The sequence below is a fragment of the Rhizobium sp. BK289 genome, from assembly GCF_014193575.1.
Taxonomy (GTDB): domain Bacteria; phylum Pseudomonadota; class Alphaproteobacteria; order Rhizobiales; family Rhizobiaceae; genus Rhizobium; species Rhizobium tropici_C.
This window is the reverse complement of the sequence record NZ_JACHZO010000017.1, coordinates 1-115,343: the sequence shown is the minus strand read 5'-3', so window position 1 is coordinate 115,343 and position 115,343 is coordinate 1. Positions and strand designations below refer to the sequence as shown.

The 115,343-nt window shown below is 60.0% G+C and carries 98 protein-coding genes, 7 tRNA genes and 3 pseudogenes (1 of these 108 running past the window's edge); 34 read left to right on the top strand and 74 right to left on the bottom strand.

From position 1 onward, the window contains the following. The 9 genes from rplJ to FHT84_RS26435 all read right to left on the bottom strand — a co-directional run. Window positions 1-464, bottom strand: the 5' portion of a protein-coding gene (gene rplJ, locus FHT84_RS26475; protein WP_106997618.1) for a 50S ribosomal protein L10. The gene continues 55 nt to the left of window position 1, outside the view; 464 of the gene's 519 nt are visible here — the first part of the coding sequence; its start codon is at window positions 462-464; the stop codon falls past the left edge of the window. Between the two features lie 331 nt (window positions 465-795). Further along, the gene (gene rplA, locus FHT84_RS26470) at window positions 796-1,494 is read right to left on the bottom strand and encodes a 50S ribosomal protein L1 (protein WP_112341907.1); all 699 of its coding nucleotides are present in this window, start codon (window positions 1,492-1,494) and stop codon (window positions 796-798) included. 4 nt (window positions 1,495-1,498) lie between these two features. Continuing rightward, window positions 1,499-1,930 (bottom strand): 50S ribosomal protein L11, encoded by a 432-nt coding sequence (gene rplK / locus FHT84_RS26465; RefSeq protein WP_069614842.1) that lies wholly within the window; start codon window positions 1,928-1,930, stop codon window positions 1,499-1,501. Window positions 1,931-2,144: 214 nt separating this feature from the next. Continuing rightward, window positions 2,145-2,675 carry a transcription termination/antitermination protein NusG gene (gene nusG / locus FHT84_RS26460; RefSeq protein ID WP_004123460.1) on the bottom strand — a complete coding sequence of 177 codons (531 nt, stop codon included), beginning with the start codon at window positions 2,673-2,675 and terminating at the stop codon, window positions 2,145-2,147. A gap of 18 nt (window positions 2,676-2,693) precedes the next feature. After that, a complete protein-coding gene (gene secE / locus FHT84_RS26455) occupies window positions 2,694-2,894 on the bottom strand; it encodes a preprotein translocase subunit SecE (protein ID WP_112341906.1) in 201 nt (66 codons plus the stop codon). A 196-nt stretch (window positions 2,895-3,090) separates the two neighbouring features. Next, window positions 3,091-3,166 (bottom strand) — tRNA-Trp (locus tag FHT84_RS26450). A gap of 213 nt (window positions 3,167-3,379) precedes the next feature. After that, on the bottom strand, window positions 3,380-4,255 hold the full coding sequence (locus tag FHT84_RS26445; RefSeq protein ID WP_183764954.1) for a 3-deoxy-manno-octulosonate cytidylyltransferase: 876 nt from the start codon (window positions 4,253-4,255) through the stop codon (window positions 3,380-3,382). Window positions 4,256-4,260: 5 nt separating this feature from the next. Beyond that, on the bottom strand, window positions 4,261-4,947 hold the full coding sequence (locus FHT84_RS26440; protein WP_113251537.1) for a glycosyltransferase: 687 nt from the start codon (window positions 4,945-4,947) through the stop codon (window positions 4,261-4,263). Window positions 4,948-5,270: 323 nt separating this feature from the next. Further along, window positions 5,271-6,164 (bottom strand): NAD(P)-dependent oxidoreductase, encoded by an 894-nt coding sequence (locus FHT84_RS26435; RefSeq protein WP_113251536.1) that lies wholly within the window; start codon window positions 6,162-6,164, stop codon window positions 5,271-5,273. 154 nt (window positions 6,165-6,318) lie between these two features. Between FHT84_RS26435 and FHT84_RS26430 the strand changes: the two genes are divergently transcribed. Next, a complete protein-coding gene (locus tag FHT84_RS26430) occupies window positions 6,319-6,849 on the top strand; it encodes a GrpB family protein (RefSeq protein ID WP_113251535.1) in 531 nt (176 codons plus the stop codon). A gap of 166 nt (window positions 6,850-7,015) precedes the next feature. Here the strand turns inward: FHT84_RS26430 and tuf are convergent, their stop codons facing one another. From tuf to FHT84_RS26410, 4 genes are all read right to left on the bottom strand, one after another. After that, window positions 7,016-8,191, bottom strand: coding sequence for an elongation factor Tu (gene tuf / locus FHT84_RS26425; protein ID WP_075852341.1), 1,176 nt, complete (start codon window positions 8,189-8,191; stop codon window positions 7,016-7,018). A gap of 401 nt (window positions 8,192-8,592) precedes the next feature. Continuing rightward, complete coding sequence (locus FHT84_RS26420; protein WP_113250560.1) at window positions 8,593-9,021, bottom strand: DUF3597 domain-containing protein; 429 nt, start codon at window positions 9,019-9,021, stop codon at window positions 8,593-8,595. Between the two features lie 205 nt (window positions 9,022-9,226). After that, window positions 9,227-9,300: transfer RNA gene (locus tag FHT84_RS26415), tRNA-Gly, on the bottom strand. A gap of 22 nt (window positions 9,301-9,322) precedes the next feature. After that, window positions 9,323-9,407 (bottom strand) — tRNA-Tyr (locus FHT84_RS26410). Window positions 9,408-9,604: 197 nt separating this feature from the next. Between FHT84_RS26410 and rlmB the strand changes: the two genes are divergently transcribed. Then, window positions 9,605-10,513: a 23S rRNA (guanosine(2251)-2'-O)-methyltransferase RlmB gene (gene rlmB / locus FHT84_RS26405; RefSeq protein ID WP_112344263.1), complete on the top strand. Its 909-nt coding sequence runs from the start codon at window positions 9,605-9,607 to the stop codon at window positions 10,511-10,513. Between the two features lie 40 nt (window positions 10,514-10,553). After that, window positions 10,554-11,243 carry an AprI/Inh family metalloprotease inhibitor gene (locus tag FHT84_RS26400; protein WP_113250747.1) on the top strand — a complete coding sequence of 230 codons (690 nt, stop codon included), beginning with the start codon at window positions 10,554-10,556 and terminating at the stop codon, window positions 11,241-11,243. Window positions 11,244-11,300: 57 nt separating this feature from the next. On the opposite strand, the gene FHT84_RS26395 is transcribed toward FHT84_RS26400, so the two are convergent. From FHT84_RS26395 to FHT84_RS26385, 3 genes are all read right to left on the bottom strand, one after another. After that, entirely contained in the window at window positions 11,301-11,594 is a 294-nt protein-coding gene (locus FHT84_RS26395) for a hypothetical protein (RefSeq protein ID WP_112344262.1), read from the bottom strand. A 146-nt stretch (window positions 11,595-11,740) separates the two neighbouring features. After that, on the bottom strand, window positions 11,741-12,007 hold the full coding sequence (locus FHT84_RS26390) for a hypothetical protein (protein ID WP_112344261.1): 267 nt from the start codon (window positions 12,005-12,007) through the stop codon (window positions 11,741-11,743). Window positions 12,008-12,138: 131 nt separating this feature from the next. Further along, window positions 12,139-12,214 (bottom strand) — tRNA-Thr (locus FHT84_RS26385). Window positions 12,215-12,384: 170 nt separating this feature from the next. Between FHT84_RS26385 and FHT84_RS26380 the strand changes: the two genes are divergently transcribed. Next, on the top strand, window positions 12,385-13,158 hold the full coding sequence (locus FHT84_RS26380) for an NAD kinase (RefSeq protein WP_113250561.1): 774 nt from the start codon (window positions 12,385-12,387) through the stop codon (window positions 13,156-13,158). 85 nt (window positions 13,159-13,243) lie between these two features. On the opposite strand, the gene prfB is transcribed toward FHT84_RS26380, so the two are convergent. From prfB to FHT84_RS26365, 3 genes are all read right to left on the bottom strand, one after another. Beyond that, window positions 13,244-14,375, bottom strand: a protein-coding gene (gene prfB / locus FHT84_RS26375) for a peptide chain release factor 2 (RefSeq protein WP_183764951.1) whose coding sequence is annotated in 2 segments (ribosomal slippage) — window positions 13,244-14,305 and window positions 14,307-14,375 — 1,131 coding nt in all. Because the reading frame shifts where the segments join, the coding sequence is not laid out codon by codon here. Between the two features lie 126 nt (window positions 14,376-14,501). Continuing rightward, window positions 14,502-16,964, bottom strand: a complete 2,463-nt coding sequence (locus FHT84_RS26370; protein WP_112344258.1) for a penicillin-binding protein 1A — start codon at window positions 16,962-16,964, stop codon at window positions 14,502-14,504. Window positions 16,965-17,223: 259 nt separating this feature from the next. After that, entirely contained in the window at window positions 17,224-18,363 is a 1,140-nt protein-coding gene (locus FHT84_RS26365) for an N-acetylmuramoyl-L-alanine amidase (protein WP_246698641.1), read from the bottom strand. 756 nt (window positions 18,364-19,119) lie between these two features. Here FHT84_RS26365 and FHT84_RS26360 point away from each other — a divergent pair. After that, on the top strand, window positions 19,120-22,020 hold the full coding sequence (locus FHT84_RS26360) for a ribonuclease E/G (RefSeq protein WP_113250563.1): 2,901 nt from the start codon (window positions 19,120-19,122) through the stop codon (window positions 22,018-22,020). Between the two features lie 158 nt (window positions 22,021-22,178). On the opposite strand, the gene FHT84_RS26355 is transcribed toward FHT84_RS26360, so the two are convergent. Further along, window positions 22,179-23,336: an aminotransferase class I/II-fold pyridoxal phosphate-dependent enzyme gene (locus FHT84_RS26355; protein ID WP_113250749.1), complete on the bottom strand. Its 1,158-nt coding sequence runs from the start codon at window positions 23,334-23,336 to the stop codon at window positions 22,179-22,181. 212 nt (window positions 23,337-23,548) lie between these two features. Between FHT84_RS26355 and FHT84_RS26350 the strand changes: the two genes are divergently transcribed. From FHT84_RS26350 to FHT84_RS26325, 6 genes are all read left to right on the top strand, one after another. Then, window positions 23,549-24,316, top strand: coding sequence for a DsbA family protein (locus FHT84_RS26350; RefSeq protein ID WP_113250564.1), 768 nt, complete (start codon window positions 23,549-23,551; stop codon window positions 24,314-24,316). 202 nt (window positions 24,317-24,518) lie between these two features. Beyond that, window positions 24,519-24,956, top strand: a complete 438-nt coding sequence (aroQ, locus tag FHT84_RS26345) for a type II 3-dehydroquinate dehydratase (RefSeq protein WP_113250565.1) — start codon at window positions 24,519-24,521, stop codon at window positions 24,954-24,956. 24 nt (window positions 24,957-24,980) lie between these two features. Continuing rightward, a complete protein-coding gene (gene accB / locus FHT84_RS26340; RefSeq protein WP_112344253.1) occupies window positions 24,981-25,457 on the top strand; it encodes an acetyl-CoA carboxylase biotin carboxyl carrier protein in 477 nt (158 codons plus the stop codon). Window positions 25,458-25,461: 4 nt separating this feature from the next. Beyond that, window positions 25,462-26,814 carry an acetyl-CoA carboxylase biotin carboxylase subunit gene (gene accC / locus FHT84_RS26335; RefSeq protein ID WP_181592414.1) on the top strand — a complete coding sequence of 451 codons (1,353 nt, stop codon included), beginning with the start codon at window positions 25,462-25,464 and terminating at the stop codon, window positions 26,812-26,814. Between the two features lie 3 nt (window positions 26,815-26,817). Then, entirely contained in the window at window positions 26,818-27,447 is a 630-nt protein-coding gene (aat, locus tag FHT84_RS26330; protein ID WP_112344252.1) for a leucyl/phenylalanyl-tRNA--protein transferase, read from the top strand. A gap of 343 nt (window positions 27,448-27,790) precedes the next feature. Continuing rightward, the gene (locus tag FHT84_RS26325; protein WP_246698640.1) at window positions 27,791-28,426 is read left to right on the top strand and encodes a DUF1062 domain-containing protein; all 636 of its coding nucleotides are present in this window, start codon (window positions 27,791-27,793) and stop codon (window positions 28,424-28,426) included. 63 nt (window positions 28,427-28,489) lie between these two features. Here FHT84_RS26325 and FHT84_RS26320 read toward each other — a convergent pair whose 3' ends face one another. The 6 genes from FHT84_RS26320 to FHT84_RS26295 all read right to left on the bottom strand — a co-directional run bounded on the left by FHT84_RS26320 (window position 28,490) and on the right by FHT84_RS26295 (window position 32,636). Then, window positions 28,490-28,930 carry a DUF2155 domain-containing protein gene (locus FHT84_RS26320; protein WP_113250750.1) on the bottom strand — a complete coding sequence of 147 codons (441 nt, stop codon included), beginning with the start codon at window positions 28,928-28,930 and terminating at the stop codon, window positions 28,490-28,492. 103 nt (window positions 28,931-29,033) lie between these two features. After that, window positions 29,034-29,432, bottom strand: coding sequence for an NADH:ubiquinone oxidoreductase subunit NDUFA12 (locus FHT84_RS26315; RefSeq protein ID WP_112344250.1), 399 nt, complete (start codon window positions 29,430-29,432; stop codon window positions 29,034-29,036). A 106-nt stretch (window positions 29,433-29,538) separates the two neighbouring features. Beyond that, entirely contained in the window at window positions 29,539-30,006 is a 468-nt protein-coding gene (locus FHT84_RS26310; RefSeq protein ID WP_113250567.1) for a GNAT family N-acetyltransferase, read from the bottom strand. 20 nt (window positions 30,007-30,026) lie between these two features. After that, window positions 30,027-30,530, bottom strand: a complete 504-nt coding sequence (locus tag FHT84_RS26305; RefSeq protein WP_113250568.1) for a GNAT family N-acetyltransferase — start codon at window positions 30,528-30,530, stop codon at window positions 30,027-30,029. A gap of 3 nt (window positions 30,531-30,533) precedes the next feature. Then, window positions 30,534-32,039 carry an Asp-tRNA(Asn)/Glu-tRNA(Gln) amidotransferase subunit GatB gene (gene gatB / locus FHT84_RS26300; protein WP_183764944.1) on the bottom strand — a complete coding sequence of 502 codons (1,506 nt, stop codon included), beginning with the start codon at window positions 32,037-32,039 and terminating at the stop codon, window positions 30,534-30,536. Window positions 32,040-32,126: 87 nt separating this feature from the next. Next, entirely contained in the window at window positions 32,127-32,636 is a 510-nt protein-coding gene (locus FHT84_RS26295; RefSeq protein ID WP_113250570.1) for a GNAT family N-acetyltransferase, read from the bottom strand. A 301-nt stretch (window positions 32,637-32,937) separates the two neighbouring features. Here FHT84_RS26295 and FHT84_RS26290 point away from each other — a divergent pair, with 301 nt between their 5' ends. Next, a complete protein-coding gene (locus tag FHT84_RS26290; RefSeq protein WP_113250571.1) occupies window positions 32,938-33,195 on the top strand; it encodes a YjhX family toxin in 258 nt (85 codons plus the stop codon). 61 nt (window positions 33,196-33,256) lie between these two features. On the opposite strand, the gene FHT84_RS26285 is transcribed toward FHT84_RS26290, so the two are convergent. From FHT84_RS26285 to FHT84_RS26270, 4 genes are all read right to left on the bottom strand, one after another. Next, window positions 33,257-35,254, bottom strand: a complete 1,998-nt coding sequence (locus tag FHT84_RS26285) for a DUF4139 domain-containing protein (protein ID WP_113250572.1) — start codon at window positions 35,252-35,254, stop codon at window positions 33,257-33,259. A 216-nt stretch (window positions 35,255-35,470) separates the two neighbouring features. Continuing rightward, window positions 35,471-36,952 carry an Asp-tRNA(Asn)/Glu-tRNA(Gln) amidotransferase subunit GatA gene (gene gatA, locus FHT84_RS26280; protein ID WP_113250573.1) on the bottom strand — a complete coding sequence of 494 codons (1,482 nt, stop codon included), beginning with the start codon at window positions 36,950-36,952 and terminating at the stop codon, window positions 35,471-35,473. Window positions 36,953-37,010: 58 nt separating this feature from the next. Continuing rightward, window positions 37,011-37,298 (bottom strand): Asp-tRNA(Asn)/Glu-tRNA(Gln) amidotransferase subunit GatC, encoded by a 288-nt coding sequence (gatC, locus tag FHT84_RS26275; RefSeq protein WP_037194314.1) that lies wholly within the window; start codon window positions 37,296-37,298, stop codon window positions 37,011-37,013. A gap of 86 nt (window positions 37,299-37,384) precedes the next feature. Then, window positions 37,385-38,095, bottom strand: coding sequence for a metal-dependent hydrolase (locus tag FHT84_RS26270; RefSeq protein ID WP_113250574.1), 711 nt, complete (start codon window positions 38,093-38,095; stop codon window positions 37,385-37,387). A gap of 117 nt (window positions 38,096-38,212) precedes the next feature. Between FHT84_RS26270 and ruvX the strand changes: the two genes are divergently transcribed. Then, entirely contained in the window at window positions 38,213-38,707 is a 495-nt protein-coding gene (gene ruvX / locus FHT84_RS26265) for a Holliday junction resolvase RuvX (RefSeq protein WP_113250575.1), read from the top strand. Here ruvX and FHT84_RS26260 read toward each other — a convergent pair. The 4 genes from FHT84_RS26260 to FHT84_RS26245 all read right to left on the bottom strand — a co-directional run bounded on the left by FHT84_RS26260 (window position 38,644) and on the right by FHT84_RS26245 (window position 42,430). Next, window positions 38,644-38,976: a DUF6105 family protein gene (locus tag FHT84_RS26260; RefSeq protein ID WP_113250576.1), complete on the bottom strand. Its 333-nt coding sequence runs from the start codon at window positions 38,974-38,976 to the stop codon at window positions 38,644-38,646. The two genes, ruvX and FHT84_RS26260, sit on opposite strands and share 64 nt — an antisense overlap. Window positions 38,977-39,389: 413 nt before the next feature. Continuing rightward, window positions 39,390-40,046: a TetR/AcrR family transcriptional regulator gene (locus FHT84_RS26255; protein ID WP_113250577.1), complete on the bottom strand. Its 657-nt coding sequence runs from the start codon at window positions 40,044-40,046 to the stop codon at window positions 39,390-39,392. A 104-nt stretch (window positions 40,047-40,150) separates the two neighbouring features. Continuing rightward, entirely contained in the window at window positions 40,151-40,768 is a 618-nt protein-coding gene (locus FHT84_RS26250; RefSeq protein WP_113250578.1) for a GNAT family N-acetyltransferase, read from the bottom strand. A 3-nt stretch (window positions 40,769-40,771) separates the two neighbouring features. Further along, window positions 40,772-42,430 carry an acyl-CoA dehydrogenase family protein gene (locus FHT84_RS26245; protein ID WP_113250751.1) on the bottom strand — a complete coding sequence of 553 codons (1,659 nt, stop codon included), beginning with the start codon at window positions 42,428-42,430 and terminating at the stop codon, window positions 40,772-40,774. Window positions 42,431-42,614: 184 nt separating this feature from the next. Here FHT84_RS26245 and FHT84_RS26240 point away from each other — a divergent pair, with 184 nt between their 5' ends. The 10 genes from FHT84_RS26240 (at window position 42,615) to rpmG (ending at window position 54,217) form a co-directional block, all read left to right on the top strand. Then, window positions 42,615-43,571 (top strand): aspartate carbamoyltransferase catalytic subunit, encoded by a 957-nt coding sequence (locus tag FHT84_RS26240; protein WP_069614943.1) that lies wholly within the window; start codon window positions 42,615-42,617, stop codon window positions 43,569-43,571. Then, window positions 43,568-44,857 carry a dihydroorotase gene (locus tag FHT84_RS26235; RefSeq protein WP_112344235.1) on the top strand — a complete coding sequence of 430 codons (1,290 nt, stop codon included), beginning with the start codon at window positions 43,568-43,570 and terminating at the stop codon, window positions 44,855-44,857. Before FHT84_RS26240 ends, FHT84_RS26235 begins: the two co-directional genes overlap by 4 nt. 31 nt (window positions 44,858-44,888) lie before the next feature. Further along, on the top strand, window positions 44,889-45,509 hold the full coding sequence (gene plsY, locus FHT84_RS26230) for a glycerol-3-phosphate 1-O-acyltransferase PlsY (RefSeq protein WP_169644910.1): 621 nt from the start codon (window positions 44,889-44,891) through the stop codon (window positions 45,507-45,509). Further along, a complete protein-coding gene (gene dprA / locus FHT84_RS26225; RefSeq protein WP_113250579.1) occupies window positions 45,509-46,657 on the top strand; it encodes a DNA-processing protein DprA in 1,149 nt (382 codons plus the stop codon). The genes plsY and dprA overlap by 1 nt, the downstream gene beginning before the upstream one ends. A 273-nt stretch (window positions 46,658-46,930) precedes the next feature. Then, window positions 46,931-49,600 (top strand): type I DNA topoisomerase, encoded by a 2,670-nt coding sequence (topA, locus tag FHT84_RS26220; protein WP_113250752.1) that lies wholly within the window; start codon window positions 46,931-46,933, stop codon window positions 49,598-49,600. Further along, window positions 49,597-51,975: a ribonuclease R gene (gene rnr / locus FHT84_RS26215; protein ID WP_113250580.1), complete on the top strand. Its 2,379-nt coding sequence runs from the start codon at window positions 49,597-49,599 to the stop codon at window positions 51,973-51,975. The genes topA and rnr overlap by 4 nt, the downstream gene beginning before the upstream one ends. Before the next feature lie 31 nt (window positions 51,976-52,006). Continuing rightward, window positions 52,007-52,462 (top strand): DUF983 domain-containing protein, encoded by a 456-nt coding sequence (locus FHT84_RS26210; protein WP_112344231.1) that lies wholly within the window; start codon window positions 52,007-52,009, stop codon window positions 52,460-52,462. Beyond that, the gene (locus FHT84_RS26205) at window positions 52,459-52,776 is read left to right on the top strand and encodes a hypothetical protein (protein WP_146758994.1); all 318 of its coding nucleotides are present in this window, start codon (window positions 52,459-52,461) and stop codon (window positions 52,774-52,776) included. Before FHT84_RS26210 ends, FHT84_RS26205 begins: the two co-directional genes overlap by 4 nt. Continuing rightward, window positions 52,769-53,953, top strand: coding sequence for an MFS transporter (locus FHT84_RS26200; RefSeq protein WP_113250581.1), 1,185 nt, complete (start codon window positions 52,769-52,771; stop codon window positions 53,951-53,953). Before FHT84_RS26205 ends, FHT84_RS26200 begins: the two co-directional genes overlap by 8 nt. Before the next feature lie 96 nt (window positions 53,954-54,049). Continuing rightward, a complete protein-coding gene (gene rpmG / locus FHT84_RS26195; RefSeq protein ID WP_003547442.1) occupies window positions 54,050-54,217 on the top strand; it encodes a 50S ribosomal protein L33 in 168 nt (55 codons plus the stop codon). A gap of 813 nt (window positions 54,218-55,030) precedes the next feature. Here rpmG and FHT84_RS26190 read toward each other — a convergent pair. Beyond that, entirely contained in the window at window positions 55,031-56,404 is a 1,374-nt protein-coding gene (locus tag FHT84_RS26190) for a PleD family two-component system response regulator (RefSeq protein ID WP_113250582.1), read from the bottom strand. Between the two features lie 16 nt (window positions 56,405-56,420). Beyond that, window positions 56,421-56,792 carry a response regulator gene (locus FHT84_RS26185; protein ID WP_028754034.1) on the bottom strand — a complete coding sequence of 124 codons (372 nt, stop codon included), beginning with the start codon at window positions 56,790-56,792 and terminating at the stop codon, window positions 56,421-56,423. Window positions 56,793-56,923: 131 nt separating this feature from the next. Between FHT84_RS26185 and FHT84_RS26180 the strand changes: the two genes are divergently transcribed. Both FHT84_RS26180 and FHT84_RS26175 read left to right on the top strand, forming a co-directional pair. Beyond that, a complete protein-coding gene (locus FHT84_RS26180; RefSeq protein WP_113250583.1) occupies window positions 56,924-57,232 on the top strand; it encodes a DUF3572 domain-containing protein in 309 nt (102 codons plus the stop codon). Window positions 57,233-57,234: 2 nt separating this feature from the next. Continuing rightward, the gene (locus FHT84_RS26175) at window positions 57,235-57,882 is read left to right on the top strand and encodes a hypothetical protein (RefSeq protein WP_113250584.1); all 648 of its coding nucleotides are present in this window, start codon (window positions 57,235-57,237) and stop codon (window positions 57,880-57,882) included. Window positions 57,883-57,912: 30 nt separating this feature from the next. Here the strand turns inward: FHT84_RS26175 and FHT84_RS26170 are convergent, their stop codons facing one another. Continuing rightward, window positions 57,913-58,491 (bottom strand): GNAT family N-acetyltransferase, encoded by a 579-nt coding sequence (locus tag FHT84_RS26170; protein ID WP_113250585.1) that lies wholly within the window; start codon window positions 58,489-58,491, stop codon window positions 57,913-57,915. Window positions 58,492-58,574: 83 nt separating this feature from the next. Here FHT84_RS26170 and FHT84_RS26165 point away from each other — a divergent pair, with 83 nt between their 5' ends. The 3 genes from FHT84_RS26165 to FHT84_RS26155 all read left to right on the top strand — a co-directional run bounded on the left by FHT84_RS26165 (window position 58,575) and on the right by FHT84_RS26155 (window position 62,558). Further along, entirely contained in the window at window positions 58,575-59,864 is a 1,290-nt protein-coding gene (locus tag FHT84_RS26165; RefSeq protein ID WP_113250753.1) for a DNA polymerase IV, read from the top strand. A 189-nt stretch (window positions 59,865-60,053) separates the two neighbouring features. After that, complete coding sequence (locus tag FHT84_RS26160; protein ID WP_113250586.1) at window positions 60,054-61,094, top strand: GH25 family lysozyme; 1,041 nt, start codon at window positions 60,054-60,056, stop codon at window positions 61,092-61,094. Window positions 61,095-61,286: 192 nt separating this feature from the next. After that, window positions 61,287-62,558: a L,D-transpeptidase family protein gene (locus FHT84_RS26155; RefSeq protein ID WP_113250587.1), complete on the top strand. Its 1,272-nt coding sequence runs from the start codon at window positions 61,287-61,289 to the stop codon at window positions 62,556-62,558. Here the strand turns inward: FHT84_RS26155 and dnaE are convergent. Continuing rightward, window positions 62,555-66,049, bottom strand: a complete 3,495-nt coding sequence (gene dnaE / locus FHT84_RS26150; RefSeq protein ID WP_113250754.1) for a DNA polymerase III subunit alpha — start codon at window positions 66,047-66,049, stop codon at window positions 62,555-62,557. The two genes, FHT84_RS26155 and dnaE, sit on opposite strands and share 4 nt — an antisense overlap. A 355-nt stretch (window positions 66,050-66,404) precedes the next feature. Here dnaE and FHT84_RS26145 point away from each other — a divergent pair, with 355 nt between their 5' ends. Then, window positions 66,405-67,001 carry a hypothetical protein gene (locus FHT84_RS26145; protein ID WP_113250588.1) on the top strand — a complete coding sequence of 199 codons (597 nt, stop codon included), beginning with the start codon at window positions 66,405-66,407 and terminating at the stop codon, window positions 66,999-67,001. Window positions 67,002-67,076: 75 nt separating this feature from the next. Beyond that, entirely contained in the window at window positions 67,077-67,544 is a 468-nt protein-coding gene (locus FHT84_RS26140) for a DUF5680 domain-containing protein (protein ID WP_112344221.1), read from the top strand. Window positions 67,545-67,653: 109 nt separating this feature from the next. On the opposite strand, the gene FHT84_RS26135 is transcribed toward FHT84_RS26140, so the two are convergent. From FHT84_RS26135 to FHT84_RS26010, 26 genes and pseudogenes are all read right to left on the bottom strand, one after another. After that, entirely contained in the window at window positions 67,654-68,337 is a 684-nt protein-coding gene (locus FHT84_RS26135) for an ABC transporter ATP-binding protein (RefSeq protein WP_112344220.1), read from the bottom strand. A gap of 14 nt (window positions 68,338-68,351) precedes the next feature. Then, the gene (locus FHT84_RS26130) at window positions 68,352-69,662 is read right to left on the bottom strand and encodes a lipoprotein-releasing ABC transporter permease subunit (RefSeq protein ID WP_113250589.1); all 1,311 of its coding nucleotides are present in this window, start codon (window positions 69,660-69,662) and stop codon (window positions 68,352-68,354) included. Window positions 69,663-69,689: 27 nt separating this feature from the next. Continuing rightward, window positions 69,690-71,012: a proline--tRNA ligase gene (gene proS / locus FHT84_RS26125; RefSeq protein ID WP_113250590.1), complete on the bottom strand. Its 1,323-nt coding sequence runs from the start codon at window positions 71,010-71,012 to the stop codon at window positions 69,690-69,692. Window positions 71,013-71,653: 641 nt separating this feature from the next. Further along, the gene (locus tag FHT84_RS26120) at window positions 71,654-71,929 is read right to left on the bottom strand and encodes a DUF1467 family protein (protein WP_112344217.1); all 276 of its coding nucleotides are present in this window, start codon (window positions 71,927-71,929) and stop codon (window positions 71,654-71,656) included. Between the two features lie 149 nt (window positions 71,930-72,078). Further along, complete coding sequence (mce, locus tag FHT84_RS26115; RefSeq protein ID WP_183764941.1) at window positions 72,079-72,483, bottom strand: methylmalonyl-CoA epimerase; 405 nt, start codon at window positions 72,481-72,483, stop codon at window positions 72,079-72,081. A 23-nt stretch (window positions 72,484-72,506) separates the two neighbouring features. Continuing rightward, window positions 72,507-74,180, bottom strand: coding sequence for a ribonuclease J (locus FHT84_RS26110; RefSeq protein WP_183764939.1), 1,674 nt, complete (start codon window positions 74,178-74,180; stop codon window positions 72,507-72,509). Window positions 74,181-74,194: 14 nt separating this feature from the next. Beyond that, window positions 74,195-74,959, bottom strand: a complete 765-nt coding sequence (locus tag FHT84_RS26105) for a biotin--[acetyl-CoA-carboxylase] ligase (RefSeq protein WP_113250592.1) — start codon at window positions 74,957-74,959, stop codon at window positions 74,195-74,197. Further along, window positions 74,959-76,401, bottom strand: coding sequence for an NADH-quinone oxidoreductase subunit NuoN (gene nuoN, locus FHT84_RS26100; protein WP_113250593.1), 1,443 nt, complete (start codon window positions 76,399-76,401; stop codon window positions 74,959-74,961). Before nuoN ends, FHT84_RS26105 begins: the two co-directional genes overlap by 1 nt. A gap of 18 nt (window positions 76,402-76,419) precedes the next feature. After that, window positions 76,420-77,931: an NADH-quinone oxidoreductase subunit M gene (locus FHT84_RS26095; protein WP_112344213.1), complete on the bottom strand. Its 1,512-nt coding sequence runs from the start codon at window positions 77,929-77,931 to the stop codon at window positions 76,420-76,422. Continuing rightward, the gene (gene nuoL / locus FHT84_RS26090) at window positions 77,931-79,925 is read right to left on the bottom strand and encodes an NADH-quinone oxidoreductase subunit L (protein ID WP_112344212.1); all 1,995 of its coding nucleotides are present in this window, start codon (window positions 79,923-79,925) and stop codon (window positions 77,931-77,933) included. Before nuoL ends, FHT84_RS26095 begins: the two co-directional genes overlap by 1 nt. Before the next feature lie 7 nt (window positions 79,926-79,932). Continuing rightward, the gene (gene nuoK / locus FHT84_RS26085; protein ID WP_007689961.1) at window positions 79,933-80,241 is read right to left on the bottom strand and encodes an NADH-quinone oxidoreductase subunit NuoK; all 309 of its coding nucleotides are present in this window, start codon (window positions 80,239-80,241) and stop codon (window positions 79,933-79,935) included. Window positions 80,242-80,272: 31 nt separating this feature from the next. Further along, complete coding sequence (locus FHT84_RS26080; RefSeq protein ID WP_112344211.1) at window positions 80,273-80,887, bottom strand: NADH-quinone oxidoreductase subunit J; 615 nt, start codon at window positions 80,885-80,887, stop codon at window positions 80,273-80,275. 151 nt (window positions 80,888-81,038) lie between these two features. After that, window positions 81,039-81,530 carry an NADH-quinone oxidoreductase subunit NuoI gene (gene nuoI / locus FHT84_RS26075; RefSeq protein ID WP_004122484.1) on the bottom strand — a complete coding sequence of 164 codons (492 nt, stop codon included), beginning with the start codon at window positions 81,528-81,530 and terminating at the stop codon, window positions 81,039-81,041. Between the two features lie 39 nt (window positions 81,531-81,569). Continuing rightward, entirely contained in the window at window positions 81,570-82,613 is a 1,044-nt protein-coding gene (nuoH, locus tag FHT84_RS26070; protein ID WP_113250594.1) for an NADH-quinone oxidoreductase subunit NuoH, read from the bottom strand. 12 nt (window positions 82,614-82,625) lie between these two features. Then, the gene (gene nuoG, locus FHT84_RS26065; protein WP_113250595.1) at window positions 82,626-84,707 is read right to left on the bottom strand and encodes an NADH-quinone oxidoreductase subunit NuoG; all 2,082 of its coding nucleotides are present in this window, start codon (window positions 84,705-84,707) and stop codon (window positions 82,626-82,628) included. Between the two features lie 242 nt (window positions 84,708-84,949). After that, entirely contained in the window at window positions 84,950-85,705 is a 756-nt protein-coding gene (locus FHT84_RS26060; RefSeq protein WP_113250756.1) for a 5' DNA nuclease, read from the bottom strand. A gap of 9 nt (window positions 85,706-85,714) precedes the next feature. Further along, window positions 85,715-87,019, bottom strand: coding sequence for an NADH-quinone oxidoreductase subunit NuoF (gene nuoF / locus FHT84_RS26055; RefSeq protein WP_113250596.1), 1,305 nt, complete (start codon window positions 87,017-87,019; stop codon window positions 85,715-85,717). Between the two features lie 10 nt (window positions 87,020-87,029). Then, the gene (locus tag FHT84_RS26050; protein WP_113250597.1) at window positions 87,030-88,166 is read right to left on the bottom strand and encodes an NADH-quinone oxidoreductase subunit E; all 1,137 of its coding nucleotides are present in this window, start codon (window positions 88,164-88,166) and stop codon (window positions 87,030-87,032) included. A 15-nt stretch (window positions 88,167-88,181) separates the two neighbouring features. After that, window positions 88,182-88,499: a hypothetical protein gene (locus FHT84_RS26045; RefSeq protein ID WP_113250598.1), complete on the bottom strand. Its 318-nt coding sequence runs from the start codon at window positions 88,497-88,499 to the stop codon at window positions 88,182-88,184. Then, window positions 88,499-89,689, bottom strand: a complete 1,191-nt coding sequence (locus tag FHT84_RS26040; RefSeq protein WP_113250599.1) for an NADH-quinone oxidoreductase subunit D — start codon at window positions 89,687-89,689, stop codon at window positions 88,499-88,501. The genes FHT84_RS26045 and FHT84_RS26040 overlap by 1 nt, the downstream gene beginning before the upstream one ends. A 60-nt stretch (window positions 89,690-89,749) precedes the next feature. Further along, window positions 89,750-90,086 (bottom strand): annotated as a pseudogene (locus FHT84_RS26035) (four helix bundle protein). 90 nt (window positions 90,087-90,176) lie between these two features. Continuing rightward, window positions 90,177-90,779 carry an NADH-quinone oxidoreductase subunit C gene (locus FHT84_RS26030; protein WP_113250600.1) on the bottom strand — a complete coding sequence of 201 codons (603 nt, stop codon included), beginning with the start codon at window positions 90,777-90,779 and terminating at the stop codon, window positions 90,177-90,179. A gap of 17 nt (window positions 90,780-90,796) precedes the next feature. Further along, on the bottom strand, window positions 90,797-91,378 hold the full coding sequence (locus tag FHT84_RS26025; protein WP_015339504.1) for an NADH-quinone oxidoreductase subunit B: 582 nt from the start codon (window positions 91,376-91,378) through the stop codon (window positions 90,797-90,799). Beyond that, window positions 91,369-91,734 carry an NADH-quinone oxidoreductase subunit A gene (locus tag FHT84_RS26020; protein WP_112344271.1) on the bottom strand — a complete coding sequence of 122 codons (366 nt, stop codon included), beginning with the start codon at window positions 91,732-91,734 and terminating at the stop codon, window positions 91,369-91,371. Before FHT84_RS26020 ends, FHT84_RS26025 begins: the two co-directional genes overlap by 10 nt. Before the next feature lie 258 nt (window positions 91,735-91,992). Then, window positions 91,993-92,069, bottom strand: a tRNA-Asp gene (locus FHT84_RS26015). A gap of 50 nt (window positions 92,070-92,119) precedes the next feature. Next, window positions 92,120-92,196 (bottom strand) — tRNA-Asp (locus FHT84_RS26010). A 392-nt stretch (window positions 92,197-92,588) separates the two neighbouring features. On the opposite strand from FHT84_RS26010, the gene FHT84_RS26005 reads away from it, so the two are divergent. Continuing rightward, window positions 92,589-92,664: transfer RNA gene (locus FHT84_RS26005), tRNA-Val, on the top strand. Window positions 92,665-93,012: 348 nt separating this feature from the next. On the opposite strand, the gene FHT84_RS26000 is transcribed toward FHT84_RS26005, so the two are convergent. The 8 genes and pseudogenes from FHT84_RS26000 to FHT84_RS25965 all read right to left on the bottom strand — a co-directional run bounded on the left by FHT84_RS26000 (window position 93,013) and on the right by FHT84_RS25965 (window position 111,010). Next, entirely contained in the window at window positions 93,013-94,311 is a 1,299-nt protein-coding gene (locus FHT84_RS26000) for a capsular biosynthesis protein (protein WP_113250614.1), read from the bottom strand. Continuing rightward, window positions 94,311-95,888 carry a sulfatase-like hydrolase/transferase gene (locus FHT84_RS25995; protein WP_113250758.1) on the bottom strand — a complete coding sequence of 526 codons (1,578 nt, stop codon included), beginning with the start codon at window positions 95,886-95,888 and terminating at the stop codon, window positions 94,311-94,313. The genes FHT84_RS26000 and FHT84_RS25995 overlap by 1 nt, the downstream gene beginning before the upstream one ends. Window positions 95,889-95,966: 78 nt before the next feature. Further along, the gene (locus tag FHT84_RS25990; protein WP_113250615.1) at window positions 95,967-96,821 is read right to left on the bottom strand and encodes an SDR family oxidoreductase; all 855 of its coding nucleotides are present in this window, start codon (window positions 96,819-96,821) and stop codon (window positions 95,967-95,969) included. 18 nt (window positions 96,822-96,839) lie between these two features. Further along, window positions 96,840-98,258 (bottom strand): aminotransferase class I/II-fold pyridoxal phosphate-dependent enzyme, encoded by a 1,419-nt coding sequence (locus FHT84_RS25985; RefSeq protein WP_113250616.1) that lies wholly within the window; start codon window positions 98,256-98,258, stop codon window positions 96,840-96,842. A gap of 2 nt (window positions 98,259-98,260) precedes the next feature. After that, a complete protein-coding gene (locus tag FHT84_RS25980) occupies window positions 98,261-105,724 on the bottom strand; it encodes a type I polyketide synthase (protein WP_183764936.1) in 7,464 nt (2,487 codons plus the stop codon). Between the two features lie 339 nt (window positions 105,725-106,063). Next, window positions 106,064-106,267 (bottom strand): annotated as a pseudogene (locus FHT84_RS25975) (polysaccharide export protein); the annotation flags it as partial. 52 nt (window positions 106,268-106,319) lie between these two features. Beyond that, complete coding sequence (locus FHT84_RS25970; protein WP_183764933.1) at window positions 106,320-109,775, bottom strand: YhaN family protein; 3,456 nt, start codon at window positions 109,773-109,775, stop codon at window positions 106,320-106,322. Then, window positions 109,775-111,010: a DNA repair exonuclease gene (locus FHT84_RS25965; RefSeq protein WP_183764930.1), complete on the bottom strand. Its 1,236-nt coding sequence runs from the start codon at window positions 111,008-111,010 to the stop codon at window positions 109,775-109,777. Before FHT84_RS25965 ends, FHT84_RS25970 begins: the two co-directional genes overlap by 1 nt. Before the next feature lie 222 nt (window positions 111,011-111,232). Between FHT84_RS25965 and FHT84_RS25960 the strand changes: the two genes are divergently transcribed. Both FHT84_RS25960 and FHT84_RS25955 read left to right on the top strand, forming a co-directional pair. Beyond that, window positions 111,233-112,219, top strand: a complete 987-nt coding sequence (locus FHT84_RS25960) for an aldo/keto reductase (protein WP_113250620.1) — start codon at window positions 111,233-111,235, stop codon at window positions 112,217-112,219. A 147-nt stretch (window positions 112,220-112,366) separates the two neighbouring features. Further along, on the top strand, window positions 112,367-113,104 hold the full coding sequence (locus FHT84_RS25955) for an SDR family oxidoreductase (protein ID WP_112344195.1): 738 nt from the start codon (window positions 112,367-112,369) through the stop codon (window positions 113,102-113,104). Between the two features lie 170 nt (window positions 113,105-113,274). Here FHT84_RS25955 and FHT84_RS25950 read toward each other — a convergent pair. Together FHT84_RS25950 and FHT84_RS25945 are read right to left on the bottom strand one after the other, a co-directional pair. After that, window positions 113,275-113,852, bottom strand: a pseudogene (locus FHT84_RS25950) (flavodoxin family protein). A 183-nt stretch (window positions 113,853-114,035) separates the two neighbouring features. After that, window positions 114,036-114,386, bottom strand: a complete 351-nt coding sequence (locus FHT84_RS25945) for a DoxX family protein (RefSeq protein WP_246698639.1) — start codon at window positions 114,384-114,386, stop codon at window positions 114,036-114,038. Window positions 114,387-114,542: 156 nt separating this feature from the next. Here FHT84_RS25945 and FHT84_RS25940 point away from each other — a divergent pair, with 156 nt between their 5' ends. Next, on the top strand, window positions 114,543-115,115 hold the full coding sequence (locus tag FHT84_RS25940; protein ID WP_112344192.1) for a TetR/AcrR family transcriptional regulator: 573 nt from the start codon (window positions 114,543-114,545) through the stop codon (window positions 115,113-115,115). The last annotated feature ends 228 nt before the right edge of the window (window positions 115,116-115,343 follow it).

Here is a 115,343-nt window from a genome sequence, read left to right as displayed (position 1 = left end):
GCCGGCGCTGCAACAACACCTGCGATGCGGGTAGCCGGAGTCTGGATCATGCCCAGCAGCTTCGCGCGCAGCTCGTCCAGCGAAGGCAGGGTCGCAAGCGACTTGACACCTTCGGCGTTGAGCGTTGTTGTTCCCATGGCGCCGCCCAAAACAACGATCTTATCGTTGCTCTTGGCGAAATCCACGACGACCTTCGGAGCGGTTATCGGATCAGTGCTGTATGCGATCAGCGTCTGACCGGTGAAGAGATTGGAAATCCCTTCCGCATCCGTGCCCTGAAGAGCAATTTTGGCCAGGCGGTTCTTCGCGACTTTGACGGTGCCGCCAGCAGCGCGCATCTTGGAACGGAAATCGTTCATCTGAGCGACTGTAGCACCAGCATAGTGGGCCACGACAACCGAGCCCGAAGCCTTGAAGACTTCGTTCAGTTCCGTGACGAATTCGCGTTTTTCCGCTCTTTCCACTGCTTTTCTCCAGTTGACAGGACCGGGTTAACGGACCTGCCGGGTTGCCTTTTGCCTCCTGGGATCAATTCAGATCCCAAGCGACGCTTGAGGATCCTGTCCCCTCGCGCTCGAGCCATACGGCTCCAAGGCACAAGGCATCCAAGGCTCGAACCGAGTTCATCGAAGCGAAGCTTCTTCAAAATTCGGGTCTTACCCGTCTCATGCAGGCTTAAGTGATTAAGGGATAACCACCTGCAATCTCGGACAGGAATTCCGGATTTCTCCGGAAATCCCGGCCCCGAAGGGCCGGGAATTCTTAAAATACCAGGCTAATGCCCGGCAAAACCAATCAGGCGCTCGGCGCCGTGACGGACGACGGCTCGATCTTGACGCCCGGACCCATGGTCGAGGAGATCGCTACGCGCTTGACGTAGTTGCCCTTGGCGCCAGCCGGCTTTGCCTTGATGACGGCGTCCGCGAAAGCGCGGATGTTTTCTTCCAGAGCCTTGGCGTCGAAGGAAGCCTTGCCGATACCGGCATGGACGATACCAGCCTTCTCGACGCGGAACTCGACAGCGCCGCCCTTGGAAGCTTCAACAGCACCCTTAACGTCCATCGTGACGGTGCCGACCTTCGGGTTCGGCATCATGCCGCGCGGGCCGAGAACCTTACCGAGACGGCCGACGAGCGGCATCATGTCCGGGGTGGCGATGCAGCGATCGAAATCGATCTTGCCGCCCTGAACGATCTCAACCAGGTCTTCCGCACCAACAACGTCAGCGCCGGCAGCCTTGGCTTCGTCAGCCTTGGCGCCGCGAGCGAAGACGGCAACGCGAACCGTACGGCCGGTGCCGTTCGGCAGGTTGACGACGCCGCGAACCATCTGGTCGGCGTGACGCGGGTCAACGCCGAGGTTCATCGAGATTTCGACGGTTTCGTCGAACTTGGCGACGGCACGTTCCTTGACCATGTTGATGGCCAGATCCAGAGCATAGAGCTTGGTCGGATCAACGCCTTCACGAATCTTCTGAATACGCTTTGCTACCATGGTCTTAACCTACCACTTCCAGGCCCATGGCGCGGGCAGAGCCCTCGATCATGGCCATTGCGCCTTCGATATCGGCGGCGTTCAGATCCTTCATCTTGGCTTCGGCGATTGCCTTGACCTGAGCCTTGGTCAGAGTACCAGCCTTGGCACCCTTGCCCGGGGTCTTCGAGCCGGACTGGATCTTCGCTTCCTTCTTCAGGAAGTAGCTGACCGGCGGCTGCTTCATGACGAAGGTGAAGGACTTGTCCTGGTAGTAGGTGATGACGACCGGGATCGGCATACCCTTTTCCATTTCCTGCGTGGCGGCATTGAACGCCTTGCAGAATTCCATGATGTTAATGCCACGCTGACCAAGCGCAGGACCGATCGGCGGCGACGGATTCGCCGAGCCGGCCTTAACCTGCAGCTTGAGCTGGCCTGCAACTTTCTTAGCCATTTCTCTCTGCCTTTCTACTTGACCGGTTGCCCGGTCGACTGATGCCGGATCGCTCCGGCGGCTGCGGTTGCGTGGTGCGGATCGCCAGGCCCGGCTAAGACCCTACCCTTCCACGCGAATTGCGGCTTCGCCGCGAGATATAAGCAAGCGATTACTCATATCCAAACTCGAACGAAAGGCCGGCCGCCAGGCCAACCCTTCAAACCAAAGACAATCAGACCTTCTCGACCTGGCTGTATTCCAACTCGACCGGCGTAGCGCGGCCAAAAATCGATACTTCCACCTTCAGGCGCGAACGCTCTTCGTCCACATCCTGAACCGTGCCGTTGAACGATGCGAACGGACCATCGGAAACGCGGACCTGCTCGCCGATCTCGAAGGATACGGAAGCCTTCGGCCGCTCAACGCCTTCCTGGACCTGACCGAGAATGCGCTCGGCTTCATAATCCGGAATCGGAACGGGCTTATTGTCGGAGCCGAGGAAGCCGGTCACCTTCGGCGTATTCTTGATCAGGTGGTAGGCTTCATCCGTCAGGTTGGCGCGCACCAGCACGTAACCCGGGAAGAACTTGCGCTCGCTATCGACCTTGCGGCCACGGCGGACCTCAACGACCTTCTCGGTCGGCACAAGAATCTTCTCGAACAGATGCTCGAGACCCTTCTGCCTAGCCTTCTCCTCAATGGATTCAGCCACTTTCTTTTCAAAATTAGAATAAGCGTGGACGATGTACCAACGTGCCGCCATGTTCATCTCCACCCGATATCAATTGCCGGTATTCAGCACGTAGCCGAGAATCCAGCCAATGAGCTGGTCGGCAGCGAAGAAAAACAGCGAGGCGAAAACAACCATGACAAGCACCATCACCGTCGAGATCATCGTCTCGCGGCGTGAGGGCCAAGTAATTTTCGACGTCTCGGAGCGCACCTGCTGCAGAAACGCTAGTGGATTCGTTTTGGATGCCATTGACTGCCCACGCAATTACGGCGCGTAAAGCTGAACATATCAGCCCCACGCACCGCGTGTCTGTTGAACCCTACATAAACACCGATTCCCGATTTAACAAGAGGCAATACGGTGTTTTCTAAAATTTGCCGCCGGTTCGGCATAATCCTCAACTTGAGAAGCAGCGAAAACGACGCGCCAGTCAAATCAAGGAAAATGGCAGGGGCAGCAGGGCTCGAACCTACGACCTGCGGTTTTGGAGACCGCCGCTCTACCAACTGAGCTATACCCCTTCTTCCTTCGACTATTCGCCGCAAGCGGTGGACCGCTCGAGCAGTTCGAAGACATGGCGCTCCCTTTAAGGCGGGACGAAACGATTGGCAAGAGCGTTTTTTTCTTTTTCCCAATCGAACCCGCAACTTCGCATGGGACATGCTCGAGCGGACAGATCTGCCGAGCGGGCAGAGCCGCCGAGAATGCTGCGGAAAGGACGCCCCTCGCCCTCGTTACTCTCCGGAAGAGCCTTTCGGCTTACGCTTGAGAAACTTCGGCCTGAGCCGGCGCAGGAAATTATCGGTGGAGCGAATCACATTCGTCAGGGAGATCAGCTTGTCCACTTCGGCATCGGTATTGCCGAGCCGTTCCGACAGCACTTCCGCGGCAGCCAGCGAAATTTCGGCCGGCGGCAATTCGCTGAAGCGCTGCGCAAGCCGGATATAGGGATTTAGCGCCACCCCGCCATGGATGGTGATCTTCCCAAGCCGGGCAAACAGGCGCAGGAACGTCTGCTCGAAGTTCCAATCATGAACGGAGACCACCCTCCACTTCTGACTGCGCCTGGCCGAGAAGCCGGCAAGCACGATCGCGCCGGGCAGCTTCAGATCGCTGAGCCAGAGCGCGAGGGCAAAGCCGCTCGTCGGTGTCTTGCCTTCCGTATAAAAGTCGGAGCAGAAGCCGACCAGATCGAGATGCCCTGTCGGAGCGCCCTGAAAATCCGCTGCCGGATTGAGCTTCTCTTCCGGACCGAGCCGGATATTCATGATGCCGAGGAAATATTCCCTTGGAAAGAATTTCACGACCTCGCCCACCTCGCCACGATAGACGATGTTTGCTCCGCGCGGCTGGCCGCGCGAGATCAGCAGCGAATGCCTATGAAACGGGCGGTCTAGGACCTTGTAGACCTTGTTGAAGAAGACGAAGAGCGCAGTCTCCGGAAACTGCGCCTGCAGGCCCGCAATATCGACCGCATCGCTATTGGCGACCAGAACGATATGGGAAAACCCTGCCAATATTGTCCGCCACTCGTCGGCACTGTTCAAGCCGGCCGCGGAACCCGCGGCCGGTATGCCGACATCAATATTTCCGGTCGTCTTATGATCCAAATCGCTCACTTCTGCTGGACGTGCAGCATGCGGTCGCGCATGGCGAACCATTCTTCGGCGTAATCGTCATTGCGATACTCGTCGAAATACGGGCCGCCATCGGTGAAGTGCACGAGCTTCGCATCGTCGCGATAATCGTATTCGTTGACGAGATAGTTCCAGACGACCGGCACCTCGCCGATCTGATCGTCGTTCTCCAACCACTTGAACTGATGAAGCTGGAGACCGGTTGCCGTGTTGACGAAATCCTGCGTCAATGCCGTGCACTTGGCATTGTTGAACAGGATCATGCTCGACCAGTTCTTCTTCTCGTATTTGGTCTGCGTCTGGCCGAGGAACTTGGTTTCGATCTTCGGCTGGTAGTCGTGCTTGACGCACATGGCAGCATAACGATCGTCGCGCAGCGCCCAAAGCTCGGCGATGTCGGCGCGGGCGAGCATGTCGCAATCCATGAAGATGCTCCAGCCCTGGTAATCGCTGAGGTAGGGCACGAGGAAGCGCGAGAAGGAAAACTCGGTCGATTGCAGCGGATTGCGCTCACGCGTGAAGATGCCGTCGAGATTGTTGAGCACGATCGGCGAGAAGACCACCGGGATCGACGAGCGCTCGATGATGCTCTGGGTCAGGACGTGATAGGCCACGACCTCCTTGGAATCGAAACCGACAAAAATACGTGCAACGTTATCCTTCATGATACCTCCGAAACGGCTGCGCACCTACGGGTCAGCCGACAATTATCTTTCGTCGCGACGCAAATCGCGCTCTGCTCACCCTTGAAGCACATCGGCCGGAGGGTGGTTCGAAACAGGGGCACGGATATCCCGGCCACGCGCTGCAATCTCTAGGAGATGCTTCGCGAACGCAACCCTACTTAAATAAACGGCTGTATTTGTCGAGTGTTTGGGGAAGCATTTTTGGTTTTGTTGCGTAACAAATGGAGAGGCAGCACGGCAGCTGCCCCTTCCCCACCCGGCGCCGGAAGTGCGCTCGCCGGGAATGCTTTAAAAACAGCGTCCTAGACTTTCACGTATTTCCGCCAGTTGTGTTCTTCCCTGAAGCCCAGCACTTCGCGGATCTTGCGATTGGACAAGAGCCCCTCATATTCACCGATTTCGCGTGTGAAGGGCACATTCGGAAAATGCTTCGCGGCAAGTTCGCGCGATGGCGTATTGGCCGAAACCGTATCGTTGGCGGCGTTGAACACCTGGAAGCCGAGGCCGTCCTTTTCGATGCAGAGATGGACGATCTGGCCGAGGTCGCGAGCGTCGATATAGCTCCAGGCGATGCGCTTGCGTATTTCGCTGTTGGCGAAAAACTCGGGAAAACGCTCATATTCGTGGGGCTCGATGACGTTGCCGATGCGCAGCGCATAGACGTCGATGCCGAAACGCTCGGCGAAAGCCCGAGCCGTCTTCTCGTTTACGACCTTGGACAGACCGTAGGAATCCATCGGGTTGACATCATAGTCTTCCTCCAGCGGGAACTGGTGAAAATCGCGATGGCCTTCGGCAAAGCAGACGCCATAGGTCGTCTCGCTGGAAGCGACGATGATCTTCTTGATGCCAAGCTTCGCGGCCGCCTCGATGACATTGTAGGTGCTCATCGTGTTGATGCGGAAGGTCTCGTTGTCCGGTTTGATGAGAATGCGCGGGATGGCGGCGAAATGCACGACGGCGTCGAAAGGCTGGACACCCCTGCCTTGATCGAGATCGGGAAAATCGCGATGCATGGTCAGGACGTTATAGACTTGTCCCGCATCGGTGACATCGGCCTGCAGATTGGTGACGCCGGGGCTGGTCAGCGGCACGAGATCGACATTGTGGACCTCGTAGCCGGCGTTCACCAGCCACGGAACCGCGTGACGCCCTGCCTTGCCGCTGCCGCCCGTGAACAAAATACGTTTCTTCATGAAAATCTCCTCCTTGGAAAATCGAGCGATACATAGGCCCTTGCGCTCATTTCGCAAGACACGGCTTGGTGAGCGGAGGCTCTTCCGGCAAGATAATCTGATCGAGACGGCCATGCATCGGGAACGGCGGACATGATTAAAGGAGAAGGCACGGATGCGGGCAATCACGCTTGTGGAATATGATCCGCAATGGCCTCTTCTCTTCGAACAGAGATGCAAAGCAATCGGCCTGCTCCTTACCCGCCCCGCCGAATTCCATCACATCGGCAGCACCGCCGTCCCGGGACTATGTGCCAAACCCAAGCTCGATATTGACGCCGTCCTTTCTTCCAACGATGCGAGGCTCGACGCTACGCAACGCCTGAAGACACATGGATTTCGCTTCCATGGCGATCTGCACGATGGCGACCGATGGGTCTTTACCAGGGACGATATGCCCTATGGCACGCGGCTTTATCTTTGCCTGCCGGGAAATGCAGTACACCGAGACCGCCTCCTTTTCCGCGATTATCTGCGCGCACATCCCGAATTCGCAGGCGGCTACGCAATATTGAAGCGCCGACTGGCCGAAGAGGCTCATGGCGACTGGGATCATTATACCGGCGGAAAAAGCGATTTCGTTGCGGATATCGTATGCCGTGCGCGGGAAGAACTTACGCTAACAAGCCATATCACCACTCGGTGATGATGAGTTTGAGGCTACCGGAACACCCTGGCATTCGCTTGCGCGATCGCAGTCTTTTCCGAGCCCGAAGCACCTGTCGGAATGATCAGGCTCATGCAACATCTCCCAATGCGAAAAGGCCCCGCTGTTTCCAGCGGGGCCTTCTTATAAAGGGATAATCCGAAGATTACTCGACGATGGAGGCAACGATGCCTGCGCCGACGGTACGGCCGCCTTCGCGGATCGCGAAGCGGAGCTTTTCTTCCATCGCGATCGGAACGATCAGCTCGACGGCAACCGTGACGTTGTCGCCAGGCATAACCATTTCCGTGCCTTCCGGAAGCGTCACGATGCCGGTCACGTCAGTCGTACGGAAGTAGAACTGCGGACGGTAGTTCGTGAAGAACGGCGTATGACGGCCGCCTTCTTCCTTCGTCAGGATGTAGGCTTCTGCCATGAACTTCTTGTGCGGCTTGACGGAACCCGGCTTGCACAGGATCTGGCCACGCTCGACGCCGTCACGGTTCACACCGCGGATCAGCGCGCCGATGTTGTCGCCGGCCTGGCCCTGGTCGAGCAGCTTGCGGAACATTTCAACGCCGGTCACCGTCGTCTTCGACGTCGGACGAATGCCGACGATTTCGACTTCTTCACCAACCTTGACGATACCACGCTCGACGCGGCCCGTCACAACCGTACCACGGCCGGAGATCGAGAACACGTCTTCGATCGGCATCAGGAACGGCTGGTCGATCGGACGCTCAGGCGTCGGGATGTAGGCGTCAACCTGAGCCATCAGCTCGCGGATCGCGTCTTCGCCGATCTTCTTGTCCGAATCTTCAAGAGCAGCAAGCGCCGAACCCTTGACCACCGGGATGTCGTCGCCCGGGAAGTCGTAGGACGACAGAAGTTCGCGAACTTCGAGCTCGACCAGCTCGAGAAGCTCGGCGTCGTCAACCTGGTCGACCTTGTTCAGGAACACGACGATCGCCGGAACGCCAACCTGGCGGGCGAGCAGGATGTGCTCGCGCGTCTGCGGCATCGGGCCGTCAGCGGCAGAGCAAACCAGGATCGCGCCGTCCATCTGGGCGGCACCGGTGATCATGTTCTTGACGTAGTCGGCGTGGCCGGGGCAGTCGACGTGCGCATAGTGGCGGTTCGGCGTCTCGTATTCAACGTGAGCCGTCGAGATCGTGATGCCACGAGCCTTCTCTTCCGGAGCAGCGTCGATTTGGTCATACGCCTTGAACTCGCCGAAGTACTTCGTGATCGCTGCCGTCAACGACGTCTTGCCGTGGTCAACGTGACCGATCGTCCCGATGTTAACGTGCGGCTTATTGCGCTCAAACTTACTCTTTGCCATTTGAATGCTTCCTGTGAACGTAATGAGTGACCCCGGCGAACCGGTTTAGTGCCGCCGTTTAAGGCTTTCATCGCATTTGCGCAAGACTTAATTGCAGGGCCTATTCCCGGCGAAGTCAGAGCGATTGCGCATGATCCGCAGCCTTCGTCATTCCTTCGCCGCGCAAGTGTCGCCAGCCGATCCGGAAAGACATAAAAGCATTTGCCGGTTCAGGCGCTTAGATAGGGGCGCTCTGGAAAGAATTCCAGATGCAAAACCGAACCGAAGCAGCACTCGCCACCAACGAAATACGCCCTCGCCGAAGGGCAAGGGCGCAAAACCATCAAGCAACGGCGAAGCGCGCCACGACTTGCTCTCCGGAGGACGGCAAAGCCCACCAGTCCATCCAGGCTCGATGCCTATCAATCGAGAAGATCGGCGGGCACTTTGCCGCCGTTATCGGCGAGCTTCTTCAAAAGAGCCTTGTGCAGGAACATGTTCATCTTGGCGGAATCGCCGGCATCACCAGTGTAGCCGAGCTCCTGAGCCAGCTCCTTGCGCTCCGAAAGGCTCGCATCCATGCCGAGCGCCTTCATGAGATCGACGATCGAATGCTTCCAATCCAGCTTCTGGCCGCTCTTCTTGACGGCGGCGTCGAGGATCGAGGCGATATCCACTGGAGCGGACGGCGCGCTGGTCGCGGGCGAGGTTGCTGCCGTAGTCGCTGAAGGAGCCGGTGTCGGCGCAGGCGCCGGATTGGTGGTCGCGGCTGTCGTCGACGGCGCCGGAGCTGCCTCGGCAGCCTTTGCCTGCCCCCAGATTGCACCCTTGATCTTGTCGAAGATACCCATTTGCGCTCTCCCGTTTCGGTTGCCAGAGCAATATGTATCGCTCGCGCGAATATAAGCAACCCTTCATGTCAAATATGCAAAGGTGGCACCAGAGCGAGTGCGGACATGAAAAGGGCACAGCCGCATGCAGAGCAACGAACAGGCAAACATAGAGATCGCTCGGCCCGGAAGCTAGATAATCGACGAGCTAACAATTTGAAAAGATTGGAGCGGGTAGCGGGAATCGAACCCGCGTATTCAGCTTGGAAGGCTGCTGCTCTACCATTGAGCTATACCCGCGGGGTCAAGATCCGGTCCGGAATGGTGGAGGGAGTTGGATTTGAACCAACGTAGGCTGAGCCAACGGATTTACAGTCCGTCCCCTTTAACCACTCGGGCATCCCTCCAGTATTCCGACTGGATCTTGCGACCAAGTTGCTAGACCTTGGCGTCGCCGCCGTGATCTGCGCCGCGTATATGACCGGACGATTTCAGTCTGTCAACACAAGGAATTGGCAAAAATGACGAAAAAATTTCAGCCTGTGGGAAAAGCCCGCGGCCGAAAGAGGCTATGCGCCCCGGAAGGCGCTGGTTATAAAGCCGCATGAGCAAAGATAGAACATCCGGCCGCTCCGGCCCTGAAAACACCGCCGACGACAAATCGGCCAAGAACACGCATTACGCCACCCTACGCCGCGCGCATCGCGACGCCAAGCGTGAGCGCGGCGAAATCCCGACACCGGCTCCGCAGAAGCGAAAGCGGGCTGGTGCGGACGATTGGAAGCCGCCGGCGCTCGCGCCCGAGCAGGTCTTTCTCTATGGCCTGCATACGGTCCGCGCCGCGCTTGCCAATCCCGAGCGCCGGAACATCAAGCTGTCGACGACGCAGAATGCGCTGGTGCGGCTGGAAATCGGCCCGGTCGACTCACTCGGCATTCCCGTCGAGATCGTCTCGCCTCAGGATATCGACAAGGTGCTCGGGCCTGAAGCGATCCATCAAGGGGTCATGCTGGAAACCCGCCCCCTGCCCGTGCGTCGCCTCGAGGCATTGAAGGACAGCCCGTTGCTGCTCGTTCTCGATCAGGTGACGGATCCGCACAATGTCGGCGCCATCATGCGCTCGGCCGTGGCCTTCGACGCAGGTGCCGTGATCACGACGCAGCGCCATAGCCCGACCGAATCAGGCGTGCTCGCCAAATCCGCCTCCGGAGCGCTCGAACTCATACCTTATATACAGATCACCAATCTCGCTGATGCGCTCGGCGAACTGCATCGGCTCGGCTTCACGACGATCGGGCTCGATTCGGAAGGGCCGGCGCCGCTGGAAGGCACGTTCAGCGGCGACAAGATCGCGCTTGTGCTCGGCTCGGAGGGCAAGGGGCTGCGTCAGAAGACTCGCGAGACCGTGAATGTACTGGCTCGGCTCGACATGCCCGGCGCCATCAAATCGCTCAATGTCTCGAACGCAGCCGCGATCGCGCTATATGCGACGCGGTCCTATCTCAAATCATAGCGGCGCCTGTGGCGGCCGCGGCATGTCGGGAGAATTTGCCTTGATCCGTGCTTTCGGTCTAGCGGCGGCTTCCGCCGCCCTCGTTCTGACAGTGGCCCAGCCAGTTCCAGCGGCCGACGACGAAGTCGTTCAGGCGCAAACCGGCACATGGCTGGTTGCGCCTGAAAGCGGCGCCAAGGGCTGCCGCCTCACCTTCGGGGCAAACACAGTCCCTGGCGGCCATGAAATCACCGGTGCCGATGCCTGCACGACGCCCCTGCCCGCTCTCGCCAAAGCCCGCGCCTGGAATTTCACGGACGACGGCGCTCTCGCCATTGCCGATGCCGAGGGCAAGCCGTTGATGCGCTTCCAGCAGGAGGAAGGCTCCCCGTGGGAAAGCGAAGGCGGCGACCCTACATGGCTGTTGCCGGCGCTGGGCGATGTCGATCATGTGCCGACCGTCGCAAGCCTTGCCGGCGCGTGGCGCATCCAACGGCCCGACGGAAAGCCGGTCTGCGATATCACGCTGACCACCGACAAGGATCAGGACGGCACCGCCAAAATGTCGCCAGGCGGAGACTGTGCCGCCGAGATCAGCGAGCTCAAGCTTTCACTCTGGGCGGCCGAAGGCTTCGGGCTGGTGATGCTGGGCAGCGATGGTTCCTCCCTTTCCTTCGATATGAAGCCGGACGGCAGTTTCCAGAAGTCCGAGGAGGAGGAAGGCGAACCGCTCCTGCTGGTCCGCAAATAGGCCGGCCGAAGCATTAGAAGCACGCCCACCGCGAGCGCTACATCAAGCGCTTAAGGCTCATCGTACGATCATCGGCGCCGGGTGCCAGGCCGATTGGCGCCAAAGCACCCTCTCGGTAACCGGGCAGCCATCCTGCAGCTTCGCCCAGGAGGTGACATTAAGGTTCATCTCGCATTGCGCCAGGTAACTCCGCCCCCCGACGGTCATACAGGCGACCTCGCCGACCGCATGCTGCTTTCCATCCGTATTTTTGCAGTAGCAGTTTTCACCCGCTAACGCTGACGCGCCCGTGATCGCCGTGATCACGACAAGCGGCAATCCCAAAACGACATGCCGCGATATCTCGCGCATGAACGTATCCTCCCCGCCATTGACGGGATGAAGTGTATGCCGATTTCTGACGTTGTAAATGCATCTGCAATCCCGGGCAGGCAGGCGAATGGATGCATGAAGAAACGGCGCGATTTGATGCGGCTCGCCAAGACCTGTCGGCAGACTCAGTGAACCATAGGGTCCGCGTCGTCAAAGAACGATCTGATGCCGTCGCGCGCGATCGTTGCCAGGAATTCGTCGAACGCCTCGCGGTCGGTCGCGAAGGGCTCTTCCCATTCGATCAGATCTTCTTCCGGCGTAATGACTTCCATCCGCCAGTCGGCATTGGTGCCGGCCGGACGAAAGATATCGACCAAGACGGTCACACCGTCATCGGTGAATTCACCCGAGAGTTCGGAATGCTCTAGCTTGGGCTTCTTAGGCTTGGTCATATGTTTCCAGAGACTTGATATTGTGTTGATGATCTCGCCGACATGCTGAAGGCTTCGGCATCATACATTATTGTGCTGCCGCCGGTTTTTCATACCAGTGATCAACAAGGCATCCAAGTCTTGGAAAAATCTGGTGCCCCCGGCAGGGTTCGAACCCGCGACCCCCTGATTACAAATCAGGTGCTCTACCAACTGAGCTACAAGGGCATATGCGCATGCCAACTAACAGATTTTCAAATCCTGTAAAGGGAAAATCACTCGTTCGGACTTAAAGCTGGGGATCAGCATGTGGCCTCAACGATTTACCAGTCCGACTGAAACGTCTTGTCGCAGAAGGGGAATAACATTACCTAGTATGGCCACTTAAAGGACATTGCATGTCACGCAATCTTCAATCCGTTTGCTTTCTCGCCTCTACCGCGCCCGAGGCTCAGGCGGCGCAGCAGGAACTGATTCGCCTCTATGGCCAGACGCCGCAGGAGAGTGCGGATGTCGTCGTGGCGCTCGGTGGTGACGGCTTCATGCTGCAGACACTGCACAGCACCATGAATTCCGGCAAGTGCGTCTATGGCATGAACCGCGGTTCGATCGGCTTCCTGATGAATGACTATCGAACGGATTGCCTGGCCGAGCGCATAGAGGCGGCCGTCGAAAACGCATTCCATCCGCTGCAGATGACGACGCGCAATGCCGACGGCAGCTCCCGCGTCGCGCTCGCCATCAACGAGGTGTCCTTGTTTCGCCAGTCCTATCAGACGGCGAAACTGAAGGTCGAAATCGACGGTCGGGTCCGTCTGCCGGAGCTGATCTGTGATGGCCTTATGGTAACGACGCCGGCAGGCTCCACGGCCTATAATCTCTCCGCCCATGGCCCTATCCTGCCGCTGGAGGCACCGCTGCTGGCCATGACGCCGGTCAGCGCCTTCCGCCCTCGTCGCTGGCGCGGGGCGCTGCTGCCGAACAAGGTCACGGTCGACATCACCGTGCTCGAAGCGGAAAAGCGCCCGGTCAACGCCGCCGCCGACAATGCCGAGGTCAAGTCCGTTCTCGGCATCCAAATCCGCCAGAGCGAAGATACGACGGCCCGCATTCTTTCGGATCCGGACAGATCGTGGTCGGACCGGATCCTTGCGGAACAGTTTTCGGATTGAAGCTGGAATTTACAACGCGCTTGCCAATAAAAAAGCCCCGACCGGGGCTTTTTTATTGGTTTTATTGGTGCTGGAATGTTCGAACTCACTCGACGTCGTCGACGACCGCATCGGCCGCACCGCTGATGCGATGCGCAAGGGCGGCTTCCATGAATTCGTTGAGATCACCGTCCAGAACGTCGCCGGGCGCGGTACTGGCAACGCCGGTGCGCAGGTCCTTGACCAGCTGGTAGGGTTGCAGGACATAGGAACGGATCTGGTGACCCCAGCCGATATCCGTCTTCGAAGCGGCTTCGGCGTTGGCCGCCTCTTCCCGCTTCATCAATTCCGCCTCGTACATGCGGGCGCGCAGCATGTCCCACGCCTTGGCGCGGTTCTTGTGCTGCGAGCGTTCCTGCTGGCACTGCACGACAATGCCGGTCGGAATATGCGTGATGCGCACGGCCGAATCGGTCGTGTTGACGTGCTGGCCGCCGGCGCCGGACGAGCGATAGGTGTCGATACGGCAATCGCTTTCGTTGATCTCGATCTGGATCGAGTCGTCGACGACCGGGTAGACCCAGATCGACGAGAACGAGGTGTGGCGGCGCGCATTGCTGTCATAGGGCGAGATACGGACAAGGCGATGCACGCCCGATTCGGTCTTCAGCCACCCATAGGCATTGTGGCCCTTGATGAGCAGCGTCGCGGACTTGATGCCGGCTTCTTCGCCGTCATGAACTTCCAGGAGTTCCACCTTGAAGCGCTGACGCTCGGCCCAGCGGGTATACATGCGCAGCAGCATGTTCGCCCAATCCTGGCTCTCGGTACCGCCGGCGCCGGAATGGACTTCGAGATAGGTGTCGTTGGCATCAGCCTCGCCGGAAAGCATGGCTTCCACCTGTCGGCGGGCAGCTTCGGCCTTGAGGGCCTTCAGGGCTTCTTCCGCGTCACGCACGACGTCGTCATCGCCTTCTTCCTCGCCGAGCTCGATCAGCTCGACATTGTCGGCAAGCTGCTGCTCGAGGGCGCGTACGCCGTTGACGCCGTCATCGAGCTGCTGGCGCTCGCGCATCAGCTTCTGCGCTTCGGCGGCGTCATTCCAGAGGGTCGGATCCTCTGCCTTGTTATTCAACCAGTCCAGTCGTCTTATCGCCTGGTCCCAGTCAAAGATGCCTCCTCAGCAGGGTGATAGCCTGCTTGGTTTCATCGACTACTTTCTCGATTTCGGCTCGCATAGTCCCACTTCTTCATTTCACCGCTCGATGCGAACGGCCATCCAATTCAAAGAGTGCTGGTGACATAGATATACATGCCGCTGGTGTAAAGCCCCGCGGCATGACGATCTGACAAATAGGATGGGATCAGAAGAGACCGCCGGCCCCGGACGTAACCGCCTGGTTCGCCTGTGGCGACGTCCTTAGAATTTCCTCCGGCGCCACCTGCGCGGCGGCATCGCCACCACCAATGACCTGGAGGCTCGTTGCCGGGCCGGTACCGGGCTTGAAGGCTTCCATGATGGCATTCGGATCGCCCTGCTGCGCTGCCATGCCGGTCGCGCGATTGACCGCGACCATCGTCATGCCAGCCGGAACCTGGAATTTCTCCGGCGGTTGATCTTTCGTCGCCGCCTGCATGAATTCGTTGAAGACTGGCGCTGCGAGCGCGCCGCCGGTGCCGCCCCGGCCCAGCGTGGTCGGCGTGTCATAGCCGATGTAGAGGCCGGCGACGAGGCTCGGCGTGAAGCCGACGAACCAGGCATCCTTTTCATCGTTGGTGGTGCCGGTCTTGCCGGCGACATCGGTGTTGAGCTTGATCTTGCCGGCGGCCGTACCGCGGATAACGACACCCTGCATCATCGACGTGACCTGATAGGCCGTCATCGGATCGAGCACCTGCTCGCGATTATCGGCGATGACCGGCTCGTCCTGATTCTGCCAGGCATTCACATTGCAATTGTCGCAGACGCGCTCCTCATGCTTGAAGATCGTCTTGCCGTAGCGGTCCTGGATGCGGTCGATCAGTGTCGGCTTGATCTGCTTGCCACCGTTGGCCATGACCGAATAGGCCGAAACCATGCGCAGCACCGTCGTTTCGCCCGCGCCGAGCGACATGGCGAGAACCGGGTTCATATGGTCGTAGATGCCAAAGCGCTCGGCATATTCGGCCACCAGCGGCATGCCCATATCGGCTGCAAGACGGACCGTCATCAGGTTGCGGGAATGCTCGATGGCGAAACGCAGCGTGTGCACGCCGCCACCCTCGCCTTCGTAGTTCGTCGGCTTCCACACATCGCCGTTGCTGAGGGTGATCTGCAGTGGATCGTCAAGAATGACGGATGCCGGCGTATAGCCGTTATCCATCGCGGCGGCGTAGACGAACGGCTTGAACGACGAACCCGGCTGACGCTTGGCCTGGGTCGCGCGGTTGAATTCGGACTGTGCATAGGAGAAGCCGCCGACCATGGCGAGCACGCGGCCGGTATGCGGATCCATGACGACTAGGCCGCCCTGTACCTTCGGCGGCTGGCGCAGGCGATAGCTGCTGGAATCGGCGTTGCCGGTCTTCTGCACGTAAATCACATCGCCGGCGCTCAGCACGCCACTCGGCGATTTCACCGATTTGCCGCCCGCAGACCGGTAGGCCCAGCGCATGTCGGCAGCAGCGATCGTGCCGCGCTTGCGCTCGGGCGAAACCTTACCGGCCGCATCGACGCTCGGCTGCAATCCGATGTCGACACCCTGATCGGAAGCGGAGAGGACAACGGCGACCTGCCACTCCGGCACGTCGCTCAGCGCTGGAACCTTGGCAAGCTCGGCACCCCAATCCTGCGAAGTCGCGATCTGCTTGAGCGGGCCGCGGTAACCGCGGCGCTCGTCATAATCGACCAGACCGTCCTGCAGGGCCTTGCGTGCCTCGAGCTGCATCTGCGGGTCGAGCGACGTGCGGACGGAAAGGCCGCCTTCATAAAGGGTCTTTTCCCCGTATTGATCGATCAGCTGGCGGCGGACTTCTTCGGCGAAATAATCCGAGGCGAAAAGCGACGGGCCGCTCTTCGGCGGCACCACGCCGAGCGGCTGCTTCTTTGCCTCTTCACCGTCGCTCTGGCTGACATAGCCGTTCTCCACCATACGGTCGATCACCCAGTTGCGGCGGGTCAGCGCTGCCTCGGCGCGGCGGAACGGATTGTAGTTGGACGGTCCCTTGGGAAGCGAGGCCAGATAGGCCGATTCGGCAATGGTCAGCTCGTTGACGGATTTGTCGAAATAGGTGAGCGCGGCGCCGGCGATGCCGTAGGAATTCAGGCCGAAATAGATCTCGTTCAGGTAGAGCTCGAGGATCTTGTCCTTGCTGTAGGCCTGTTCGATGCGGAAGGAGAGAATGGCTTCCTTGATCTTGCGGTCAAAGGTCTGGTCGGCGGAAAGCAGGAAGTTCTTGGCGACCTGCTGCGTGATGGTCGATGCGCCGACGAAGCGGCGGCCGGAACCGATGTTCTGCAGGTTCACCACAATGGCGCGCGCCAGACCGCCGACGTCGACGCCGGGGTGATTGTAGAAATTCTTGTCTTCCGCGGACAGGAATGCTGCCTTGACGCGATCGGGAATGGCCTGGATCGGCACGAAAAGCCGGTTCTCCCGCGAATATTCCTTCATCAATGCGCCGTTGCCGGCATGAATGCGTGTCGTCACCGGCGGTGCGTATTTCGCAAGCACCTCATAGTCGGGAAGCTCCTTGGAGACCACGCTCAGATAGATGGCCGCCGCAGCCGCCACACCCAGAAACAGGAGGCAGCCCAGCCCAAAGAAATATCCAATCAGTCTGATCATGTGATACTACCGGTGCTTGTTCTTCATGCGGCATGTGCGCGAGATCATCGCATAACCACGGGCGTTTTGCATGCTCGCGGTGTTAATGCAAGACGGCAATGAAACAAAGCCGTGCTTCACTCGCGAGCGGATGATAGTTCGCTGTAAAGGCGGGAATGTGAGCAAAATAGGGCTCGCCCTCGGTATTCCCAGTTTCATGCAATTCTAATATTTAAAGCTGTGACATGGAAGCCACGGCTGATCATGACATTCGGCCCTGTCAGCCGCCGTTCGCGATGATCGATACGCGATATTTTTTTACTGCATCGGCCAGCCTGTCGGCGACCTTTTGCCGCCAATCGAGATCGAGCAGCAGCTTCTCGTCCTCCTTATTGGAGAGAAAACCGAGTTCCAACAGGATCGAGGGCACATCCGGCGCAGTCAGGACCTGGAAACCGGCGTGGCGGTGCGGATTGTTGATCATGGAGATCTGGCCATCAAAGGAGGACAACACATCCTGTGCCAGCGAGATGGAGAAGGCCTGCGTCTCGCGGCGGGTCAGATCCATCAAGATGTCGTTGACGGCAGCCGGCTGTGCCTGAGCGTCGGTCCCGGCGATCTGATCGGACTTGTTTTCACGGTCGGCGACCTCGCCGGCAAGCCGGTCCGATGCTTTGTCCGAGATCGTATAGACGGTCGCTCCGCGGATATCCTTCTGCTTCAGCGTATCGGCATGCAGCGAAATGAAAAGCGAGGCGCGATTCTGGCGCGCGATGGTCACCCGCTCCGACAACGATAAATATTGGTCCTTGTCACGCGTGAGAAAGGCCTTGATGCCGGGCTGGGCATTCAGCTTGTCGGCAAACATCTTCGCGAAGGCAAGCGTAATGTCCTTTTCCTGCGTGACGCCGTCGGTGCCCGTCGCGCCCGCATCGATACCGCCATGACCGGCGTCAACGGCGACGAGGAAAATATTCGGATCGGCCTTCTGCGTCGGCTCGACGGGACCGACGTCCCGGGCGGTATCGTCGCTCGTCCAGCTCTGCTTCTTCACCAGTTCGGCAAATTGCTCGGCGGGCACCATCTCGGCATCGAGCACAAGCCGCTGCCCCTTGCCCCCCTCATCGGTCTGCACCTTGGCCATGACCAGCTTTACCGGCTTTTTTGCAGTCAGCACGATGCGGGCGCTGTCCGCATCCATCGTACCATAGCGGATATCCTTGAAGAGGCCGGTCGGCTTGAGATCCGCGGCCGGGAAGCCGAATGCCGTCGCCGGCAGATCGACCACCACGCGGGCGGGATTGTCGAGATAATGAACCGTGAAGGCCGGCTCCCGATCCATATCGAGGACGATACGCGTGCGGGCATCGTCACCGGCTATGCGCGCGCCGTAGGCGAGCAACGGGCCATCCGCCGCCATGACAGGCGCAAATGCCGAAAACACGATAAGAATCACAAGGGCAAGGGCCGCTGCCGCAAATCGCAAAGCCCTCACGCCAATCTCCGCCACATGCCGCAATCCCTTTACCAAGTGTCCAACGCGCCCCATATTGGTTTCAGCGTTGTTTTTGAAGGCCCCAATAGCGGGAACCAGGTCTGACGTGATGGCCGCACCGATGATGCGCCGGGAAACGAATCGTTGATCGCCGCTTCCCGCGTTCTCATCATCCGACGAATCCATCAATATTATGGCATACTTGGCTTTCCCCTTGCTATTGTGACAGATAAAACATACAACGCATATTAGGGTAGAAGTGTTGACGGGATAGAGTCGCCGCAAAGGCAGCCGCCTCGAGTACCAGGCGCCATAAGCGGCAGTCATCCGCCGTCTGCAGTACTTCCGCTCCAAACAGTGGATATCTGAATTTCCGGTTTCAAACGGGAAGTTCATCGGTGGAGAGCCACCAAACGCTCTTTAGAGAGCACATTCATCGGGCCCCGCTTTGTGGGTCTAAGGCATAGTCGATCTCGCTTGGTTACGGATGTCACCGCAGCAGCTTTTTCAAAAAGTGAACAGACCCCAGGGAAGTAATGCCCCGGCCGCCGTCTGGATGCTGTCATCTCCGAACCACTTGCGACTTTCATTATCCGGTGCAGCAACGGCGGATCATATCCGGCTTGTCCCAGTGACAAGCAGGTCCCCATCCGGTTGCCTGCGCCGAGGAGCACAGCTTTCATGGCAGACAAAATGCTTATCGATGCGTCTCACGAGGAAGAGACGCGCGTCGTTGTCGTTCGCGGGAACCGCATAGAAGAATTTGACTTCGAGTCTCAGCACAAGAAGCAAATCCGCGGCAACATCTATCTTGCAAAAGTAACGAGGGTCGAACCTTCGCTTCAGGCCGCTTTCGTTGACTATGGCGGCAACAGGCACGGCTTCCTGGCCTTTGCCGAAATCCATCCCGACTACTATCAGATCCCCCTCGCCGATCGTCAGGCGCTTCTGAAGGCCGAGGCCGAGGAGCATCGCCGGGATGATGACGTCGAGCACGTCGAAACGGCGCTCGACCTTTCAAAGCAGGAACAGCCCGATATCGGCATCGTTCCCAAGGCGAATGAAGAAGCCGAAGTACCGGCCGCGATCGCGGAAGAAGCCTCCGCTCCGGAGGCAGCCGCGCCCGCCGAGGAAGCAATTCCGGCCAAGAAGGCCAAGCCGCGCCGCAGCCGCAAGAAGGCGGCAGCGGAAGCCCCCGCCGAAGAGACCGCCGCCCCGGAAGCGACGGCAGCCGTCGATGCGCCGAGCGAGGACGAGGACGGTCCGTCTGGCGAAATGGCTGCCATGGTCGAAACCGATTCGATTTCTGAAGACGTCCGCTCCTCCAAGCGCCGCCATGACGACGACGACGATGACGATCACGACCATGAAGAGGAAGTGATCGAATCCGTCGGTGCCGAAGATGCGATGGAAGAGGTTCCCGATCGTGCCCAGCGCAAGCCGCGCAAGCAGTATCGTATCCAGGAAGTCATCAAGCGCCGCCAGATCCTGCTAGTGCAGGTCGCCAAGGAAGAGCGCGGCAACAAGGGTGCGGCGCTCACCACCTATCTCTCGCTTGCGGGCCGCTACTCGGTTCTGATGCCGAACACGGCGCGTGGCGGCGGCATTTCCCGCAAGATCACCAATCCGCAGGACCGCAAGCGCCTGAAGGAAATCGCCAAGATGCTCGAAGTGCCGCAGGGCATGGGCGTCATCCTGCGCACGGCCGGCGCCAACCGCACCAAGGTCGAGGTCAAGCGCGATTTCGAATATCTGATGCGCCTGTGGGAAAACGTCCGCACGCTGACGCTCGCCTCGACCGCGCCTTGCCTCGTCTATGAAGAAGGCAGCCTGATCAAGCGCTCGATCCGCGACCTTTACAACAAGGATATCAGCGAGATCATCGTTGCCGGCGAAGAAGGCTATCGTGAAGCGAAAGACTTCATGAAGATGCTGATGCCGAGCCATGCCAAGGTGGTCCAGCCCTATCGCGACATCCACCCGATCTTCTCGCGCTCCGGCATCGAGGCGCAGCTCGACCGCATGCTGCAGCCGCAGGTGACGCTGCGTTCCGGCGGCTATCTGATCATGAACCAGACGGAAGCGCTGGTTTCGATCGACGTCAACTCCGGCCGCTCGACCCGCGAACATTCGATCGAAGACACGGCGCTTCAGACCAACCTGGAAGCTGCAGAGGAAATTGCCCGTCAGCTCCGCCTGCGCGACCTTGCCGGCCTGATCGTCATCGACTTCATCGACATGGAAGAGAAGCGCAACAACCGCGCCGTCGAGAAGAAGCTGAAGGAATGCTTGAAGAACGACCGGGCCCGCATCCAGGTGGGACGCATCTCGCATTTCGGCCTCTTGGAGATGTCGCGTCAGCGCATCCGCGCCTCGGTTCTGGAAAGCACGACGCAGATCTGCTCGCATTGCGGCGGCACCGGTCACGTTCGCTCGCAGTCTTCCGTTGCCCTGCACGTTCTGCGTGGCATCGAGGAATATCTGCTCAAGAACACGACACATGACATCACCGTGCGCACGACGCCGGACATTGCGCTCTATCTGCTCAACCACAAGCGCCAGACGATCATCGATTATGAAAGCCGCTTCGGCGTCGCGATCGTCATCGATGCCGACAATGCCGTTGGCACGCAGCATTTCGCGATCGATCGCGGCGAGCCGGTCGCCAATCCGGTGAAGATCGAAAGCCTGTTCAACTTCGCAGCCATCCCGGACGATGATGACGACGATGTCGTCATCGAAGCCGAGGAGGACGAGGACGAAGAACTGGAAGAAAAGGCGGCGACCATCACCGAACAGCCCGCCCGCGCCGAAGGCAATGAAAATGGCCGCAAGCGCAAGCGTCGCCGCCGTCGTCGTGGTCGCGGCAACGATGCCCAGGCAGCATCGGCTTCCGAGGACACCTCTGCGGCCGCTACCGCCGAGGACGCTGACAGCGAAGACGACGACGAAGGTGATGCCGGCGCCGAGAACGCCGCATCCGCCGACAATGAAGACGATGCACAGCAGAAGCGCAAGCGCCGCCGGCGCGGCAAGCGCGGTGGTCGTCGCAACCGCGAAAACCAGGGTGGCGAACAGAGCGAAGGCAGCGCGTCGGAAACCGATGAAGCCTTCGAAGCCGATGCAGCAGCCGACGGCGATGACAGCGAAGAAGAGGCAAGCGTCACGGTGGCGGAAATCGCCGTTGCCGAGGGCGAGGCCGCTGTCGAGGCTCAGCCGGCCATGGCAGCCGTCGAGACGGCGGCGACCGTCACCGAGGATGTGAAGCCCGCCAAGGGACGCGGCCGCCGGAAGGCAAAGGCTGCCGAGGCATCGCCAGTCGAGACGCCTGTTGTCGAAGAGGCAGCCGCGATCGAGGGCGAAACCGAAGCGGTAGCCGAAATTGCCACGGCTCTCGACAATGCAGCCACACCCGAGGCTATCGAGGACGAAGCCAAACCGGCGCGCGCCAACCGCGAATCCAATGTTTCCTCGTCCGCTCCGGTGGTAACCTCCACCCGTGCCAATGAAGGGGGCGATGGCGAAGGTGAGCCGACCAAGCCGAAGAAGGCTGGCTGGTGGCAGCGCCGCGGATTCTTTTAAGAAGACCGATCTGCAATGAAATAAAAAAATCCGGCCGTGGTGACGCGGCCGGATTTTTTGTTTCCCAAGCGCAAAGGCGGCCGGTCACGTGCCAGCGCACGTCTCCGCAACTTGCGGCAGCGCTTTCGCAAGCCCGCACAAATTATTGATTCCGGACTCTATTTCAGCCAGGCGGCCATGCGTTCGGTCGCCTCTTCGATTTCGGCATTCGAGCCGGCATAGGAGATCCGCATTGCGCGATGTCCTTCCACGGGATCGAAGTCGAGGCCGGGCGTGGCAGCGACATTGATTTCCGCCAGCATCTTTCGGGCAAAGGCCATGCTGTCGTTTGTGAAACGGCTGACGTCGACATAGGCGTAGAAGGCGCCATCCATCGGCGAGGCAATGCGGAAGCCGATTTCTGGAAGCCGACGCATGAGGAAATCGCGGTTGCGGCCATAGCTTTCACGATAGACATCGAGCTCGGCGCCTGCGCCGAGTGCCGCCTCGGCGGCGATCTGCGACAATTCCGGCGCAGAAATGTAGAGGCTCTGAGCCACGCGCTCTGTGGGCCGCACCAGCCGTTCCGGCAGAACCATCCAGCCGATGCGCCAGCCGGTCATGCAATAATATTTCGAGAAGGAATTGATGACGATCGCCTCGTCTGTCAGTTCCAGCGCACTCGTCTCCTCGCCGACGAAGGTCAGCCCGTGATAGATCTCGTCGGAGATGAAGGCGATGGAACGGTCGGCGCAATAATCAGCCAGCGCCTTCAGCGCCGCCCTGCCCGTCACCGTGCCTGTGGGATTGGCGGGGCTTGCCAGCAGTACCCCCTTCAAGCACTTACCGCTTGCCACCTGTGCCGCTTCCAAGCTCTCGGATGTCAGCGTAAACTGCGTTTCCTCGGTGACCGGTACCTCGACGACATCGAGGCCAAGTGCGGCAAGGATATTGCGATAGGCCGGATAGCCCGGCCGGGCGATGGCGACACTATCGCCGGCATCGAATAACGTCAGGAAGGCAAGATTGAAGCCGGCCGACGATCCGGTGGTGATGGCAATCCGCTTCGGATCGATGCTCAAGCCATGGCGAGCCTGATAATGGGCGGAAAGCGCCTGCCGCAGGGCAAGCGTCCCCAGCGCATCCGTATAGCCGATGCGGCCATGGCCTAGGGCTGCGCGTGCTGCCTCCAACGCAGCCTGTGGAGCTGGATGCGAGGGCTGCCCGACCGCCATGGAAATGACCGGGTGCCCGGCCTGACGGCGTCGCGTCGCCTCCGCCAGCACATCCATGGCATGGAAAGGTTCGACATCGCTGCGCTTGGATAGGGAAAACACGGTCAATTCTCTCTCGGATCGGATCGGCAAGCGACATTTGCCGCAATATCGGCTCGTTCACAATCCTGCGATTGCGGCTTTGTCGTGAAAATTCCTGTTTCTGGAAATAAGGACGCACCGTAAATTGTCGATGCATATTTGCGGATGCCGACCCGACGATGCTATGGCGCATTCAAGAATGACGTCTCCGCTCAGATCCAAACGAGGACCCAATGACCTTTTCTCTCAAAAGCCTGCTGACGGTTTCGGCGATTGCCCTGACAGCGTCCTTCGCCACAATCCAGCCGGCCGCCGCGCTGGATGACCAGCAGAAGAAGGAAATCGGGGATTTCATCAAGGAATATCTCGTCGAGCATCCGGAAGTTCTGCTGGATGCCCAGGCGGCGCTCGAGAAGAAGCAGGACGAAGCCCGTATCGCCCAATCATCCCAGGTGATCGACCAGAACAAGGACGCGATCTTCAATTCCAAGGACGATGTGGCCATCGGCAATCCGAAGGGCAACATCACCGTCGTGGAATTCTTCGACTATAATTGCACCTACTGCCGGCATGCGCTCGGCGATATGGACACGCTGCTGAAGCAGGACAAGGATGTGCGTTTCGTTCTCAAGGAATTCCCGATCCTCGGCCAGGATTCGGTTGCCGCTTCCCGTGTCTCCAGCGCTTTCCGCCTGCTTGCACCTGAAAAATACGAGCAATTCCATCGTAAGCTGCTGGGCAGCGACGGGCGCGCCTCCGAAGACGCCGCCATCGAGGTCGCCACTTCGCTCGGCATCAGCGAATCCGCCATTCGCACTGAAATGGCAAAGGCGCCGAACACCGATATGATCAAAGCAACCTATCAACTTGCCTCCGATCTCAACGTGACAGGCACGCCCGCCTATGTGATCGGCAACGAGATGATTTCCGGCGCAATCGGTCTCGACGCCATCAAGCAGAAGATCGCCAACGTCCGCAGCTGCGGAAAAACCAGCTGCTGACCGGCGAGAACCATCCTTGCGACGGCAAAGCAAATAGCCGTCCGCATTTTGGCAGCTGCGAAATGGCGCCGCGGCTCGACGCGGCGCAAAAATGCCAAAATCGCGGCGTTTCCACACCTAGAGGCATGCAACCTTCGCTCCGGGGCTTTCCTACAGGGCCTCGGGAGTCTATAGGTTGCGCTGCACTTTGACGGAACATCTAATGGCGCAAACAATTTTTGTCCTCAACGGACCCAATTTGAATGCCTTGGGCAAGCGCGAGCCGGGCATCTATGGCGGCAAGACGCTGAAGGATATCGGAGCCGACTGCAAGTCTGCAGGCGAAAGCCTGGGCTTCATTGTCGATTTCCGGCAAAGCAATCATGAAGGCGTGCTGGTCGACTGGATGCATGAAGCGGACGACAAGGCTGCTGGTATCGCGATCAATCCCGGCGCCTATGGTCATACGTCGATCGCGCTGCACGATGCGATCCGCGCCATTTCCATTCCCGTGGTGGAGGTGCATATCTCCAATATCCACGCACGCGAAGAATTCCGGCACAAATCGATGATCGCGCCCGCTGCAAAGGGCATGATCTGTGGTTTCGGACCTTATGGCTACATCCTGGCGCTTCATGCGCTTAAATCCATCACCCAATAACAAAAATACAGGGCAAGAAATCCAATGGCTGAAAAGAAATCGGGTATCGACCAGGCGCTGATTCGCGATCTCGCCAACATTCTCAACGACACCGATCTGACCGAGATTGAAGTCGAGCAGGAAGATCTGCGCATCCGCGTATCGCGTGCCGGCACGACCCAATATGTTCAGGCGCCAATCGCCGCTCCCGCCGCCTATGCCGCTCCGGCTGCAGCAGCTGCTGCAGCCCCGGCCGCCGCGGCGCCTGCAGGCAAGACCCGCAATCCCGACAACGTCGTCAGCGCACCGATGGTCGGTACCGCCTATCTGGCGCCGGCGCCGGGCGCGGCCGCTTTCATCCAGGCCGGCTCGGTCGTGAAGGAAGGCCAGACGCTGCTCATCATCGAAGCCATGAAGACGATGAACCAGATCCCTGCGCCAAAGTCCGGTACCGTGACCGAGATCCTCGTTCAGGACGGACGTCCGGTCGAGTACGGCGAAGCCCTGGTCGTCATAGAGTAAGTCCATGCCCATGATTTCGAAGATTCTCATAGCCAATCGCGGAGAGATCGCCCTGCGGGTGCTGCGCGCCTGCAAGGAACTCGGCATCGCGAGCGTTGCGGTGCATTCCACCGCCGATGCGGACGCGATGCATGTGCGGCTTGCGGATGAGAGCGTTTGCATAGGCCCGCCGCCATCGCGCGAAAGCTATCTCAACATCCACCAGATCGTCGCCGCCTGCGAGATCACCGGCGCGGACGCCGTGCATCCCGGTTATGGATTCCTTTCGGAAAATGCCAAGTTCGCCGATATTCTCGAGGCGCATGGCATCACCTTCATCGGTCCGACGGCGGAGCATATCCGCCTCATGGGCGACAAGATCACTGCCAAGGCCACCGCGCAGCAGCTCGGCATTCCGGTCGTTCCCGGTTCCGACGGCGAGGTGAAGACCGAAGCGGACGCGCTGAAGACGGCGCGCGAGATCGGCTATCCGGTGCTCATCAAGGCAACCGCCGGCGGCGGCGGCCGCGGTATGAAGGTCGCCCGTACGGAAGAAGACTTGATCGAAGCCTGGACGACGGCACGCACCGAAGCGGGCGCCGCCTTCGGTAATGATTCCGTTTATATGGAAAAGTACCTCGGCAAGCCGCGCCATATCGAAATCCAGGTTTTCGGCGACGGCGAAGGCAACGCGGTCCATCTCGGCGAACGCGACTGCTCGCTGCAGCGCCGCCACCAGAAGGTCTGGGAAGAAGCCAATTCCCCGGCGCTCAACGTCGAGCAGCGCATGAAGATCGGCAAGATCTGCGCCGACGCGATGAAGAAGCTGAAGTATCGTGGTGCCGGTACCATCGAGTTTCTCTACGAGAACGGCGAGTTCTATTTCATCGAAATGAACACCCGCCTGCAGGTGGAGCATCCGGTGACGGAAGCCATTACCGGCATCGACCTCGTACACGAGCAGATCCGCGTCGCCTCCGGCGGCGGTCTCTCGGTGACGCAGGATGACGTGCATTTCCAAGGCCATGCCATCGAATGCCGCATCAATGCCGAAGACGCCCGCAGCTTCATCCCCTCACCCGGCACGATCACGCATTTTCATGCGCCCGGTGGCCTCGGCGTGCGTATCGATTCCGGCGCCTACCAAGGCTACAGGATCCCCCCATACTACGACAGCCTGATCGGCAAGCTGATCGTGCATGGACGCACCCGCGTCGAATGCATGATGCGCCTGCGCCGCGCGCTTGACGAATTCGTGGTGGACGGCATCAAAACCACTCTGCCGCTCTTCCAGGATCTGGTTTCCAACCAGGATATCGCCAACGGCGATTACGATATCCACTGGCTGGAAAACTACCTGGCAAAAACATCGGCCTAACCTGTGCCCGGAGCGCGCGGCAAACATCCCGGCGTTACCCCGGAAATCTTGTTGCGCGCCTATTCCATCGGGCTTTTCCCGATGGCCGAATCGGCAGACGACCCGGAAATCTTCTGGGTCGAGCCGGAATTGCGGGGCATCATCCCTCTCGATACGTTTCACGTCTCCAAGAGCCTCGCCAAGAAAATCCGTCAACATCCCTTCGACATTCGTTTCGACACCGATTTTGAGGCCGTCATCGCGGCTTGCGGCGAGCAGACGAGTGATCGCCCCAGCACATGGATCAACGAGACGATCCGCTCGCTCTACGCCACCCTGCACCATATCGGTCATGCCCATTCGGTAGAGGCTTGGGAAGGCGACAGGCTGGTCGGCGGTCTCTATGGCGTTTCACTGGGGTCGGCTTTCTTTGGCGAAAGCATGTTCTCCCGCCGCACGGATGCTTCAAAGATCTGTCTCGTCTATCTGGTGGAGCGCCTGCGCGAACGCGGCTTCACCCTGCTCGACACACAATTCACCACCGAGCACCTGAAGACATTCGGTGCCATCGACGTGCCGAAGGATGCCTATGCAAAAATGCTGGAGGAGGCGATGGAATCACCCAATCTCAGCTTTTCCGACGATCAGGCATAAACACCGGAAACCCTGGCGTCATCGAACTCACACCACTTCAAATTCCGGTTGCGGTCTGCTATCCCTCCTAGCGAAGAGCGTTGGTGCATAGAGGTTCCACTTTGCCGTCGTAAATACCGGTCTCATCCAGATCACCCAGTGCATCGGAGCGGCAAGACGCCGCTCGCTGCATGTTCATGTCCATCGGGTGATGGCCTGAGACCGGTTTGGCATTGTCAAAACGCGCCTGCGCAGCCACCGCTGTCTCAGCTCTTCAGCCGTCCCGCAATATCGCCATACCGTGCCCTGACGGGCTTGTCTCACCGCCAGCTTGGTGGACTTCCAGACGGAAGACCAAGACGGTATGTGCAATATTCTTCAGGTCCGTTGGACCATTTCTCCTCGAACTTCGCCTCAGCCATGGATCGCCTGCAGCGGCTGCGGAGCTCCGAGACCCTTCAGATCGAGCGGCAAGATCAGGCTCAATGCCAATGGCAAAAGGCTTGATGCCTGGCTGGTCTATAAATGCATCGATTGCGACAAGACCTGGAACCGGACGCTTTTCGAGCGCCGCACCGTTCACGATCTCGGCCCCTCCACGCTCGAGGCACTGCAGCGCAGCGATCTTCAGTGGGTCCGGACGCAGGAATTCGATCTCGACGGGCTGAAGCGGAAAGCCAAGCGCATCGAGGAGCCGCCGGATGCGGCCATCCGGAAAGAGATGGTGCAAGAGGCAAGTAATTGGGTGCTGTTGGAAATCGAGATATCAGCCGAGTTTCCGGTGAACCTTCGCCTCGATCGGTTGCTGGCCGCGGAACTGGCAATCTCGCGATCACGGCTCCAGGCTCTCTACGATAGAGGCAGATTGAAAGCCGATCCGGAGCGCAGCGATTTCCTGCGGCACAGGCCGAAAGACGGCATGCGGATCACCCTCGACCTGTCAGAGGCCGTAGATCGCCAAGCAATAGGCGACGCGGCGACCAATCCGGAACGAGGCTAAAACTTTGCCCGCAGAAGCCTTGCTTCTGCGGGCTATGCAAATCTGCTGCGTATATCGAGCGGCTTACTTCGCACCGGCGGTGTCCGGCGGCGGAACGTCGGACTTCTGCTTGCACTCTTTCAGCCAGACGTCATAGATCGGGTGCTCGACGGCGTTGAGGCCTGGGCTGTCGGCAAACATCCAGCCGGTGAAAATGCGACGGATGCGGCGATCGAGGGTGATCTCGTCCACCTCGACGAAACCGTCCACCTTCTGCTGCTCGGTTTCGTCCCGCGAATAACAGGCGCGCGGCGTCACCTGCAGCGCGCCGAACTGCACGGTCTCGTTGATATAGACATCGAAGGTCGTGATGCGGCCGGTGATCTTGTCGAGCCCGGAAAACACGGCGACGGGATTGGTGATGCGGGCGGCCTCAGCGGTGGGGGCTGCCATGATGCCGACGAAGAGAGCAGCACCCATTACAGCCACTGCACGCAAAGAAGCGCTCCGCGTGAAAACCATCATATCCGCCAATCTCCGCTTGGTCTCGGTCAAGGCGCCGAGCATGAGCCGGCATATGTCGCGCCTAAAGCCCAATTGTGGCCAAAGGACGAGCCGGCTTCTCCGCTCAGTTGCCCGGGGTCCAGGCGTCGTAATCGCCGGTCACACGCGGACGCTCGCCGGCAACGGCGAGAGAGCCCGGCGGACGGTATGCCTGCGGCGAGCCAGTCGGATTGGCGCGGTGCTCCTTCTGCCAGTCCTTGGCGACGTAGTTTTCCTTGGTCGGCGGAACGTCGGTACGATGATGCATCCAGCCGTGCCAGCCCGGCGGAATGGCCGAAGCTTCGGCATAGCCCTTGTAGATCACCCAGCGCTTCGGAAGGCCGTAGGAGGACATGCCACCTTCGTAATAGACGTTGCCGAACTCATCCTCGCCGACACGCTTGCCAAACCGCCAGGTCGCAAACCGCGTACCCAAAGTCTGACTGTTCCACCAGGTGAAGGTCTGTACGATGAAATTCCACATGTCTTTTCCTCGATACCCGCTGAGGGGCGAGCGATACCAGAATTCGATAGTTTGCTTATGCCGCCCCTGAACCGGCTTGTCCAGTGATTCCAGCGGGCAAGAGGCTTCATTTCAATAGCATCTTGAAGCCCAGATGCGTCGGCTTGAAACCCAGTCTCTCATAGAAGCGGTGCGCGTCCTTGCGGGCATTATTCGACGTCAGCTGAATCATCCGCATACCGCGGCTTTTTGCCTCGTCGATGCAGAAATTGATCATAGCGGCGCCAATCCCCTGCCCGCGCATATCGGCTCGCGTCTGCACCGCTTCGATGATCATGGCAGAACCGCCCCGCCCGGTCAGCGTCGTCGTGATCATCGCCTGGAACGTCCCGACCACTTCTCCGGCGAGTTCGGCGACATACAGCGTCTGATCCGGCGATGCCGCGATAGTGCGAAACGCACGGAGATAATCGTCATAGGCAGAGGGATCGGTCGTATCGCCGTGGCCGCCCACCGCATCGGCGGCGAAGAGGCCGATCAGCGCGCGAAGGTCGGCTTCCTTCGCTTCGCGGATCATCGGGCGGACGTCTTGCATAAACGGTCTCGTCTATTCTTTCAGTGGGCCGCCAATGGCTTCTCGAATATCAGCGCCGGAATGCCCGACTGCCCGTTGCCGCAGTTTTCGGTGCGGCCAACATCGACAAAGCCATGCGCCTTGTAGAAGGCGATGGCCGCCTCGTTCTGCGGATCGACCTCGAGGCGCATGATCTCGGCGTCCGGGAAGCAGGTCTCCAGCTCAGCGAAAATATCGCGGCCGATACCCTCGCGCTGATGCTTTGGGCTGACATAGAGCATGTGAAGCATGACGGTTTTCGTCATCTCTTTGGACATGGCGGCATAGCCCATGCCGCCGATCGTCTTCCCGTCATCGGCCACCAAAAATTCGGAATTCTTGTTCGCCAGCCGCGCCTTCAATGAAGCCGTCGAATGCCAGGAGGCATGCAGCTCACTGACCTTTTCCGGACCGTAGATCCGGTCATAGGTCGCATGCCAGGTCTCGCCGAGCAGAGCGCGGACCTTTTCCAGGTCCTGCTCGCTGGCGGTGCGGACGAAGAACATCGGCTATTCCTCTTCGATGCCGAGCTTGGCCTTGACCAGCGCCTGCACGGCCTGCGGGTTGGCCTTGCCGCCAGTCGACTTCATCACCTGGCCGACGAACCAGCCGGCAAGCGTCGGCTTTGCCTTGACCTTGGCGACTTGATCCGGGTTCGCGGCGATGATCTCGTCGACAGCCTTTTCGATCGCGCCGGTATCGGTGACCTGCTTCATGCCGCGTGCCTCGACGATCTCGGCGGGATCGCCGCCTTCGTTGAGCACGATTTCGAACAGATCCTTGGCGATCTTGCCGGAGATGGTTTCGGCCTTGATCAGATCGATGATCGTGCCGAGCTGGGCGGGCGAAACCGGAGTCTCTTCAATGTCTTTGCCGGTTCTGTTCAGAGCGCCCAGCAGGTCGTTGATGACCCAGTTGGCAGCCATCTTGCCATCGCGGCCGGCGGCAACGGCCTCGAAATAATCGGCGATCGCCTTTTCCGAAACCAGAACTGATGCGTCGTAGATCGAAAGGCCGAGTTCGCGGACGAAACGCTCCTTCTTGTCGTCGGGCAGCTCCGGCAGATGCTCGGCAAGCTCCGTAACGAAGGCATCGTCGAATTCGAGCGGCAGCAGATCCGGATCGGGGAAGTAGCGGTAGTCATGCGCATCTTCCTTGGTGCGCAGGGACCGCGTCTCGCCCTTGTTCGGATCGAACAGGCGGGTTTCCTGGTCGATCGCACCGCCATCCTCCAGAATGCCGATCTGACGGCGCGCTTCATATTCGATCGCCTGGCCGATGAAGCGGATGGAGTTGACGTTCTTGATTTCGCAGCGCGTGCCGAATTCGCCGCCCGGACGGCGCACCGAGACGTTGACGTCGGCGCGCATGGAGCCTTCGTCCATGTTGCCGTCGCAGGTGCCGAGATAGCGCACGATCGAGCGCAGCTTCGTCATATAGGCCTTCGCCTCGTCGGCCGAGCGGATATCCGGCTTGGAGACGATTTCCATCAGCGCGACGCCGGAGCGGTTCAGATCGACATAGGACATGGTGGCGTGCTGATCGTGCATCGACTTGCCGGCATCCTGCTCGAGGTGCAGGCGTTCGATGCCGATCTCGATATCCTCGAACTGGCCCTGACGGTCCGGACCGAGCGAGATGACGATCTTGCCCTCGCCGATGATCGGATCCTTGAACTGCGAGATCTGATAGCCCTGCGGCAGATCGGGATAGAAATAGTTCTTGCGATCGAAGATCGAACGCTTGTTGATCTGCGCCTTCAGGCCAAGGCCGGTGCGCACGGCCTGCTTGACGCATTCCTCGTTGATGACGGGCAGCATGCCGGGCATGGCTGCATCGACGAGCGACACATTGGAATTCTGAGGCTTGCCGAACTCCGTAGAGGCGCCGGAGAAGAGCTTGGACTTGCTCAGCACCTGGGCGTGGACTTCCATCCCGATAACGACTTCCCAGTCACCGGTGGCACCGGGAATGAAGCGTTTCGGATCTGGCGTACGGACGTCGACAATGGTCATGGGAAGCTCTTGTATAATGCTGTTTTCTGCTTTGGTGAGGTAGAGCAATTGGCGAGGCGGCGCAAGGCTTTCGGCGTCGGCGGCGTGCTATATGACCGGTCCGTAGACGCCGTCGCTCTCCTCGACCAGCGATTTCGAAAGCCCGACTGTGGGAACATCGCTATCGAGCTTCGGGGAATAGACGATCGACAGCCAGCGGATCTCATAGCCGCGCGCCCTGAAGAAGGCGATGGCGTCGGTATTTCCCGCATGGCTCTGCAGAGAGACCTTTTCCAACCCCTGCTCGCGCACATCCTGCTCAATCCGCGCAAGCAAAGCCGAGCCGAGGCCGCGCCGCGCGAAATCGGGATCGATCCAGAAATCGGAGATCGCCTCGTCGAGCGCTTCGCGCGCCGCCCATCCCACAGCCTCGCCGTTCAACTCGATAACGGTGATCGTCAGCCATAGATTGCTGGTGAAATTGGTAAAGGCTTCGCTTGCACCTTCCAGCAGTTCACCCGTGCCGCCGATCGCGCTCATCGCCTTCTGCCAGGAGCGCAGGCCAATGCTTGCCAGCACCGCCGTTTCACCTTCATGGGCATTGCGAATGTTGATCATCGAGCCCCCGTCGTTTGAAAACAGTAAAGCATCGGCCAGAGGCTTTTGCCAGCGGCGAGATTCGCTGCCACGCCTGGCGGCGGAAAGACACCTTCCGAGTTGAACTTGACCTCAAGGCGCAACCTGCTTTAGACAGGGTGCATCAACGGAGTTTTGATGTCTAACTTTTGTCAGTCCCGGTAAAGGCCCCGCTCGCAAGTCTTCTTGCGTGCCGGGCCTGAAAAACGAAGCCCCGACTTCCCTAAGGGAAGGCTCGGATCGTTTTTGTGCGCCGTTTGGCGCTATACGGATTCTGACAACAATGGACATTTCCCGCGCCGAACAGCGCATTCTCCACCTGCTCGCCCAGGGCGGGCGCATCGAAATCGAACGCAGCGACAACAAGAAGATCGAGACCGTCTACTGCTTTACGCGAGACGGCTGGATCTATCCCGATTTCGGCATCGACCTCTTTCGCCGGCTGAAGCGCCTCAAGGCCATCAAATCCAAGGACGGCCATCCCTATCGCATCAGCGAAAGGGGATTGCGGCTGGTGAGGGCGCAGCTGAACAATCGATAGAACAAGCCCGAGAGCCGCCCCCTGTTGGGCGGCTCTCGCCGATCGATGTGAGGCGCGGCGATCAGAACGTCCTGATGATGTCACTCACGTGGTCGCCCCGACGATCGCTTTCCTGCTGCACCGCATCGCGCCTTTCATTCATCGAGGCGATTTGATCCTCGCTGTCAGCCAGAGCCTTCAAATAGCGCTTCTTCAAATCGCCGTTGTCAGGCACGGCGCCGAGATTGCGCCTTATCCGCTCCTGCTCATTGACGGTTTTCTCGATTTCGCTATCGAGGCTCGCCAGTTCGTTCTGGATCGCGACCTGCCTTTTGCGTGCATCGGCGAGATTTGTAAGCTTGTCCGTCAGTTCCTTGTCATGGGTCGAGGCCGACCAGCCGAGCAGCATGTCCGGATCGGTATCGACCAGGGCGTAGCTGTTGCTCTGAAGCTGTTCGTCGACAGCCGTCAACACTTTTTCCGCGCCCGCCGGCACGATCGCCTTCAGCCGCTGGTGCGTTGCCGTCTTGCCGAAGCCTTCGGCCGATGAGAACGACCAGCCATCCCTGATCGGGTGCTCGATGATGACGGTTCTTTCCCCATCGAGCGCGCCTGACACGGTGTATGTCGTCGTCTGGCGATATTTGACGGTAGCATTCATCACCCCATCGGAAACTTTCAGCGAGGCGATCTCCTCCGTCGGTGTCTGCTGTTCACTGATCGATACCTTTCGGTCGGTCGCAAAGCTGGCGAGGCGCGTGTCATCCTTCGGCAGCGCCGATAGCTGGGAATCGCCGATATAGCCGGTCTTGCTGTCGTAGAGCGTCAGAATCCCCGATGGCATGCTGACCCCGATGGTGTTCTTGAGCATTACGGCGGCAATGGGATTGCGAAGGACGCTGCCAGCCCGATACATATCCACCATGTCGGCCTCCACCTCCGCATCCATGATCGGCACCGACAAGGTATCACCATTGGCCAGATCATAGATCCCCGGAAGCTCGAAAGTGGCCGAGATATCGCTTTCGGTCGCGGCGGTGGGATTGGTCGCGGCAATCTGCATGGGCGCGGCCGGACTTTCCAGCTCGTCAGCCGCGTACGCCTTTCTGCTGACGCCGCCCATCATCGCTTTTGCAGGCGCAGGTACGGCTCGTTCCTCGACATTTGCCGACAGACGCTGCCGATTGGACAGGTCCCCGCTATCTGCATCAGGAACATTGTTCGACGCGGTATGAACGGGCACTTCCTGCCGCTCTCTCCAATAGAGCTGGTGCAGGCCCTGCTTCAGCGTTACCGGCTCGGCCGAAGTCAGTGTCAGCTTGATGCCCTTCCAATCCTCGCCGCTGGCATTTTCCAGCACTGTCCATGCCTGCAAGTGCGCCTTGTTATTTCCATCGATGACGACTTTATAAGCCGTTTTCCAGATCGGCGACGGCACGACATAGGTCAGGCCGACGGCACCGCTGTCCTTCACACCGTTCACCTTGATATCGACGGAGCGCGTGCGGTCGTTCTTGCCGCGAGCGATGGTTGTCGCGGCTTTCGCGATCTTCGCTCTCAGGTCGGGATCTTCAAACCGGACGGAGGCATCTTCACCAAGTGTCAACGTCTCCACCGCTCCATCCTGGTCGATAACAGTCAGCAGGTAAGTCGGGGCCTTCTCGTCGGCCTTCCTCGTCTCGATTCCCAGAATGTTTCCTTCGACAGTCTTGCCGCCGCTGGTGACCGATACTTTGGCGCCCTGCAGCGATGTCAGAAGCGACGGCACGGATGAGAGCGCTTCCAGACTGAACGGCAGGCCCTTGAACGTTTCCTGCAACGGCTGTGGCCCCGCCAGCGAGATGCCGGCCACCGAACCTGCAAACCCGTTGACCACAAGGCTCTTCAGGATGTCATCGACCTGATCGAGCGGCACCTCGATCCGGATCACGCCGTCGCCATCGACATCAGCCGATCGGGAAACCTGAGCCAAGCCGCCCGAGGACAGGGTGATGGATCGAATGGCCCCATTGTCGGCCGCCAGCGATATCGCCGGACATGACGCGCCGAGGAGCAGGATCGCCGTGACTTGCTTGAGCATGAAGAGACCTTCCGATTCGGTTGCAGAGGACGAGACCACGCGGCTCTCTGCAATTTATGATCGTATTTCGGTCCAAAATGTGATGGCGTTCAGGCGGAATATTGGCATGTGCAAAAAGGGCCGCCCGGATTTCCGGGCGGCCCTTATGATAAGTAGCGCCAGACGTCGCGAAGCTTGACGAGATTGGTCATCAAGCCACTCGTCTCATTGCAGTGCTTACCACCACTTCGCCGGCGTGAACTTGCCGGCGGCCTGTTCGATGACGTGGGCGGTCTTGAAGAGGGTTTCTTCTTCGAACGGCTTGCCGATGAGCTGCAGGCCGAGCGGCAGGCCCTTCGGGTCGAGGCCGGCGGGAACGGCGATGCCTGGCAGGCCCGCCATGTTGACCGTCACCGTGAAGATGTCGTTGAGGTACATCTTCACTGGATCGGACGCGAGGTCCTCGTCGGCGATGCCAAAGGCCGAGGATGGGGTCGCTGGCGTCAGGATGGCGTCGACGCCGGCGTTGAAGGCCAGTTCGAAGTCGCGCTTGATCAGCGTGCGAACCTTCTGGGCACGCAGGTAATAGGCGTCGTAATAGCCGGCCGAGAGAACATAGGTACCGATCATGATGCGGCGCTTCACTTCCTGGCCGAAGCCGGCAGCGCGGGTCTTCTCGTACATGTCGACGATATCCTTGCCATCGACGCGCAGGCCGTAGCGAACGCCGTCGTAGCGGGCGAGGTTCGAGGAGGCCTCGGCGGGCGCAACGATGTAATAGGCCGGCAGTGCGTATTTCGTATGCGGCAGCGAGATATTGACGATCTCGGCGCCAGCATCCTTCAGCCAGGCAATACCCTGCTGCCAGAGCGTCTCGATCTCTCCCGGCATGCCGTCGACGCGATATTCGTTCGGGATGCCGATCTTCATACCCTTCAGCGACTGGCCGAGCGAGGCTTCGTAATCCGGCACGGGCAGGTCGACCGAGGTCGTATCCTTGGCATCGACACTTGCCATCGACTTCAGAAGGATGGCGGCATCGCGCACGTCGCGGGCAATCGGGCCGGCCTGGTCGAGCGACGAGGCGAAGGCGACGATACCCCAGCGCGAGCAGCGGCCATAGGTCGGCTTGATGCCGACGGTGCCGGTGAAGGCTGCGGGCTGGCGGATGGAGCCGCCGGTGTCCGTGGCCGTCGCGCCGGCGCAGAGATGGGCGGCAACCGCAGCGGCCGACCCGCCGGACGAGCCGCCCGGAACCAGCTGCTGGTTCGAACCCTTGGCACGCCATGGGTTGATCACCGGGCCGTAATAGGAGCTCTCGTTGGAGGAGCCCATGGCGAACTCATCCATGTTGAGCTTACCCAGCATGACGGCGCCGTCATTCCAGAGGTTCTGCGTGACGGTCGATTCGTAGTGCGGCTCGAAACCATCCAGGATGTGGCTGCAAGCCTGCGTATGAATGCCTTCCGTGCCGAACAGGTCCTTGATCCCAAGCGGAATGCCTTCCAGCGGACCAGCTTTGCCTTCCGCAAGGCGAGCATCCGACACCTTGGCCATTGCCAGCGCCTTTTGCGGCGTCACCTTCACATATGCATTGAGCTGAGCATTGGCAGCCTCGATCGCCGAGATATAGGCCTCGGTCAGTTCGGTGGCGGTAATCTCCTTGGCGCGCAGCTTGTCGCGGGCTTCGGCAATGGTCAGGCTGGTCAGTTCGCTCATTTTGTTTCGCTTCAGATCTGGAATTGGGCAACGGGTCGGAAAAGGCTCGAAGGAACCGTTATTCGACGACTTTGGGCACCAGGAAGAAATTCTGATCGGTATTCGGCGCATTGGCGACGATGTCGGCAGCTTTGTTGCCGTCCGTTACTTCGTCGGCTCGCTTCTTCATCGCCATCGGGGTTACCGAGGTCATGGCTTCGACACCATCGACATTCACTTCGGAGAGCTGCTCGACGAAGCCCAGAATGCCGTTCAGCTCGCCCATCATCCGCTGCGCTTCGTCTTCGTTGACGGCGATGCGGGCAAGATGAGCGACGCGTTTGACGGTGGCGAGATCGACGGACATGGCATTCTCCGGATAGGTGACTTATCCACTAAAGTGAATTTGCTTCACGCTATAAAGGCCATGCCCGCCATACGCAACGGGTATCGTCAGGCAGAAACGCTCTCGCCTACCTTCGGCGCGGCAACCGCCGTCTTCGAGCCTTCCATGCCGGCGATGAACTTTTCCGGCGTCTGGTCGATGATCGGGAACGTGCCGTAGTGGCAGGGAATGGCGGTCTTGAAGTTGAAGAAGCGCTGGCAGGCGAGTGCCGCCACAGCACCGCCCATGGTGAAGCGGTCGCCGATCGGCAGGATGCCGATATCGGGCAGATGCAGTTCATTGATCAGCGCCATATCCGAGAAGATGTCCGTATCCCCCATATGGAACAGCGTCGGCTCGTCGTCGAAATGCAGCATCAGGCCGTTCGCATTGCCGAGCGCGTGGGAAACGCCATCCTCGGTGATCTGCGCGGAGGAATGCAGCGCATTGGTGAAAGTGGCCGAGAAGCCGCCAAGGCCGATCGTGCCGCCGGTATTGCCCATTTCCAGCTTCTCGACGCCCTTGGTGCCAAGCCAGGAAGCGAGGTCGGCATTGGCGAGAACGACCGCGCCCGTGTCCTTGGCGATCTGAACCGTGTCACCCACATGGTCGCCATGGCCATGCGTCAGCAGGATATGGGTCACGCCCTGGGCAACGTCCTTGATGTTGAGACCGGCGGCCGCAAAAGAAGAATTGTAAGACAGAAATGGATCGATCAGTATTTTTGCCGTCGCCGTTTCAATGCGAAAAGCGGAGTGGCCGAGCCAGGTGATCTTCATTGGATTTCTCCTTATGACTTGATTTGAAATGTAAGGCTGGTGTCTAGGAAATATCTCAAACCGCAACAAAGAAAAGCGGTTAGGACTTCAATTTGTTTTGACAGGAGCACGACCCTGATGACGACGCTGACCATCGAAGATCTAGCCGCGACGCTCCTGCCCGGCCAGCCGATTGCCGGCCTCGATCTCGGTACCAAGACGATCGGACTTGCGATGTCGGATCTCGGGCGACGCTTTGCAACGCCTCGCCCAGTCATCAAGCGCGTGAAGTTCACCCAGGATGCCGAAACATTGCTCGCCTTCGCCGAGAAGGAAAAGGTCGCGGCCTTCGTCATAGGGCTTCCGATGAACATGGATGGCTCTGCCGGACCGCGCGTGCAGGCAACGCGTGCCTTCGTGCGCAGCATGTCGGAAAAGACCGCCCTGCCCTTCGTCTTCTGGGACGAGCGGCTTTCGACCGTTGCCGCCGAGCGGGCGCTTCTGGAAATGGACGTCTCGCGTGCCAAGCGCGCCGAGCGCATCGACTCGGCAGCGGCAAGCTTCATTCTTCAGGGAGCCTTGGACAGGCTGTCGGCGCTCGGAAGGGCAAGCTTGCCCGATTTCGACGGCTGACGGCGCTTCCACCACGCGATAACAGCGGCGCGGCGACGAAAGCCAAAGATCGCAAAGACCAGGAGACTGTCGAAAGCGATCGCGCGCGCGACCAGCGGCGGAATGGTTTCCGGCGGAATGCCGAGGATCTTGCCGTAGATATCGAAGACCAGGTCATGCATCTGCCGCGTCAGCATGAAGATGCCAAAGCTCATGTCGTAGTACGACAGATAATACCATGCCCCGAGAAACGAGACCGGCCCAGCCCAGCAAATCAACAACCACTTCATGCGGTACCCCTTCGACGCTGAAATTGCGTCGTGCCAGCCGAAAGGACGAGCCAGTTCGACAACGCCATGGCGCTCAACACCATCGCGGGCAGCGTTATATCTAGTGCAAGCACGGCGAAGAACATCATTGCCGCGACAAGAAACACTAATTTTGCGGGTCTCAACCCCATGGCTGCACGCTTGATGGTTAACTCTTCGTCTCCCAACAGTGACGAGTTAACAGCCGTGGCGCAATGTAAACCAATTGTTAAGGTTAATGGCGGAGCAGGCCTGTGGATATCCCCTACCTAGAGTCGGATGATTTTAGGTCTGTTCGACCTAAAATCTGAATCCGCTCTAGAATCAAAGAAGTAGAACATGATGTCGTCCGAAATCCCCTTACACTTTTCGGCATCATGCTCCAGGCCCCGATATCAGCCATAAACGCCGCGCACGAGCCGCTTCAGGGCCGTTGCCGCCTTCTCCCAATCCTTGCCGTTCTTCAACGCGAGCCCCGCGCATTGATCGCTGACAGCTGACGCCAGGACGATGTGCTGGATGGCGGCAAAGATCATGGCGTTGACCGCCTGGGCATCGACGCCCTTGGGCGGCACGAGCGAGCCACGCATGCGCTCGATCCAGCCGGCGAGCGCTTTGGAGCGCGCCTCGGACAGCCGGCGCACCTGCTCGCTGTTTTCGGAGACTTCCCAGGCGACTATGCGGCGCATCAGAGGATCCGCGCGCAACGCATCGAGAAATAGCAATGAAAGCCGCTCCATCAGATCGCCATAGGTCAGAAGGAACATGCCGCCGGTATCGTCGGGGATGCGATCCGTCACCCAGCTACCGAGATCCGTACCTATAGCTTCCACAAGGCCATTCAAGCCGCCGTAATAGCGGTAGATCAGCTGCTTATCGCAGCCGGCGCCGCGGGCCACCGCATTGATGCCGAAATTCTGGAACCCCTCCTCCGCCAGCAACCGCTTTGCGGCATCGAGGATTGCCTGTTCGGTTGCGGCGCGATTGCGCACACGCTTTTCCACGACAGGCACTTCCAGGGGAATTTTAACGGCAGCGTTTGCTGTGGACATCGACTCGACTCCAATCTGTCACCGAGCGGTGAATAGCAAGCCAAGTCGCCTCGAACAACAAAGCCGAGATGGCTCGCGTCCGCCAAAACGCGCGAATCCACAGATTAGAGATATTGACCAAACCATATCGTGGTCTCGGACGCCAGACCCGGCGGGAGCTCCACGGGAACGAAGCCGCGCGATGACCAGAAGCGGACGCCGCCATAATTGCCGCTGTTGGCGCCCAGATGGATGCCTTTGACGCCGCCGGCACGGGCATCCGCGATCCAACGATTGAGCAGTGCAGTGCCGATGCCCCTACCCTGGGCACGCGGCAACAGATTCATATGAATATGCGCAGGGAATCTCCCGACAAGGATCGTAGGCGCCTGCTTGGGATGATGTATGGCCGATATGCGCTCCTGATCCGCATCCCAGAGCGCCGGATCACCTTGCGGATCGGCATAGCTCTGCCGCAAATGCGGCCACCATTCGCGCTCCAGCCGCTCCTCGAACGCCACGGTATCAAAGACGCCTGCAATGTAGCCGAAGACACCCTCGTCGTCCTCGGCGACGAAAACCAGTTCGGGATGAAGCGCGGCGTAGGGCGCGGAATAGATGTGGCCGATCAGCCGGCCGTCCCGATGCAGCGGAGCCGCATCCTTGCCGGCATCGCCTGTTGCAAGCGAGATGACATAGAGCTGATCAATATCCTCGGGGCGAACGGTTCGAATGGAAGCCATTGCTTATGTCGCCGGCGGATACAGCAGATCGACGATGTAGCTGGCGTCGAAGCGGGAATCGAGCATGCCGTAGGTGGCGCGCCAGCCGCCGGCGAGACGGGTTTCGATGAAGGCATCGGCGATCTTGCCGGCTCCGAGGCGATAAAGCTCGGCGGCACCGGCTGCGAGCGCCAGCTGTTCCACCAGCAGGCGGGCGGCGCCCTCATCCTGCTCGCAAAGCGCCATGGCGGCACGCAGGACATCGATGGTCTTCTTGCCGGCAGGGCCGAGATCGCGGGCGAGACCGGCAAAGACTGTTTCGAACAGGTCCCTGCCCCGGTTCAACACGCGCAGCACATCAAGTGCCATGACATTGCCGGAGCCTTCCCAGATCGCGTTGACGGGGGCTTCACGGTAATGGCGGGCGATCGGACGCTCTTCGATGTAACCGCTGCCGCCGATACACTCCATGGCTTCATAGATCAGCGCCGGCGCGATCTTGCAGCACCAGTATTTGGCAACCGGTGTCATGACCCGGGCATAGGCCGCATCCTCCGAGCTGCCACTTGCCTTGTCGAAGGCCTCGGCCAGGCGGAAGGCGAGTGCGGTCGCGGCGGCAACATCAAGGGCCATATCGGCAAGCACGCGCGTCATGATCGGTTGATTGACCAGCATCTTGCCGAAGACGCTGCGGCCGCGCGCATGATGCACGGCTTCAGCCAGCGACGCGCGCATGATGCCGGCAGATGCCAGCGCGCAATCGAGCCGCGTCAGCGTCACCATGTCGAGGATCGTGCGGATGCCGGCATCGGGTGCACCGAGCAGGAAGCCGAACGTATCCGTGAACTCGACTTCGGACGAGGCATTCGAGCGATTGCCGAGCTTGTCCTTCAGCCGCTGGAAGTGCAGGCCGTTGGCCGAGCCATCCTCCAGAAGCCGCGGCACGAGGAAGCAGCCCATGCCATCCTTGGTCTGCGCCAGCATGATGAAGGCATCGCTCATCGGCGCCGACATGAACCACTTGTGGCCCGAAAGCCTGTAGATGCCTTCGCTGACCTTATCAGCACTCGTCTTGTTGGCGCGCACATCCGTGCCGCCCTGCTTTTCCGTCATGCCCATGCCGATGGTGACGGCACTCTTCTGCATGGCCGGCTTGTTGGACGAATCGTATTTGCGCGACAGGATCTTCGGTGCCCAATCCTTCTGCACCGCCGGGGAAGCCATCATGGCGGCGACCGAGGCGCTGGTCATCGTGAGGGGGCACAGATGGCCGCATTCGAGCTGAGCCGTCAGATAGAAGCGAGCGGCGCGCACCTTGTGCGAGTGACCCTTCGCCTCCGGATCGGCTTGCGCATCCCAGATCGAGGAATGCAGGCCCATCGCCATGGAGCGGCGCATCAGCGCATGCCAGGCCGGATGGAATTCCACGACATCCAGACGCTCGCCGCGCGGGCCGTGGGTGCGCAGCTGCGGCACGCCCTGGTTTGCCATGCGCGCCAGTTCCTGAGCTTCGTGCGAGGTGACGAAACGACCGTGCTGCTCCAGCTCTTCCCGTATCGAACGCGGCAGGCCGGAAGTGAGATCGACGATCAGCGGATCGGAACGATAGGCATTGATACCGGTCCAGAGGCTCGGCTGGTTCAGGTCGGCAAAGGGGTCGTCAGTCCGGGTCGGTTGGGTCATGAATCGCTTGTAGAGCAAGAAGGTTGCAAGGGAAACCGGAAGTTACGTCTCCCAGCGGCATAGGTCCTGTAGCGGGATTCGGGCGAAATTGCATGGGGAACACGTAGCCTCGGCGCATGCCGCCGCTTGCCCCGTGGGCGCTCCCTCTTTATAGACCGCCTGACGAAATCCAGAGGGCAGGTTCATGGTCTTCTTTCCCCACCGCCACCTCATCGGCATCAAGGGCCTCACCGAGCAGGATATCACCTATCTTCTCGACAAGGCCGACGAGGCGGTCAAGATCAGCCGCCAGCGCGAGAAAAAGACGTCGACGCTTCGCGGGTTGACGCAGATCAATCTCTTCTTCGAAGCATCGACGCGCACGCAATCCTCCTTCGAACTGGCCGGAAAACGGCTCGGCGCCGATGTGATGAACATGTCCGTCGGCAATTCCTCGGTCAAAAAAGGCGAGACGCTGATCGATACGGCGATGACGCTGAATGCGATGCGGCCTGATGTGCTCGTCATCCGCCATTCGAGCGCGGGCGCCGCAGCACTTCTGGCGCAGAAAGTCTCCTGCTCGGTCGTCAATGCCGGCGACGGCCAGCACGAGCATCCGACCCAGGCGCTTCTCGACGCGCTGACGATCCGCCGCGCCAAGGGCAAGCTTTCACGCATCATCGTGGCGATCTGCGGCGACGTGCTGCATTCGCGCGTGGCCCGCTCGAACATCCTGCTGCTGAACGCCATGGGGGCGCGCGTCCGTGTCGTAGCGCCTGCCACACTGCTGCCGGCCGGCATCGCCGACATGGGCGTCGAGGTCTTCCATTCGATGAAGGAAGGGCTGAAGGATGCCGACGTTGTCATGATGCTGCGGCTGCAGCGCGAGCGCATGTCCGGCGCCTTCGTGCCTTCGGTGCGCGAATATTATCACTTCTACGGCCTCGACGCCGAGACGCTCAAGGCCGCCAAGGAGGATGCGCTCGTCATGCATCCAGGCCCGATGAACCGCGGGGTGGAAATCGCCTCGGAGGTGGCCGATGGCCCGCAAAGCGTCATTGCCGAACAGGTGGAGATGGGCGTCGCCGTGCGCATGGCCGTGATGGAGACCCTGCTCGTTTCGCAGAACCAGGGTCCCCGCACTGAGGGAGTGGGCGCATGAGCAACTCGATCGTCCTCCAGAACGTCCGGATCATCGACCCCTCACGCGATCTCGATGAAGTCGGCGCCATCGTCGTCGAAGACGGCGTGATCGTTGCCTCCGGCAAGGATGCGAAAAACCACGGCATACCCAAAGGCGCGACCATTCGCGATTGCAATGGTCTCGTCGCCATTCCCGGCCTCGTCGATGCGCGCGTGCATGTCGGTGAGCCCGGTGGTGAACATCGCGAAACCATCGCCTCCGCCAGCCGTGCGGCAGCCGCCGGCGGTGTGACCTCCTTTATCATGATGCCGGATACGGATCCGGTCATCGACGATATCGCCCTGGTCGAATTCGTCCGGAAGACGGCGCGCGATACAGCCGCCGTCAACGTCTATCCGGCAGCCGCCCTCACCAAGGGGCTTGCCGGCGAGGAGATGACGGAAATCGGCCTGTTGCGGGAAGCGGGAGCCGTCGTGTTCACCGACGCCCATTCCGGCGTCCACGATAGCCAGGTCCTGCGTCGCATCATGACCTATGCGCGCGAATTCGGCGCGGTGATTTCCTGCGAAACACGCGACAAGTATCTCGGCGCCAACGGCGTCATGCACGAAGGCCTTCTGGCAAGCTGGCTTGGCCTTTCGGGCATCCCGAAGGAAGCCGAACTGATCCCGCTGGAGCGCGACCTCCGCATCGCGACGCTGACACGCAGCCACTATCATGCAGCGATGATCTCCGTGCCAGAATCGGCGGAGGCGATCCGCCTCGCCCGCTCGCGCGGCGCCAAGGTCACCTGCGGCATCTCCATCAACAATCTCGCGCTGAATGAGAACGATATCGGCGAATACCGCACCTTCTTCAAACTCTACCCGCCGCTGCGCTCCGAAGACGATCGCACAGGCATGATCGAAGCCCTGGCCGACGGCACGATCGACATTATCGTCTCCTCGCATGATCCGCAGGATGTCGATACGAAACGCCTGCCGTTCGGAGAGGCCGAAGACGGTGCAGTTGGGCTGGAAACGCTGCTTCCGGCAGCACTCCGGCTCTATCACAGCGGCCAGGTCAGCCTGATGCGGCTCGTCGATGCGCTCTCGACGCGGCCGGCGCAGATCTTCGGGCTCCCCGCCGGCACACTGAAGCCGGGCGCGAAGGCCGATATTGCGCTTGTCGATCTGGACGAGCCTTGGCTTGTCGCAAAAGACATGCTTCTGTCGCGCTCGAAGAATACACCCTTCGAAGATGCGAGGATGAGCGGCCGGGCTGTTGCAACCTATGTTGCCGGCAAGCTGGTTCACAGTCTCTAGGGCAAGCCCGAGGGTTTACGGAGAATAAGACGTGATGGCGGATTTCTGGACTTGGCAGCTTACCCCGCAGACCGCGCTCGCCGGCCTCGTCATCGGCTACCTGCTCGGCTCGATCCCATTCGGTCTGCTGCTGACGCGCATGGCCGGCCTCGGCGACGTGCGCAACATCGGCTCGGGCAATATCGGCGCGACCAACGTGCTGCGCACCGGCAACAAGGGGCTTGCGGCCGCGACCCTGCTGCTCGATGCCTTCAAGGGTACGGCCGCCGTCCTGATCACCGCGCATTTCTTCGGCGGCGATGCCGGCGCGCTGGCCGGCTTCGCCGCCTTCATCGGCCACATCTTCCCGATCTGGATCGGCTTCAAGGGCGGCAAGGGTGTGGCGACCTATCTCGGTATCCTGCTTGGTCTTGCGCCGCTGATGGCGCTGATTTTCGCCATCGTCTGGCTGGTCATCGCCTTCACCACACGCTACTCCTCGCTTTCCGCGCTGGTTGCAACCCTTGTCATACCGGTTGTATTGTGGATATTGGGTGTCGACAAGATCGCCGCCGTCATGGCGCTGATGACTATCATCTCCTGGTACAAGCACAGGGCCAATATTATCAGGCTGACCGCCGGGACGGAAAGCAAGATCGGAGCGAAGGGGTAATGGACACAGGCGGCGCAAGACGGATCGGAGTTGCGCTGACCGAAAGACAAAGGATCGCCTGGCTCAGGCTTATCCGCTCCGACAATGTCGGACCATCGACCTTTCGCGATCTCATCCATCATTATGGTTCCGCCGAAGCGGCACTTGCCATGCTACCGGAGCTTTCGCAGCGCGGCGGCTCGACGCGCGCCGTTCGCATCGCCGACGAGCGCGACGCATTGAGGGAGCTCGAGGCGGCGCATCGTTTTGGCGCGCGCTTCGTCGGTATCGGCGAGCCGGACTATCCCCCTGCCCTTCGTGAGATCGACGGCGCGCCGCCGCTTCTTACCGTCAAAGGCAATGTGCCGACAGCGACACGCGCGGCAATCGGCATGGTCGGCTCGCGAAATGCCTCGATCAGCGGCGCCAAATTCACGGCCATGATCGCCCGCATCTGCGGCGAGGCCGGCTATGCCGTGGTCTCCGGTCTGGCGCGCGGTATCGACACCGCAGCCCACCGCGCCAGCCTCACGACCGGCACGATCGCGGCTTTGGCGGGTGGGCTCGACCAACCCTATCCACCCGAGAATATCGGCCTGCTGAACGAGATATGGGACGGCAATGGGCTCGCCGTCAGCGAAATGCCCTTCGGCTGGGAGCCGCGGGCACGCGACTTTCCGCGCCGCAATCGCCTCATCGCCGGTATCTCGCTCGGTGTCGTGGTCGTCGAGGCGGCAACCCGTTCCGGCTCGCTGATCACCGCCCGTCTTGCCGGCGAATTCGGCCGGCTCGTCTTCGCCGTTCCCGGCTCGCCGCTCGATCCGCGCTGCGAAGGGACGAACGGCCTGCTGAAAGACGGCGCGATGATCGTCACGACACCGGACGATATCGTCGAAGCGTTGCGGCCGCTCGCCGAGCCGGACCTCTTCCGCCCGCGCCCGGCCGAAGCGCCCGTCGAACGGAGCAAACCGCTTTCTGCGCCGCCCGATGATGCCGAGCGCGACCATATCGTCGAGGCGCTCGGGCCGACGCCGGTCGAAATCGACGATATCGTCCGCCATACCGGCCTGCCGATTGCGGCTGTTCATTCCGTCCTTCTCGAATTGGACATGGCCGGCCGGCTGCATCGGCATCCCGGCGGATTGGTGTCGATCTCCATGCCGGATTGAAAACTGTGACACGCATACCAATTCTAAGCATCGCCGCGCCAAGCTCAAAAATCGCATTACAGCGCCGCGCGTCACATATGACGCGCAAAGGTCGCTGTAACACGTTAAAGGTGCTGTATAATTTTATCCTTCAATCGATTCCGATTTAAGGAATTATGCAGTAGCCTCTTGACCGCGACGATTTCCCTGTCCATGTCGGAAGGCCGGGAAGACGGAAAACCCGGTATCTCCCGCGCCTTATGTCGGCGCGACCTCTTATTCAGAGACTTGATGATGAACGTTGTAGTGGTGGAATCGCCTGCCAAGGCCAAGACAATCAATAAATATCTGGGACCCGGATATAAGGTTCTTGCATCCTTCGGCCATGTGCGCGACCTGCCCGCCAAAGACGGTTCGGTGCTGCCGGATCAGGATTTCGAAATGCTGTGGGAAGTCGATGGTGCCTCGCAAAAGCGCATCAAGGACATCGCCGACGCGCTAAAAACCTCCGACGGTCTGATTCTGGCGACCGACCCGGATCGCGAGGGTGAAGCCATTTCCTGGCATGTGCTCGACGTGCTGAACAAGAAGCGCGTCATCAACGGCAAGCCGGTGAAGCGCGTCGTCTTCAATGCCATCACCAAGAAGGCGGTGCTCGACGCCATGGCCGAGCCGCGCGACATCGACGTGCCGCTGGTGGATGCCTATCTCGCGCGCCGCGCCCTCGACTATCTCGTCGGCTTCAACCTGTCGCCGGTTCTCTGGCGCAAGCTGCCCGGCGCCCGCTCGGCCGGCCGCGTACAGTCCGTCGCCCTTCGCCTCGTCTGCGACCGCGAGTCGGAGATCGAACGTTTCATCTCGGAAGAATACTGGAATCTTTCCGCGATCCTGAAGACGCCGCGCGGCGACGAGTTCGAAGCCCGCCTCGTATCCGCCGACGGCAAGCGCCTGCAGCCGCGTGCGATCGGCAACGGCGAAGAGGCCGGCAAGCTGAAGGCGCTGCTCGAAGGCGCCTCCTATGTCGTCGACACCGTCGAGGCGAAGCCGGTCAAGCGCAATCCGAGCCCACCCTTCACGACGTCGACGCTGCAGCAGGCCGCCTCCTCGAAGCTTGGCTTCTCAGCCTCGCGCACCATGCAGGTGGCGCAGAAACTCTATGAGGGCGTCGATATCGGCGGCGAAACCGTCGGTCTCATCACCTATATGCGTACCGACGGCGTGCAGATGGCACCGGAAGCGATCGATGCCGCGCGCCACGCCATCGCCAACCAGTTCGGCGACCGTTACCTGCCGGAAAAGGCGCGCTTCTATTCCACCAAGGCAAAGAATGCCCAGGAAGCACACGAGGCGATCCGTCCGACCGACTTCGACCGCGTGCCGGACCGCATCCGCAAGTTCCTCGATGACGACCAGCTGAAGCTTTACGACCTGATCTGGAAGCGCGGCATCGCCAGCCAGATGGCTTCGGCTGAAATCGAGCGCACCACCGTCGAGATCCTGGCCGATAACGCCGGCAAGAAGGCCGGCCTGCGCGCTGTCGGCTCCGTCATCCGTTTCGACGGCTTCATCGCCGCCTATACCGACCAGAAGGAAGACGGCGAGCAGAGCGACGACAGCGAAGAAGGCGGCCGGCTGCCGGAGATCAATGCCCGCGAAAATCTCGCCAAGCAGAAGATCAATTCGACCCAGCATTTCACCGAACCGCCGCCGCGCTATTCGGAAGCATCGCTGATCAAGAAGATGGAAGAACTCGGCATCGGCCGCCCCTCCACCTATGCGGCGACGCTGGCGACGCTGCGCGACCGCGATTACGTGACCATCGACAAGCGCAAGCTGGTGCCGCAGGCCAAGGGACGGCTGGTGACAGCCTTCCTCGAAAGCTTCTTCACCAAATATGTCGAATACGACTTCACCGCCGACTTGGAAGAGAAGCTTGACCGCATCTCCGCAGGCGAGCTGAACTGGAAGGACGTGCTGCGCGACTTCTGGCGCGATTTCTTCGCCCAGATCGAGGACACGAAGGAACTGCGCGTCACCAATGTGCTCGATGCACTGAACGATGCGCTGGCGCCGCTCGTCTTCCCGAAGCGCGAAGACGGCAGCGATCCGCGCATCTGCCAGGTGTGCGGCACGGGCAATCTCTCGCTGAAGCTCGGCAAATACGGCGCCTTCGTCGGTTGCTCGAACTATCCGGAATGCAATTATACCCGCCAGCTTTCGTCGGAAGGCGGTGCGGAGGCTGAATCCAACGGGTTGAACGAGCCGAAGGCGCTCGGTACCGATCCGGTGACCGGCGAAGAGCTGACGCTGCGTTCGGGCCGCTTCGGTCCCTACATCCAGCGCGGCGACGGCAAGGATGCCAAGCGTGCCTCGCTGCCGCGCGGCTGGAAGCCGGAGGATATCGATTATGAGAAGGCGATGGCGCTGATTTCGCTTCCACGCGACATCGGTAAGCACCCCGAGACCGGCAAGATGATCTCCTCCGGCATCGGCCGCTATGGCCCCTTCCTTCTGCATGATGGCAGCTACGCCAACCTCGAAAGCGTCGAGGATGTCTTCACCGTCGGTCTGAACCGCGCCGTCACCGTTCTTGCCGAAAAGCAGAGCAAGGCAGGCGGCGGAGCGCGCGGCGGTACGCCCGCGGCATTGAAGGATCTCGGCGCGCATCCGGACGGCGGCGGCTCGATCACCGTTCGTGACGGCAAATATGGTCCCTACGTCAATTGGGGCAAGGTCAATGCGACCCTGCCGAAGGGCACGGATCCGCAGGCGATCACGGTCGAGGAAGCCCTGGCTCTGATCGCGGCGAAGGCCGGCAAGAGCGGCGGCACCACCAAGAAGGCGCCTGCCAAGGCAAAGGCCGCTGCAGCCGGCGCAAAAGCGACGAAAACAACCGCCAAACCGAAGGCTGCTGCAAAGAAGCCTGCGGCCAAGACGACAGCGAAAAAGAAGAGTGCAGAGTGAGCAGAGAACCGCGCGGCAGGACCTCATCGTCGGAACGGCGTTCCGGCAAACCCGGCCGCGCCGGCAAGGCAGGCGGTGACGCAGAGCCGATGATGGCGATCGTCCACGGCGTTCTGCCGCCGCGCGAGGTCATCCTGCGCTTCATCGCCGACCATCCGCAACAGGCGTCCAAGCGCGAGCTCGCCAAAGCTTTCGGCCTGAAGGGCGAGAGCCGCGTCGCGCTGAAGGACCTTTTGCGCGAGCTTGAAGAAGAAGGCATGGTGCAGAAGAGCCGCAAGTCGCTCATCCGCCCCGGCGCGCTGCCACCGATCGCCGTGCTCGATATCACCACCCGTGACAAGGATGGCATGCTGATCGGCCGTCCCGCCGAATGGGCTGAGGAAAATGGCGTCGCGCCTGCCGTGTTGATCAAGCAATCCTCCTCGCCCGCCGGCCGCAACGGCAAGGGCAAGGCGCCTGTCGCCGGCATGGGTGACCGCATCCTCGCGAAGATCTTCTCGGCCGTGGATCGCGGCGGCCCGGCCTATACGGCCCGCATCATCAAGGTCATCGACAAGCGGCAGGGCGCCTCCATGGGTGCCTTCCGCGAAACGCCGGGCGGCGGCGGACGGCTGATGCCCATCGAACGGCGTGGCGAGGAGATGGTGATCGACCCGGATTATACCGGCGGCGCCAAGGATGGTGATCTGGTCGAAGTCGAAGTGGCGCGTCTCGGCCGCTTCGGCCTGCAGCGCGCCAAGGTCTTGTCGGTCATCGGCTCCGTCGCGTCGGAAAAGGCGATCTCGATGATTGCCATCCATGCACATGGAATCCCACACGTTTTCCCCGCCGCCGTCATCGCGGAAGCCGATGCCGCCAAGCCGGCCACCATGTCCCATCGCGAGGATTGGCGCAGCCTGCCGCTGATCACCATCGACCCGGCCGACGCCAAGGACCATGACGACGCCGTCTATGCCGAAATGGATCCCTCACCCGACAATCCGGACGGCGTAATCGTCACAGTCGCCATCGCCGACGTCTCCTGGTACGTGCGCCCGAACTCGCCGCTCGACCGCGAGGCGCTGAAGCGCGGCAATTCGGTCTATTTTCCCGATCGCGTCGTGCCGATGCTGCCGGAGCGCATCTCCAACGATCTCTGCTCGCTGAAAGAAGGCGTCGACCGCCCTGCCCTTGCGGTTCGAATGATCTTCTCCAAGGAAGGCCGCAAGGCCGGCCATACCTTCCATCGCGTCATGATGAAGAGCGCAGCCAAGCTTTCCTACCAGCAGGCGCAGGCGGCGATCGACGGCAAACCCGATGACAAGACCGGACCGATGCTGGAGCCGATCCTGAAGCCGCTCTGGCACGCCTATGAGATTCTGAAAAAGGGCCGCGACCGGCGCCAGCCGCTCGAGCTCGACATGCCGGAGCGCAAGATCCTGCTGAAGCCGGATGGCACCGTCGATCGCGTCTTCGTACCACCGCGCCTCGACGCGCATAAGCTCATCGAAGAGATGATGATCCAGGCGAACGTCGCCGCTGCCGAGACGCTGGAAAAGCGGAAGCAGGTGCTGATCTATCGTATCCACGATGGCCCGACGCTCGCCAAGCAGGAAGTGCTGCGCGAATTCCTCGCCACCCTCGGCATTTCACTTGCCAAGGGCGGCAACGTGCGCGCCAACAGCTTCAACGGCATTCTCGCGAAAGCCGAGGGCACAGCGCATCAGACCATGGTCAACGAGATGGTGCTGCGCTCGCAGAGCCAGGCGATCTACAGCCCCGATAATATCGGGCATTTTGGCCTGAACCTGATGAAGTACGCCCACTTCACCTCGCCGATCCGCCGCTATGCCGACTTGATTGTGCATCGCGCTCTTGTCGGCTCGCTCGGCCTCGGCGAAGGCGGGATCACGCCGGACGAAGAAGCCTCACTCGACGATATCGCTGCCGAAATCTCGACTTTCGAACGCCGCGCCATGGCTGCCGAGCGCGAGACGGTTGACCGGCTGATCGCCCATCACCTCGCCGGCCGTGTCGGCGCGGAATTCGAGGCGCGCGTCGGCGGCGTCACCAAGTCGGGACTTTTTGTCACCCTGCCGGACTATGGCGCCGACGGTTTCATCCCTATATCTACGCTCGGCACCGATTACTTCATCTATGACGAAGCCCATCAGGCACTGACGGGTGAAAGAACCGGGCTCGGCTATCGTCTCGGCGATGATGTCAGCGTGAGGCTTGCCGAGGCCGTGCCGCTTGCCGGGGCTCTGCGCTTCGAAATGCTGAGCGAAGGCAGGCCGATGCCGACCGCGGTGCGTTCATTCCACAAGGCGACCCGCCGCAACAAGAACCCAGCCCGCAAGGCGCCGGGCACAAGACCGCCGCGCGGACGCAGATAAAAGGCGGCTGCCGGCAGAAGGAAACGCATTCATGACGGGCAGCCCATCCGACTCTCCCACCCGCTTCGGTGGCTCCGATGAAAGCGAACGTCCGCTTGGGCGGTCGATTTCCCGCGGCATGCTGAACCGCTGTCCGCGCTGCGGCACGGGCAGGCTCTTCCGCGCCTTCCTGAAACCGGTGGATCACTGTGCCGTGTGCGGTGAAGAGATCTTTCACCAGCGCGCCGACGACCTGCCGCCCTATCTGGTGATCCTTGTTCTCGGCCACATCATCGTCGGCGGATACATGCTGACGGACATGACTTTCAAATTGCCGCTCTGGGCACATCTTGCCATATGGGCACCCATTACCGTCATCGCGGCTCTTGCCGTCATTCAACCGATTAAGGGCGGTGTCATCGGCCTGCAATGGGCGCTGCGGATGCATGGATTCGGCGGACATGACGACAGTCCGGAAGAATGGGATGAGGGAAACGGCCGGTCGTGACAATGTATGCCCGCCTGCGCAGCCGGCCCGGACGAAGGGCCGAGGTTGTTTCACATCGTTACACTCTTCTATCGGGAATTACGATCGATTCGCCGCATATTCGCGATTCGCGTGAGCTGGTTCATCAGCAACGGCTTGACATCGGCAACATTTCTTGTCTGAACATGCCGCGCGTCAAGGGGACTGCTCCGGAGGGTTTGACCGATCTCATGAAAGCCGACCCGTCACCTGAATTTGGCCAAGCCGTGGCTTTCTATATTGCGCATCCGGATCGATTCGCCTGCCTCATGCTCCAGGATTTAGTTTATGCTTGAACCGACGAACGACAAGGCCGGCCACGTCGAAGAAATTCACTGGCCTTCGCTCGTCGCGGCCATTGCCTCCGTGTCGGCCGTCGGCATCGCCATCGGCCTGGGCCTGCCGCTTCTCAGCATTATTCTCGAAAAGCGTGGGATTCCTTCAAGCCTGATCGGCCTCAACACAGCGATGATGGGCGTTGCCTCGATGCTGGCCGCGGTCATCACGACCAAGCTCGCGCACCGCTTCGGCGTCGTGCAGACGATGATCTGGGCGGTCTTTCTCTCAGCGTTAAGCTCGCTCGGCTTCTATTACGCGGATAACCTGCTGCTGTGGTTTCCGCTGCGAATCGTTTTCCATGGTGCGACGACCACCCTTTTCATCCTGTCGGAATTCTGGATCAACGCCGCTTCGCCGCCTTCCAAGCGCGGCTTCGTGCTCGGCCTCTATTCCACGGTGTTCTCGCTCGGCTTTGCGGCCGGCCCCCTGCTCTTCTCTGTGGTCGGCAGCGAGGGCTTGCTGCCCTTCATCGTCGGCGCCTGCATCATCCTCGCAGCCGCCATTCCGATCTTCATCGCGCGCAACGAGAGCCCGATCGTCGACGAGAAGCCCGAACTGCATTTCGTCCGTTACATCTTCCTGGTGCCAACGGCAACGGCGGCTGTCTTCGTGTTCGGCGCGGTCACCGTCGGCGGCGGCTCGCTGTTCACCAGCTATGCGACGCGCCTCGGTTTCAACGAATCGCAGGCCGCCTTGCTGTTGACCGTCATGGGCGTAGGCAATTTCGTCTTCCAGATTCCGCTCGGGCTCCTCGCCGACCGCATGCGCGACAAGCGGCCATTATTGTCGATCATGGCCACCATCGGCCTTATCGGCGCGCTTCTGCTGCCATCGCTGTCATCGAGCTGGATCATTCTCGCCATCATCCTGCTCTTCTGGGGCGGCTGCGTTTCGGGCATGTATACGGTGGGGCTCAGCCATCTGGGCACGCGACTGACCGGGGCCGATCTGGTGGCTGCCAACGCCGCCTTCGTCTTCTGCTATGCCGTCGGCATGGTTCTCGGTCCACCGACGATCGGCACGGCCATGGATCTCGCCAATCCCAGCGGCTTTGCCTGGGCCGTTGCCTTTTTCTTCGGTCTTTATGTCCTGCTTTCGGGGATACGGCTGCTTTTCATGGGCAACAGAGGTTGACTTTTCGGGCGCGATTTGTATTTTCGCGCCAGAATTCGCCGTGGACCTCCGCACTGGCCGTCCACGGCGTTCATTTTTATTAAAGGCAGGACGACTATGGCCAAGGCTACCACCATCAAGATCAAGCTGCTGTCGACGGCCGACACTGGTTTCTTCTACGTCACGACGAAGAACAGCCGTACGATGACGGACAAGATGACGAAGACGAAGTACGACCCGGTTGCGAAGAAGCACGTCGAGTTCAAGGAAACGAAGATCAAGTAAGTTTCCTAAACTTCAGGTTACAAAAAGGTGCAACCTACGGGTTTGCGCCTTTTTTGTTTTTGCTGGAGATTTCCGGGACAAAGTCCAATTTTGCGACATCATCCGAGCTGAAAAGATAACGCCTGGACGACGAAGAAAAAACGCCGCCTTCGATGACCGAAGAGCGGCGTTTTTGAATTGGGGGCCGGCTAGCCTGCAAAACGGCACGAGGAACCGTTCTCTTTCTGCCTGCCAGCCGACCGACCCCACGACCCAGGAGATGCGGCGGACCTGAGCATCATGGGGTATCTTCAAAACCCTTACGGGCTGTTTGTATATGAGACTAAATTCGCGCGAAATCGAAAGGAAATCAACAAATTCTTAATGATAAAAAATGCTTGTCTTCTCGGATGGTTAAAATTCATGACTTCGGCAAAAAAGAATGTCCGATAGTTTTAATAAACCTTGGTCAAGAAGTCCTAAAGAATAAAGATATAATTCCTGTGGTGAAGGAAAATTCGAAATACATATATTAAAGCACAATTGAATATATAAATTACTTTCAGTTAAACCTTCGCTCCATGACTTACATATAATGGAAAATTTTCAAATAATCCTCATCTAACAAATAAAATAACGACGAGTTTTCAAGGTTACCGCAAATGCGCACGTATTCATGCGATGTCTAGGAAAAAACTACACGCCTTTTCCTCAGCAATACAAGAGGCGGAGCATCCTGGAGGAACAGAGAACAAATTTCTGAATGCCTGTTCAAAACTTGAAAAATACCCTCAATATAGAGAGGCGACCTCCGTTTCTTATGGTCTGTTTCCATCAAGCAGCCGAGGCGACGACCCTGTTGCGCCCAGCTCTTTTTGCTTCATAAAGCGCAAGATCGGCCTGTTTCATCAATTGCTCCGGCGTCTCGATCGTGTCTAAACGGGACGAAATGCCGAAGGATGCGGTAATGTTAAGCGGGACACCATTATCTCGTAATTTCACCGGCATATTTTCTACCACAGCGCGCAGGCGCTCGGCGACGGCAGCCGCGATATCGGCCGGGGTGTCCGGCATGATGACAACGAATTCCTCTCCGCCGTAACGGCAGGCGAGATCGGCACCGCGCACCGTAGAGCGGATACGCGCGGCGAACTCCTTCAACACCTCGTCCCCGGCGTCGTGACCATAGGTATCATTGACGGTCTTGAAACGATCTATGTCGGTGATCAGGACGGAAAGCGGCCGTCCCCGTGCCAGCGAACGATCGAAAAGCACCTTGAGATGATTGTCCAGGTATCGCCTGTTGTGCAAGCCGGTGAGCGCGTCGGTGACGGCAAGCTCGATGGTCTGCTGCACGCTGGCACGCAGCCGGTCGTTATAGCGCTTGCGCCGTATCTGAGTGAGACAACGGGCGACGAGCTCGTTCGGATCGATCGGACGGACGATATAGTCGTTGACGCCAAGATCAAGCGCACGGACGATGATCTCGTCGGCGCCCTGCTCCGTCACCAGCAACACCGGCAGGAAGCGTGTACGTTCCAGCGAGCGAAGTTGCGAGCAGAGCCGAAGCGGATCGTAGTTTTCGAAGTTCGAATTCACGATGACCAGCTCGAACGGCCGCTCGGCGGCCTCGAACAGCGCGGCCTGCGGGTCGGACATTGCAACGACCTGTGCAATCGGCTTCAGCGTGCGGATAATGCGCTCTTGCGAATTGGCGCGACCATCGACCAGAAGCACCTGCCCGGCTTCGTCGGCGCGACCATCACCGGCCCGAAGCAGATCCTCGATGCCGAAATTGCGCGCGGTCTCGCTGCGCACGTTCAATTCGTCGCTCAGCGTCTTAAGGCGAAGAAGGCTCTTGACGCGGGAGATAAGCTGGAGGTCGTTGACCGGCTTGGTCAGGAAGTCGTCGGCGCCGGCCTTCAGGCCGCGCACACGGTCTGCCGGCTGGTCGAGCGCGGTCACCATGACGACGGGGATATGGGCCGTACGCGGATCTGACTTCAGGCGCTCGCATACTTCGAATCCGTCCATACCGGGCATCATGATGTCGAGAAGGATGAGATCGACCTGGGCATTCGCACAAATGGCGAGCGCCTTCAAACCGTCTTCCGCCGTCAACACTTCGAAATATTCGGCAAGCAGCCGCGCTTCCAGAAGCTTTACGTTGGCGGGGATGTCGTCAACTACCAGGATGCGCGCGGTCATCGGCTTTTCCCCATCATCAGGCGTCGCCCAGATAGGTCTTGATGGTCTCAATGAATTTCGGCACCGAAATCGGCTTGGAAACATAGGCCTCGCACCCGCCCTGGCGAATACGTTCCTCATCACCCTTCATGGCAAAGGCCGTAACCGCGATTACGGGGATGACGTGGAGATCATCGTCTTCCTTCAGCCATTTGGTGACTTCCAGGCCGGAAACCTCCGGAAGCTGAATATCCATGAGAATCAGATCCGGGCGATGCTTGCGCGCGAGATCGAGCGCTTCCATGCCGTTGCGGGTCTGGATCGTCGTATAGCCGGAAGCCTCGATCAGATCGCGAAAGAGCTTCATATTGAGCTCATTGTCTTCTACAATCATTACCTGCTTAGGCATGGAAAGCTGTCCCTGCATCCGGTATTGCATCCATTCTCTCGAAATATAGGGTCGCGAGGAACCGATTCCAGAAATACTTGAATCGCAAACTACCGGCATTTGGTTGAAAAATAGGTAACTTACCCTTCAAAATGCAAAGTAACTTCAAGAACCCGAAGAAGAATGCGGCCGACCCGCAAGAGACTGCGATCGCCGTACTCGGCTGGCTGGCCAACGAACCGGATATGTTCGGCCGTTTCCTGGCGCTGACGGGCGTGGAGCCGGCACAGGTGCGCAACGCCATCAATGAGCCCGCCTTTCTTGCCGGCATGCTCGACTTTCTCATGAACCATGAACCGACATTGCTGGCCTTTTGCGAGGCGAGCGGCATTCCACCGGAGGCCGTCGCCGCCGCGTCGGCGCATTTTTCGCCACCCGGCCTTGCCTCTGGGGAATATTGACTATGGATGCCCCTTTCGAATTCGACGTATCGCATATCCGGCTGCAGGAACGGCCGCTGATCGTCTGCGATGTCGACGACGTCGTCTTGCATTTCTTTGCCCCTTTCCTGACCTTCATCGACGGCGAAGGCTATGAATTCCTGCCACGTTCCTTCCGACTGACCGGCAACATCGTCTCCAAAGACAATGGCTCCGCCTTGGAAGAAAAGGAAGTTCACCGGCTGATCGAAGTCTTCTTCGAGGCGCAGGAACAATGGCAGACCCCTTTCGAGCGCGTTGTCGACACGCTCGGCGAATTCTCGAAAGACGCCGATATCGTCTTCCTCACGGCCATGCCGCCACAGTTCTGGGCCCAGAGACGCCGCCTGCTCGACAAGCTCGAACTTGCCTATCCCCTGCTGGCATCGCTGCAGCCGAAAGGGCCGATCGTGCGCTCCCTGCATCGGCAGCGCGGTGTGCCCGTCGCCTTCGTCGACGACATGGCCCATAATCTGCATTCGGTCAGCGAGCATGTTCCGGAATGCCTTCTGATCAATCTGAAGCCCGATTCCATCGTCCACCGCATGGCGCCAGCCGTCGCGGCGGGGATCCCCGAAGCAAACGAATGGAGCCAGGCGGCGCCGCTGATCCAGGCCCATATCGTGCGCTGAAGCCATCTGGCCCGATATCCGCGCCCGGCATCAGAGAATGAGGCGCATCAGCGGCCTGCCATCCTTGCGCTTCGCCACCTCCGAAAATCCGGCCGCTTCGAATATGCGTTGCGAGCCCACACAAAGGCCGACGGATTTCGATTGCTTGGTGCGCTCGATCGGACAGCCCTCCAGCAGCCGCGCACCGGACGCCTTGGCAAAGTCGATGGCCTCCGAGAGCATGCGATGGCTGTATCCCTTGCCACGATCGCGCGCATTCATGAAGAAGCAGCTGATGGCCCAGATCGAGCTATCCTCCGCATCGGCGGGATCGAGCGGGCGGGATACGGTTTTGGGAGAATTCCATTGCGGGAGTTCTGCGCGCGGACCGACCTGCACCCAGGCAATCGGCTGCGCGTCGATATAGCCAAGGAGACCGGGTGGCGGCCCGGCCGCGATGCGCGCCTGCATGAACCGCTTCTTGGCCGCCGCATCCATCGTCTTGCGTTGCGAGGTCGGGACGCGAAAATAGGTGCACCAGCAGCCGTAGCAGGCGCCGCTCGGTCCGAAAAGCGCCTCGAAATCGTCCCAGCGCTCGGGCGTTAATGGCTGCACGCTTAAATTCCGCACTCCCTGCTCCCCGACAGTTTTCCGGCTTGAGACTCACAAGCTTAAAACATAAAGTAGCGATGTTCAATTTTTGTTCTCGTTCAATGACCAATGCGCCCGACAAGATCTCAGGTTTCTGTCGCGATTGCTTGAGCGAGCAATCGACCGCACGAACGCGCTGCCGCAGCTGCGGCAGTCCTCGCCTCGTCTATCACCGCGAACTCTACGGACTGACGCTGGCGCATATCGACTGCGACGCCTTTTATGCCTCGATCGAGAAACGCGACAATCCGGAGCTGGCCGACAAACCCGTCATCATCGGCGGCGGCAAACGCGGCGTCGTCTCCACCGCCTGCTATATCGCCCGCACCCATGGGGTGCGCTCCGCCATGCCGATGTTCAAGGCGCTGGAAGCCTGCCCGCAGGCCGTCGTCATCCGACCGAACATGGAAAAATACGTCCGTGTCGGCCGCGAGGTTCGAGGCATGATGCAGGAACTGACACCCCTGGTGCAGCCGCTTTCGATCGATGAGGCCTTCCTTGAGCTCGACGGCACGCAGCGGCTCCATCACGATCCGCCGGCCCGCATTCTCGCCAGGTTTGCCCGGCGGGTCGAACAGGAAATCGGCATCACCATCTCGGTCGGCCTTTCCTATTGCAAGTTCCTCGCCAAGGTCGCCTCCGACCTGCAGAAGCCGCGCGGCTTCTCCGTCATCGGGCGTGAAGAGGCGCTCTCCTTCCTGGAGCCACGCCCCGTCACAACCATCTGGGGCGTCGGCAAGGCCTTTGCGGCGACGCTCGAAAGCGACGGCATCCGCACCATCGGCCAATTGCAGTCCATGGAGGAAGGCGACCTCATGCGTCGCTACGGCGTCATCGGGCAGCGGCTTTTCCGCCTCGCCCGCGGCATCGACGACCGTACGGTGCATCCAAACGAAGCGGCAAAGAGCGTGTCTTCCGAAACGACTTTCTTCGACGACATTTCGCGCCATGACGATCTTGTGCCGGTCCTGCGCGATCTCTCGGAGAAGGTTTCGCGGCGCCTGAAGCGCAGCGGCATTGCCGGGCAGACCGTGGTGCTGAAGCTGAAGACCGCCGACTTCAGGACCCGCACGCGCAACCGCCGCCTGGAAGATCCGACCCAGCTTGCCGACCGGATCTTCCGCACCGGCCTGCGGCTGCTCGAACACGAGACCGACGGCACGAAATTCCGCCTCATCGGCATTGGCGTCACCGACCTTGGCGACGCGGCGCGCGCGGATCCGCCCGATCTTGTCGACGTGCAGTCGACGCGACGCGCAGCAGCAGAAGCTGCCATGGACAAACTCAAAGAAAAATTCGGCAACAGGACGGTCGAGACCGGCTATACGTTCGGCGATAAACGCCATAGATAACAATGCTTTAAAAAAGTCATCGGCCGGCGATATTGAGCCGTAGCGCAAATAATCACGCCACGCGTGCGATTCTTGAGGGCAAGAAAGCTCGGATTCAAACTTTTTTGGTAAATTTCCATTAGGACTTGGATTCTGTGACTTCCGAACGGCGCGGATCCGCCGTCGATTGTGTTTTGCGTACGGGTTCCTATGCGTCTATCGGCTGTATCGACCATTCTTCTTGCCTGCCTGACGATCTCAGGCTGCGCCGCCCGAGGTGAGCGCGAAGCAGCGCAAGCCAGCCCGCCTTCGAAGGAAACGACCAGTTCCATCGCAAAGAGTAATCGGCCGGTGCCATCGGTCGAAATCGGCGAAACGGTCTCGCGCGTCGAGCGGCAGCAGGCCTTGGCAGTTACAATGCCGACGGAGGTCCGGCCGGAGGCATTTCTGCCCTCCGAACAAGGCGGGGACGACACACCCGTACCGCTGCAGCGGCCGCTCGCCATGCTCGCGCCGTCGAATCCCATGCCTCGTGCCATGCGGCAGCAGCCGATGCAGATCTATAGCCACCGCTTCCGCGACGCCAAACCGATCAATTTCGGCTCTTCCACATCGCCCCGGAAGCTTGCCGTGCATGGCGTCGACGTCTCGCGCTGGCAGGGCGAGATCGACTGGGATACGCTGCGCACCCAGGGTGCGAACTTCGTCTACATCAAGGCGACTGATGGAGGCGATCATCTCGATCCGATGTTCAGGAAGAACTGGCGGGCCGCCCAACAGGCCGGCCTGAAACATGGCGCCTATCACTTCTTCTATTGGTGCAGGACGGCCGGTGAGCAAGCCGATTGGTTCATCCGCAACGTGCCGAAGGAGGCAGGCGCGCTTCCGCCCGTCATCGACGTCGAATGGAACGGTGAGTCGAGCTGCAAGCGGCGCCCTTCGCGCGAGCAGGTGCTTGCCAAGATGCAGGTCTTCATGGACAAGCTCGAAAAGCATTATGGCCAGCGCCCGATCGTCTATACGGCGCCGGATTTCTATCGCGACAATCTCAGCGGCGAACTGCTCGACTATCCCTTCTGGCTGCGCGCCGTGGCTCAACATCCGTCCAAGGTCTATCCGGGCCGGAAATGGCTGTTCTGGCAATATTCCGGTTCAGGCGTCTCCCACGGCGTCGAAGGCAGGATCGACCTCAACGCCTTCCACGGCAGCGAGCAGGACTGGCACAACTGGGTAGCCTCCAGCGTCCATTGATCTCCAGATCGCCGTTGATACCTTATGCCGAAGCAGGGCAGCCAGCCTCGCTTCGGCATAGCTGAATCTTGTTTCGAACACGCAACATCAGGATTTAGCGGTAGCGATAAGGCAGGTCTTTTCGGCAAGCCTTCCTTAAACTTCAAAGCATAACCTTGGCAGTACGAGTATTGCGTATTGGTTTGTGTTCATATGAAGCCGTTTCTGTTGCTGGGGCTCGGGCTGTTGTCGGCCACCGCCCTCTCACATCCTTCTCTTGCCGCGCCGGATGCCCGCACGCTGCAGATCGTGGTGTCGAAGGACAGGCAATCGCTTGTCGTCTATGATGGCGACCAGGTGATCGCAACCTCTAAGGTTTCGACCGGCAAGCGGGGCCATACGACACCAAGCGGCATCTTCTCCATTCTGGAAAAGAAGGTCTATCACGAGTCAAATCTCTATTCGGCCGCGCCCATGCCCTACATGCAAAGGCTGACCTGGTCGGGGATCGCGCTGCACGAATCCAACTCGGTTCCGAATTATCCGGCGTCCCACGGCTGCGTGCGCATGCCGAAAGCCTTTGCCAAGATGCTCTATCAGATGACCGAGCGCGGTGTGCATGTTGTGATCGCCAATCAGCCGCTGGTGCCGCAGGCTTTCGAGAGCGCGATGCTGTTCCAGCCGCCGGCAGCACCTCCCCCAGCGCTGTTTTCCGGCATCGAACTGCGCCCAATGACCGCAAGCTTTCTGCCGCAGGGGCAAGCCCTTCAGGTCGCAACGAATGATGTGACTTCGATCCGGATGCCGAAAGTCCAGGAAACCATTGCCCCGCCCGCCGATCCGGCACCGCTCAGCATCCTCATCACCCGGCGCGGCCTGCGCGAGAATGTGCGTGACCTCCAGACCATTCTGAATGGGATGGGTTTTATTACCGGAACGCCCGACGGCATGCTCGGGCCGGCAACGGTGCAGGCGATCGAAGATTTCAGGAAAGCGCATGACATCAAGACGACGGGCAGTCTTGTCAGCCCCGCGCTGATGAAAGCGGTCTATGCTGCCGCCGGCAAGGGCGAACCGCCGAACGGCGCGATCATGGTCCGCCAGAACTTCAAGCCGCTCTTCGAAGGCCCCGCCATCATCGCCGAGCCGCAAGAGGCGCTCGGCGTGCATTTCTTCACAGCCAACGCCATCGACCGGATCAGCGGCAAGGCAGACTGGTTCGGCATGACGCTCGAAGAAGATCTCAGCATGCAGACGAAGAAGCGGTACGGCATCACCAGCGAGGAGCAATCGCAATCGCTCGATGCGGCCGGACAGGCGTTTGCCCGCATCACCATTCCCGACGACGTCCGCCACCGCATCGAGGATTTGCTGACGGCCGGATCCTCGCTGACGATTTCCGACACCGGCGTTGGACCGGAAACCGGTAACGGGACCGATTTCATCACCATCACCAACAATGGTGCGCTTGGGAAAAAGGGCTAAACCAGCTCCACATCGATGACACCAGGCGCTGTACGCAAGGCGGCGGCAATTTCCGGCGTGATGCGATATTTCTCCGGCAGCGCCACCTCGACCTCGCGCAACCCCTCCTCCTTGATGACGATGAAGGAGACGAGGCCGTCACCTTTGGCATTCAGATGCGCGGCAACGGCTTTCAGCGGCCCGGAATCGCGGACATAGACGCGCAGTGCCTTCTGCATCTGTAGCGACTTCTCCTCCAGCGACTGCGCCGTCTGCAGGCGCAGGCTGATGCCTTCCGGACGCTCATCCGCCTGGGCTGTTATAACGAAGGATTTTCCGACTTCGAGCACATCACGATACTGGTTGAGCGTCTCCGAGAAGAGCACCGCTTCGAACTGACCAGATGCATCGGAAAAGACGAAGATACCCATCTTGTTGCCGGTGCGCGTCTTGCGCTCCTGCTTCGAGATCACCGTGCCGGCCAAACGTCCGTTGCTGGCGCCCTGTTTCACCGCGGCCGAGAACTCGGCGAAGGGCTGTACCCGCATCTTGTCGAGCACGCTCTTATAAGTGTCGAGCGGATGCGCCGTCAGATAGAAGCCGAGCACCTGGAATTCGCGCAGTAGCCGCTCCGAAGCAAGCCAGGGCGTATAGGGCGGAAACACGATCTTTTCCGGACCGGAGGCCGCACTTCCGAACATGTCGTGCTGGCCGCTGCGCTTGTTTTCCTGCGCGACCTGGGCATAGCCCATGATGCGATCCAGGCCGGCGATCAGCTGCGCGCGATCGATCTCGAAGCAGTCGAAGGCGCCGGCGCAGATCAGGCTTTCCAGAACGCGGCGGTTGATCTGCTTGGGATCGATGCGAAGGCAGAAATCCTCGATGCTGGCAAAGGGCTGATCGCCGCGCACCTCGACAATGTGATCAACGGCGGATTCGCCCACACCCTTGATGGCCGCCAGCGCATAATAGATGCGGTTGTCACCCGTTTCGAAATGGCGGAAAGAGGTCTGCACCGAGGGCGCGATGACCTCGATGCCCAGGCGCTTGGCATCCTGGCGGAAGTCGTTGACTTTCTCGGTATTGGACATATCGAGCGTCATCGACGCTGCCAGGAACTCCACCGGATAGTGCGCCTTCATATAGGCGGTCTGGTAGGAGACAATGGCGTAGGCTGCGGCGTGCGACTTGTTGAAGCCGTAATTGGCGAACTTGGCGAGCAGATCGAAGATAACGTCGGCCTGCCCCTTCGACACGCCGTTCTTGATGGCGCCATCAACGAAGCGCTCGCGCTGCTGGTCCATCTCCGCCTTGATCTTCTTACCCATGGCGCGGCGCAGAAGATCGGCTTCACCGAGCGAATAGCCGGAGAGCACCTGGGCGACCTGCATCACCTGCTCCTGGTAGACGATGACGCCTTGCGTTTCTTTCAGCAGGTAATCGATCTTCGGGTGGATCGACTCGATCTCCTCCTCGCCATGCTTGCGGGCATTATAAACCGGAATATTCTCCATCGGGCCGGGGCGATAGAGGGCAACCAGCGCGATGATATCCTCGATGCAGTCCGGGCGCATGCCGATCAGCGCCTTGCGCATGCCCGCACTTTCCACCTGGAACACGCCGACCGTCTCGCCGCGCGAGAGCATGTCGTAAGTTTTCTTGTCGTCGAGCGGGATGCTGGCGAGATCGATCGAGATGTCGCGCTTGGCGACGAAATCGACCGCCGTCTTCAGGACGGTCAGAGTCTTGAGGCCAAGGAAGTCGAACTTCACGAGGCCGGCCTGCTCCACCCATTTCATGTTGAACTGGGTGACCGGCATATCGGAACGCGGGTCGCGATACATCGGCACCAGCTTCGAAAGCGGGCGGTCGCCGATGACGATACCGGCGGCGTGGGTCGAGGCGTGGCGATAGAGGCCTTCGATCTTCTGGGCGATGTCGAGAAGCCGGGCGACGACCGGCTCCTTGTCCGCCTCCTCCTGCAGGCGCGGCTCCTCCTCGATCGCCTTGCTGAGTGGGGTCGGATTGGCGGGATTGTTCGGCACGAGCTTGCAGATCTTGTCGACCTGGCCGTAGGGCATTTCCAGCACGCGGCCGACGTCGCGAAGGGCGGCGCGCGCCTGCAGCGAACCGAAGGTGATGATCTGCGCCACCTGTTCGCGGCCATATTTGGCCTGCACGTAGCGGATCACCTCTTCACGCCGATCCTGGCAGAAGTCGATATCGAAGTCCGGCATCGAGACGCGTTCCGGATTGAGGAAGCGCTCGAACAGCAGCGAGAAGCGCAGCGGATCGACGTCGGTGATGGTGAGTGCGTAGGCGACCAGCGAGCCCGCACCCGAGCCGCGGCCCGGCCCGACCGGGATATCATGCCGCTTGGCCCATTTGATGAAGTCCGAAACGATCAGGAAGTAGCCGGGGAACTTCATGCGCTCGATGACGCTGAGTTCGAACTCCAGGCGCTCGCGATAATCCTTTTCCTCATAGCCTGGCGCCATGCCGAGCGAGGCGAGACGCTGGTCGAGCCCCTCGACGGCCTGGGCGCGCAGCTCTGCCGACTCGGCGCGCTCGGCCTCCTCCGCATCATCGGTCGCGCCGGTGAAACGCGGCAGGATCGGCTTGCGGGTCTTCAGGATGAAGGAGCAGCGGCGAGCGATCTCGACCGTATTTTCCAGCGCCTCCGGCAGATTGGCGAAAAGCTTCGCCATGTCGGCTCGGCTCTTGAGATAATGATCCGGCGTCAGACGAAAACGCGTATCGTCCGAGACGATGGCGTTATGAGCCACCGCCATCAGCGCGTCATGCGCGTCGTAATCGTCACGCGTCGGGAAAAAGGCCTCGTTGGTCGCGACCAGCGGAATCTCATGCTCGTAGGCCATCGCGATCATCTTCTGCTCATGGCGGCGATCATAGGCGCCATGGCGCTGCAATTCGAGATATAGCCGGTCACCGAACAGGCGTTTCAAGGTCAGCAGACGGGAGAGCGCCTGCGCGGCATGCCCCTCCTTCAGCGCCATATCGATCGGCCCGCTCAACGAGCCGGTCAGCGCGATCATGCCTTCCGTGCCGATCTCTTCCAGCCATGAGCTGGTGATGTGAACGGCACTGTTGCCCTCGCCGCCGAGATAGGCGCGGCTGACAAGATCGACAAGGCGTTCATAGCCCCGCTCGGTCGCAGCAAGCAGCACGATGGACGGCAGCTTGGCGAGCGCCTGCTGCGGCCCGCGTTTCTCACTTTCGCTGCCATCTTCCATGTCGATCGATACCTGGCAGCCGATGATCGGCTGCAGACCTTCGTCCATCGCCTTCTGCGAGAATTCGAGAGCAACGAAGAGATTGTTGGTATCGGTAATGGCGATGGCCGGCTGGCTGTCGCTGGCAGCCTTGGCCAATATCTTCTTGAGCGGCAGCGCGCCCTCTAGCAGCGAATAAGCGGAATGAACCCTGAGGTGCACGAATTCCGGCATCTCACCGGCCGGCGCTGCCACGCCGCTGCCACCCATATCCGCCATCTCAAACCCTTCCGCATGCCCACATGAATCGGTGTTATTGTCGGCATTGCGGATCGTAAAGTCCATAAGTTGCTCCCATCAAATATGGGAACAGCAAGAGCAAATGGGGATAAAACTTACATCGCCATCATGATGAGGGAAAAGCTGGTGACGAACATGACGATGGAGGTGAATGCTGCAACGTCTCGAATGATATCGGTCATTTACGCGCTCCTTACTCGTTATGTTTCTTTTCTGTTCTGTTTTTGTTCGAAAGTCAATAGGAGCATCAATAAATTTCATCGCACGACTTTTCCGTTCTCCGATGGACGCCGGAAATGCCCGGCGCTATTGAGATGCGAACAGGGAGACCACGATGAAATCACTTGCCTGCGCTCTCATTCTCCTTTCGCTGACAACTACGGCCCGCGCTGAAGATGCGATAGCGCCCGGCCGCATCATCGACGCCGCGATTGGCGATTGGAACAAGGATGGCAAACCGGATCTCGCACTTCTGGTGGCGCCCTCTCCGGATGATCAGGCCGACAATCCGATCGGCATCCATATCTACCTGCGCGATGACGAACACTCCTTGCTGAAGCTCGCCGCAAGCGCTCCGAACAAAATATGGGGCAGCGTCGAACCCGGCGGCATCGTCGGCCAGGAGCCGTCGATCTCGGCGCTCCCAAACGGCTCGATCGCGATCGCATCGCAGAATGACGCCATCGGCCGCGATCGCTGGACTCAGACATTGACGCTCGCCTATCGCAACAACAACTTCGTGGTGGCCGGCTACACCTACGACTCCCGCGACACGCTCGAACCGGACAACAGTCACAGCTGCGACTATAACGTTTTGACCGGCAAGGTGACCAAGGATGGTAAGGCGCTGAAGGCCGATGCCAAGACCGTGACCATCCAAAACTGGCAGGACGATCTCGGCCAGAAGGCCTGCGAAAGCGGGTATCGCTAGCGCATGTTCTCTTTTTGTTCTTTACAAGCCCAACGTTGAATGGCATCCTACCCCCTCACCAAAATGGAGAGGGTCATGCCGGATCTTGCCGAGCTGAACGATTTTATTGTCATCGCCAAAGCGGAGACCTATGTCGGCGATGGCGAGAGGCTGCCGTCCTGCCGCAGCGGCTCACATGATATCGGCTATACAAGCGGCCGCTGGCGCTATCTCGACAGCTATTTCGGCGGCACGGACTTCGCCGGACAGGAGCTTGTGTGGTGTGACGGCGAGCCGGTCTGGGCCATGAATTATTTCGGCCATATCGTCGAGCCTGATCTGATCGACGGCACCCGCGCCGGCATGGTCATCAAGGCGGCACTTCTGCGTCTCTATCTCGATGAAAAGCGCTTTCTCGGCGGCTTCGAGTTCGAACATGCCTACGGCCGCTATATCGACCGCAGCACCGGGTCGTGCAACCACTTCACCGGCCATGAGGCCATCATGGTGAAGGACCGCAAGGCCTATGAACTGGATTATCGCGGCGGCCTGATCGTACCTTAGAGCGGCGCAGCGTTTCTCGAAATCACGGAACCGCTCTATATCTTCGTGATCTCACAATTCCGGATGGAAAACCACGCAGCACTGTTCCTGGAATTGCTTCAACGGGCGATCAGACCTCGACCACCTTGCCTTCGCTTAGGGTGACGCGGCGATCCATGCGAGCGGCGAGTTCGTGATTATGGGTGGCGATCAAGGCAGCAAGACCCGACTGGCGCACCAGCGCCTCCAGAGCATCGAAGACGTAATGCGCGGTCGCCGGATCGAGGTTGCCGGTGGGTTCATCCGCCAGCAGCACCAGCGGCGCGTTGGCGACGGCGCGGGCGATCGCGACGCGCTGCTGCTCGCCACCGGACAGCTCCGCCGGGCGGTGATCGGCGCGATGGCCGATGCGCATATAGTCGAGAAGCTGGGCGGCCCGCTCGCTCGCATCCTTGCGCGAGAGGCCGGAAATGAGCTGCGGCATCATGATGTTCTCGAGCGCTGAGAACTCGGGCAACAGATGATGGAACTGATAGACGAAGCCGATCTCGCTGCGGCGCACCGCCGTGCGCCTATCGTCGGACAAGGCCTCGCAGGCCTGGCCATTGACGACCACCTCGCCGCCATCGGGATGCTCCAGCAGACCAGCCACGTGCAGCAGCGTCGACTTGCCCGTTCCTGAAGGCGCCACCAGCGCGACGATCTCACCGCTGCGCAAGGCGAAATCTGCCCCCTTCAGGATCGACAGGCGCGTCTCACCCTGCCCGTAATGACGCTCCACGCCCGAAAGCTGGAGAACGACGTTGCGTTTCATCAAATGCGAATTCCTTATTCGTAGCGCAACGCCTGCACCGGATCGAGCCGCGAGGCACGCCAGGCCGGAAAGATCGTAGCAAGGAAGGAAAGCGTGAGAGCCATCACCACAACCGAGACGGTCTCACCGAGATTCATCTGAGCCGGCAATTTGCTGAGGAAATAGACTTCCGGATTGAAGATCACGGTACCCGAAATCCAGGAGAAAAACTGACGGATGGACTCGATATTCAGGCAGACCACAACGCCGAGGATCACACCCGCAAGCGTGCCGACGACGCCGATGGCCGCGCCTGTCATGAAAAAGATACGCATGATGGCGCCCGATGTCGCACCCATGGTGCGCAGGATGGCAATATCGCTGCCTTTGTCCTTCACCAGCATGATCAGGCCGGAGATGATATTCAGGGCTGCGACAAGGACGATCAGCGTCAGGATCATGAACATGGTATTGCGCTCGACCTGCAGGGCCGAGAAGAAAGTGGCATTGACCTGCCGCCAGTCCGTCAGGAAGATCTGTCGCCCGGCGGCTTCTTCGATCTTCGGCCGCAGCTCATCGACATCGTCGGGATTGGTGATGAAGAGCTCGATCTTTTCGACGATGCCTTCGGCGTTGAAGAAGACCTGCGCCTCCTCCAGCGGCATGAAAACGACCGAAGAATCATATTCCGACATGCCGACCTCGAAGATACCCGAGATCGTGTATGCCTTGACGCGCGGATTGACGCCGAAGGGCGTGACATCGCCGTCCGGCGCCGTGAGCGTGATCTGATCACCGACCGTCAGCCCCAGTTGCCGCGCGAGGCGGCTGCCGACCAGAACACCCTGCCCGGACGCGAAGCCGACCATATCGCCAGAGACAACGTGATCGGAAACCGACTTGAGTTTCGTCAGGTCTTCCGAGCGGATGCCGCGCACCAGCGCGCCGGTGCCCGAGCCACCGCGTCCCGAGGCGAGTGTCTCACCCTCCACGAGCGGCAAGGCCATGGTGACGCCGGGTACGGCGGAAAACTTCTTTGCCAGCTCGGCATAATCATTCAGCGGCGAATCGATGGGCTGTACCACCACATGGCCGTTGAAGCCGAGAATCTGCTTGAAGAGTTCGGCGCGGAAACCGTTCATGACCGCCATGACGATGATCAGCGCCGCGACGCCGAGCATGATGCCGACCAGAGAGAAGCCGGCAATGACCGAAATCGAAGCTTCCTTGCGCCGGGAGCGAAGATAGCGCCAGGCAACGAGCCGTTCGAAACCGGAGAACGGGCGAGACGATGGGCCGGCCTTGAACGAATTTTCCTGCTGTTCCACTGCCGCGCTCACCGCCATTCGCCTTCCATCCTATTTAATCGTCAATCAGCCGGCCAGCCGCTTGATTGCCGCATCGACCGTCATCGTCTCGCGAGCGCCGGTCTTGCGGTCCTTCACTTCCACTTCGCCGCCCGCGATCGAACGCGGCCCGACGATGATCTGCACGGGCACGCCGATCAGATCGGCCGTCGCGAACTTCGTTCCGGCACGCTCGTCGCGATCGTCATAGAGCACGTCCCTGCCGGCCTTCGACAGCGCGGCATAGACGGTTTCGCAGGCGTCATCACAAGCCTGATCGCCGGCCTTCATGTTGATCACCACGACATCGAACGGCGCGACCGATTCCGGCCAGATGATTCCGTTCTCGTCATGCGATGCTTCGATGATGGCGGGAACAAGGCGTGTCGGTCCAATACCGTAAGATCCCATGTGGACAGCATGTTCCTTGCCGTCCGGACCCTGGACTTTCGCACCCATCGGCTCGGAATATTTCGTGCCGAAATAGAAGATGTGGCCGACCTCGATACCACGCGCCGACAGGCGATCGCCTTCCGGAATGGCGTTGAAGGCGGCTTCGTCATGCATTTCCGAGGTAGCGGCGTAGACCGAAGTCCATTTATCGAAGATGCTCTTCAGGCTGGCGGCATCATCGAAATTCGTGTCTTCGCCCGGAATGTCGAAATTGACGAAATCCTTGTGGCAAAAAACTTCCGACTCGCCGGTATCAGCAAGAATGATGAATTCGTGGCTGAGATTGCCGCCGATCGGGCCGGTATCGGCACGCATCGGAATTGCTCTCAGGCCAAGACGATTGAAGGTGCGCAGATAGGCGGCGAACATCTTGTTATAAGATTGCACTGCGCCTTCCTGCGTCAGATCGAAGGAATAGGCATCTTTCATCATGAATTCGCGCGAGCGCATCGTGCCGAAACGCGGACGAATCTCATCACGGAACTTCAGCTGGATATGATACAGGTTCAGCGGCAAGTCCTTGTAAGACTTGATATAGGACCGGAAGATGTCGGTGATCATCTCCTCGTTGGTCGGGCCGTAGAGCATCGGACGGTCCTGCCGGTCCCTGATGCGCAGCATTTCCTTGCCGTAAGCGTCGTAGCGGCCGCTTTCCTGCCAGAGCTCGGCCGACTGCAGCGTCGGCATCGACAGCTCGATGGCACCGGAACGGTTCTGCTCCTCGCGGATGATCTTGTTGACTTTGTCGAGCACGCGCTTGCCCAATGGCAGCCAGGAATAGATGCCCTGCGACTGCTGGCGGATCATACCGGTGCGCAGCATGAGCCGATGGGAAACAATTTCAGCCTCCTTGGGGTTTTCCTTCAGGATGGGCATGAAGTAACGAGACAGACGCATGACGCTTGTTCCAGATGGTTTGACGTTCCGCTCGCGGCGGAATCGTTAGTAAATTATGTACTGGAGGCAGTTCATAACTGCTTCGGCGTTGGAAGGAAACCCGCATTCTGCAATAGAAGAATTTGGCAAATGCCCGGAAATACAGGCGATACGGCCTATTTCCGATGTTTCGAAAAAGCGCACGTTTATAAGGATTTACGACGAAAATCTGTCAACAGAAAAATTCTGCGCCACTGTAGCAAAAAAGCAAAAAAAAGGATGACAAAGCTCAATCTTTGAGCTAATTTTAGCTCACAAAAGAGGCAGGAAGGCTAAATTCTTGTCGTTTCGCGGTCAAGTCTTGGGAGGATCAGATCTTAGGCGCGCTCGTTCGCTGCCCCGGTAACGGATAAGGATCACGCGATACTTTAAAACAAGGCTTATAGCCTTGTTTTTTTTTGCTTTCTCAGCCTGATCTTCCGCCGATCAGCCGCTCTCGCGAGAAAGCCCACTTTCAGCCCTTCAGCCAAGATACGACAAACGCACCGGGAATTCTCTGCGCCAGCCACATGACAGGCGTGTGACGAATTGATGGCGATTGCAGGGCATGCGACTTGCAGGGCATGCGACTTGGGCCTGCTTTACTCTACTATTTCTATAGATCACTGATAGCTTGGAACGATCTTAGGAATGGAATCTATACTCAATCCGAAGTAATGCGACGCGACATACCAGGCGCCGTAAATAAGAGCAGACACCAGCGTCGTGACGAGAACCACCCGCCAGGCCCGAAACTTCGTCGGGGCGCTTTCGACGGTGCCGAGGACCACATGCTCGTCCTCGGCCTGCGTGCGCAGACCAAACGGCAGGACGGCAAAGAGCGTAATCCACCAGATAACGAAATAAACGGCGAAACTGGCAATGATCTGCTGGGCCATTATGCTCCCTTCGAGACGTGTTTACCCGTCTCCTCCTCTTCCAAACTGCTTATAGGGACAAAGCGGCCGTCTTTCAAAGTGCCGATCAGCGCACTCAAAGCAGATTCAGATTTTAGGCCAGTTCCGCCCAAAATCATCCGGCTCCGATGTCACACCTGCTCAAGCTCGATGAGCGTGCCGAAGAAATCCTTCGGATGCAGGAAGAGTACAGGCTTGCCATGCGCGCCGATCTTCGGCTCGCCATCGCCAAGCACGCGTGCACCCCTGGAAACCAGCTGATCGCGTGCCGCAAGGATATCCGCGACTTCGTAACAGATATGGTGCATGCCGCCATCCGGGTTCCTGGCGAGGAAGGAAGCGATGGGCGAAGCTTCGCCCAGCGGTTCGAGCAGTTCGACCTTGCTGTTCGGCAGCTCGACGAAAACGACGGTTACGCCGTGCTCCGGCAAGGATTGCGGCGCGGATACAGTTGCGCCGAGCGTCTCGCGATAGGCTCGGGAAGCCACGGCGATATCGGGAACGGCGATCGCGATGTGATTGATGCGTCCCAACATGACCCTCTCCTCCCGATCAGACCTCAGCCGCCGGTGCGCGTGATGAATACGGTCACGACCGGCTTCTTGCCCCAGCCTTGGTTGGCGGCGGCGCGCACTGCTCGGCGAGTGGCCTCCTGCAGCATGTCCAGATCCTTCCGACGCGCGCGCGGAATGCTCTCGATAGCACTAACGATGGCGTCGAAGAGCGTATCCTCCATCTCCTCGCCTTCATCATCATAGGCCGGCAGGCCGATCGGCACGACATCGGGATCGCCGACGATATCATAGCGCGCATCGAGAACGACGTTGACGGCGACGTGGCCGACATAGGAGAGCTTCTTGCGCTCGCCGATGCCCATCTCGTCAAAATCGCCGATCAATATGCCATCTTTGAAGATGCGCCCATGCGGCGCTTCGCCGATCACCTCGACCGGACCGGGCGCAAGACGCACGACATCGCCGTTGCGCACCCGCGGTACGGTGGCAATGCCGCTCTGTTCGGCCAATTCCTTATGCGCGGTCAGATGGGTCGCCTCGCCATGTACGGGGATGAGGACCTTCGGACGCGTCCACTCATACATCTTCTGCAATTCGTTGCGCCGGGGATGGCCGGAGACGTGCACCAACGCCTCGGCATCCGTCACCACATGCACGCCCTGTTCGATCAGGCCGTTCTTGATGTCCTGAATCGCCTTCTCATTTCCGGGAATGGCGCGCGAGGAAAAGACGACGATATCGCCTGATGCCAATGCGACGTTGCGCATTTCGTCACGCGAAAGTTTCGCCAGCGCGGCTCGGGATTCGCCCTGGCTGCCGGTCAGGATCACCACGACCTTGTCGCGCGGGATATAGCCATATTCGTCTTCGGCGATGAAGGGCTTGATGCCTTCCATGATGCCGATATCGCGGGCGACGTCGACGACGCGCTTCAGCGAGCTGCCGAGCAGCAGCACTTCGCGGCCGGCGGCTTCGGCAGCCTCGGCAATGGTGCGGATGCGGCCGACATTCGACGAGAAGGTGGTGATCGCTACCCTGCCCTCTGCATCCTCGATGATCTTGCGGAGGCTTTCCGAGACGTCCTTCTCCGAAGGCGAAACACCATCGCGCAAGGCATTGGTGGAATCGCACATCAGCGCCAGCACGCCCTCATCGCCGAGTTGGCGGAAGCGGGTCTCGTCGGTCAGCGGCCCGAGCGACGGCTCGTGATCGATCTTCCAGTCTCCGGTATGCACGACATTGCCGAGCGGTGTGCGGATCATCAGCGACATCGGCTCGGGGATCGAGTGGTTGACGGCCACGCCTTCGATCTCGAAGGGGCCAACATTGATGCGATCGCCGGCCCTGAACAGCGTCACCGGGATCTCGCCCATCGACTTCTCATAATCGCGCTTGGCCTCAAGAAGACCGGCGGTAAAGGCAGAGGCATAGATCGGAACATTCAGGCCCGGCCAAAGATCGTTCAGTGCGCCGTAATGATCCTCGTGCGCGTGGGTGATGATGATGCCCTTGAGGTTCTTGCGTTCCTTGGCGAGGAAACGGATATCCGGCAGGACGAGATCGACACCAGGCAGATCCGGCCCCGGGAACGTCACGCCGCAATCGACCATGATCCATTGACGCTGCTCCGCCGGACCATAGCCGTAGAGGGCGAGATTCATCCCGATCTCGCCGACGCCGCCGAGGGGCAGAAACACCAGTTCGTCTTGCTTCGCCATCTGATCCCCAACCATCATCTAAAAAAAACGTCGCCCGCGGCGATCGGCATGATCCTGCCGTCCTCGGTCTCGAGCAGCAACAAGCCATTATCATCGATTCCGGAGAAATGGCCCGAAATCGAGCGATCCGGTAAGTTCACCGTGATGTTTTCCCCTATGCCGCATGCGACTTCGCGCCAGCGCGCTGTGATCTCGCGAACGCCCTTGCCGCGATTCCAAACATCAAGCGCTTCGGACATGGCACCATAAAGATGAGCAAACAGCTCATCCGGCGACACCATCGAGCCCTGCTGCCTGAGGCAGGTGACGGGATACATCGGATTGTCAGGCATGACGGCAATATTAATGCCGATGCCGATGACGAGCGCATAGCGGCCGTCGGGCAAGGCCTCGCCTTCGATCAGGATACCGCAGGTTTTCTTGCGGCCGATCAATATGTCATTGGGCCACTTGATCTCTGCAGGTTCTGCGGCCAGCGGCAGCACGCTACGAACAGCCTGATGTACAGCAACCGCGACTGCAAGCGGCAGGGAACCGAGGCGGTCCATCGGAGCGGGATCGATCAGAAGAAGAGAGGCGTAGAGATTGCCGGCTTCCGACACCCAAGGGCGACCGCGGCGACCGCGTCCACCCGTCTGGCGCTCGGCGGTCACCCAAAGGTTCCCGGGATCGCCGGCACGTGCACGCTCGAGGCACACGCTATTCGTGGACGACGTCTCTTGAAGGGCATCGTGCCGGAAGTCGGCGAGCGACTTCCGGCTATTCATGTCAGACGCCATCAAAACAGCGTCGCGGCAGCGAGATCGGCAGCACCGCCGATTGCGCCACCGAAGAAGACATAGGTGATGACGAACAGGCCGGAAAGACCGAAGACGAGGCGCAGCGAACCGGCCGTGCGTGTGAATTCGTCCTTGGCTTCATCGAACCACATTACCTTGATGACGCGCAGATAGTAGTAAGCGCCGACGACCGAGGCCAGAACGCCGATGATGGCGAGCGCATAGAGATGCGCCTGGATAGCCGCGACGAAGACGAAGTACTTTCCGAAGAAGCCTGCGAGCGGCGGAATGCCGGCCAGCGAGAACATCAGCGCCGTCAACACGACCGCCATGAAGGGATTGGTCGTAGAAAGGCCGGCGAGATCGTCGATGTTTTCAACCTGGCGGCCATCCTTGCGGCGCATCGCCATGATGATGGCAAAGGAGCCGAGCGTCATGACCATGTAGATGACCATGTAGAGCATGACGCCGGAGACGCCGGTCTTGGTGCCGGCGGCGAGGCCGACGAGCGCATAGCCCATGTGACCGATCGACGAATAGGCCATCAGTCGCTTGAAATTACGCTGACCGATCGCGGCGAAGGAGCCGAGCAGCATCGAGGCGATCGAGATGAACACGATGATCTGCTGCCAGTCGGCAAGCACCGGATGGAAAGCGGTGACGACGATGCGGGTCAGGATCGCCATGGCGGCAACCTTCGGCGCGGCCGCGAAGAAAGCGGTAACCGGCGTCGGCGCACCTTCATAAACGTCGGGCGTCCACATGTGGAACGGCACGGCGGAGATCTTGAAGGCGAGGCCGGCAAGCACGAAGACCAGACCGAAGACGAGGCCGAGCGAATGGGTCTCGGCGCTGAGTGCAGTCGCGATCGCATCGAAGGTCGTGTGACCGGTGAAGCCGTAAACCAGCGACATGCCGTAAAGCAGCATGCCCGACGACAGCGCACCGAGAACGAAGTACTTCAGGCCGGCTTCGGTCGACTTGACACTGTCGCGGTTGATGGCGGCGACGACGTAGAGGGCCAGCGACTGCAGTTCCAGCGACAGGTAGAGCGAGATCAGGTCGTGCGCCGAGATCATCAGCAGGATGCCGAGGGTCGCGAGCACAAGCAGAACCGGGAACTCGAAGCGATCGAGCTGCTGCTCGCGCGCCTGCCCCATGCTGAGGAACATGGCGACGATCGAGCCGACCAGCGCGACGATCTTCATGAAGCGGGAGAAGCCATCGGCGAGATAGGCGCCGCCATAGGCAAGCCCCTCGCCCGGCACGAAGATGATCCAGAGACCGGCCACCGCGAGAAGCGCGATGGCAAGACCGGTGACCGTGGGTCCCGACCGCTCGCCCGAGAAGACGCCGATCATGAGCAGCACAAGCGCACCGACCGCGAGGATGAGCTCCGGAATGGAAAGATGCAGGCTTGCAAGAATTGTGTCAGCAGTCATGTCGAATAAGTCCCGTCATCAATTCATCGACAGCGCAACATTCTGCGCAGCGTGCAGGGCAGCGGTATAATTGTTCACCAGCAGATCCACCGAAGCGGCCGTGGCATCGAAGATCGGAGCCGGATAGACGCCGAAGAGGATCGTGAGCGCGATCAGCGGATAGAGGATCAGCTGTTCACGCGGTGACAGATCCAGAAGCTTCTTCAGGTTTTCCTTCTCCAGCGCACCGAAAATGACGCGGCGGTAGAGCCAGAGCGCGTAAGCCGCCGACAGGATCACGCCGGTCGCGGCAAAGAGCGCAACCCAGGTGTTGGCGCGGAAGACGCCGATCAGGGTCAGGAATTCGCCGATAAAGCCGGACGTGCCAGGCAGACCGACATTGGCCATGGTGAAGACCATCATGGCGACGGCATATTTCGGCATGTTGTTGACCAGGCCGCCATAGGCCACGATCTCGCGGGTGTGGGTGCGATCATAGATCACGCCGACGCAGAGGAAGAGCGCGCCCGAGACGATGCCGTGCGACAGCATCTGGAAGATCGCACCCTGAACGCCCTGCTGGTTGGCCGCGAAGATACCCATGGTCACGTAACCCATGTGGGCGACCGACGAATAGGCGATCAGCTTCTTGATGTCGTCCTGCATCATCGCGACCAGCGAGGTGTAGATGATGGCGATGACCGAGAGCGCGAAGACGAGCGGCGCGAAATATTCCGAAGCGTTCGGGAACATGCCGAGCGAGAAGCGGATGAGACCATAGCCGCCAAGCTTCAGGAGAACGCCTGCCAGGATGACCGAGCCTGCCGTCGGCGCCTGCACGTGCGCGTCAGGGAGCCAGGTGTGGACCGGCCACATCGGCATCTTTACCGCGAAGGAGGCGAAGAAGGCGAGCCATAGCCAGGTCTGCAGCTGCGGCGGGAACTTGTAAGCAAGCAGCGTCGGGATATCGGTCGTACCGGCCTGCCAATACATCGCCATGATGGCGAGCAGCATCAGCACGGAGCCGAGCAGCGTGTAGAGGAAGAACTTGTAGCTGGCATAGACACGATCCTTGCCGCCCCAGACACCGATGATCAGGAACATCGGGATGAGGCCGGCTTCGAAGAAGACGTAGAACAGCACGATATCGAGCGACACGAACACGCCGACCATCATCGTCTCGAGGACGAGGAAGGCGATCATGTAATCCTTCAGCCGCTTTTCGACCGACAGCCAGCTCGCGAGTACGCAGAAGGGCATCAGGAAGGTCGACAGGATGACGAACAGCATGGAGATGCCGTCGACGCCCATATGATAGCTGATGCCGCCGGTCAGCCACTCATGCTTTTCGATCAGCTGGAAGCCCGGATTGGCATTGTCGAACCAGATCCAGACGAACAGCGACACGATGAAGGTGACGATGGTCGTCGCCAGCGAGATGTTCAGGACATTCCGGCGGCCGTTGGCCCCGTTCTCCTGCGTGAACAGCAGGAGAAGGACGCCGACCAGCGGCAGAAACGTGACCGTTGAAAGAATAGGCCAATCGGTCATCAGAGGGAACTCCCGAGCATCATCCAGGTAACGAGGGCGGCAATGCCGAGCAGCATCGCGAAGGCATAGTGATAGAGGTAGCCGGTCTGCAGGCGCACGACGCGGTTGGTGACATCGACGACGCGGGCGGCAATGCCGTTCGGGCCGATGGTGTCGATGACCCCGATGTCGCCCTTCTTCCAAAGGAAGCGGCCAAGCGCCTTGGCGGAGCGGACGAAGAGGAAGTCATAGATCTCGTCGAAGTACCACTTGTTCAAGAGGAACTCGTAGAGCACGCGCTGCTGCTGGGCGAGACGGCGCGGCGTTTCCGGCGACTGGATATAGAAATACCAGGCGGTGACGAGGCCGAGCAGCATGGCGATGAACGGGCTGAGCTCAACCCACAGAGGCGCATGTTCCATCTCTTCGAGGATCTTGTTGTCCGGGAGCGTGAACAGCGCATGCTTCCAGAATTCCTCGTAGGCGTGACCGACGAAATCGGCATTGAAATACATGCCGGCGGCAACAGCGCCGATCGCCAGCAGGTAGAGCGGGATCAACATGACGTTCGGCGATTCATGTACATGGTGCATGACCTCGTGCGACGCGCGGGGCTTGCCGAAGAAGGTCATGAAGATCAGGCGCCACGAATAGAAGCTGGTGAACATCGCGGCGATGACGAGCAGCGTGAAGGCGAAGCCGGCGGCTGCATTGTGCGAGGCGAAAGCCGCCAGGATGATCGCGTCCTTCGAAATGAAGCCGGCAAAGCCGATGTGGGTCAGCGGGATGCCGACGCCGGTGATTGCCAAGGTGCCGATGATCATCATCCAGAAGGTCTTCTGGATATGCGGGCGCAGTCCGCCCATATGACGCATGTCCTGCTCGCCGTCGACGGCGTGGATGACCGAGCCGGCACAGAGGAAGAGCAGCGCCTTGAAGAAGGCGTGGGTGAACAGATGGAAGATCGCAGCACCATAAGCGCCGACGCCGAGGGCGACGAACATGTAGCCGAGCTGCGAACAGGTCGAGTAGGCGATGACGCGCTTGATGTCGTTCTGCACGAGGCCGACGGTTGCGGCGAAGAAGGCCGTGATCGCGCCGATGATGGTAACGACGGTCAGCGCATCCTGCGACAGTTCGAAGATCGGCGACATGCGGGCGACGAGGAAGACGCCGGCGGTGACCATGGTTGCGGCATGGATGAGCGCCGAAACCGGCGTCGGGCCTTCCATGGCGTCCGGCAGCCAGGTGTGCAGCAGGAACTGCGCCGATTTACCCATCGCGCCCATGAAGAGCAGCAGGCAGACGGCCGTCAGAGCATGGCCGCGATCGAGATGCATGCCGAGGAAATTGAGCACGATATCGCCCGGCTGACCGCCCTGCCCTGCGGCAAAGCTCTGTGCGTTGCCGAAGATGACATCGAAATTGATCGAGCCGAAGAGAACGAAGACGCCGGCAATGCCGAGTACGAAACCGAAGTCGCCGACGCGGTTGACGATGAAGGCCTTGATCGCCGCTGCGGAGGCCGACGGCTTCTTGAACCAGAACCCGATCAGCAGGTAGGAGGCGAGACCGACGCCTTCCCAGCCGAAGAACATCTGGGCGAGGTTGTCGGAGGTCACCAGCATCAGCATGGCGAAGGTGAAGAGCGAGAGATAGGCGAAGAAGCGCGGACGATGCGGATCATGATGCATGTATCCAATCGAATAGACGTGAACCAGGGTCGAGACCGAATTCACGACGATCAGCATCACCGAGGTCAGCGTGTCGACGCGCAGCGCCCAGGAAACGTCGATGCCGCCGGACTGGATCCAGCGCAGCACTTCAACCTTGATCGGGCCATCCGTATGGCCGAGCGCCACCGTGAAGAAGACGATCCACGAGAGGACGGCCGCGATGATCATCAGGCCGGTGGTAACATATTCCGAAGCCTTGGCGCCGATCGCACGGCCGAAAAGGCCGGCGATAACAGCGCCAATCAGGGGAAGAAAGACGATAGCCTTATATAAGAACATAGCTTTATCAGCCCTTCATCACGTTGACGTCTTCGACGGCGATGGAGCCGCGGTTACGGTAGAAGACGACGAGAATTGCAAGACCGATGGCAGCCTCGGCGGCGGCGACAGTCAAAATGAACAGAGCGAAAACCTGGCCGACGATGTCGTTGAGGAACGACGAGAAGGCGACCATGTTGATGTTGACGGCGAGCAATATGAGCTCGACGGACATCAGGATGATGATGACGTTCTTTCGGTTGAGAAAGATACCGAAAACGCCGAGCACGAAGAGGATGGCGCTGACCGTGAGGTAATGGGAAAGTCCGATGACCATGTTCTTGTTCCTTTGATCCTCGTGCCCCGCCTCAGACGCCCTGCCCCGGCTTGACCTTGACCACCTCGACGGCAGTCGCGGGCGTGCGGGCGACCTGTTGGGAAATGTTCTGGCGCTTGATGTGCGTGCGATGCTTCAGCGTCAGCACGATTGCGCCGATCATCGCGACCAGCAGAACGAGGCCAGCGATCTCGAAGAAATAGACGTAATTGGTATAGAGCACGTCGCCGAGGGCGGCGGTGTTCGTCCGGGTCGCCGGCGCCGGGATCGGCATGGCGACGGATTTGGCAATAGTGGGCGAAATCACACTGCCGCCGATGACGACAATCAGTTCGGCGGCGAGGATAATGCCGATCAGCGCGCCGATCGGGGCATATTCCAGAATGCCGGCTCTCAGCTCGGTGAAGTCGATATCGAGCATCATGACGACGAAGAGGAAGAGAACCGCCACGGCACCGACATAAACGACCAGCAGGATCATCGCCAGGAATTCAGCCCCCATCAACAGGAAGAGGCCAGCCGCGTTGAAGAATACCAGGATGAGGAACAGGACCGAATGGACCGGATTCCGCGCCGAGATGACCATGAACGCCGACGCCACAGCGACAAAGGCGAAGATATAGAAAAAAAGAGCCTGCAGACCCATGTTGGTGCCTTTTTCGTCTTCCCCCGGGCAGCCGGGAGTTTCCCTGCCCGATGGAGCTCGGCCGGACAATAGGTCCGGCAAAGCCCCGGTCTAGATTCAACCGCAACGGCGACAATCGTGGCCGCCTGTCACGGCATATTCAAAACTCCGCTCAGCGGTACGGCGAATCCATCGCGATGTTGCGCGCGATTTCGCGTTCCCAGCGGTCGCCATTGTCGAGTAGCCGCGCCTTGTCGAAGTAGAGCTCTTCGCGGGTCTCGGTGGCAAATTCGAAGTTAGGCCCTTCGACGATAGCGTCGACCGGGCACGCCTCTTGGCAGAAGCCGCAATAGATGCACTTCACCATGTCGATGTCGTAACGCACCGTGCGGCGGGTGCCGTCGTTGCGGCGCGGCCCGGCTTCGATGGTGATGGCCTGGGCAGGACAGATGGCTTCGCAGAGCTTGCAGGCGATGCAGCGCTCTTCACCGTTGGGATAACGGCGCAGCGCATGTTCGCCGCGGAAGCGCGGGCTGACCGGCCCCTTCTCGAAGGGGTAATTGATCGTCGCCTTCTGCTTGAAGAAATAACGCATCGACAAAAAGAACGCGCCGACGAATTCCTTGAGGAACAGCGAGCTGACGGCATTGGACAAACCGGCCATCTTAACCTCCAAAACTGCCAGAAGCGGGGAAAGACATCATCATGCCCATCCCGTCAGCTTCAGCACGAATGCAACGATAACGACCATGGCGAGCGACAGCGGCAGGAAAACCTTCCAGCCAAGGCGCATGAGCTGGTCGTAGCGGTAGCGCGGCACGAAGGCCTTGACCATCGCGAACATGAAGAAAACCAGGCACGACTTCAGCAGGAACCAGATGATGCCCGGAACCCAATTCAGGATCCAGATATCGATCGGAGGGAGCCAGCCGCCGAGGAAGAGGATCGTCGTCAGCGAGCACATCAGGACGACGGCGGCATATTCGCCGAGCATGAACATCATGTAGGGCGAAGAGCCGTATTCAACCATGAAGCCGGCAACCAGCTCCGATTCCGCTTCCGGAAGGTCGAAAGGCGGACGGTTCGTTTCAGCCAGAGCCGAAATGAAGAACACGATGAACATCGGGAACAGCGACAGCCAGTGCCAGTCGAGGAACGAGGCCGGCAGGCCGAGCTTGGTGCCGAGGCCGGTCTGCTGTGACAGCACGATATCCGTCAGGTTCAGCGAACCGACGCAGAGCAGGACGGTGACGATGACGAGGCCGATCGAGACTTCGTAGGACACCATCTGTGCCGCCGAGCGCAGCGCGCCGAGGAACGGATACTTCGAATTCGAAGCCCAGCCGCCCATGATGATGCCGTAAACTTCAAGCGACGAGATCGCCAGAATGTAGAGGATGCCGACGTTGATATCGGCGACGACCCAATTCTGCGCGACAGGCACGACGGCCCAGGTCGACAGTGCCAGCACCACGGAAACCAGCGGAGCCAGCAGGAACACGGTCTTGTTGGCGCCGGCCGGAATGATCGGCTCCTTGAACATGAACTTCAGCAAGTCAGCGAAGGACTGGAACAGACCGAACGGGCCGACGACGTTCGGGCCGCGGCGCAGCTGGACGGCTGCCCAGATCTTGCGGTCGGCAAGCAGAATGTAGGCGATGAAGATCAGCAGGCAGACCAGAAGCAGCAGAGACTGGCCGATCATGATCAGCGCCGGCCAGAGATAGGTCGAAACGAATGAATCCATAGTCCTCTGCCCTTACTCTGCCGCAACGCGGAAATTGTTGCGGGCCAATGCCGAGCACTCGGCCATGACAGCCGATGCGCGCGTTATCGGGTTCGTCAAATAGAAGTCTTTGATCGGCGAAGCAAATGCCGATTTGCCCATCGCGCCGGCTTTTTTCGCAAGTGCGGCAATTTGGGCGCTATCGCCTTCGGCAATCTCGTCGATCCCGGCGAAATGGGGGAAGGCTGCGTAGAGCTTGGCCCGCAATTCTCTCAGCGAATCAAAGGGAAGCTTCTTGCCGAGCACGTCGGAAAGAGCACGGATGATCGCCCAGTCCTCGCGGGCGTCGCCTGGTGCGAAACCGGCGCGGTTGCCCATCTGGACACGGCCTTCGGTGTTGACCCAGGTGCCCGACTTTTCGGTATAGGCGGCCGCAGGAAGGATGACATCGGCGTTCTGAGCGCCGTTATCGCCATGCGAGCCGATATAGACCGTGAACTTCGCGCCCTTGCGGCTGAAGTCAAGTTCATCTGCGCCCAGCAGGAAGAGGACATCCATCGACGATAGCATGGCAGCGGCGTTGACGCCCTTTGTGCCCGGCACGAAGCCGAGATCGAGGCCGCCGACGCGCGCAGCTGCCGTGTGCAGCACGGCAAAACCGTTCCAGTCTTCCTTGACGACGCCGACGGCGGTAGCGAGCTTGGCGGCATTTGCCAGAACCTCGGCACCGTCTTCGCGGGTGAGAGCACCCTGGCCGATGATGATCATCGGCTTCTGCGCATTCTTCAGCACATCGGCGAAGCTGTGCGAGCCGCTGACGAGATCGGCCAGCGTGTCCGGCCCAGCGCCGAGATAATCATAGGAGTAGCGAAGGTCGGCGGCTTCACCGATCACGCCGATCGGGAACTTGCCGCGGCGCCAGCGCTTGCGGATGCGCGAATTCAGCACGGCAGCCTCGAAGCGCGGATTGGCGCCAATGATCAACAGCGCGTCGGCGGCTTCAATACCCTGGATGCTCGGGTTGAAGATGTAGCTTGCACGGCCAAGCGACGGATCAAGCGCCGTCCCGTCCTGGCGACAGTCGAGATTTTCCGATCCCAGCGACTTCAGCAGCTCGCCGAGGGCATACATTTCCTCGACCGAGGCGAGATCGCCGGCGATCGCGCCGATCTTGCCGCCGCTGGTGGCGGAAACGGCCGACTTGATGGCGGCGAAAGCGTCGCTCCAGGTCGCCGGCTGCAGGCGGCCGTCCTTGCGGACATAGGGCTTGTCGAGGCGCTGCGTCTTCAGGCCGTCCCAGATAAAACGGGTCTTGTCGGAGATCCACTCTTCGTTGATCTGCTCGTTGACCCTCGGCAGAACGCGCATGACTTCGCGGCCGCGGGTATCGACGCGGATCGCCGAGCCGAGGGCGTCCATGACGTCGATCGATTCGGTCTTGTTCAGCTCCCACGGACGAGCCGTGAAGGCGAAGGGCTTCGAGGTCAGCGCGCCAACCGGGCAAAGGTCAACGACGTTGCCCTGCAGCTCGGAGGTCATTGCCTGCTCGAGATAGGTGGTGATTTCAGCATCTTCACCGCGGCCGATGAGACCGAGTTCGGAAATGCCGGCAACTTCCGTCGTGAAGCGGACGCAGCGCGTGCAGTGGATGCAGCGGTTCATCACGGTCTTGACGAGCGGGCCGATATATTTGTCTTCGACGGCACGCTTGTCTTCCTGATAGCGCGAGCTGTCGATACCGAAGGCCATGGCCTGGTCCTGCAGATCGCATTCGCCGCCCTGGTCGCAGATCGGGCAATCCAGCGGGTGGTTGATCAGCAGGAATTCCATCACGCCTTCACGGGCCTTCTTGACCATCGGCGTGTTGGTGAAGACTTCCGGAAGCTCGCCGTTCGGGCCGCCGCGGATATCGCGAACGCCCATGGCGCAGGATGCCTGTGGCTTCGGTGGGCCGCCCTTCACCTCGACGAGGCACATGCGGCAATTGCCGGCCACCGACAGTCGTTCATGGAAGCAGAAGCGCGGGACTTCGGCGCCGGCTTCCTCGCACGCCTGGATAAGCGTGTAGTGATCCGGAACTTCGATCTCTTTACCGTCAATCTTCAGTTTAGCCATCGTCCACTCAGTCCTATGTCACGTCTCCAGCCCGATCTGGCCGCAGACAATTTCATGATCGCAGACCGGATTGCCATCGGGGCGGCTCAAACGCCTGATAGCACCGGTTTGCTCACAATAAGCTTTGCCAAGCCTTGTCCCCGCAAGACCAGCTTTGCGATCGCAACATCGCGGGCATCCCCGCAATCATCCCAATCGCGTTCATTCACCCTCCCCGGCCACCGGATGCAGCCGAGGAAAACTCAACTCCGCCCTTTCGGCAGCAGCGCCTTCGCCTGGCCGACCCAGTCATCGCGCCGGATGCGACCATCGAAGCCGAGTTCCGTGTCGATCCGCTCGATATCGGCATCGCTCCAGGCGGCGATATCGGCGAAACGCCTGATACCACGTCCGTTCAGCACCTGCTCGAGCTTCGGGCCGACACCCGAAATACGCTTGAGGTCGTCAGCCTTTACCGCGGCCTTGCGGCTGCGAACGGGCGCCGGCTTTGCGGCTATCGGCGCCACCACCTCAGCCTTGGCCTTCCTCTCGGCAGGGGCCTTGCTCTTGGCGGGCGCCGTCACGATCTCAGCAGCGGCAACCGGCTTTGCTTCGGCCCTCTTTGCGACTGCCGGCTTCGGCTTGACAGCCGCCGGCTTCGAAACGACCGGCTTGGCGGCAGGCGATGCCTTGACCGGCTTCACCTCCCCTGCCCCTTCTTTCCTTGCCGTCGGCTCCGCAGCGGCAAGGACATCCTTCTCTTCGCCCGGCTCGGCGGCACGCTTGCTTGCCGCCTCGACCGCACCTTGAAACGCACCAAAGAACGCGCCGGCGATCTGTGATGTAACGCCGAAACCAATGGCTGCCGCAGCAGCGAACGCCGCTGCCGGATGCGCCATCAGCGGATGGATCGGCATGGCTGGCGAATCCCGCAGCATATCGGCGGCGATGCGGCCGAAATCGACCGATACGTGATCGGTCGCTCCGCTTCCCTGCCTGATATCCTTGATCTTCGCCATCATCGGTCCTTATTCGGCTGCTTCCAGCACCGCGCCGTGGCTCGTCGCATTGGCGGTGTACTGGTCGATGCGCTTTTCGATCTCCGGACGGAAATTGCGGATCAGACCCTGCACCGGCCATGCGGCGGCGTCACCGAGCGCACAGATAGTATGGCCTTCGATCTGCTTCGTCACCTGGAACAGCATGTCGATCTCGCGCTTCTGGGCGTTGCCGCGTGCCATACGCTCAAGAACGCGCCACATCCAGCCCGTGCCCTCGCGGCACGGCGTGCACTGGCCGCAGCTCTCATGCTTGAAGAAAGCCGAGATACGGGCAATCGCCTTGATGATGTCGGTCGACTTGTCCATGACGATCGCCGCAGCCGTGCCGAAGGACGACTTGACCTCGCGCAGGCCGTCGAAATCCATCGGGCAGTCGATGATATCGGCGGCCGGAACGACCGGGCACGATGCGCCGCCGGGGATGACGGCCAGCAGATTGTCCCAGCCGCCGCGAATACCGCCGCCATGCTTTTCGACCAGCTCGCGGAACGTGATGCCCATCGTCTCCTCAACCGTGCAGGGACGGTTGATGTGGCCGGAGAGCATGAACAGCTTCGTGCCGACATTGTTCGGACGGCCGAAAGAGGAGAACCAGCCGGCGCCGCGACGCAGGATCGTCGGGGCAACGGCGATGGATTCGACGTTGTTGACGGTGGTCGGGCAGCCGTAGAGACCCATATTGGCCGGGAATGGCGGCTTCAGGCGTGGCTGGCCTTTCTTGCCTTCCAGGCTTTCGAGCAGCGCGGTTTCCTCGCCGCAGATGTAAGCGCCTGCGCCATGATGAACGAAAACATCAAAATCCCAGCCGAGCTTGTTGTTTTTGCCCAGCAATCCGGCATCATAGCACTCGTCGATCGCTGTCTGCAGAGCTTCGCGCTCGCGCATGTACTCGCCGCGAACGTAGATGTAAGCGGTATTCGCACCCATGGCGAAACCGGCGATGACGCAGCCTTCGATCAGCGTATGCGGATCGTGGCGCATGATATCGCGGTCCTTGCACGTGCCCGGTTCGGACTCGTCGGCGTTGACGACCAGATAATGCGGACGACCGTCGCTTTCCTTCGGCATGAAGGACCACTTGAGACCGGTCGGGAAGCCTGCGCCGCCGCGGCCACGAAGGCCGGAAGCCTTCATCTCGTTGATGATCCAGTCACGACCCTTTTCGAGGATTTGCTTCGTGCCGTCCCAATGGCCGCGCGACATCGCGCCCTTCAGAGACTTATCCTTGAGGCCGTAGATATTGGTAAAGATGCGATCCTGATCCTGTAACATGCTTCACCTCTTACCGCGGCTTCTTGCCGAAGACCTTGATATATTCCGCTTCGCCACCCTTAGCGAGTGCCTCAGCCTGCCTGACCCAATCGTCACGTTCGATCCGGCCCCTGAAATTCAGATAGCCATCGACCCAGCGGCGCTCGGCCTCATTCCAGCTCGCAACCTGTGCGAAGGTGAAAATACCGATTTCATGCAAGGTCCCTTCGATCTTCGGACCGACACCTGAAATGAGCTGCAGATTATCCGGCTGTGCGGGCTTTTCGATACCAGCCGGACGATCCTTGTCATCGAGCGAAGGCTTCTGGGCGCTGCCCGCCTTTTCCGATACAGCTGCGGACGCCGCGGTTCCCGAAAGCGGCTGCGTTTCAGCGGCCTTGGCATTCTTGGCTGCTTCCTTCGGTGCCGTTGCCGGCGTCTTCAGGCTCGTGTTGGTTTCCGCGTCCGTGCTCTTGGCATGGGCAGCTTCGGACGGCGGAACCGAAACAGCCTCGGCGGTCGTCTTGGCCTTGCCTGCTGCGCCCTTTGCCTTCGCCTCATCCGACAGCAAACTCGTCAGACCACCTTCGGGAGCGGAGAAAACGCGATCGATCTGCGGGCCGGTCGGAACTTCACTGCCCTTGCCTGCGGCGAACGCGTCGATGATTTCTTCGAGGCGTGCCGGCGTCAGATCCTCATAGGTATCCTTGCCGATCACCACCATCGGCGCGTTGACGCAGGCGCCCTGACATTCGACCTCTTCCCAAGAAAGCGTGCCATCGGCATTGCGCTCGAAGGCATGGTCGTTGATCCGGCTCTTGCAGACCTTGATCAGCCCTTCGGCACCGCGCAGCATGCAAGGCGTCGTGCCGCAAACCTGGACGTGGGCGCGCGTGCCAACCGGGTGCAGCTGGAACTGGGTGTAGAAGGTTGCGACCTCAAGCGCGCGGATATAGGCCATGTCCAGCATGTCGGCGATCGTTTCGATAGCCGCCTTGGTGACCCAGCCTTCCTGCTCCTGCGCGCGCATCATCAGCGGAATGATCGCGGACTGCTGGCGACCATCGGGATATTTCTTGATCGTCTTTTCAGCCCAGACCGTATTCTCCGCATTGAAGGCGAAGGCGGCAGGCTGGAATTGATCTTCGGCAAGTCGACGAACGGACATCTTTCACGCCTTATCTCAGTTTAGGGACCCACACCGCGTATTCGTCAGGGACGAGAATTCGCAGGCATAGGCCGACTGGTCTTTCTGCATAAACACAACAAACTTGCCACCGTTCGGCACAGCGGCCTTGATTTGATAACCACGGGAAAGGAGATCGGCGATCGTGGAATCCGCGCTCGCCTGTACCTCACTTCCACCTTTTGCAGACTTCCCGCCGATTGCGGTCGAACCCTGCATATTGATGTTCGGCAGGGCCTGTGTGTTGCCCGTCTGCTGGGCCGAAACGCCGCAGGCAAACAAGACCACAGGGATAGCAACCTGCCAGGCTCGCATCAGCGATCCACCTCACCGAACACGATGTCGAGCGAACCAAGCACCGCGGCGACGTCGGCGAGCTGATGGCCGCGGCACATGAAGTCCATGGCCTGCAGATGCGCATAGCCCGGCGCACGGATCTTGCAGCGATAGGGCTTGTTGGAGCCGTCGGAGACGAGATAGACGCCGAACTCGCCCTTCGGCGCTTCGACAGCCGCGTAAACCTCGCCCGCCGGCACGTGATAGCCTTCGGTGTAGAGCTTGAAGTGGTGGATCAACGCTTCCATCGAACGCTTCATCTCGCCGCGTTTCGGCGGCACGACCTTGCCGTCGAGCGAGGAGACCGGTCCGACCCTGGCATCGCCCAGCAGACGATTGACGCACTGCTTCATGATGCGGACGGCTTCGCGCATTTCGATCATGCGGATGAGGTAACGGTCGTAGCAATCGCCGTTCTTGCCGATCGGAATGTCGAATTCGAGATCGGAATAGCATTCATAGGGCTGCGCCTTGCGCAGGTCCCATGCGGCGCCCGAGCCGCGGACCATCACGCCGGAGAAGCCCCAGGCCCAACAGTCTTCCAGCGAGACCACGCCGATATCGACGTTACGCTGCTTGAAGATACGGTTGCCGGTCAGAAGGTCGTCGATATCGTCGAGCGCCTTCAGGAAGGGATCGCACCAGTCGCCGATATCCTGCACGAGCTTTTCGGGGAGATCCTGGTGAACACCACCCGGACGAATGTAGGCTGCGTGCATGCGAGAGCCGGAGGCGCGCTCATAGAACACCATCAGCTTTTCGCGCTCTTCGAAGCCCCACAGCGGCGGCGTCAGCGCGCCGACGTCCATGGCCTGCGTCGTGACATTGAGAAGATGCGACAGGATGCGGCCGATTTCCGAATAGAGCACGCGGATCAGCTGGCCACGGATCGGGATATCGATGCCGAGCAGCTTTTCAACGGCGAGCGCATAGGCGTGTTCCTGATTCATCGGCGCCACGTAGTCGAGGCGGTCGAAATAAGGAACGGCCTGAAGATAGGTCTTCGATTCGATCAGCTTTTCAGTGCCGCGATGCAGCAGGCCGATATGCGGATCGACGCGTTCCACAATTTCGCCGTCCAATTCGAGGACAAGACGCAAAACGCCGTGCGCAGCCGGATGCTGCGGACCGAAATTGATGTTGAAGTTGCGAACGTTATGTTCTGTCATTGCAATGCGCTCCGCTTATTGCAGGCATTAGCCACTAGGCAATAGGCAATAGTGTAACCGTTAGCTCTCATATCCATGTCGTTCGTCCTGCAGCCGGCGGATAAGGGAACGCAGCATCCTTCCGATTTCGTCACTCATCGATATCGCCGACCCAACTTGCTCCAGGGTGACGACGCCTACTCGCGTCGAAATTATCAGATGCGTCTCCAACTCCTTCAGCGAACCTTGTGCAATCTTCAGATGATGGACATAAGCTCCTGTCGCTTCGCGCCCATAACCTTCCGCGATATTTGCCGCGATCGATACGGATGCACGCCGTATTTTGCGAGACCAGGCCGTAAATCTCTTCCTTCGGAAATTCCTTAGTCAGAGCATAACATTCTACAGCAAGATCCATGGCGCGCTGCCACACCGTAAGGTCCTGATAGGAATTAATCGCCGTTTGCCATTCTCCTATTGCCTATTGGCTACTGCCTATTGCCTCAGCTTACTGCTTCGCCTTTTCGTCGCCTGGCAGCACGTAATCCGTGCCTTCCCAAGGAGATAAAAAGTCGAAATTGCGGAATTCCTGCTTCAGTTCCACTGGCTCATAGACGACGCGCTTGGCGGCATCATCGTAGCGGACTTCGACGAAACCGGTCGTCGGGAAGTCCTTGCGCAGCGGGTGACCTTCGAAACCATAATCGGTCAGGATACGGCGCAGATCCGGGTGTCCGGTGAAAAGAACGCCGTACATGTCCCAGGTTTCGCGCTCGAACCAATCGGCGCCGGGAAAAAGGCCACAAGCAGAGGGTATAGGCTGATCCTCGCCGACAGGAACCTTGACGCGGATGCGCAGGTTCTTCTTCGGCGAAAGAAGATGGTAGACGACATCGAAGCGCTCGGCGCGCTGCGGCCAGTCCACGCCACAGATATCCGTGATGTTGACGAAACCGCATTTGGCGTCGTCACGCAGGAAGGTCAGCAGGGCGATAACGTTTTCGGCCGTCGTCGTCACATTCAACTCGCCGTACTTGATCTCGCTCGATGAGATCAGGGCGCCGCGAACTTCCGTCAGATAAGCCGCGAGTTCGTTCAGGGCTTCACTCATGATACCTGTCCCCTGCCTTACCGTTCGATCGTGCCGGTGCGCCGGATTTTCTTCTGCAGCAGAAGCACGCCGTAAAGCAGCGCCTCTGCCGTGGGAGGACAGCCCGGAATGTAAATATCGATCGGCACCACACGGTCGCAGCCGCGCACGACGGAATAGGAATAGTGATAATAGCCGCCACCGTTGGCGCAGGAGCCCATCGAGATGACGTAGCGCGGCTCGGGCATCTGGTCGTAAACCTTGCGGAGTGCGGGCGCCATCTTGTTGGTGAGCGTGCCGGCGACGATCATGACGTCGGACTGGCGCGGCGAGGCACGCGGCGCAAAACCGAAGCGCTCGACGTCGTAACGCGGCATGGAAACCTGCATCATTTCGACAGCGCAGCAGGCGAGACCAAACGTCATCCACATCAGGGAGCCGGTGCGGGCCCAGTTGATCAGCTCGTCGGTGGAGGTGACCAGAAAGCCCTTGTCGGCGAGTTCGTTGTTGATCTCGCCGAAGAACGGATCGTTGCTGCCGACTGGCCTACCGGTCGCGGGATCGATGATCCCCTTCGGCTGCGGCGCTACGAGCGTCGTGTTGCTTGGGGCTACTCCCATTCCAGGGCTCCCTTCTTCCATTCATAGATAAAGCCGATGGTCAGCACCAGCAGGAACACCATCATCGACCAGAAGCCGAACCAGCCGATCGCGCCGAAGGAGACGGCCCACGGGAAGAGGAAGGCGACTTCCAGATCGAAGATGATGAAGAGAATCGATACCAGGTAGAAGCGGATATCGAACTTCATGCGGGCGTCATCGAATGCATTGAAGCCGCATTCATAGGCCGACAGCTTTTCCGAGTCAGGCGCCTTGAAGGCGACGGCAAACGGCGTAATCAACAGCGCCAGGCCAATCACCAGGGCAATACCAATGAAAATCGCTATCGGAATATAGGAACTGAGCAGTCCAGTCATCATGTCCATCCCTGCTTGCGGTCAGCGCCGGGGCGGCGCATCTGAGCAAATGCCCAGCAAGCGAAAGAGCGTTGCAACAGAGCCGTGGTTAGCGCAGGCGGAGCGCGCGCGCAAGCCTTTTGAATCTGTCGTTCGAGGTCCTGTCGAGCGGTTGATATCAATATGTTGCGACGACAACGCGACAAATTGGCGCAAACGCGAAAAGGCTCTTTCGCAATCGCAATAAAATGATGTTTGATTGTAATGGCTTGGAGAGAATGGCGCGAGTGACGGGGCTCGAACCCGCGACCTCCGGCGTGACAGGCCGGCACTCTAACCGACTGAGCTACACCCGCGCATTGCTTGGCCTTTCGGCGCGGTGCCAGATCCGGAATTTACCTTGAAATGGCGCGAGTGACGGGGCTCGAACCCGCGACCTCCGGCGTGACAGGCCGGCACTCTAACCGACTGAGCTACACCCGCATTTCATTTCAAGCATTCCGGATGCTTTCGCACCCATCAAAGCGGCCCTCGCCGTTCGATGAGCGGCTAACTACGGGGTTCGTGTTTGGGTGTCAAGCAGGTTTGAATACAAATCGATGACAGAGTGTGAATTGTTATCGACAAGCCTGTCCGTAATTTTCCGTTCCGTCGATTTGGCATGGCAGGTTCCCGCCTCATGCATTTCATCGGCACCTGATATGCACCGCATTGATCGGCATGTCTTCACATTTATGGATGTGGATGACGGGTGGCCAAAGATGCGCAAAATCCAAAAAAATCAAAAAATCTTCACAAACACTCTTGCGGTTTTTCCCCGTTCCGCATAGATCACGGCCACCGAACGCGGCGGGCCGATGACCCGCTTCGCAGAAGGGCGATTAGCTCAGTTGGTAGAGCGCCTCGTTTACACCGAGGATGTCGGGAGTTCGAGTCTCTCATCGCCCACCACTCCCTCTCGAATTCAATCAGCGATTTTTTCAGATCGGAACGATGCTTTTCGTGTCCGAACGGCGGTTTTTCGTGTCCGGTTAAGTGCAGCTCAGTAATTGCCGAAAATAACGACTGCCAGAAGCACGGCGGAAACAAGTACAAGGGCTGCGATGATCATCAGCAGCTCCTTCAGCATGAACCTTTCCATCCTGCTGTCATCCATGATGTTTGCTCCCGGCAAACCGTTATTCGCTTTCCCGGCGTCGAATCGCTGCGCCAGGTTCGGCTCCAGTCCACATGTAAGTCGCTGTATTGTCAATTTCAGGGTCGAAGATCCTTCCTGCGACCATTTCCTTTTCGTCACGCTCACGGCACATGAATCTTCGATGGCCGTCGCCGCGGCGGCGGGTCGACATAGCCGTCGGGCAGATTGACCGTCCGTGACAACAATCTCTCGGCAATCTCAACGGCGGCGGCACGCGCGCCCTCCCCCGAGCAGAAATTGCCGCGGACCTGTATGGCGGTCGCGAGCAGCTTGAAGAATGCATCGCGCAGCTCCGGCGATGGCGGCCTCGGCTCATGCCAGAATCGATCCAGATCCCCCCGGTCACTCAGGCCCTCTATATCGTAAATCGCCGCGCCCAGCGCCTTGACGGGCTTGCCGGCCCGCAATGCCGTAAGTGCCGCCGTGGAATTGACCGTTACCATCCCCTCGCTCGCGGCCATCAGCCGGTCGAGATCGCCGCCATCTATGAAATGGAGACGGGAGGACAATCCACAGGAAGCGCCGATGTTGTCGACATAGGCCCTCCAATCCATAAGTCCGTTGTCGAGCGGATGCAGTTTCAGGACGAGATGCGTTTCCGGCGCGGCATTTTCCGCAAAAGACCGGAGAATCAGCCTGATGGCATCCTGCTGCCGATGAAAGGGCGAGTGCGCCCGCAGCTGGAAATCGGTCTGAAGCTGCAGTGGATAGACGAAGAATCGCTTGCCACCAGCAAGCAGATGCTCGACCACGTCCTCCGCTTCACGCGACCTTCTGCTGCTTGAGGGAAGTCTCCTCAACCACCCGGCATATTCCATAAGCGGATGATAGAGCCCATGACGCCGATAGGCCGGATAGAGAAACCATAGAAAGACGGTCGGCAGATAATAGACGAGGTCGTAGAGCGCTTCGGCGAGGAACGTCTGGCTGTAACGGCGCGTCCAGTCCGGATCGGGCAGATCGGACGCCGCTTCGAGAATATGGCCGGGATCATCCGGAAAATGCGAATTGGAGGAGAGCCCGTCGCGCTCCAGAGTCACCCAATCCGGCCGCAAATATCCCATCTCGACGACGTTGATGCCGACACCCAGCCGGCGCGCCTCCTTGATGGCGACCTTATGATAGGGACGCTCTTCCCCGTGCAATATCATGTCGGTGACATTTTCGGCCTCGATTCGCCGGCTGACATAGGCGCGCCAGCCGGCAAAATCGCCGCGATAATTGAAGGCGTTGCGCCAGCGCCACGAAACCCAGTCGCCGGCATTGAGGTTGATGCGAATGCAGCGGCTGCCTGCCATTTCCAGGAGTCCGGCGATCTCGATGAAGAGCGGCGAGGATGGCCCCTGCAGAAACAGGAACGTGCGAGGGGTATCGTCCCGTTTCCCCTGCCCGTCGCCCATTACTCCGGAACCTCGGCCCGAAGGCCCGCATAATGCAGCAACGTGCCGATCAGGTTCCACGGCGCCTCTTCCCGCGGTGGCTGCGGCTTTTGCGAATGGGCTCGTGCGCGGCCAAGAGGAACGATGACATAATCGGTCCGCGGATCCGGGAACGGGTCGGCGAAGGCCTTCAGCAAAGGCGCGTGATCGCCATAGAAAAAAAGCCAAACTGGGCGATCCAGCCTGTCGAGATGATGGGCAAGATTGCCGAGCGCGTGATCGGCGCGCATCAGCAGCTCGCCATAAATATCCACGGGATCGACCAGATCCCCGCAACGACCCGGCTCCCAGGGGCCATGATTCGCCATGGATGCGACAAAGACGAAATTCTTGTCGGTGCCATCATCGTCGATCGTCCGAATCACGCTCTTCGTCAGCGAGAGATCGCTGACATAAGGGCCATCGCGGTCCGGATTGTGATCGAATTCGTCCAGCATCATCATTCGATCGAAGCCGAGTTGCGGCAATGCCTTGTGACGGAGGAAGAAGGTCTTGTCGTAGGGGTGAATGAACTGCGTTTTCCAGCCCGCTTTCTTGAGTCGCGCCGGCCAGACGACATCCTTGTAATGGCTGGCGCGCAGATAGGGATAGCTGGCGTCGATATGTACATTTTCGGGCAGCAACCCGCTCAAGACAGCAAATTCCGTCCGGAGCGTGTAGCCTCCCTCGAAAACGCTGGTCATGCGGCCCCATTGCGCGGCCCGCTCTCGCAAGCGGTCGAGATTCGGGAGCTTGACGTTTTTGACGCCGAAATGCCTGAGGTCGATGAAGGATTCGGATTGCCAGACGACAATGAGCGGCTCGTCCTCGCCGTGATCCCAAAGCTCCTGAAGCGCCGAGATGAAACGACCGGATAATTCCGAGACGATCGCCTCGCGCCGGACACCGACCCAGATGACGAAATGAAAGACCACGGAAGCGAAGGTGCCGAACCGCACGGTATCGATCTTGACATCGACCTTGCCCAAGAACTTCTGCGTGAAACGGCATACCGGTTCGCTAACAACTCGGCTGAACAGGGCAAGCCAGGGCGCAAAGACAACGGCAAGCATCAGGAGAACCCAGAGCAAGCCGTTGGAAGCCGGCAGAACCGATGGCTCCATATACATGTAAAGGCCGCTGAGGCCGAATACGTAAGCGAAGGCAATCACCCAGAAGACGATGTTCAGCGACGTCGCGTAGAAGATCTCCTTGTATTTGAAGACATCGACCACCAGCGCTATGTCCGAAAATACCAAGGGCTCCCGGATGAATTCGAATTTTGCCCGCGAAATTCCCGAGAAAATGACGAAGAAGCTGATGACCGCCTGCGTGCTGTAGATGGGGCGCCAGGAAATCGCGAAGAAGGCGGCATAGATCAGTGCAATGACCGGAATTCGCACCGCCCAATCGCAAACGAGGCGCCGCCAGCTTCTTGCCGTGCGGTTCTGCGCATTGACGGCCACCGGCATCGCAAACGGATCGGTCAGGAAGACGATGACGCAGGAAAACACGAAGCAGGCGACCGTCAAAAGAATTGGAAAATCATGCAGCTTCAAGATCGCGCCATCCAAATGCCTGCTGCCTGTCGCAACGTTTTCCAAATCCGCGGGAACGGATCCGACAATTGTTTCGTATTACTTATCACGATCAAAACCTTGCTCGGCCGTCTCGGCAAGACCGGGATATGCATCCTGCCCAAATATTTTTCGCGTTTTGCGCGAAAGCCACCATTTCAGCACCGGCTTTATCTGCGACCCGAAATAGGCAAGCGCGGTCAGAGACAATCCGAAGTGGATTTTGGCCTGTCCCCGATCCAGCCCGCGAACGATTCTCGCGGCCACCGCCTCCGCGCTCCAAGGCTTGACGGATCCCATCAAGATTTCCGCCTCGCGCGGTCTGCGGGAGATTTCGCGCCGATATTGTGGCGTCAGCGTATCGGGCGGAAAGCAGATGGAAACGCATATGCCGGTGGCCGCCGCCTCGGCACTCAAGGCTTCAGCAAATCCGGCCAATGCCGATTTCGATGCGCAGTAGGCGGTATAGCCGAAGATGCCGATCAGGGCAGCACCCGAGGAGATCATCATGATCCGGCCGCCGCGCCGCCGCTTCATGCCCTTGTAGACAGCGCGAACGGCATTTGCCGTTCCGAGGAAATTGATGGCGATCTGCTCATCGAAAACCGATACCGGCATCGCGTCGAAGACCTGGGGTTCGACGATACCAGCCGAGGCGATGAGGATATCGCAGGGGCCGAAGGACGCCTCGCAAAGCTCCACCGCCTGCGCGGTCTCCTCGGCCGAAGCCACGTCCACGGAACATACCCGGATAAGGGCGCCGTCGATGCCTTGAAGCGATGCGATCTCGGCTCGCGCCTCCTCGAGGCGTCCGGGATGACGGGCGAGAAGCGAAACGCGATCCCCCCTGGCCGCATATAGTTTCGCTATCGCCAGACCAATTCCACTCGAACCTCCCGTGACGATAACGTGCATGAGACAATCGTCCTGAATTTACGGGCCGGTCGGGGCTAGGCCCATTGGCAGCAATTGCATCATCTTGTCCATATCGAGTGATGCGAGCCCGAAATTGCGGTCCAGCAAACTCTTCAGTTTTTCTGCCGTCAGCGCGACGGCGTGCCGAATTTGCTCTTCGGTATGGTTACAGGTGATGAAGAAGCGAAGCCGCGCCATGCCTTCGGGGACGGCCGGATGGATGATCGGCAGGACATTGATACCTTCGGCCAGCAGATCGTTCGAAAGCTGCGCTGCCCGAAGCGAATCGCCGACGATGACGGGCACGACCGAATGGCCAGCACTGAGGCCGGTATCGAGGCTTGCCGCCCTAGCCTCTTCGAGGAACAGCCGACCGTTGCGCCCGAGACGTTCGGTTCGCTCGGGCTCGGACTGCAGGATATCGAGACCGGCGATAGCGGCGGCGGCAAGAACGGGCGACAGCCCGACGCTATAGACAAAGCCGCCGGCTTCCGCCTTCAGAATATCGGCAAGCGCACGGCTGCCGGCGATATAGCCGCCGCAACTCGAGGTCGTCTTTGAAAGCGTGCCCATCCAGATATCGACGTCCCGGGGATCGAGGCCGAAATGCTCGAAAGTACCACGCCCCGTCTTGCCGAGAATGCCGAGCGCATGCGCCTCGTCGACCATCAGCCAGAAACCGTAACGCGCCTTCAGCTCCAGCAGGGCCGGCAGATCGGCGATATCGCCATCCATCGAATAGATGCCTTCGACGACGACCAGGATGCGGCGGAAATCGGATGACAGTGTCTTCAGGATGGTCTCTAGGCTGTCGACGTCATTATGCTGGAAGAGCCGGCGTGCTGCACCCGACAGCTTGATGCCGGCGAGCGCGCTGTTGTGAATGAATTCGTCGTGGATCACCAGATCCTGCGGCCCCATGAGGCAGCCGATCGCCGCGACATTGGTCAGATAGCCGCTGACGAAGCAGACGGCGGCATCGACGCCATAGACCGCGGCAAGCTTCCGTTCCAATTCGATATGCCCCGGACGCTCGCCCGCGACCAGGCGGCTCGCCGAAGCCGAGATACCGAAACGATCGACCGCCTGTTTGGCGCTTGCCGCGACATGCGGATCGGTATTGGTCGCCAGATAGTCATAAGAGGCGAAATTGATGAATTCGCGTCCGCCAATGCGTGTCGTCGCCCCGGCCGCAGCATCGTGCGAGCGATAGAAGGGGTTGGCAACGCCGAGCAATTCGCCGGCGATGCGCTGCGTTGCGACGCGCTTGTACTCCGGCAAGTCTTCGAACCGCGCTGCCTGGCGCTGTTGTGCCGGCGGCTGCCTGTTCAAACGTTCGGCCCGGTTGCGCCCGGAGGATTCGCCGACGCGCCGCATCTGCTCCAGCAGCTTGCTCTTCTTCTGCTCCGCCTGGCTGCCGTCATTAACATCATGCATCGTCACTGAGCGGCCCTTTTTTCCTGTTCCGCGGCATGGCTGCGCGCCAGCTGCTCGACGATCTGGTCATTGCCCGCGGCAGCAGCCTTCACATCGTCGCCATTGCGATTCATGACACGGTCCCGCAAACGGCCGACAACGTCGCCGACCGTCGTGCCCTCGCCGACACCGCTCAAAGGAATGTCGAAACCGGTCTTCTGCTGGAAGCTCATGCCGAGTTCCATCGCCATCAGGCTATCGAGGCCGATATCCTTCAAGACCTTGTCGGGCGTCACGCTATCCTCAGTGACACGCAGAATCGCGGCGATTTCCGCAGCAACGAGCGCATGCAGGGCGGCTCGGGCCTCCTCCTCCGATTTGCCGCTGATCAACTCCCTTAGATCGATGCTGTCTCCCTCGTTCAGAGCTTGACGGCTGCCCGTATACCGCATCAGCGGTTCGAAAAGCGAACGATCGGCGATCGGCAACAGGCGAACGGCATTCCAGTCGATCTCTGCGATCATGACGGCTGCGGCATCGACAGCGCCGGTGTCGGCCAGAATATAGCGCTCCACCTGTTCCAGCGCATCGCGCGCCTTCAATGCGGCGTTGCCCAGGCGCTTGGACAGAAGATCATTGACCTCGCCGTTGCGCGCAAGGAAGCCCTTGTCGGCGATGGCGCCGAAGCCGACGGCCAAGGTCGGCTTGCCGGCAGCGCGACGCGCGCGGGCCAGGCCTTCCAGATAGCCGTTTGCCATCACATAATTGGCTTGCCCAGGATTGCCGAGCATGGTCGTTGCCGAAGAGAAGAGCAGAAAGAGCTCAAGCTCGTCGCCCCGCGTTAAACGGTCGAGAGTTTCGGCGCCGCGCATCTTGACCTCGAGAACAGGGCGATTGCGCTCGGGCGTCAGATTGGCAAGAAGCGCATCATCCAGGACCATAGCGGCGTGAACGACACCCTTCAGCGCTCCTTCGGCGCGAAGCGACGCAAGCAGCGTTTCGACCGCGGCAGTATCGGTAATATCGCAGGCATGCAGCGTCGCCACGACGCCTCGCCTTGCCCAATCGGCCATCGCCTTGCTGGTTTCCGTATCGGCAATGCCTCGGCGCGAGCACAAGGCTATGCGGCGCGCGCCTCTGGAGACGAGCCAATCGGCGGCGGAAAGCCCGAAGCCGCCGATACCGCCCGCAACCAGGAAAATGCCCCTGGCATCGAAACGCAAGGATTTTGCCGGAGCCCGCAAGACGCTATCGACCCCCGGAACGGGTGGCCGCACGACAATCTTGCCGATATGGCCGGCATTCTGCATCAAGCGGAATGCATTGCCGATCTCGTCATGGGCGAAGGCGCGATATGGCAGCGGCGTCAGCTTTTCTTCAGCAAAAAGCTGTCCGATCTCGGTGAAAATACGCCGCGCAAGATCGGGCGCATTGACCAGCAGCTGATCCGCATCGATGCCGAAATAGCTGACATTGCGCCGGAAAGGCCGCAGGCCGATCTTGCGGTCGGCATAATAGTCGCGCTTGCCAAGTTCCAGAAAACGACCGAAGGGTTTGACCAGCTCGATGCTTCGCTCCATCGCTTCGGAGAAAAGCGAGTTGAGAACGAGATCCACGCCCTCGCCGCCGGTAAGACGGCGTACGCCCGAGACGAAATCCAGAGAGCGGGAATCGAGCACATGATCGGCGCCGAGCATTTCAAGGAAGCCGCGCTTCTCGACCGTGCCGGCCGTGGCGATCACCCTGGCACCTCTATGCTTGGCGATCTGGAGTGCCGCCAGACCGACGCCGCCGGCAGCGCCATGGATCAGAATGGTCTCACCCGGCTGAATGCGCCCGAGCTCGACCATCGCGTAATAGGCCGTCAGAAAAGCAACCGGCACCGTCGCGGCAGCAGCGGCTTTCATTCGCTCCGGCAGCTTGGTCACGCCGTCGCGCCGGACCCGAACATGGGTCGAGAATGCAGCCGGCCCGATGCCCATAACCCTGTCGCCCGGCTGGAGATCATCGACCGCATCGCCCACGGCCGAAATTCTGCCCGCAAATTCCATGCCGATCGTGGTACCGGCGAAGCCATCTTCCAGGGCCTCTTCGGGCAGGAGACCCATCGCCCACATGACATCGCGGAAGTTGAGGCCGGTGGCTTCGACCGAAACGACGACCTCGCCTTCGCCAGGCACGGGAAGGCTGGTTTCCTCCCAGGCCATGCTGTCCAGGCGACCGGCGACACGCTGGCGAATCGTTGCAGCCTCGAAATCGCGGCGGCTCGCTTCGCCGGCACCGAAGGGGCCGGCAGCGGCTCTGATTTCGCGGACTTTTCCGGTCAGGCGATCCAGAACCCACTCCCTGTTCTCCGTCTCCGCCGCCACCAGCGCGTCGATGACCGCAACAATCCGCTTGTCATCCGCATCGGCATCCAGCAGATGCACATCGAAGGCATCATATTCGTTTTGAAGGACACGTCCGAAGGCCCAAAGGCCCGCATTGGCCTCGTCGACAGGACTAGCCGCCAGCGGGGAACCGCCCGGGGCAACGACGATCAGCCGGAACTTTGCTCCATCGCTTTTCCGCGACAATAGATTAGTCAATTCGGCAAAGACCGACAGACGGGACAGCGAGAGTTCCGTCGCCTCGCCGGACTTCCTGTTTGCGAGATAGACGATCCCACGAGTATCGCGATCGATTGCACTGACGATATTGGCAAGATCTGAAGGCGACGCACCGAGATCGATGACCGTCATTCTCTTATCGAGTTTGGCCAGGCCGTTCCTGCCTTGCTCCGACAGGATCAGGATCGGCTCGGCGGCTTCAGCGGCGCTCGACGTTTCCGGTCGCCGTTCAGATACAGCCGTCACTGCGATCAGGGAACCTTCGGGGAAGGTCAGTTCGCGGATCCGAGGCTTGGCAAAGCCAAGTGTTTCCAGCAGATCTTCGATCTGTTGCGGCGTACCGAGCCGCCCGACCGGGAATTCCGGCGATTGGCTATCTGCAAACCAGCCGTCGGACAGGCCGAAGACGAAATCATTGAAGGCGCTCGGCGCACGGTCGGCCAGCAACAATTGACCACCGCCGACGGCGACCTTCCGCAAAATCCGCCTGATGTCGTCATTGTGCCGCATCAGATGCTGGCTCTGATCGCCGGACGCGACGACGACGTCGGCAATGGTGCGATCCGCCAGCCTGGCGGGGTCCGTCACGATGACATGCGCATCGCGCTCGAAAGCGATCTCCAGCGCGCGGCGGGCGTGCTCGCGCGGTTCGGCGATGAGAAGGCATGCGCCAGCCACGGAGGCAGCGGCCGCCAGCTTGCGGCTGAAAGCGGCAGATACGGAACCGATCTCAAGAATGTGCTCGATCTCCCCGGCATTGGCTTTGATGGCGGACGTCAGGGCCTCCGCAAGCAGGGAAAGCCGCCTTTCGCTCAAAGGAGAGTGAAGAAGCATATGCTCCAGGGTCGCTCCACTCGAAATGCTTGTGCCTCGATTCGCTGGCTCCTGCTCCACGACATGCGGCCGGATCATCGCCAAATGCTCGAGTGTCTCGCGATAGGCATTGCCTACGAGAACGGCCTCCGCCACGCGCTCTGCATCCTCGCGATAGATTTCCTGCAGCAATTCAGCCAGCGGAGGCAATGTCGGCTCTTGCGGAACCTCCCATTTGCCCTCATTTGCCGTCGCTATGCCGGCGTCCTCGAGAATATAGAGGCAATTGACGAGAAACGACCTGAACTCGGCATCGCCGGGTAGGTTGGAGAACGCGACGCTGCCCCTGCGATCGGCTAAGGTCAGCGCTATGTCGTGGCAGGCGCGATAGATCGCCGCATCGAGAAGAAGGCTCGCATTGTTGAGCGCCCGGTTTCCTTCGAAGCTCGACTGCGATGAAATCTGCAATGCGCCGGTGCCGACTTCGCCCCTGCCGGCAAGAGTAGTCGATGGTATGCTCTCGTAGTGAAACGCAACGGACTCCAGCGTTGCCCGGCGGCGCAGTTGCGTGCGGCGGAAGCGGCAATCATCGAGAACCGCTACCGGCTTGCCACTCGCATCGAACAAGGCAAAACATGCCTTGACCGAATTTGCGCTGAACCGATCGATCTCGATCCGCGCCTTGACAATCGATCTTCGCCTGCCGAAAGCCGTCACGGTGCCGAAGTGAACGGGGATATAGGGCGCGCCGGCCTCATCGCCGGACAACTGATCGAATAATGCAACGAGACCGTGAAACGCGGCGTCGACCGACATGGGATTGAGATTGTAAGTTCCGAAAGGATGCGCAGGTGCGGCCGGCGGCTTCAGATCCACCTCGATGAGATCGTGACCGAAAGCGATCGCCTTTGCCAAAAGCCGGAAATGCGGGCCGTAATGCAGTCCGAAACGTTCTGCGGTTTCATAGGTCACTTCGGAGGTCAGAAGAGATTTGCGATCCCTGCCCGATCGTTCGACAGCTTCGGCGAAGCTCTCGCCGCTCAGAGGCTTGCGGCATCGCCCGACGGCATGCACCGTCCATTCGTCACGGCTGAGGCGTTCGCGCGACCGGATCTCGATATCGCCGGTTTCGGACGACAGGATGGTCGACAGCTCGACCATGTGATCCTGCGACAACTCAAGCGGCCGCATGATTTCGAGATTGCCGATCTCAACCTCGTCCGCCCCATAATATTGCTGTGCCGCCGTAACGGCGATTTCGACGAAGCCGCTGCCGGGCATGATTGCCTTGCCGTCGACCACATGCTCGGCAAGATCCGGAAAAAGACGAGCGTCGAGATGGTTCTTCCACGTCGAACCATTGAGGTCGGTCCGCCAGCCGAGCAGCGTATAGGGATTCTTTCGGTCGCGACCGAAAATATCGATCTCGTCGGCTGTCGGTTGCGTGCGCAACTCCATCGGTTCGAACGGCAGGGACGGCAGCCTGACGAAAGCGTTGCGCGTGGCGCTGCCGCGTGCGCGTAGCGCCGGCGCACCGTTGGCGACTGCCCTCGCGAATGATTGTGAAACCGGATCGTGACCGGCAACGGGCGCTTCGCGCAGCAAGGTCGGTATGGCAATGACTTGAACCGAAGCTTGCTTGGCGATCTCCGTCACATAGTTGGACAGGATCGGGCGCGGCGAAATTTCGATGAAGAGGTTGCATCCCATCGCCATGGCCGTCTGACAGCCGGCCTTGAAGAGTACGGGATCGCGGACGTTCCGCCACCAGTATTGCGTATCGAGCAGCCGCCCGTCGCGCAGTTCGCCAGTCACGGTCGAAATGAAGGTCCCTGCCCCGCTATCAGGCGCCAGATCGGGCAGATCGGTCAGAAAGGCATCCCTGGCACGATCGATGATCGGGTGATGGAACGGATAGTTGATATCGAGAATGTGCACGACGATCTGGGATTTGCGCGCCGCATCCCTGAAAGCTTCCACCTCGTCGACCGGCCCGGAGATCGTTACCGAATTCGGCGCATTGATCGCCGCAATACAGATATTGTCGAGGCCATGGGACCTCGCAAAAGCCAAGGCGGCATCCTCGCCCAGTACAACGGCAGCCATCTTGCCTTCGCCGGCAAGAAGATCCTGATGCAGCGAGCGCTTGGCGACGATTGCGACCGCCTCGGCAGCCGTCAGCGCCTTGGCGGCATAAGCTGCGGCGATTTCGCCGACCGAATGGCCGAGAACGGCATCCGGCCTGACACCCATCGACCACAGGCAGTCCGAGAGAGACGCCTGGATTGCAAACAGCAGCGGTTGCGCAATCTTGGTGTCGGCAAGCCGAGCGGAAAGATCCGCGGCGACCAGTATATCCGTCAGCTTCTCGCCGAGATAATATTCGAAAAGGGCGCTGAAGGATTGGAAGCATTGGCGGAAATGGCGGTTTTCCTCGTAGGCACCCACACCCATGCCTGCCCATTGCGACCCATTGCCGGAAAAGACGAAGGCAATCCTGGCGGCTTGCGCCGGTGCCTCGCCCGCCTCGCCGACCGACATTTTGCCGGACAGGTGCGCGTCGATCGCGGCAAGTATCGCCGCACTATCCTTCGCCCGCGCCGCAAAACGATGACGCATAGGCTCGCGATTGGCAGCGGCGGAGGAGACGATCTGCCGGGCGTCCCTGGGCTCGGCGCTTTCAAGACGCATTTTGTATTCCGCGAGCAACTTTGAAAGCGCGGAAGCCGTATGGGCGCTCGCCGCAAAAACTAGCCCCTCGCCTCTGATTTGCGGCTCGGGCGGAGCAACCGGATCGGGATCACTGATGACGACGTGTGCGTTGGTGCCACCAAAACCAAAAGAGTTGATACCAGCAAAACGCGGTTGCTTCGCAGGGAGCAATTCGATCGCGGATGTATTGACGCGGACGTTCAAACCTTCGAAGTCGATCGCCTCGTTGGGGCGGTCGAAATGCAGGGAAGCCGGAAGGAAATTATTCTCCAGCGCGATGATTGCCTTCAGCAGTCCGAACAGGCCGGATGCGGGTTCGGTATGGCCGATATTGGTCTTGATCGACCCGATTGGCACCGGCGCCCGCCGGTTGCGTCCTATGACTTCGCCGATCGCCCAGATTTCGGCGGGATCGCCGACTTTCGTTCCCGTTCCATGGCCTTCGATGAAGGCAATGCGATTGACATCGATCCCATGCCCTTCATAGATCGACTGCAGCAAGGCTGCCTGCGCCTCCCGCGACGGCATGGAGATGCCGTTGGTCCGCCCCGAGGAATTGACGCCAACGGCATGGATCCTGGCATAGCTGCGGTCCTTCTCGCGCAGGGCGACATCCGTGCGACGCAACACGATCGCCGCACCGCCTTCTGCCCGAACATAACCGCGTCCATCGTCGTCATAGGCGCGGCAGAGGCCTTCCGGCGACAGCATGCGCGCCTGTGCAAAGCCGACAAAGGACATCGGATGGAGCAGAACATTGATGCCGCCAACGATTGCGGTATCGATTTCGCCGCCTTCCAACGCCCTGACCGCCTGGTCGAGCGCAACCAGCGACGAGGAACAGGCCGTGTCGATCGTCATGCTTGGCCCGCGCAGGCCGAATATGTGCGAGATGCGATTGGAAACGATCGAAAGCGTATTGCCCGTCATGAAATACGGGCCGCCCGAAGCCGGATCTTCAAGCGTCAGGTTCCCGTGCTCAAGGGAAGATGCGCCGACATAGACGCCGACCCGCTGCCCCTCGAAACCGTCAATCGGCAGATTTGCATCTTCCAAAGCCCGCCAGACGACATTGAGAAGGATGCGCTGCTGCGGGTCCATCTGCATCGCTTCGCGCTGAGAGAGGCCGAAAACCATGGGGTCGAAGGCGTAGACATTGTCAAGAACGCCGGCTGCATATGTGTAGGCCTTGCCCGGAACGCCCACAGCCGGATGCCAAAAGCGAGCGAGATCCCAGCGCTCTTCAGGTATACGGCTTATCGTGCAACGTCCTTCCTTGAGGACAAGCTGCAGTTCTTCAATCGAACCCGCCCCGGGGGCAACGCTTGCGCGTCCGATAATTTCAACCGTCATGATATCTCAGCAATATTCTACGAAGTGCACCAGGCTGACCAATTTCAATATCAACTGCCCACATCATCATTATCTATGGTTGTCACTGATAAAAAATCTGCGTGTACAACCAGTATGCGGCAGTGCAACAACCGATGCAATATGAGATCTCTCAGCCCCTCACCGCGTAGAAAATCGCTGCCCTTGTTCACGTTCCCTGTAATTATTTCCGCATTCAGTTCGCGACGAATTCCGCCCGTTCACAAGGCATGATCCGTCACGATCATACAGATGTCGGCACTCACCAACGAATAGAGGCACAAGCAGCCGTCGCCAGAGCTGCAAAGCCCCATCGCCCGGCTACTGTCCCAGATTCGCCGCAGTCGCCGCTCCTTGCGAGGCAATACCCAATGGCGTGCCGATAAGGTTCAAGAATTTTCGAATATCAACCGACGGATGACGCGAGACATAGATAACGTCGCGGCTCTTGACCGGGAAGGTCTGTCCAACGATCAGGCTATCGGGATTGGACATGTCAAAACGGTAGACGATCGGATAGCGTCCCTTGGCATCGGGCACCATTCCCGTCGATGCCGTAGCGCGATCTGCGAGCCGGTCAGAGCTGGATCAGATCCAGATCCTTGCCGATTTCGCTTTTGGCAATGTCGACCACACTTCTCTCATGGGTAAAGAGGATCGTCTGGAAGCGATCGGCCGTTGCGGCCAGTACCTGTAGACCCGCCCGAACGCGCTCGTCGTCGAAGGTCTGGAAGATGTCGTCGACGATCAGCGGCGCAGGCTCGTTGCGGGCGGAATAGTCTTCGAGGAATGCCAGCCGCAGCGCGAGATAAAGCTGATCGCCAGTGCCTTCGCTCAAGCCGTCGAGCGGCACGCGTTCGCCGGCCGCCCGTTCCGCCAGCAACTGCAGCGCGTCGCTTTCATCGTGGGCTTCGACCAGGCGGGAGAAGCGGCCACCCGTCAGCTGCGAGAACAGCTCACCGGCACGCCGGATAACCGGATCGGCCTGCTTCTCACGATAAGCCTCCATCGAACCGGCGAGCATGCGGGCCGCAATCTTCAGGACAACCCATTGCCGCGCGAGATCCTTTGCCTCCTGCTCGGCCGAGAGCTTTTCAAAAACCGCGTATTCGGCGCTGACGCCTGTTTCAAGCCCCTGCCGCTGGCGGCGGTTCTCCGCCAGCCGTGCGGAAAGTTCGCCATGCACGGCGAACTGCCGCTGGTCTTCCTCGGTCAGCCGCTCGATTTCGAGATCGGCGGCGACGCGTTCGAAGCCGGCCAGCTCGGCGCGAAGATCGTCTTCGGCCTTGCCGTCAGCCTGCTGGCGGAAACGATCGCGGCTTTCGACGAGCCGGGCGGTGAGACGCGTGCGTTCGCGCAGGCGAGAAAGGAGTGCCGGCAGGTCCTCCATACCGCCTAGATCTGCAGTCAGATGATCGAGTTCAGCAACAATGGCTGCGAGCGCAGCCTCCTGGCGTGCCACGAGCCCTTCCCCGCGCTGCTGCTCTTCTTCCAGGGCGTCGCGCTTCTTCAACTCGCCGCGCGTGGCGTTGACGCGGGTGTGCAGCGCCTCGGCAGCAGCATCCGGTGGCAGATGGTCCAGCTCATAACCGCTATTGGCGGCAAGGGTCGCCAGTCGCCGCTCGAAATCCGCCATGTCGCGCCGCATGCCATTGACCCTACGCAGGCGGTTTTCGCGCTCCGCCAGGACATCGGGCAGCTCCTGCCATGCCTTCAGGGCGGCACTCGCCATGTCCAGGGTCGTGTCGGACGGCAGACCGAGCAGTTCCGCGGCTTTGGCGAATGCGCCGCGCCAATCGGTGTACTGTCGTTCCAAGCTCTGTTGCTGGTCGTCGAACCGGGCCAACCGTTCACGCGCCGCGCCGATCTCCCCTTCTCGCGTGCGGCTTTCGCTCCAGCGTTCGGACAGAAGACGCAGATGCTTGCGCAGACCTTCCGCAATCGCTGCCGGCGGAAGGCGGCCGCTCTTATAGCCGGTTGCCTCGACGATATCCTGCAGAGCGGGCAAGACGCGGTCTTCGGCCAACGCATTCTCATCCCGTTGATCGACTAGCTCTCGCAACGCCTTGCGCTCGCGTCGCAGCAGCTCTACTCCGCGGCGCCATTCCAGCATCGTCGATGGGTCGATGGCATCGACGCCGCAAGGCTCAAAAAGGGCTGCAAAGGCTGCCTGTGCATCCTTCAGCGCTTTCTCGCAACCCCTGAACCGACCGTAAGCCTCCTCCCGCTCCTGCATTAGACGCGCCTGCCGCAAACGATAATCGGCATGGCGTGCGACACGATCCGCATCACTCAGGGCGGCATCGGCCAGACGGTCCGCCTCGGCCACGCTGACGGTCAGTGCCGCAAGCAGCTTAGTCTCCGGCACGGCGCCGTCCGTCCATCTCTGCTGGATGACGGCCCATTGCGCATCGCGATTTTCACGCGCGGCGATGAGCTGTTCGCGCGTGACGATCGGCCCGGTGCGCTCGGCATCCACAAGCGTTCGTGCTATCTCAGCCAGTTGCTCATCGTAGGTCTGCAGCTTGGCGGTAGCCTCACGCACCTTCGATCGAGCGGCGTCGATGATATCGCGATGTCCTGTAATCTCCGGCACTTCCGGCAGCGGTACCGAGAACAATGCACCAATGTCACCGACAGGTGGCTGCAGCCGCGCGGCTGCCTCATGAAGATCGGCTTCGGTGCGACGTATCTGCGTTTCCAGTCCGTCGAGGCGGGCCAAGGCAGAGAGATCGCTGCCCAAAGCCTCAAGCTGGTCAATATAAGGTCTCGGGTCGATCAGCCGCCCGTTGAGGCTGTCCTTCTCGAGCGTGGCCAAATGCTTGCGCTCACTGTCCGCTTGCTCGGCAAGCGACTGCCTCTGCCGCGCAAGCTGCCTGCCCTGCTCCACCAGCTCTGAAAGGCGCACGCGGTCAATATCGCTCGGCTGCTGCCGTTCCAGCTCGGCTTCGGCAAGACCGAGGCGACGGGCAAGCTGCGAGAGCGTCATGTCGTAACCGGCAAGCTCCTGATCGACGCGCGGCAGATCGTGACGCTGGGCGCGGTAGTTGCCGGTATCGGCAAAGAGCTGCGTGATATCGCCCGACATCTGCAGCAGCGCTTCATCCACCTGGATGCCTGCGAGGTCTTCCTCGGCGCGCGCAACAGCTTGCCGAGCACGGCGCAGTTCCTCTTCGCTTGCCTGCCTCTCGCGCAATCTCTGTTCGAGCGTATCGGCGAAGCCATCCGGTATGGCGGCGAGATCGGAAAGGCCGTCGAGTGCTTGGCTTTCCGCATCGATCTCGGCGAGCAAGGGCTGCAGGGTCTTCAGCCGCTGGAGCCGGTCCAGCGCCTCGCGTGTGCTGCGGCGCTCCGCCTGCAGGCGCGCAAGTTCCGTCTCCAGCTCGGCCGCTTCGGCAAGCAGCTTCTTCCAGTCGCCGGACTTCAACTCGTTGTCTCGCTCTGCCTTGCGGGCATCTTCGTACCGGTCGAGAGCCTGATAGAAGCCGCGATCCTTCGAGCGCCTGGCTGCATAGATGCCGTCGGCTTCAACTTCCAACGACTGGCGCAGGCGGGACAGGCCGGTCAGGCCGGACGCCGCCGAGAACAGCAGGCTGCCGATCTCGCCGCCGCTGCGCAACATGGCGGTCGCGCCTTGCCGCAGCCGTTGGGAGTCGAGGCCGAAGGCACGCTCGAAGACATCGCGGCTTAAATTGCCAAGGAAGGGCGAAAGTACATCTTCGGCGAGCGCCGTCTCCTTATCATCAGGAGCCAGAAGCGTTCCCTTGCGGCCACGGCGTCGACGGAAACTCAAGCATGTACCATCGCGCGCGCGGATGTCTGCTCCGATCCGCAAAGCCCCGGGTTCATGCAGGAAGCTTTGCTCGGCCGCTGTGGGGAAACCGAACAGCAGATCGGAGATTGCACTGAGAGCCGAGGATTTGCCTGCCTCGTTCGGACCATAGATCACATGCAACCGCGCACCGGAACGAAAATCGATCGCGCGATCGGTCAGCGCGCCATAGCGGAGAATATCGAGCCGGGTGAAGCGCATCAGCCTGCCCTCTGCCCGCGCGCCAGCAGCAATTGCCGCGCCTCTTCGATGAGGGTGTCCATGCCGTCGTCCAGCGGCAATTCCGTTGCGCCAAGGCCACCCGGCAGGCGCACGGCGATCTCGTCGATCAACCGGCGAGCTTCCGCCAGAATATCGGCATCGCCGGCATGATCTGCCAGTAGCTGGCGCAGATCAAGCACGCCGTCCGCCTCTGCCGATCTTTCCGGCAGCGGTTCCAGCCGCAGTTCCAGCTTTTCCAGCCAGATATCCTCATGCACGCGGTGGCAGGCGGCTTCCACCTCGTCGCGCCATTGCTGGCGGTTGGCAGCTATCACACCGTGTAATGGCGTCACACCGGAAAGCCGGACGCGCAGCGCGGTCATACGACCCGCCATCTCATCGGCAATTGGCTGCACCGCCTGCTCCACATGGCGCAGGATCGCCGCCTGATCGTCCTCCGGATCGACGACAATATCGGCCTGCGCAAAACGGGCCTCGTCGACAATGATGCGCTCATGCACGATGCGTCCGTCTTCGACGGTCACCAGTACCGCACCCTTGGCACCGCGTTCGCGAATGTTGCGTCCCTGCAGATTGCCCGGGAAAATGACGAGCGGATCCTGCGCCACCAGTTCATAGTCGTGCACGTGGCCGAGCGCCCAATAGTCATAGCCGCGCGATCGCAAGTCGTCGACAGAGCATGGAGCATAAGGCGCATGCGGCTCGCGGCCGGTGAGCGAGGTGTGAAGAATGCCGATGTTGAACCAGCCGGAGACGGGTGCGGGGTAGGAAATCGCCAGATTGTCGTTGGCGGAGCGTTCGGCAAAGCCCTGGCCATGAAGCGCCACCTTCAGCGCTTCCAGCCTGACGCTGCCCGGCTTGCCCGTCGGAAATTCGTGGACGTTTGGCGGCAATGTGATGGTCTTGGTGATGACGCTTGCCGCATCGTGATTGCCGCGCAGCAGATAGACCGGAATGCCCGCGCGCTCCAGCCGCGCCATCTCGCGATTGAAGAACAGGCCGATCTTGTTGTCCTTCCAGTCGCCGTCATAGACATCGCCGGCAATCACAAAGAAATCGACGCCCCTTTCAATCGCCAGATCGACAAGCGTCGAGAACGCCTTGCGACTGGCTTCGACGAAGACCGCAGCGACGGCGGCATCCTTCAGAGCCAGGCCTTGAAAGGGGCTGCCAAGGTGCAGATCGGCGGCATGAATGAAACTGAAAGAGGGCATGGGTTCCGATAGCAGTCAGATATCCGGACTTTCCTTTTAAGGAAACGGAGACGCGATGAACACCGCATGCACCACTTCATCCAATGGTTTCGCAAGCCAGGTGGAGTCTGTCATATTTCTCAGTCACGCGATTGCGATCCGCAATCGCCGATCCGCGCTTGTGGCCCTGTCGGGCGGCTGCTACTGCGCTATCATCTTACGAATAAAGAGAGGAGACTTTTCATGAGACATCATGCTTTCGGACGGACGCCCTTTATCGTGACCGATGTCGGCTTCGGCGCCTGGCAGATCGGCGGCGCATGGGGCGATGTCAGCGAGGCCGATGGCCGCGCAGCATTGAACGCCGCCCTCGATGCCGGCATGACCTTCATCGATACCGCCGACGTTTATGGCGATGGCCGCTCGGAAAAGATCATCGCCGACGTCCTGAAGGCGCGTGGCGGCGAGCGCCCGATGGTGGCAACAAAGGCTGGCCGCCGGCTGAACCCGCATGTGGCCGAGGGCTATACCAAGGCCAATCTGGAAGGCTTCATCGACCGCAGCCTGAAGAACCTCGGCGTCGAGAGCCTTGATCTCGTGCAGCTTCACTGCCCGCCGACTGAAGTTCTTTATCGGCCCGAAGTCTTCGCCGGTCTCGACGAACTGCACAAGGCCGGAAAAATCAAGGGATATGGCGTCAGCGTCGCACTGGTCGAGGAGGCGCTGAAGGCGATCGAGTATCCTGGCGTGCTCAGCATCCAGATCATCTACAACATCTTCCGACAGCGTCCCGATCACCTGTTCTTCAAGGAAGCCAAGCGCAAGAACGTGGCCGTCATCGCCCGCGTTCCCCTCGCCTCCGGCCTGCTCTCCGGCAAGATCACCAGTGACACGCAATTCGCCAGCGACGACCACCGCAGCTTCAACCGCCATGGCGAGGCCTTCGACGTCGGCGAGACCTTTGCCGGCGTACCGTTCGAAGTCGGTCTTCAGGCCGTGGAGGAGGTGCGCAAGCTGGTTCCGGCCGGCGTGAGCATGGCAGCTTTTGCGCTGCGTTGGATCCTGATGAACGAGGCCGTCACCGTCGTCATCCCTGGTGCCCGCAATGCCGAGCAGGCCAAGGCCAATGCCGCCGCGGCCGATCTGGCTCCCCTTTCAGCCGATGTCATGGCAGCCACGCGCGAGATCTACGAGCGTCTGATCGCGCCGCATGTTCACCATCGCTGGTAACATCCATATCTGAAATGGTGGCCGGAAGGCGCTTTCGGCCACCATGGGCATGTTGTTCCGTAGGTGCGGGGACGGCATCAATATGCTGCTGCCCAAGCTTGATGCCATTGAGGAAAAGGGGCCGGACAGGTTCCAAGGAGGAATGTCATGAAAGTAGCGCTGGTAACGGGTGCCTCTCGCGGTCTGGGTGCGGTGATCGCCTTGGAGCTTGCCGAGGCTGGCTGGGCCGTCGCCGTCAATTATGCGAGCGATACGCGGGGCGCCGAGAGGGTTGTCGAGACCATCCGGCAGCGTGGCGGGCAGGCATTTGCCGCCCGGTTCAGCGTGATCGACAAGGACCAGCTTGTGGACGGGCTGGAAAAGATCAGAGCATCGCTCGGACCCGTCGATCTCATCGTCAACAATGCGACGGGTCCCCAGCCGGACATGCCGCTGATGGAGCAATCCTGGCGGACTTACCTCGACCAGCTCGAATTCTTCGTCAAGGCGCCGCTGGAGCTGCTTCAGGCCGTACTTCCCGATTGGCGGGCGCGCAAATCCGGCCGCGTCATCAACATCGGTTCCGAGATCGCCGAGCTCGGCAATCCGAATTTCGGCAATTATGCCTCCGCCAAGGGCGCCATGTTATCGATGACGCGCTCCTGGGCGAGAGAGCTGGCGCCGGAGGGGATTACGGTCAATCTCGTTGCGCCCGGCTGGATTCCGGTCGAGCGTCATGCCGGCGCTTCGCAAGAAGCAAGGGACGGCTATCTCGCTCATACGCCTATGGCCCGTTTCGGCACGCCCGAAGATATTGCCGATGCCGTCGTCTTTCTCGCTTCCAGCAAGGCAGATTTCATCACCGGCCAGAAGCTCGCGGTCAATGGCGGGCGGACATTGCTCTGATATCACCAGGCGGCGAAAACGGATCAATGGTGCAGCCGGGCGAGCAGAGCGAACAACCTCGGTTATTGCCTGTTTCCTGACATCGCCACGTGCGAATCGGCCGATCAGGTTGCAGGCAAACTGCTCTGCTCGCCGGAATCCCCTGTCTTTCACATGCTGAGGTTACGGCATCAGGCACCTTGAGCCGACGCGAACCGCTGCGCAACTCGCGCAACGCGCTCGCCGTAAGCTCGAGCAGTTTCCAGGTCGCCGATCGACATTTCGCTCGGGGCTGCGTCGCATCGCATTGCGCCATTGGCGCGATGTAGGATCCCATCCTGTTTGCATCGTCGCGCTTCGAAGCCTTCACGTTCGCCGGCTTTACCCCCAAACTGACCCAAAGACCTCCGTGCTGCCCCGCCAGAAGAACGAAGTATTCGAGAGTATTGAGTTTATCGCCGTTCAAACTGGCGCTGTTGGTGAAGCCTCCGAAAACCTTGTCCTGCCATTTGCTGGTGAACCAAGCCTTCGAGGACATATCGGCGAACTTCTTAAATTGCCAGCTCGGGCCACCCATGTAGGTGGGCGATCCGAAGACGATGGCGTCGGCGGCGTCCAACGCGGCCCATCCGTCATCGGAAAGGTTGCCATCCGCATCGATGGCGCAAAGTACCGCGCCCGCCCCTTCCGCTACAGCTTTCGCCATCCGCTGGGTGTGGCCGTAGCCGGAATGATAGACGACGACTGTGCTTGCCGTGCGATTTGACATGATGGTTTTGGCCTCCTTCTGGCCATTGCTTTGCGCTGTCCGGAAGCGAGGTCGCTCCGACTGGCGTCTTCTTCCAGGTGGATTGATGACAGAGGGTGGAGACACCCGACGCCCCGGCGGGGGTTTTCTTCGGGCAGCTATGCACAGACCTTCATCTGGAAGGCACTTGTTTGCCGCCAGATTTCAGACTTGGCCGCTGATACCCGCCAGTGCCAGCAGCAACAGGAACACGAAAGGTGGCGGAAGTTCTCGATAGTTCCGGATACGAAAAATGGCAGCGATCGCGACGAGCATGATGCAGGCGCCCAATACAATCCCGATATATCGGGTGCCGGCTGTAACCAAAAGCACCGCGGTTGCGAGCTCAAAGGCAGCCGTGACCCAGCACCACCAGAACGGAAATCGAAGTTGCACGAACCCCGCGCGGATTTTCGGATGTCCGCTCGCGTTGACGACAGCGCCAACGAGAAACGCCCCGGCGGCCAGCCAGACGAGGATGGTATCGAGTGACGTTGTGCCTGTGAAAAGTTTCATGGGAAGACTCATTGATATTCTCTTCGCTGATGAACCGAGCGTATGAAGCTGTTATAGCGATAATAATTATTCTAGCATTGCTAGTTTGTCAATCGACGTTCCTTTTGATAGTTTCGCATCAGGAAAATCGCGGCGCATGCAGATTGAGGACGCAGGGTGGGTATCAGCGAACGCAAGACTCGAGAGCGAGGCGAACGTGAACGCAGGATCGTCGTCGCTGCGAGGACGATCGCGGAACGTGACGGCTGGGCTTCCGTCACGATCCGGCGTCTCGCGGAGGAAATAGAATACAGTCAGCCGGTTCTCTATTCGCATTTCGAAAATCGCGATCAGATCGTCGGAGCGGTCGCGCTCGAAGGTTTCGGCGAATTGGCCGCGATACTCCGCGCCGCAATCCGGCCATCGTCCACGTCAAAGGAGCGCGTGGAAGACGTCGCAACCGCTTATCTTGATTTCGCTTTCGATCGCCCTGCGATGTACGAGGCAATGTTCGTCCTGCCGACCGGGCTTCGTTTCGCCAGATCCGACACGCCGGCTCAGCTTCGCGATGGTTTTGGAGCCATGGCGACGGTGATCGCGCCGTTCTCCCAGGATGCGGATACCGCTACCGAAACCTTCTGGGCAGCACTTCACGGTTTGGCAGAGCTTGAACGCCACGGGCGGATAAGACCCGCTTTTCGGGCTCAACGTATCGCGCTCATTACGCAGATGGTGTCGGGTCAACCCTGAGAACGCGTCTTGCGATTAACCTGATCGCGCATAGATGGCTTGGAAAATGCGGGATAAGGCGAAGGGTATAAGCGCTTGGAGTTTGGCTGTTGAGGCCCAAAGCAGCCACGGTGGCATTGCTGCAGGAAGCCACAAGTCATGACCTCCACCAGAGGTGGAGGTTTGAAACGCTGCGCTTGAACCGCTAGAAGCGGTATTGTTAGCGCTTAGTAGCTACGATTGAAGAGG

What these genes read in the sequence shown, in the direction of transcription:
- rplA (WP_112341907.1), bottom strand. Translation starts at nt 1,494, where the DNA reads ATGGTAGCAAAGCGTATTCAGAAGATTCGTGAAGGCGTTGATCCGACC.
- rplK (WP_069614842.1), bottom strand. Translation starts at nt 1,930, where the DNA reads ATGGCTAAGAAAGTTGCAGGCCAGCTCAAGCTGCAGGTTAAGGCCGGC.
- nusG (WP_004123460.1), bottom strand. Translation starts at nt 2,675, where the DNA reads ATGGCGGCACGTTGGTACATCGTCCACGCTTATTCTAATTTTGAAAAG.
- secE (WP_112341906.1), bottom strand. Translation starts at nt 2,894, where the DNA reads ATGGCATCCAAAACGAATCCACTAGCGTTTCTGCAGCAGGTGCGCTCC.
- FHT84_RS26440 (WP_113251537.1), bottom strand. Translation starts at nt 4,947, where the DNA reads ATGAAGGATAACGTTGCACGTATTTTTGTCGGTTTCGATTCCAAGGAG.
- FHT84_RS26435 (WP_113251536.1), bottom strand. Translation starts at nt 6,164, where the DNA reads ATGAAGAAACGTATTTTGTTCACGGGCGGCAGCGGCAAGGCAGGGCGT.
- FHT84_RS26430 (WP_113251535.1), top strand. Translation starts at nt 6,319, where the DNA reads ATGCGGGCAATCACGCTTGTGGAATATGATCCGCAATGGCCTCTTCTC.
- tuf (WP_075852341.1), bottom strand. Translation starts at nt 8,191, where the DNA reads ATGGCAAAGAGTAAGTTTGAGCGCAATAAGCCGCACGTTAACATCGGG.
- FHT84_RS26420 (WP_113250560.1), bottom strand. Translation starts at nt 9,021, where the DNA reads ATGGGTATCTTCGACAAGATCAAGGGTGCAATCTGGGGGCAGGCAAAG.
- rlmB (WP_112344263.1), top strand. Translation starts at nt 9,605, where the DNA reads ATGAGCAAAGATAGAACATCCGGCCGCTCCGGCCCTGAAAACACCGCC.
- FHT84_RS26395 (WP_112344262.1), bottom strand. Translation starts at nt 11,594, where the DNA reads ATGCGCGAGATATCGCGGCATGTCGTTTTGGGATTGCCGCTTGTCGTG.
- FHT84_RS26390 (WP_112344261.1), bottom strand. Translation starts at nt 12,007, where the DNA reads ATGACCAAGCCTAAGAAGCCCAAGCTAGAGCATTCCGAACTCTCGGGT.
- FHT84_RS26380 (WP_113250561.1), top strand. Translation starts at nt 12,385, where the DNA reads ATGTCACGCAATCTTCAATCCGTTTGCTTTCTCGCCTCTACCGCGCCC.
- FHT84_RS26370 (WP_112344258.1), bottom strand. Translation starts at nt 16,964, where the DNA reads ATGATCAGACTGATTGGATATTTCTTTGGGCTGGGCTGCCTCCTGTTT.
- FHT84_RS26365 (WP_246698641.1), bottom strand. Translation starts at nt 18,363, where the DNA reads ATGGCGGCGGATGGCCCGTTGCTCGCCTACGGCGCGCGCATAGCCGGT.
- FHT84_RS26360 (WP_113250563.1), top strand. Translation starts at nt 19,120, where the DNA reads ATGGCAGACAAAATGCTTATCGATGCGTCTCACGAGGAAGAGACGCGC.
- FHT84_RS26350 (WP_113250564.1), top strand. Translation starts at nt 23,549, where the DNA reads ATGACCTTTTCTCTCAAAAGCCTGCTGACGGTTTCGGCGATTGCCCTG.
- aroQ (WP_113250565.1), top strand. Translation starts at nt 24,519, where the DNA reads ATGGCGCAAACAATTTTTGTCCTCAACGGACCCAATTTGAATGCCTTG.
- accB (WP_112344253.1), top strand. Translation starts at nt 24,981, where the DNA reads ATGGCTGAAAAGAAATCGGGTATCGACCAGGCGCTGATTCGCGATCTC.
- accC (WP_181592414.1), top strand. Translation starts at nt 25,462, where the DNA reads ATGCCCATGATTTCGAAGATTCTCATAGCCAATCGCGGAGAGATCGCC.
- FHT84_RS26325 (WP_246698640.1), top strand. Translation starts at nt 27,791, where the DNA reads ATGTGCAATATTCTTCAGGTCCGTTGGACCATTTCTCCTCGAACTTCG.
- FHT84_RS26320 (WP_113250750.1), bottom strand. Translation starts at nt 28,930, where the DNA reads ATGATGGTTTTCACGCGGAGCGCTTCTTTGCGTGCAGTGGCTGTAATG.
- FHT84_RS26315 (WP_112344250.1), bottom strand. Translation starts at nt 29,432, where the DNA reads ATGTGGAATTTCATCGTACAGACCTTCACCTGGTGGAACAGTCAGACT.
- FHT84_RS26310 (WP_113250567.1), bottom strand. Translation starts at nt 30,006, where the DNA reads ATGCAAGACGTCCGCCCGATGATCCGCGAAGCGAAGGAAGCCGACCTT.
- FHT84_RS26305 (WP_113250568.1), bottom strand. Translation starts at nt 30,530, where the DNA reads ATGTTCTTCGTCCGCACCGCCAGCGAGCAGGACCTGGAAAAGGTCCGC.
- gatB (WP_183764944.1), bottom strand. Translation starts at nt 32,039, where the DNA reads ATGACCATTGTCGACGTCCGTACGCCAGATCCGAAACGCTTCATTCCC.
- FHT84_RS26295 (WP_113250570.1), bottom strand. Translation starts at nt 32,636, where the DNA reads ATGATCAACATTCGCAATGCCCATGAAGGTGAAACGGCGGTGCTGGCA.
- FHT84_RS26290 (WP_113250571.1), top strand. Translation starts at nt 32,938, where the DNA reads ATGGACATTTCCCGCGCCGAACAGCGCATTCTCCACCTGCTCGCCCAG.
- FHT84_RS26285 (WP_113250572.1), bottom strand. Translation starts at nt 35,254, where the DNA reads ATGCTCAAGCAAGTCACGGCGATCCTGCTCCTCGGCGCGTCATGTCCG.
- gatA (WP_113250573.1), bottom strand. Translation starts at nt 36,952, where the DNA reads ATGAGCGAACTGACCAGCCTGACCATTGCCGAAGCCCGCGACAAGCTG.
- gatC (WP_037194314.1), bottom strand. Translation starts at nt 37,298, where the DNA reads ATGTCCGTCGATCTCGCCACCGTCAAACGCGTCGCTCATCTTGCCCGC.
- FHT84_RS26270 (WP_113250574.1), bottom strand. Translation starts at nt 38,095, where the DNA reads ATGAAGATCACCTGGCTCGGCCACTCCGCTTTTCGCATTGAAACGGCG.
- ruvX (WP_113250575.1), top strand. Translation starts at nt 38,213, where the DNA reads ATGACGACGCTGACCATCGAAGATCTAGCCGCGACGCTCCTGCCCGGC.
- FHT84_RS26260 (WP_113250576.1), bottom strand. Translation starts at nt 38,976, where the DNA reads ATGAAGTGGTTGTTGATTTGCTGGGCTGGGCCGGTCTCGTTTCTCGGG.
- FHT84_RS26255 (WP_113250577.1), bottom strand. Translation starts at nt 40,046, where the DNA reads ATGTCCACAGCAAACGCTGCCGTTAAAATTCCCCTGGAAGTGCCTGTC.
- FHT84_RS26250 (WP_113250578.1), bottom strand. Translation starts at nt 40,768, where the DNA reads ATGGCTTCCATTCGAACCGTTCGCCCCGAGGATATTGATCAGCTCTAT.
- FHT84_RS26245 (WP_113250751.1), bottom strand. Translation starts at nt 42,430, where the DNA reads ATGACCCAACCGACCCGGACTGACGACCCCTTTGCCGACCTGAACCAG.
- FHT84_RS26240 (WP_069614943.1), top strand. Translation starts at nt 42,615, where the DNA reads ATGGTCTTCTTTCCCCACCGCCACCTCATCGGCATCAAGGGCCTCACC.
- FHT84_RS26235 (WP_112344235.1), top strand. Translation starts at nt 43,568, where the DNA reads ATGAGCAACTCGATCGTCCTCCAGAACGTCCGGATCATCGACCCCTCA.
- dprA (WP_113250579.1), top strand. Translation starts at nt 45,509, where the DNA reads ATGGACACAGGCGGCGCAAGACGGATCGGAGTTGCGCTGACCGAAAGA.
- topA (WP_113250752.1), top strand. Translation starts at nt 46,931, where the DNA reads ATGAACGTTGTAGTGGTGGAATCGCCTGCCAAGGCCAAGACAATCAAT.
- FHT84_RS26210 (WP_112344231.1), top strand. Translation starts at nt 52,007, where the DNA reads ATGACGGGCAGCCCATCCGACTCTCCCACCCGCTTCGGTGGCTCCGAT.
- FHT84_RS26200 (WP_113250581.1), top strand. Translation starts at nt 52,769, where the DNA reads ATGCTTGAACCGACGAACGACAAGGCCGGCCACGTCGAAGAAATTCAC.
- rpmG (WP_003547442.1), top strand. Translation starts at nt 54,050, where the DNA reads ATGGCCAAGGCTACCACCATCAAGATCAAGCTGCTGTCGACGGCCGAC.
- FHT84_RS26190 (WP_113250582.1), bottom strand. Translation starts at nt 56,404, where the DNA reads ATGACCGCGCGCATCCTGGTAGTTGACGACATCCCCGCCAACGTAAAG.
- FHT84_RS26185 (WP_028754034.1), bottom strand. Translation starts at nt 56,792, where the DNA reads ATGCCTAAGCAGGTAATGATTGTAGAAGACAATGAGCTCAATATGAAG.
- FHT84_RS26180 (WP_113250583.1), top strand. Translation starts at nt 56,924, where the DNA reads ATGCAAAGTAACTTCAAGAACCCGAAGAAGAATGCGGCCGACCCGCAA.
- FHT84_RS26175 (WP_113250584.1), top strand. Translation starts at nt 57,235, where the DNA reads ATGGATGCCCCTTTCGAATTCGACGTATCGCATATCCGGCTGCAGGAA.
- FHT84_RS26165 (WP_113250753.1), top strand. Translation starts at nt 58,575, where the DNA reads ATGACCAATGCGCCCGACAAGATCTCAGGTTTCTGTCGCGATTGCTTG.
- FHT84_RS26160 (WP_113250586.1), top strand. Translation starts at nt 60,054, where the DNA reads ATGCGTCTATCGGCTGTATCGACCATTCTTCTTGCCTGCCTGACGATC.
- FHT84_RS26155 (WP_113250587.1), top strand. Translation starts at nt 61,287, where the DNA reads ATGAAGCCGTTTCTGTTGCTGGGGCTCGGGCTGTTGTCGGCCACCGCC.
- dnaE (WP_113250754.1), bottom strand. Translation starts at nt 66,049, where the DNA reads ATGGCGGATATGGGTGGCAGCGGCGTGGCAGCGCCGGCCGGTGAGATG.
- FHT84_RS26145 (WP_113250588.1), top strand. Translation starts at nt 66,405, where the DNA reads ATGAAATCACTTGCCTGCGCTCTCATTCTCCTTTCGCTGACAACTACG.
- FHT84_RS26140 (WP_112344221.1), top strand. Translation starts at nt 67,077, where the DNA reads ATGCCGGATCTTGCCGAGCTGAACGATTTTATTGTCATCGCCAAAGCG.
- FHT84_RS26135 (WP_112344220.1), bottom strand. Translation starts at nt 68,337, where the DNA reads ATGAAACGCAACGTCGTTCTCCAGCTTTCGGGCGTGGAGCGTCATTAC.
- FHT84_RS26130 (WP_113250589.1), bottom strand. Translation starts at nt 69,662, where the DNA reads ATGGCGGTGAGCGCGGCAGTGGAACAGCAGGAAAATTCGTTCAAGGCC.
- proS (WP_113250590.1), bottom strand. Translation starts at nt 71,012, where the DNA reads ATGCGTCTGTCTCGTTACTTCATGCCCATCCTGAAGGAAAACCCCAAG.
- FHT84_RS26120 (WP_112344217.1), bottom strand. Translation starts at nt 71,929, where the DNA reads ATGGCCCAGCAGATCATTGCCAGTTTCGCCGTTTATTTCGTTATCTGG.
- mce (WP_183764941.1), bottom strand. Translation starts at nt 72,483, where the DNA reads ATGTTGGGACGCATCAATCACATCGCGATCGCCGTTCCCGATATCGCC.
- FHT84_RS26110 (WP_183764939.1), bottom strand. Translation starts at nt 74,180, where the DNA reads ATGGCGAAGCAAGACGAACTGGTGTTTCTGCCCCTCGGCGGCGTCGGC.
- FHT84_RS26105 (WP_113250592.1), bottom strand. Translation starts at nt 74,959, where the DNA reads ATGGCGTCTGACATGAATAGCCGGAAGTCGCTCGCCGACTTCCGGCAC.
- nuoN (WP_113250593.1), bottom strand. Translation starts at nt 76,401, where the DNA reads ATGACTGCTGACACAATTCTTGCAAGCCTGCATCTTTCCATTCCGGAG.
- FHT84_RS26095 (WP_112344213.1), bottom strand. Translation starts at nt 77,931, where the DNA reads ATGACCGATTGGCCTATTCTTTCAACGGTCACGTTTCTGCCGCTGGTC.
- nuoL (WP_112344212.1), bottom strand. Translation starts at nt 79,925, where the DNA reads ATGTTCTTATATAAGGCTATCGTCTTTCTTCCCCTGATTGGCGCTGTT.
- nuoK (WP_007689961.1), bottom strand. Translation starts at nt 80,241, where the DNA reads ATGGTCATCGGACTTTCCCATTACCTCACGGTCAGCGCCATCCTCTTC.
- FHT84_RS26080 (WP_112344211.1), bottom strand. Translation starts at nt 80,887, where the DNA reads ATGGGTCTGCAGGCTCTTTTTTTCTATATCTTCGCCTTTGTCGCTGTG.
- nuoI (WP_004122484.1), bottom strand. Translation starts at nt 81,530, where the DNA reads ATGGCCGGTTTGTCCAATGCCGTCAGCTCGCTGTTCCTCAAGGAATTC.
- nuoH (WP_113250594.1), bottom strand. Translation starts at nt 82,613, where the DNA reads ATGGATTCATTCGTTTCGACCTATCTCTGGCCGGCGCTGATCATGATC.
- nuoG (WP_113250595.1), bottom strand. Translation starts at nt 84,707, where the DNA reads ATGGCTAAACTGAAGATTGACGGTAAAGAGATCGAAGTTCCGGATCAC.
- FHT84_RS26060 (WP_113250756.1), bottom strand. Translation starts at nt 85,705, where the DNA reads ATGGCGAAGATCAAGGATATCAGGCAGGGAAGCGGAGCGACCGATCAC.
- nuoF (WP_113250596.1), bottom strand. Translation starts at nt 87,019, where the DNA reads ATGTTACAGGATCAGGATCGCATCTTTACCAATATCTACGGCCTCAAG.
- FHT84_RS26050 (WP_113250597.1), bottom strand. Translation starts at nt 88,166, where the DNA reads ATGTCCGTTCGTCGACTTGCCGAAGATCAATTCCAGCCTGCCGCCTTC.
- FHT84_RS26045 (WP_113250598.1), bottom strand. Translation starts at nt 88,499, where the DNA reads ATGCGAGCCTGGCAGGTTGCTATCCCTGTGGTCTTGTTTGCCTGCGGC.
- FHT84_RS26040 (WP_113250599.1), bottom strand. Translation starts at nt 89,689, where the DNA reads ATGACAGAACATAACGTTCGCAACTTCAACATCAATTTCGGTCCGCAG.
- FHT84_RS26030 (WP_113250600.1), bottom strand. Translation starts at nt 90,779, where the DNA reads ATGAGTGAAGCCCTGAACGAACTCGCGGCTTATCTGACGGAAGTTCGC.
- FHT84_RS26025 (WP_015339504.1), bottom strand. Translation starts at nt 91,378, where the DNA reads ATGGGAGTAGCCCCAAGCAACACGACGCTCGTAGCGCCGCAGCCGAAG.
- FHT84_RS26020 (WP_112344271.1), bottom strand. Translation starts at nt 91,734, where the DNA reads ATGACTGGACTGCTCAGTTCCTATATTCCGATAGCGATTTTCATTGGT.
- FHT84_RS26000 (WP_113250614.1), bottom strand. Translation starts at nt 94,311, where the DNA reads ATGGGCGACGGGCAGGGGAAACGGGACGATACCCCTCGCACGTTCCTG.
- FHT84_RS25990 (WP_113250615.1), bottom strand. Translation starts at nt 96,821, where the DNA reads ATGCACGTTATCGTCACGGGAGGTTCGAGTGGAATTGGTCTGGCGATA.
- FHT84_RS25985 (WP_113250616.1), bottom strand. Translation starts at nt 98,258, where the DNA reads ATGCATGATGTTAATGACGGCAGCCAGGCGGAGCAGAAGAAGAGCAAG.
- FHT84_RS25980 (WP_183764936.1), bottom strand. Translation starts at nt 105,724, where the DNA reads ATGACGGTTGAAATTATCGGACGCGCAAGCGTTGCCCCCGGGGCGGGT.
- FHT84_RS25970 (WP_183764933.1), bottom strand. Translation starts at nt 109,775, where the DNA reads ATGCGCTTCACCCGGCTCGATATTCTCCGCTATGGCGCGCTGACCGAT.
- FHT84_RS25965 (WP_183764930.1), bottom strand. Translation starts at nt 111,010, where the DNA reads ATGCCCTCTTTCAGTTTCATTCATGCCGCCGATCTGCACCTTGGCAGC.
- FHT84_RS25960 (WP_113250620.1), top strand. Translation starts at nt 111,233, where the DNA reads ATGAGACATCATGCTTTCGGACGGACGCCCTTTATCGTGACCGATGTC.
- FHT84_RS25955 (WP_112344195.1), top strand. Translation starts at nt 112,367, where the DNA reads ATGAAAGTAGCGCTGGTAACGGGTGCCTCTCGCGGTCTGGGTGCGGTG.
- FHT84_RS25945 (WP_246698639.1), bottom strand. Translation starts at nt 114,386, where the DNA reads ATGAAACTTTTCACAGGCACAACGTCACTCGATACCATCCTCGTCTGG.